At 57.1% G+C, this 112,249-nt stretch carries 113 protein-coding genes, 3 tRNA genes and 3 pseudogenes (2 of these 119 only partly in view); 52 read left to right on the top strand and 67 right to left on the bottom strand.

All coding sequences use genetic code 11. The features are described 5' to 3' along the window. Nucleotides 1–271, bottom strand: the beginning of a protein-coding gene (locus A7Q03_RS04865; RefSeq protein WP_082880681.1) for a hypothetical protein. 410 nt of this gene lie to the left of the window's left edge; 271 of the gene's 681 nt are visible here — the first part of the coding sequence; the start codon lies at nt 269–271; its stop codon lies beyond the left edge, outside the window. 267 nt (nt 272–538) lie between these two features. Then, nucleotides 539–883, bottom strand: coding sequence for a cupin domain-containing protein (locus tag A7Q03_RS04860; protein ID WP_067441515.1), 345 nt, complete (start codon nt 881–883; stop codon nt 539–541). Between the two features lie 255 nt (nt 884–1,138). On the opposite strand from A7Q03_RS04860, the gene A7Q03_RS04855 reads away from it, so the two are divergent. From A7Q03_RS04855 to A7Q03_RS04835, 5 genes are all read left to right on the top strand, one after another. Next, nucleotides 1,139–1,468, top strand: coding sequence for a lipopolysaccharide assembly LapA domain-containing protein (locus A7Q03_RS04855; RefSeq protein ID WP_067447835.1), 330 nt, complete (start codon nt 1,139–1,141; stop codon nt 1,466–1,468). Between the two features lie 4 nt (nt 1,469–1,472). Continuing rightward, nucleotides 1,473–2,651 carry a lipopolysaccharide assembly protein LapB gene (gene lapB, locus A7Q03_RS04850; protein WP_067447833.1) on the top strand — a complete coding sequence of 393 codons (1,179 nt, stop codon included), beginning with the start codon at nt 1,473–1,475 and terminating at the stop codon, nt 2,649–2,651. 18 nt (nt 2,652–2,669) lie between these two features. Continuing rightward, complete coding sequence (locus A7Q03_RS04845) at nt 2,670–3,176, top strand: DUF4375 domain-containing protein (protein WP_082880680.1); 507 nt, start codon at nt 2,670–2,672, stop codon at nt 3,174–3,176. Between the two features lie 82 nt (nt 3,177–3,258). Then, nucleotides 3,259–3,996: an orotidine-5'-phosphate decarboxylase gene (pyrF, locus tag A7Q03_RS04840; RefSeq protein WP_067447831.1), complete on the top strand. Its 738-nt coding sequence runs from the start codon at nt 3,259–3,261 to the stop codon at nt 3,994–3,996. Between the two features lie 312 nt (nt 3,997–4,308). Beyond that, entirely contained in the window at nt 4,309–5,088 is a 780-nt protein-coding gene (locus tag A7Q03_RS04835; RefSeq protein ID WP_067447829.1) for an amino acid ABC transporter permease, read from the top strand. Between the two features lie 54 nt (nt 5,089–5,142). On the opposite strand, the gene A7Q03_RS04830 is transcribed toward A7Q03_RS04835, so the two are convergent. The 4 genes from A7Q03_RS04830 to A7Q03_RS04815 form a co-directional block, all read right to left on the bottom strand. Continuing rightward, on the bottom strand, nt 5,143–6,732 hold the full coding sequence (locus A7Q03_RS04830; RefSeq protein WP_067447827.1) for a glycosyltransferase: 1,590 nt from the start codon (nt 6,730–6,732) through the stop codon (nt 5,143–5,145). Between the two features lie 166 nt (nt 6,733–6,898). Then, a complete protein-coding gene (locus A7Q03_RS04825) occupies nt 6,899–7,642 on the bottom strand; it encodes an SAM-dependent methyltransferase (protein ID WP_067447825.1) in 744 nt (247 codons plus the stop codon). Between the two features lie 152 nt (nt 7,643–7,794). After that, complete coding sequence (locus tag A7Q03_RS04820) at nt 7,795–8,088, bottom strand: YciI family protein (RefSeq protein ID WP_067447823.1); 294 nt, start codon at nt 8,086–8,088, stop codon at nt 7,795–7,797. Between the two features lie 66 nt (nt 8,089–8,154). Continuing rightward, nucleotides 8,155–8,745, bottom strand: coding sequence for a nucleoside triphosphate pyrophosphatase (locus A7Q03_RS04815; RefSeq protein WP_067447821.1), 591 nt, complete (start codon nt 8,743–8,745; stop codon nt 8,155–8,157). 54 nt (nt 8,746–8,799) lie between these two features. Here A7Q03_RS04815 and A7Q03_RS04810 point away from each other — a divergent pair, with 54 nt between their 5' ends. The 7 genes and pseudogenes from A7Q03_RS04810 (at nt 8,800) to A7Q03_RS04780 (ending at nt 12,673) form a co-directional block, all read left to right on the top strand. After that, nucleotides 8,800–9,303, top strand: a complete 504-nt coding sequence (locus A7Q03_RS04810) for a DUF177 domain-containing protein (protein ID WP_067447819.1) — start codon at nt 8,800–8,802, stop codon at nt 9,301–9,303. 36 nt (nt 9,304–9,339) lie between these two features. Beyond that, the gene (gene rpmF / locus A7Q03_RS04805) at nt 9,340–9,519 is read left to right on the top strand and encodes a 50S ribosomal protein L32 (RefSeq protein ID WP_067441481.1); all 180 of its coding nucleotides are present in this window, start codon (nt 9,340–9,342) and stop codon (nt 9,517–9,519) included. 225 nt (nt 9,520–9,744) lie between these two features. Continuing rightward, a pseudogene (locus A7Q03_RS04800) lies at nt 9,745–10,277 on the top strand (phosphoribosyltransferase). A gap of 95 nt (nt 10,278–10,372) precedes the next feature. Then, complete coding sequence (gene plsX / locus A7Q03_RS04795) at nt 10,373–11,428, top strand: phosphate acyltransferase PlsX (protein ID WP_067447817.1); 1,056 nt, start codon at nt 10,373–10,375, stop codon at nt 11,426–11,428. A 36-nt stretch (nt 11,429–11,464) separates the two neighbouring features. Beyond that, nucleotides 11,465–12,208 carry a triose-phosphate isomerase gene (tpiA, locus tag A7Q03_RS04790; protein ID WP_067447815.1) on the top strand — a complete coding sequence of 248 codons (744 nt, stop codon included), beginning with the start codon at nt 11,465–11,467 and terminating at the stop codon, nt 12,206–12,208. Between the two features lie 14 nt (nt 12,209–12,222). Continuing rightward, on the top strand, nt 12,223–12,567 hold the full coding sequence (gene secG / locus A7Q03_RS04785) for a preprotein translocase subunit SecG (protein WP_067441471.1): 345 nt from the start codon (nt 12,223–12,225) through the stop codon (nt 12,565–12,567). A 20-nt stretch (nt 12,568–12,587) separates the two neighbouring features. Then, a tRNA-Leu gene (locus A7Q03_RS04780) sits at nt 12,588–12,673 on the top strand. A 462-nt stretch (nt 12,674–13,135) separates the two neighbouring features. Here the strand turns inward: A7Q03_RS04780 and A7Q03_RS10590 are convergent. Both A7Q03_RS10590 and miaA read right to left on the bottom strand, forming a co-directional pair. Next, nucleotides 13,136–13,333, bottom strand: coding sequence for an RDD family protein (locus A7Q03_RS10590; protein WP_231881760.1), 198 nt, complete (start codon nt 13,331–13,333; stop codon nt 13,136–13,138). Nucleotides 13,334–13,378: 45 nt separating this feature from the next. Beyond that, nucleotides 13,379–14,332, bottom strand: coding sequence for a tRNA (adenosine(37)-N6)-dimethylallyltransferase MiaA (miaA, locus tag A7Q03_RS04770; protein ID WP_067447813.1), 954 nt, complete (start codon nt 14,330–14,332; stop codon nt 13,379–13,381). A 257-nt stretch (nt 14,333–14,589) separates the two neighbouring features. Here miaA and A7Q03_RS04765 point away from each other — a divergent pair, with 257 nt between their 5' ends. Then, nucleotides 14,590–15,480 (top strand): NAD(+) kinase, encoded by an 891-nt coding sequence (locus tag A7Q03_RS04765; RefSeq protein WP_067447811.1) that lies wholly within the window; start codon nt 14,590–14,592, stop codon nt 15,478–15,480. A 304-nt stretch (nt 15,481–15,784) separates the two neighbouring features. Here A7Q03_RS04765 and hflX read toward each other — a convergent pair whose 3' ends face one another. Next, nucleotides 15,785–16,969, bottom strand: a complete 1,185-nt coding sequence (gene hflX, locus A7Q03_RS04760) for a GTPase HflX (RefSeq protein ID WP_067447865.1) — start codon at nt 16,967–16,969, stop codon at nt 15,785–15,787. 191 nt (nt 16,970–17,160) lie between these two features. Here hflX and A7Q03_RS04755 point away from each other — a divergent pair, with 191 nt between their 5' ends. Then, nucleotides 17,161–17,802: a DUF4189 domain-containing protein gene (locus tag A7Q03_RS04755; protein ID WP_067447809.1), complete on the top strand. Its 642-nt coding sequence runs from the start codon at nt 17,161–17,163 to the stop codon at nt 17,800–17,802. Between the two features lie 118 nt (nt 17,803–17,920). Here the strand turns inward: A7Q03_RS04755 and glnD are convergent, their stop codons facing one another. After that, a complete protein-coding gene (gene glnD, locus A7Q03_RS04750) occupies nt 17,921–20,479 on the bottom strand; it encodes a [protein-PII] uridylyltransferase (RefSeq protein ID WP_197474745.1) in 2,559 nt (852 codons plus the stop codon). Between the two features lie 113 nt (nt 20,480–20,592). After that, on the bottom strand, nt 20,593–22,806 hold the full coding sequence (locus tag A7Q03_RS04745) for a bifunctional (p)ppGpp synthetase/guanosine-3',5'-bis(diphosphate) 3'-pyrophosphohydrolase (protein WP_067447807.1): 2,214 nt from the start codon (nt 22,804–22,806) through the stop codon (nt 20,593–20,595). Between the two features lie 151 nt (nt 22,807–22,957). Here A7Q03_RS04745 and A7Q03_RS04740 point away from each other — a divergent pair, with 151 nt between their 5' ends. Together A7Q03_RS04740 and A7Q03_RS04735 are read left to right on the top strand one after the other, a co-directional pair. Further along, nucleotides 22,958–23,548: an adenine phosphoribosyltransferase gene (locus A7Q03_RS04740; RefSeq protein WP_067447806.1), complete on the top strand. Its 591-nt coding sequence runs from the start codon at nt 22,958–22,960 to the stop codon at nt 23,546–23,548. 97 nt (nt 23,549–23,645) lie between these two features. Continuing rightward, nucleotides 23,646–23,801: pseudogene (locus A7Q03_RS04735) on the top strand (plastocyanin/azurin family copper-binding protein); the annotation flags it as partial. A gap of 114 nt (nt 23,802–23,915) precedes the next feature. On the opposite strand, the gene A7Q03_RS04730 reads toward A7Q03_RS04735, so the two are convergent. After that, nucleotides 23,916–24,641 carry a phosphatidylserine decarboxylase gene (locus tag A7Q03_RS04730; RefSeq protein WP_067447804.1) on the bottom strand — a complete coding sequence of 242 codons (726 nt, stop codon included), beginning with the start codon at nt 24,639–24,641 and terminating at the stop codon, nt 23,916–23,918. 218 nt (nt 24,642–24,859) lie between these two features. Next, nucleotides 24,860–25,522, bottom strand: a complete 663-nt coding sequence (locus A7Q03_RS04725) for a hypothetical protein (RefSeq protein ID WP_156502933.1) — start codon at nt 25,520–25,522, stop codon at nt 24,860–24,862. Nucleotides 25,523–25,581: 59 nt separating this feature from the next. On the opposite strand from A7Q03_RS04725, the gene argG reads away from it, so the two are divergent. Next, complete coding sequence (argG, locus tag A7Q03_RS04720; protein ID WP_067447800.1) at nt 25,582–26,928, top strand: argininosuccinate synthase; 1,347 nt, start codon at nt 25,582–25,584, stop codon at nt 26,926–26,928. Nucleotides 26,929–27,004: 76 nt separating this feature from the next. On the opposite strand, the gene A7Q03_RS04715 is transcribed toward argG, so the two are convergent. Then, nucleotides 27,005–27,625, bottom strand: a complete 621-nt coding sequence (locus tag A7Q03_RS04715; protein WP_067447798.1) for a DUF4189 domain-containing protein — start codon at nt 27,623–27,625, stop codon at nt 27,005–27,007. A gap of 190 nt (nt 27,626–27,815) precedes the next feature. Further along, on the bottom strand, nt 27,816–28,898 hold the full coding sequence (locus A7Q03_RS04710; protein WP_067447796.1) for an ATP-binding protein: 1,083 nt from the start codon (nt 28,896–28,898) through the stop codon (nt 27,816–27,818). A 181-nt stretch (nt 28,899–29,079) separates the two neighbouring features. Here A7Q03_RS04710 and A7Q03_RS04705 point away from each other — a divergent pair, with 181 nt between their 5' ends. Together A7Q03_RS04705 and A7Q03_RS04700 are read left to right on the top strand one after the other, a co-directional pair. Next, the gene (locus tag A7Q03_RS04705; RefSeq protein ID WP_369814458.1) at nt 29,080–30,180 is read left to right on the top strand and encodes an NUDIX domain-containing protein; all 1,101 of its coding nucleotides are present in this window, start codon (nt 29,080–29,082) and stop codon (nt 30,178–30,180) included. Nucleotides 30,181–30,250: 70 nt separating this feature from the next. Continuing rightward, nucleotides 30,251–30,730, top strand: coding sequence for a hypothetical protein (locus A7Q03_RS04700; protein ID WP_067447794.1), 480 nt, complete (start codon nt 30,251–30,253; stop codon nt 30,728–30,730). Here A7Q03_RS04700 and A7Q03_RS10110 read toward each other — a convergent pair. Continuing rightward, nucleotides 30,717–30,908 carry a hypothetical protein gene (locus A7Q03_RS10110; protein ID WP_153705511.1) on the bottom strand — a complete coding sequence of 64 codons (192 nt, stop codon included), beginning with the start codon at nt 30,906–30,908 and terminating at the stop codon, nt 30,717–30,719. The two genes, A7Q03_RS04700 and A7Q03_RS10110, sit on opposite strands and share 14 nt — an antisense overlap. Nucleotides 30,909–31,024: 116 nt before the next feature. Between A7Q03_RS10110 and A7Q03_RS10105 the strand changes: the two genes are divergently transcribed. From A7Q03_RS10105 to A7Q03_RS04685, 3 genes are all read left to right on the top strand, one after another. Then, nucleotides 31,025–31,195 carry a hypothetical protein gene (locus tag A7Q03_RS10105; protein ID WP_156502932.1) on the top strand — a complete coding sequence of 57 codons (171 nt, stop codon included), beginning with the start codon at nt 31,025–31,027 and terminating at the stop codon, nt 31,193–31,195. 30 nt (nt 31,196–31,225) lie between these two features. Further along, entirely contained in the window at nt 31,226–32,398 is a 1,173-nt protein-coding gene (gene hemW / locus A7Q03_RS04690) for a radical SAM family heme chaperone HemW (RefSeq protein WP_067447792.1), read from the top strand. Nucleotides 32,399–32,636: 238 nt separating this feature from the next. Next, nucleotides 32,637–33,050: a hypothetical protein gene (locus A7Q03_RS04685; protein WP_067447790.1), complete on the top strand. Its 414-nt coding sequence runs from the start codon at nt 32,637–32,639 to the stop codon at nt 33,048–33,050. Between the two features lie 103 nt (nt 33,051–33,153). Here A7Q03_RS04685 and A7Q03_RS04680 read toward each other — a convergent pair whose 3' ends face one another. Next, entirely contained in the window at nt 33,154–33,618 is a 465-nt protein-coding gene (locus A7Q03_RS04680) for a universal stress protein (protein ID WP_067440722.1), read from the bottom strand. Nucleotides 33,619–33,760: 142 nt separating this feature from the next. Here A7Q03_RS04680 and A7Q03_RS04675 point away from each other — a divergent pair, with 142 nt between their 5' ends. Further along, nucleotides 33,761–34,537, top strand: a complete 777-nt coding sequence (locus tag A7Q03_RS04675; RefSeq protein WP_067447788.1) for a ThiF family adenylyltransferase — start codon at nt 33,761–33,763, stop codon at nt 34,535–34,537. Nucleotides 34,538–34,556: 19 nt separating this feature from the next. Further along, on the top strand, nt 34,557–35,027 hold the full coding sequence (locus A7Q03_RS04670; RefSeq protein WP_067447786.1) for a DUF1870 family protein: 471 nt from the start codon (nt 34,557–34,559) through the stop codon (nt 35,025–35,027). Between the two features lie 175 nt (nt 35,028–35,202). On the opposite strand, the gene A7Q03_RS04665 is transcribed toward A7Q03_RS04670, so the two are convergent. Continuing rightward, nucleotides 35,203–36,540, bottom strand: a complete 1,338-nt coding sequence (locus A7Q03_RS04665; RefSeq protein WP_067447784.1) for a sodium-dependent transporter — start codon at nt 36,538–36,540, stop codon at nt 35,203–35,205. A 554-nt stretch (nt 36,541–37,094) separates the two neighbouring features. Between A7Q03_RS04665 and A7Q03_RS04660 the strand changes: the two genes are divergently transcribed. The 3 genes from A7Q03_RS04660 to A7Q03_RS04650 are packed head-to-tail and all read left to right on the top strand — an operon-like array spanning nt 37,095 to nt 39,201. Next, complete coding sequence (locus A7Q03_RS04660; RefSeq protein WP_067447782.1) at nt 37,095–38,042, top strand: energy transducer TonB; 948 nt, start codon at nt 37,095–37,097, stop codon at nt 38,040–38,042. A gap of 51 nt (nt 38,043–38,093) precedes the next feature. Further along, nucleotides 38,094–38,750 (top strand): MotA/TolQ/ExbB proton channel family protein, encoded by a 657-nt coding sequence (locus A7Q03_RS04655; protein WP_067447780.1) that lies wholly within the window; start codon nt 38,094–38,096, stop codon nt 38,748–38,750. Nucleotides 38,751–38,754: 4 nt separating this feature from the next. After that, entirely contained in the window at nt 38,755–39,201 is a 447-nt protein-coding gene (locus A7Q03_RS04650) for a biopolymer transporter ExbD (protein ID WP_023887013.1), read from the top strand. 341 nt (nt 39,202–39,542) lie between these two features. Here the strand turns inward: A7Q03_RS04650 and A7Q03_RS04645 are convergent, their stop codons facing one another. Next, nucleotides 39,543–40,943 carry a Na+/H+ antiporter NhaC family protein gene (locus tag A7Q03_RS04645; protein ID WP_067447778.1) on the bottom strand — a complete coding sequence of 467 codons (1,401 nt, stop codon included), beginning with the start codon at nt 40,941–40,943 and terminating at the stop codon, nt 39,543–39,545. Nucleotides 40,944–41,423: 480 nt separating this feature from the next. On the opposite strand from A7Q03_RS04645, the gene A7Q03_RS04640 reads away from it, so the two are divergent. The 3 genes from A7Q03_RS04640 (at nt 41,424) to A7Q03_RS10370 (ending at nt 43,006) form a co-directional block, all read left to right on the top strand. Then, nucleotides 41,424–41,984 (top strand): SH3 domain-containing protein, encoded by a 561-nt coding sequence (locus A7Q03_RS04640; protein ID WP_067447776.1) that lies wholly within the window; start codon nt 41,424–41,426, stop codon nt 41,982–41,984. Between the two features lie 129 nt (nt 41,985–42,113). After that, a complete protein-coding gene (locus tag A7Q03_RS04635; protein ID WP_067447774.1) occupies nt 42,114–42,695 on the top strand; it encodes an SH3 domain-containing protein in 582 nt (193 codons plus the stop codon). Between the two features lie 137 nt (nt 42,696–42,832). Then, a complete protein-coding gene (locus A7Q03_RS10370) occupies nt 42,833–43,006 on the top strand; it encodes a hypothetical protein (protein ID WP_197474744.1) in 174 nt (57 codons plus the stop codon). Between the two features lie 261 nt (nt 43,007–43,267). On the opposite strand, the gene A7Q03_RS04625 is transcribed toward A7Q03_RS10370, so the two are convergent. The 5 genes from A7Q03_RS04625 to A7Q03_RS04605 all read right to left on the bottom strand — a co-directional run bounded on the left by A7Q03_RS04625 (nt 43,268) and on the right by A7Q03_RS04605 (nt 47,210). Then, the gene (locus tag A7Q03_RS04625; RefSeq protein WP_193563039.1) at nt 43,268–44,173 is read right to left on the bottom strand and encodes a metal ABC transporter solute-binding protein, Zn/Mn family; all 906 of its coding nucleotides are present in this window, start codon (nt 44,171–44,173) and stop codon (nt 43,268–43,270) included. 493 nt (nt 44,174–44,666) lie between these two features. Continuing rightward, a complete protein-coding gene (locus A7Q03_RS04620) occupies nt 44,667–45,539 on the bottom strand; it encodes a metal ABC transporter permease (RefSeq protein ID WP_067447770.1) in 873 nt (290 codons plus the stop codon). A gap of 82 nt (nt 45,540–45,621) precedes the next feature. Continuing rightward, complete coding sequence (locus A7Q03_RS04615; RefSeq protein WP_067447768.1) at nt 45,622–46,059, bottom strand: hypothetical protein; 438 nt, start codon at nt 46,057–46,059, stop codon at nt 45,622–45,624. 55 nt (nt 46,060–46,114) lie between these two features. Then, nucleotides 46,115–46,459 carry a hypothetical protein gene (locus tag A7Q03_RS04610; protein ID WP_067447766.1) on the bottom strand — a complete coding sequence of 115 codons (345 nt, stop codon included), beginning with the start codon at nt 46,457–46,459 and terminating at the stop codon, nt 46,115–46,117. A gap of 22 nt (nt 46,460–46,481) precedes the next feature. Then, complete coding sequence (locus A7Q03_RS04605; protein ID WP_067447763.1) at nt 46,482–47,210, bottom strand: metal ABC transporter ATP-binding protein; 729 nt, start codon at nt 47,208–47,210, stop codon at nt 46,482–46,484. Between the two features lie 506 nt (nt 47,211–47,716). On the opposite strand from A7Q03_RS04605, the gene A7Q03_RS04600 reads away from it, so the two are divergent. Then, entirely contained in the window at nt 47,717–48,841 is a 1,125-nt protein-coding gene (locus tag A7Q03_RS04600) for a polyamine ABC transporter substrate-binding protein (RefSeq protein WP_067447761.1), read from the top strand. A gap of 259 nt (nt 48,842–49,100) precedes the next feature. Here A7Q03_RS04600 and A7Q03_RS04595 read toward each other — a convergent pair whose 3' ends face one another. The 5 genes from A7Q03_RS04595 to A7Q03_RS04570 all read right to left on the bottom strand — a co-directional run bounded on the left by A7Q03_RS04595 (nt 49,101) and on the right by A7Q03_RS04570 (nt 53,795). Continuing rightward, nucleotides 49,101–50,441: an anaerobic C4-dicarboxylate transporter gene (locus A7Q03_RS04595; protein WP_067447759.1), complete on the bottom strand. Its 1,341-nt coding sequence runs from the start codon at nt 50,439–50,441 to the stop codon at nt 49,101–49,103. Between the two features lie 272 nt (nt 50,442–50,713). Continuing rightward, nucleotides 50,714–50,787, bottom strand: a tRNA-Gly gene (locus A7Q03_RS04590). Nucleotides 50,788–51,149: 362 nt separating this feature from the next. Beyond that, nucleotides 51,150–51,794, bottom strand: coding sequence for an HAD-IA family hydrolase (locus tag A7Q03_RS04580; protein WP_067447755.1), 645 nt, complete (start codon nt 51,792–51,794; stop codon nt 51,150–51,152). Between the two features lie 520 nt (nt 51,795–52,314). Then, nucleotides 52,315–52,782 (bottom strand): PH domain-containing protein, encoded by a 468-nt coding sequence (locus tag A7Q03_RS04575; protein WP_067447753.1) that lies wholly within the window; start codon nt 52,780–52,782, stop codon nt 52,315–52,317. A 29-nt stretch (nt 52,783–52,811) separates the two neighbouring features. Continuing rightward, nucleotides 52,812–53,795 (bottom strand): RluA family pseudouridine synthase, encoded by a 984-nt coding sequence (locus A7Q03_RS04570; RefSeq protein ID WP_067447751.1) that lies wholly within the window; start codon nt 53,793–53,795, stop codon nt 52,812–52,814. A gap of 427 nt (nt 53,796–54,222) precedes the next feature. Here A7Q03_RS04570 and A7Q03_RS04565 point away from each other — a divergent pair, with 427 nt between their 5' ends. The 5 genes from A7Q03_RS04565 (at nt 54,223) to A7Q03_RS04545 (ending at nt 61,687) form a co-directional block, all read left to right on the top strand. Next, nucleotides 54,223–54,480 (top strand): hypothetical protein, encoded by a 258-nt coding sequence (locus A7Q03_RS04565; RefSeq protein ID WP_156502930.1) that lies wholly within the window; start codon nt 54,223–54,225, stop codon nt 54,478–54,480. Nucleotides 54,481–54,499: 19 nt separating this feature from the next. Then, nucleotides 54,500–57,316 (top strand): Rne/Rng family ribonuclease, encoded by a 2,817-nt coding sequence (locus A7Q03_RS04560; protein WP_067447747.1) that lies wholly within the window; start codon nt 54,500–54,502, stop codon nt 57,314–57,316. A 458-nt stretch (nt 57,317–57,774) separates the two neighbouring features. Further along, entirely contained in the window at nt 57,775–60,558 is a 2,784-nt protein-coding gene (gene ileS, locus A7Q03_RS04555; RefSeq protein ID WP_067447746.1) for an isoleucine--tRNA ligase, read from the top strand. A gap of 227 nt (nt 60,559–60,785) precedes the next feature. Next, on the top strand, nt 60,786–61,388 hold the full coding sequence (locus A7Q03_RS04550; protein WP_067447744.1) for a hypothetical protein: 603 nt from the start codon (nt 60,786–60,788) through the stop codon (nt 61,386–61,388). 223 nt (nt 61,389–61,611) lie between these two features. Next, nucleotides 61,612–61,687, top strand: a tRNA-Lys gene (locus tag A7Q03_RS04545). Nucleotides 61,688–61,784: 97 nt separating this feature from the next. Here A7Q03_RS04545 and A7Q03_RS04540 read toward each other — a convergent pair. Genes A7Q03_RS04540 through dapF form a run of 3 tightly spaced genes read right to left on the bottom strand, consistent with a single transcriptional unit; the run spans nt 61,785 to nt 63,927 of the window. After that, nucleotides 61,785–62,429 carry a hypothetical protein gene (locus A7Q03_RS04540; protein ID WP_067447742.1) on the bottom strand — a complete coding sequence of 215 codons (645 nt, stop codon included), beginning with the start codon at nt 62,427–62,429 and terminating at the stop codon, nt 61,785–61,787. Beyond that, the gene (locus tag A7Q03_RS04535; RefSeq protein ID WP_067447740.1) at nt 62,429–63,079 is read right to left on the bottom strand and encodes a DUF484 family protein; all 651 of its coding nucleotides are present in this window, start codon (nt 63,077–63,079) and stop codon (nt 62,429–62,431) included. Before A7Q03_RS04535 ends, A7Q03_RS04540 begins: the two co-directional genes overlap by 1 nt. Beyond that, nucleotides 63,079–63,927, bottom strand: coding sequence for a diaminopimelate epimerase (gene dapF / locus A7Q03_RS04530; RefSeq protein ID WP_067447738.1), 849 nt, complete (start codon nt 63,925–63,927; stop codon nt 63,079–63,081). The genes A7Q03_RS04535 and dapF overlap by 1 nt, the downstream gene beginning before the upstream one ends. 360 nt (nt 63,928–64,287) lie before the next feature. On the opposite strand from dapF, the gene lgt reads away from it, so the two are divergent. Continuing rightward, nucleotides 64,288–65,157, top strand: coding sequence for a prolipoprotein diacylglyceryl transferase (gene lgt, locus A7Q03_RS04525; protein WP_067447736.1), 870 nt, complete (start codon nt 64,288–64,290; stop codon nt 65,155–65,157). Nucleotides 65,158–65,241: 84 nt separating this feature from the next. Here the strand turns inward: lgt and A7Q03_RS04520 are convergent, their stop codons facing one another. Together A7Q03_RS04520 and mutM are read right to left on the bottom strand one after the other, a co-directional pair. Then, nucleotides 65,242–66,018, bottom strand: a complete 777-nt coding sequence (locus A7Q03_RS04520; protein ID WP_067447734.1) for a 1-acyl-sn-glycerol-3-phosphate acyltransferase — start codon at nt 66,016–66,018, stop codon at nt 65,242–65,244. A gap of 46 nt (nt 66,019–66,064) precedes the next feature. Continuing rightward, nucleotides 66,065–66,886, bottom strand: coding sequence for a bifunctional DNA-formamidopyrimidine glycosylase/DNA-(apurinic or apyrimidinic site) lyase (gene mutM / locus A7Q03_RS04515; RefSeq protein WP_067447732.1), 822 nt, complete (start codon nt 66,884–66,886; stop codon nt 66,065–66,067). A 418-nt stretch (nt 66,887–67,304) separates the two neighbouring features. On the opposite strand from mutM, the gene rarD reads away from it, so the two are divergent. The 4 genes from rarD (at nt 67,305) to A7Q03_RS04495 (ending at nt 71,882) form a co-directional block, all read left to right on the top strand. After that, the gene (rarD, locus tag A7Q03_RS04510) at nt 67,305–68,207 is read left to right on the top strand and encodes an EamA family transporter RarD (protein WP_067447730.1); all 903 of its coding nucleotides are present in this window, start codon (nt 67,305–67,307) and stop codon (nt 68,205–68,207) included. Between the two features lie 144 nt (nt 68,208–68,351). Then, on the top strand, nt 68,352–68,876 hold the full coding sequence (locus tag A7Q03_RS04505) for a hypothetical protein (RefSeq protein ID WP_067447728.1): 525 nt from the start codon (nt 68,352–68,354) through the stop codon (nt 68,874–68,876). Then, nucleotides 68,873–71,272 carry a DNA topoisomerase (ATP-hydrolyzing) subunit B gene (gene gyrB / locus A7Q03_RS04500; RefSeq protein WP_067447726.1) on the top strand — a complete coding sequence of 800 codons (2,400 nt, stop codon included), beginning with the start codon at nt 68,873–68,875 and terminating at the stop codon, nt 71,270–71,272. The genes A7Q03_RS04505 and gyrB overlap by 4 nt, the downstream gene beginning before the upstream one ends. 94 nt (nt 71,273–71,366) lie before the next feature. Further along, nucleotides 71,367–71,882 (top strand): hypothetical protein, encoded by a 516-nt coding sequence (locus A7Q03_RS04495; RefSeq protein WP_067447724.1) that lies wholly within the window; start codon nt 71,367–71,369, stop codon nt 71,880–71,882. Nucleotides 71,883–71,935: 53 nt separating this feature from the next. Here A7Q03_RS04495 and A7Q03_RS04490 read toward each other — a convergent pair whose 3' ends face one another. From A7Q03_RS04490 to eno, 4 genes are all read right to left on the bottom strand, one after another. Next, on the bottom strand, nt 71,936–72,814 hold the full coding sequence (locus tag A7Q03_RS04490) for a YicC/YloC family endoribonuclease (protein ID WP_067447722.1): 879 nt from the start codon (nt 72,812–72,814) through the stop codon (nt 71,936–71,938). Between the two features lie 66 nt (nt 72,815–72,880). After that, nucleotides 72,881–73,753, bottom strand: coding sequence for a DMT family transporter (locus tag A7Q03_RS04485; protein WP_067447720.1), 873 nt, complete (start codon nt 73,751–73,753; stop codon nt 72,881–72,883). 562 nt (nt 73,754–74,315) lie between these two features. Further along, entirely contained in the window at nt 74,316–74,624 is a 309-nt protein-coding gene (ftsB, locus tag A7Q03_RS04480) for a cell division protein FtsB (RefSeq protein ID WP_067447718.1), read from the bottom strand. Nucleotides 74,625–74,638: 14 nt separating this feature from the next. Continuing rightward, nucleotides 74,639–75,925, bottom strand: coding sequence for a phosphopyruvate hydratase (gene eno, locus A7Q03_RS04475; RefSeq protein ID WP_067447716.1), 1,287 nt, complete (start codon nt 75,923–75,925; stop codon nt 74,639–74,641). A gap of 299 nt (nt 75,926–76,224) precedes the next feature. Here eno and A7Q03_RS04470 point away from each other — a divergent pair, with 299 nt between their 5' ends. The 4 genes from A7Q03_RS04470 (at nt 76,225) to A7Q03_RS04455 (ending at nt 79,383) form a co-directional block, all read left to right on the top strand. Next, nucleotides 76,225–76,962, top strand: a complete 738-nt coding sequence (locus tag A7Q03_RS04470; RefSeq protein ID WP_067447714.1) for a methionine ABC transporter ATP-binding protein — start codon at nt 76,225–76,227, stop codon at nt 76,960–76,962. A gap of 1 nt (nt 76,963) precedes the next feature. Further along, nucleotides 76,964–77,644 (top strand): methionine ABC transporter permease, encoded by a 681-nt coding sequence (locus tag A7Q03_RS04465; protein ID WP_067447713.1) that lies wholly within the window; start codon nt 76,964–76,966, stop codon nt 77,642–77,644. A gap of 46 nt (nt 77,645–77,690) precedes the next feature. Beyond that, nucleotides 77,691–78,602: a MetQ/NlpA family ABC transporter substrate-binding protein gene (locus A7Q03_RS04460; protein WP_067447711.1), complete on the top strand. Its 912-nt coding sequence runs from the start codon at nt 77,691–77,693 to the stop codon at nt 78,600–78,602. 364 nt (nt 78,603–78,966) lie between these two features. After that, nucleotides 78,967–79,383, top strand: a complete 417-nt coding sequence (locus A7Q03_RS04455) for a YidB family protein (protein WP_067447709.1) — start codon at nt 78,967–78,969, stop codon at nt 79,381–79,383. 252 nt (nt 79,384–79,635) lie between these two features. Here A7Q03_RS04455 and folB read toward each other — a convergent pair whose 3' ends face one another. Continuing rightward, a complete protein-coding gene (gene folB / locus A7Q03_RS04450) occupies nt 79,636–80,001 on the bottom strand; it encodes a dihydroneopterin aldolase (RefSeq protein ID WP_067447707.1) in 366 nt (121 codons plus the stop codon). 57 nt (nt 80,002–80,058) lie between these two features. Here folB and plsY point away from each other — a divergent pair, with 57 nt between their 5' ends. Beyond that, entirely contained in the window at nt 80,059–80,679 is a 621-nt protein-coding gene (plsY, locus tag A7Q03_RS04445; RefSeq protein WP_369799382.1) for a glycerol-3-phosphate 1-O-acyltransferase PlsY, read from the top strand. A gap of 69 nt (nt 80,680–80,748) precedes the next feature. Here plsY and hpnE read toward each other — a convergent pair whose 3' ends face one another. From hpnE to A7Q03_RS04360, 18 genes and pseudogenes are all read right to left on the bottom strand, one after another. After that, nucleotides 80,749–82,053 carry a hydroxysqualene dehydroxylase HpnE gene (gene hpnE / locus A7Q03_RS04440; RefSeq protein WP_067447705.1) on the bottom strand — a complete coding sequence of 435 codons (1,305 nt, stop codon included), beginning with the start codon at nt 82,051–82,053 and terminating at the stop codon, nt 80,749–80,751. Then, nucleotides 82,050–82,901, bottom strand: a complete 852-nt coding sequence (gene hpnD, locus A7Q03_RS04435) for a presqualene diphosphate synthase HpnD (protein ID WP_067447703.1) — start codon at nt 82,899–82,901, stop codon at nt 82,050–82,052. The genes hpnE and hpnD overlap by 4 nt, the downstream gene beginning before the upstream one ends. 105 nt (nt 82,902–83,006) lie before the next feature. Next, nucleotides 83,007–83,855, bottom strand: a complete 849-nt coding sequence (locus A7Q03_RS04430; RefSeq protein WP_067447701.1) for a DUF2262 domain-containing protein — start codon at nt 83,853–83,855, stop codon at nt 83,007–83,009. Between the two features lie 292 nt (nt 83,856–84,147). After that, nucleotides 84,148–85,668, bottom strand: coding sequence for an amidophosphoribosyltransferase (purF, locus tag A7Q03_RS04425; protein ID WP_067447699.1), 1,521 nt, complete (start codon nt 85,666–85,668; stop codon nt 84,148–84,150). A 4-nt stretch (nt 85,669–85,672) separates the two neighbouring features. Then, complete coding sequence (locus A7Q03_RS04420) at nt 85,673–86,179, bottom strand: CvpA family protein (protein WP_067447697.1); 507 nt, start codon at nt 86,177–86,179, stop codon at nt 85,673–85,675. Continuing rightward, entirely contained in the window at nt 86,179–87,204 is a 1,026-nt protein-coding gene (locus tag A7Q03_RS04415; RefSeq protein ID WP_067447695.1) for an SPOR domain-containing protein, read from the bottom strand. The genes A7Q03_RS04420 and A7Q03_RS04415 overlap by 1 nt, the downstream gene beginning before the upstream one ends. A gap of 6 nt (nt 87,205–87,210) precedes the next feature. Beyond that, complete coding sequence (gene folC, locus A7Q03_RS04410; RefSeq protein WP_067447694.1) at nt 87,211–88,518, bottom strand: bifunctional tetrahydrofolate synthase/dihydrofolate synthase; 1,308 nt, start codon at nt 88,516–88,518, stop codon at nt 87,211–87,213. A 247-nt stretch (nt 88,519–88,765) separates the two neighbouring features. Continuing rightward, complete coding sequence (locus A7Q03_RS10365; RefSeq protein WP_067447692.1) at nt 88,766–89,170, bottom strand: DUF302 domain-containing protein; 405 nt, start codon at nt 89,168–89,170, stop codon at nt 88,766–88,768. Nucleotides 89,171–89,232: 62 nt separating this feature from the next. After that, the gene (locus A7Q03_RS10360) at nt 89,233–89,676 is read right to left on the bottom strand and encodes a protein YgfX (RefSeq protein ID WP_067447690.1); all 444 of its coding nucleotides are present in this window, start codon (nt 89,674–89,676) and stop codon (nt 89,233–89,235) included. A 5-nt stretch (nt 89,677–89,681) separates the two neighbouring features. Beyond that, nucleotides 89,682–90,038 carry a hypothetical protein gene (locus tag A7Q03_RS04395; RefSeq protein WP_067440574.1) on the bottom strand — a complete coding sequence of 119 codons (357 nt, stop codon included), beginning with the start codon at nt 90,036–90,038 and terminating at the stop codon, nt 89,682–89,684. A 203-nt stretch (nt 90,039–90,241) separates the two neighbouring features. After that, entirely contained in the window at nt 90,242–91,015 is a 774-nt protein-coding gene (locus A7Q03_RS04390) for an exodeoxyribonuclease III (protein WP_067447688.1), read from the bottom strand. A 60-nt stretch (nt 91,016–91,075) separates the two neighbouring features. Further along, nucleotides 91,076–91,337: pseudogene (locus A7Q03_RS09760) on the bottom strand (hypothetical protein). Nucleotides 91,338–91,419: 82 nt separating this feature from the next. Further along, on the bottom strand, nt 91,420–91,890 hold the full coding sequence (locus tag A7Q03_RS04385) for a type IV pilin protein (protein WP_067447686.1): 471 nt from the start codon (nt 91,888–91,890) through the stop codon (nt 91,420–91,422). A gap of 76 nt (nt 91,891–91,966) precedes the next feature. Next, nucleotides 91,967–92,371 (bottom strand): type IV pilin protein, encoded by a 405-nt coding sequence (locus A7Q03_RS04380; protein ID WP_231863729.1) that lies wholly within the window; start codon nt 92,369–92,371, stop codon nt 91,967–91,969. 71 nt (nt 92,372–92,442) lie between these two features. Further along, nucleotides 92,443–93,174: a pyridoxine 5'-phosphate synthase gene (gene pdxJ, locus A7Q03_RS04375; protein ID WP_067447684.1), complete on the bottom strand. Its 732-nt coding sequence runs from the start codon at nt 93,172–93,174 to the stop codon at nt 92,443–92,445. A gap of 410 nt (nt 93,175–93,584) precedes the next feature. Beyond that, entirely contained in the window at nt 93,585–94,325 is a 741-nt protein-coding gene (recO, locus tag A7Q03_RS04370) for a DNA repair protein RecO (RefSeq protein WP_067447682.1), read from the bottom strand. A 68-nt stretch (nt 94,326–94,393) separates the two neighbouring features. Then, a complete protein-coding gene (locus A7Q03_RS04365) occupies nt 94,394–95,371 on the bottom strand; it encodes a pseudouridine synthase (protein WP_067447680.1) in 978 nt (325 codons plus the stop codon). Between the two features lie 589 nt (nt 95,372–95,960). After that, on the bottom strand, nt 95,961–97,253 hold the full coding sequence (locus A7Q03_RS04360) for a DEAD/DEAH box helicase (protein WP_067447678.1): 1,293 nt from the start codon (nt 97,251–97,253) through the stop codon (nt 95,961–95,963). A 495-nt stretch (nt 97,254–97,748) separates the two neighbouring features. Between A7Q03_RS04360 and A7Q03_RS04355 the strand changes: the two genes are divergently transcribed. Then, nucleotides 97,749–98,693 carry a class I SAM-dependent methyltransferase gene (locus tag A7Q03_RS04355; RefSeq protein WP_067447676.1) on the top strand — a complete coding sequence of 315 codons (945 nt, stop codon included), beginning with the start codon at nt 97,749–97,751 and terminating at the stop codon, nt 98,691–98,693. Nucleotides 98,694–98,939: 246 nt separating this feature from the next. On the opposite strand, the gene cyaY is transcribed toward A7Q03_RS04355, so the two are convergent. Beyond that, nucleotides 98,940–99,263: an iron donor protein CyaY gene (gene cyaY / locus A7Q03_RS04350; protein WP_067447855.1), complete on the bottom strand. Its 324-nt coding sequence runs from the start codon at nt 99,261–99,263 to the stop codon at nt 98,940–98,942. A 76-nt stretch (nt 99,264–99,339) separates the two neighbouring features. On the opposite strand from cyaY, the gene A7Q03_RS04345 reads away from it, so the two are divergent. Next, nucleotides 99,340–99,531 (top strand): lipoprotein, encoded by a 192-nt coding sequence (locus tag A7Q03_RS04345; RefSeq protein WP_082880678.1) that lies wholly within the window; start codon nt 99,340–99,342, stop codon nt 99,529–99,531. A gap of 276 nt (nt 99,532–99,807) precedes the next feature. Here the strand turns inward: A7Q03_RS04345 and A7Q03_RS04340 are convergent, their stop codons facing one another. Next, nucleotides 99,808–101,049, bottom strand: coding sequence for a multifunctional CCA addition/repair protein (locus A7Q03_RS04340; protein ID WP_067447674.1), 1,242 nt, complete (start codon nt 101,047–101,049; stop codon nt 99,808–99,810). Between the two features lie 38 nt (nt 101,050–101,087). Here A7Q03_RS04340 and A7Q03_RS04335 point away from each other — a divergent pair, with 38 nt between their 5' ends. Then, nucleotides 101,088–101,849: a VCBS repeat-containing protein gene (locus A7Q03_RS04335; RefSeq protein ID WP_067447671.1), complete on the top strand. Its 762-nt coding sequence runs from the start codon at nt 101,088–101,090 to the stop codon at nt 101,847–101,849. Between the two features lie 302 nt (nt 101,850–102,151). On the opposite strand, the gene A7Q03_RS04330 is transcribed toward A7Q03_RS04335, so the two are convergent. Then, nucleotides 102,152–102,748 (bottom strand): phosphatase PAP2 family protein, encoded by a 597-nt coding sequence (locus A7Q03_RS04330; RefSeq protein ID WP_067440539.1) that lies wholly within the window; start codon nt 102,746–102,748, stop codon nt 102,152–102,154. A 79-nt stretch (nt 102,749–102,827) separates the two neighbouring features. Between A7Q03_RS04330 and gloB the strand changes: the two genes are divergently transcribed. Beyond that, nucleotides 102,828–103,580 (top strand): hydroxyacylglutathione hydrolase, encoded by a 753-nt coding sequence (gene gloB, locus A7Q03_RS04325; RefSeq protein WP_067447670.1) that lies wholly within the window; start codon nt 102,828–102,830, stop codon nt 103,578–103,580. Nucleotides 103,581–103,699: 119 nt separating this feature from the next. Here gloB and A7Q03_RS04320 read toward each other — a convergent pair whose 3' ends face one another. The 5 genes from A7Q03_RS04320 to rpe all read right to left on the bottom strand — a co-directional run bounded on the left by A7Q03_RS04320 (nt 103,700) and on the right by rpe (nt 109,237). After that, the gene (locus tag A7Q03_RS04320; protein ID WP_067447668.1) at nt 103,700–104,353 is read right to left on the bottom strand and encodes a DUF6796 family protein; all 654 of its coding nucleotides are present in this window, start codon (nt 104,351–104,353) and stop codon (nt 103,700–103,702) included. Nucleotides 104,354–104,564: 211 nt separating this feature from the next. Beyond that, nucleotides 104,565–105,500 carry a dihydroorotate oxidase gene (locus A7Q03_RS04315; protein WP_067447666.1) on the bottom strand — a complete coding sequence of 312 codons (936 nt, stop codon included), beginning with the start codon at nt 105,498–105,500 and terminating at the stop codon, nt 104,565–104,567. Nucleotides 105,501–105,853: 353 nt separating this feature from the next. Next, on the bottom strand, nt 105,854–106,402 hold the full coding sequence (locus A7Q03_RS04310) for a carboxymuconolactone decarboxylase family protein (RefSeq protein ID WP_067447664.1): 549 nt from the start codon (nt 106,400–106,402) through the stop codon (nt 105,854–105,856). Between the two features lie 177 nt (nt 106,403–106,579). Further along, the gene (locus A7Q03_RS04305) at nt 106,580–108,292 is read right to left on the bottom strand and encodes a proline--tRNA ligase (RefSeq protein WP_067447662.1); all 1,713 of its coding nucleotides are present in this window, start codon (nt 108,290–108,292) and stop codon (nt 106,580–106,582) included. Nucleotides 108,293–108,553: 261 nt separating this feature from the next. Continuing rightward, nucleotides 108,554–109,237: a ribulose-phosphate 3-epimerase gene (gene rpe / locus A7Q03_RS04300; RefSeq protein ID WP_067447660.1), complete on the bottom strand. Its 684-nt coding sequence runs from the start codon at nt 109,235–109,237 to the stop codon at nt 108,554–108,556. A 183-nt stretch (nt 109,238–109,420) separates the two neighbouring features. On the opposite strand from rpe, the gene A7Q03_RS04295 reads away from it, so the two are divergent. Beyond that, complete coding sequence (locus A7Q03_RS04295; RefSeq protein WP_067447659.1) at nt 109,421–109,828, top strand: Spy/CpxP family protein refolding chaperone; 408 nt, start codon at nt 109,421–109,423, stop codon at nt 109,826–109,828. Between the two features lie 256 nt (nt 109,829–110,084). Further along, nucleotides 110,085–110,441 carry a hypothetical protein gene (locus A7Q03_RS04290; protein WP_067447657.1) on the top strand — a complete coding sequence of 119 codons (357 nt, stop codon included), beginning with the start codon at nt 110,085–110,087 and terminating at the stop codon, nt 110,439–110,441. Nucleotides 110,442–110,588: 147 nt separating this feature from the next. Here the strand turns inward: A7Q03_RS04290 and A7Q03_RS04285 are convergent, their stop codons facing one another. Both A7Q03_RS04285 and ettA read right to left on the bottom strand, forming a co-directional pair. After that, nucleotides 110,589–111,929: a deoxyguanosinetriphosphate triphosphohydrolase gene (locus tag A7Q03_RS04285; RefSeq protein WP_067447652.1), complete on the bottom strand. Its 1,341-nt coding sequence runs from the start codon at nt 111,927–111,929 to the stop codon at nt 110,589–110,591. Between the two features lie 79 nt (nt 111,930–112,008). Next, nucleotides 112,009–112,249, bottom strand: the final stretch of a protein-coding gene (gene ettA / locus A7Q03_RS04280) for an energy-dependent translational throttle protein EttA (RefSeq protein ID WP_067447650.1). It continues 1,433 nt past the right edge of the window; the window shows 241 of its 1,674 coding nt (coding positions 1,434–1,674); its start codon lies beyond the right edge, outside the window; the stop codon is at nt 112,009–112,011.

Here is a 112,249-nt window from a genome sequence, read left to right as displayed (position 1 = left end):
TAAGCACCGGGCCGGTCAGGTTGTAGCCGGCACGGTCTTTAAACGCTGTGCCCGTGCTGTCAGAGCGGCGCGCATCGAAAGCCATGTTGCGGTTGCTGCCGTTGAGGCGGGCGCGCGCAGACACGGGTTTGCCACGGCTGTTGAACTGATAGCTCACATCCACCTGTTTGCCTTGTTGGCAGACATAAGACACAGTGCCGCCAGCAGCAAATGCCGGAGCAGCGATGCCCACGGCCAAAGCAGCTAATGCAGTAGATTGCCAAAACTTCATTTTCAAACTCCCTTCATGTTGGAATGTAATTGGCGTTCTCTAGGCGGATTGGCCTTTTACGCGGCCAAAACCCAATGCAGAACATTGGGTGCATTGTAACAAACCGTTTTCTTAATCTACTGTTAGCCCTAGGTTAAAATTTGTAGCGACTGTGTGGGTAAATCGTTTTTCAAGTAGCCCGGAATCAGGGGTAAAGGCTACCTGAAAAATAGCCATATCCAGCTGCTATTTCATTTTCAGGTAGCTTCAACACCCGAGGCACCAAGCTCAATCCACGTTCACCATCACCAGCTGCATCCGGCAAGCGCTCACTGCACTCAACGCATGGCGTTCGTTCGGGGCAAGATACACCACATCTCCCGCATGCAGGATTTCGTGGCGCGCGCCGATGGAGAAATCCATCTCGCCTTCCAGTAGGGTAACCACCACGGCCTTGGTAGAGGTGTGCTCGGTGAGCACTTGGCCGGCATCAAGCGTGAAAGCCACCACACGCAGCAAGTCGTTATTCAGCACAGTGCGTGAAGTGGTGGCCTGCTCGCTCACGGGCAGCGCCTGGTTCAGGCCGAGTTTGAATAGGGATTCAGATACAGAGGTAACAGCAGTTGCAGACATCAGATTGCTCCTTAATTTGTTTAACGAGTGGGAGAAAAATCCGGCCGGCAGGGTTTGATTGGATATTTTATTATTGTTGAAATGGTTAGCCGCTTAATGCAGGTTAGATGACAGCAAACTTACTTAAGATGAAACCATCATAACATATTTTCAGGTAGCCTTCCCACTGCCCGGCAGGCTACCTGAAACTCCTCAAATAGTTTACACTTCACCATTGATATCCATTCCCGCCCGCATGACGAAAGGCCTAGCTTCATGAAACTGTTTTCGCTCATCATCAAACTGCTGCTTTTAGCGGTTTTTATCGTTTTAGCCGCATTCAACACCCATCTCGTCAGCTTCAGCTACCTGCCCGGCAGCGAAATCAGCCTGCCGCTGATTCTGCTGCTCTTGGCGTTTTTCGTTATCGGCGCGGTGTTCGGCGTGTTTTCCATGTTTGGCCGCCTACTCTCCTTGCGCCATGAAAACAACCGCCTGCGCAACGAAGTGCGCAAAAACGCCCGGATCGCGCAGGAGCAGCTGCAAACGCCCGCGCCCGCCGATGCCACTCAGCCTGTGCCCAACGCCGCCCCGGTGAAGGAATAGGCGCATGGACGGCAATATTTGGTGGTGGCTCACCCCGATTATCCTGCTGCCCGTCTTCTTTGCCATGGGCTGGTTTGCCGCCCGGGTAGACATGAAAGCCGTGCTTAAGCAGGCCAAATCCGTGCCCACCGCGTTTTACGCCAGCCTGGATGCCCTGGTAGACCACAACCTCGGCAGCGCCGCCCGCCACCTGGCCGACATGACCGACCTGCTGCCCGCCGGCGACAACGCCTACGAGCTGCACCTCACCCTGGGCAAACTCTACCGCCAGCGCGGCGAAAACGACAAAGCCATCCGCATGCACCAAGCCCTGCTCGAAGCGCCCGAAACCGTGGGCGAAAAGCGCAACCAAGTGCTGTTTGAACTCGGGCAAGACTACCAAAGCGCCGGCTTGGTAGACCGCGCCGAGCAGATTTTCCTCGGCCTGCAGCAAGGCAATATGGCCGCCCAAGCCCGCCAAGTGCTGCTGAATATCTACCAGCAAGACCGCGACTGGGCCAAAGCCATCGACACTGCCCAGCTGCTCAGCCACGACGAACAAACCTACCGCTTCGAAATCGCCCAATTCTATTGTGAGCTGGCACAAGCTGCCCTGTTCAAATCCGACTTCGAGCAAGCCCGTGCCAATATTGCCAAAGCACTGGACGCCAACCGCAAATGCGCCCGCGCCAACATGATTCTCGGCGACTTGGAGCAAAAGCTGGGCAACTACCCCGCCGCCGTAGCCGCCTACACCGCCATCGAAAAACAAAACCATGCCTACTTAAGCATGGTGGGCGAAAAACTGTATGACGCCTACGATGCCCAAGGCGAAGCCGCCGCCGGCCTCGCCGTGCTCACAGGCTACCTGAAAACCTTTCCCCAGCTCGATTTAATCAACGTAGTGTACGAAAAATCGCTGCTGCTCTACGGCGAAGAAAAAGCGGCCGAAACCGCCGTGGAACTCGTGCGCCAAAAGCCTGACCTCGGCGGCGTATACCGCCTGCTCGGTCTGCGCCTGAACAACCTCGATCCTGCCTGGAAGAGCGATGCTGACATGATGCGCGGCGTGATCGGGCGCACCCTGCAGAAAAACGTGATGTACCGCTGCCGCCACTGCCATTTCAAATCGCAAGTATTCTTCTGGCACTGTCCCGCCTGCAACAAATGGGAAACCTTCACCCCCAACAAAATCGAAGTTTAGCCCCGAACGGAAAACAAAATGCCCGATAACATGATGACCATCAACCAAATGTACCGCATGCTCAACGTGTGGACACACCGCATCCGCCACAGCGACCGTTTTATCGAACGCTACAGCGGTGCCCAACGCGCCCTGCTCGCCTACCTCAGCCTCGACCTTCTGATGGAAGACGACGGCTTCGTGGTGCTGATTGCCGATGGCCGGGGCGAACACGCCCTCGCCCCCGAAACCGCCGAATACCTGCGCCAATGGGGCGTTCGCGACACCCCCAACATCATCGATCGCGCCCACGCCCTTTACCAACAGCACGGCGCCACCATCCAAGCCGCCACCCCAAACAGCAGCATTGAAAAACTGCGCATACAATTCCCCCAGTTTGACGAGCTCGATGCCGACTACTGCCTCGTGTGTGAAGACGACTTCTGTACCGTCTGCTCCTACATCCGCCGTCACCCTGCAGAATTCGCCGAGCTCACTGCCGCTGCCGGCGAAAGCGGCAGTCCCATGCCCCCGCTTGACGCTTAATTAAAGGCTACCTGAAACCTATTCCTCAGCAACACGGCTTTCAGGTAGCCTTTTCCATTCCAACCCATCCGCCCCCATCCCCATGAACCCCCTTATCCTCGACCCCGCCCCGCCCGCCCGCCGCACCCCCGTTATCGTTGCCCTCGATTTTGCCAACGAAGCCGACACCCTCGCCTTCGTGCGCCGCTTAAGCCCCGATTTGTGCCGCCTCAAAATCGGTAAAGAGCTGTTTACCGCCACCGGCCGCCGTCTGGCCGAAGCCCTAATCAACCAAGGCTTCCAACTCTTCCTCGACCTCAAATACCACGACATCCCCAACACCGTGGCCGCCGCCTGCCGCGTGGCCGCCGACATGGGCGTGTGGATGGTGGATATGCACACATCAGGCGGCCGCCGCATGATGGAAGCCGCCACCGAAGCCGTGGCCAACCACCGCCAACGCCCCCTGCTCATCGGCGTCACCATCCTCACCAGCATGGAACAGGCAGACCTCAACGAACTCGGCCTCACTGCCCCCATTGCCGATTGGGCATCCCGCTGGGCCGCCCTGGCGCAGCAATCCGGCCTCGACGGCGTGGTCTGTTCCCCGCACGAAGCTGCCTCCCTGCGCCAGCAGCGCGGCAGCGAATTCGTGTTGGTTACTCCCGGCATCCGCCCCAACCCCGGTAGCAACCAAGACGACCAGCGCCGTATCATGCCCCCTGCCCAAGCCCTCGCCGACGGCAGCAGCTACCTTGTTATGGGCCGCCCCATCACCCAAGCGCCCGACCCCGCCGCCGTACTGGCCGAAATCAACCGCCTGGCCAACCCCGCCGACTAAGCAGCCAATAGCAATCAGGCTACCTGAAAACGAATCCCGTTTTAACTTCGTTGAAGTTCGCTTTCGGGTAGCCTCCATTCATTTCGCCGCCAACGCCCCCTTCCCAGCCACTTGCCGCCGACTGACAAACCCGCCGTTTTCTTGTACAATCCGCCTCTTATTTCGTCAAAATCCGTAAACCTTGATAGCGGATTAACACATTTTCGATACAAGGCGGCGAGCCGCAGATAGTACAGGTAGTACGGCAAGGCGGGCCAACGTCGTAGCAAAAGTTAAGTTAATTCGCCATACCGCAGCAGAGCAAAGATTTCCATGAACAGCGAAACCGGCCTTATTCAACTGTTTTCCCAACATTTTCCGATTATCTACGAATATCGCCAAATGTTCTTCTTCGGCATGCTGGCCACCATCGGCATCGCCGCCGCCTCCACCTTTTTCGGCATGATTCTGGGCTTGTGCAACGCCCTGATCCGCGTGATTCGAATCGAAAAAGGCAACATCGTTACCAAAGGCCTGCTGCGGCTGCTGCAACAATGCTCGCGCCTCTACGTTACCCTATTCCGCGGCACGCCGATGCTGGTACAGATTTTTATTTGGCACAACGTGTGGTCGCCCCTTTTGGTGCATCAGCAAAACGGCCTGTTAATCAGCGGCGATTTGGCTATCTACCTGCGCCAGAACTATGCCCCGCTGGTGGCTGGTATCTTGGCACTTTCCTTCAACTCCGGCGCCTACATCACCGAAGTATTCCGCTCCGGCATCAAATCTATCGACCGCGGACAAATGGAAGCTGCCCGCTCGCTCGGCTTGAGCTACGGCCAAGCCATGCGTTACATCATCCTGCCGCAAACCCTGCGCCATATGCTCGGTCCCTTGGGCAACGAATTTATCACCCTGCTCAAAGACAGCTCGCTCTTGGCCACCATCGCCGTAGCCGAGCTGACCTATGTCGCCAAGAGCGCGGCCGGCCGCTATTATGTGTATGAAGAACCGTATTACTTCATCGCCTTGGTTTACCTGATGCTCACCATGACACTGGCCTGGTTCTTCTCCCACCTGGAGAAAAAATACAATACCGACAATAACCGCTAACCGCTTGCTTCTCTCAACCAAAAGGCTACCTGAAAATTTCAGGTAGCCTTTTTATCATTTGCAGCGCTTACTCTGCGGGAAAAACCGATCCACTCCGTTTTCGCACCACACCAGCTTCTGTTCCTGAGCAGCGGCCAGTAGGCGGTCGTTTTCCGGCAGGGCGGCGCGTTCGGCTTCGGGGTGGTAGAGGTGGTAAGCCACAGCGGCGAATTTCAGGTTGGCGCGTTGGCCGCCATTGTTGAAAAAGCGGGCGACAAATTCACTGTCTTCACGCCCCCAGCCGACAAAATCGCTGTTGAAGCCGTTGATTTTCAGCGCGTCTTCGCGGAAGAAAGCCATATTGCAGCCGCGGATGCCGTGGAAATCATCGCGGGTTTCGCGGCGTAGGATGCGCTTGGAAAGCCACGGTAGGTGGCAGGCGGAGAAGCGTTTTTCAAAACGTTTTTCCAAGCCCTTTTCATACCATTTGAGCACGCGGTAGCTTGAAGGGTTGTCCAGCAGCTCGTTGGTTTTCTCGGGCGTGAGGATCACGCGGCTGCCCTGCACAAACAGGCCTTTTTTTGCGGCGTGTTTGTGGTCGGCGATAAATTCGGGATGCAGCACCATATCGCCGTCGATAATCACGATATAGTCACTGCCCGCCTGCGCTAGGGCGCGGTTGCGCGATTCGGCCAGGCGAAAACCGTCGTCGGGCTGCCAGGCGTGCAACAGCGGCACGGGGAACTGCGCCCGATAGCGTTCAACCACGGCACGGGTATCGTCGCGCGAGCCGTCGTCGGCCACAATCACTTCCTGCGGCAGCACGCGCTGCGCCAGCACCGAACGCAGCACGGCTTCCAGCGCGTCGGGGCGGTTGTAGGTGGTGGTGATGAGCGACACGGTGAGCCGCTGGTTGGCTTCGTGCAGCTTGATGTATTTGTAGTAGGCGCCGCTGGCGTTGGCAAAGGCAATCGTCCAACCGTCGCCGCCGTCGAACATGCCGCGTTTCAAAATATAGTTTTTGAAAAACGCCACCGCGCCGTGCCCCACCGCACTGAGCACGGAAGCGCGCCGTTTGAATTGCTGCTGCGCGGCAAACAAATCGGTGTAGTGCTGCATTTTGCTGATGAGGGCGGCGGCGCCGTCGAACGAATAATGCAGAAGCGGATGTTTTTCAGGTAGCCTCACCACGCTGCTGCCGGCCGGTTCGATTAGGGATTCGTGTACCTGGTTGTCGTTGAAGCGCACGGTTTGGCGGTGGTAGAGGCGTTTCACCCAATCCGGATACCAGCCGCAGCTTTTGATGGGGCGGCCGCGATAATGGTTCAGGCGCGGCAGAGCGTAGATTTTGCCGCTATCGCCCCAATCCAGCGCGCGGATGGCCTCCACTTGCTCGGGCGGCAGGATTTCATCGCTGTCGATATTGAGCACCCAATCGTTGCGTGCCAAACCGGCAGCCAGGTTTTTCATCGGGCCGAAGCCGATAAAGTCGTGATGGTGCACGGCCACATTGGGGAAGCGGCGGGCAATGTCAAGCGTGCGGTCGGTGGAGCCGTTGTCGAGCACGATGATTTCGTCAAATGCGGCCAGTGCGGCCAAGCAGTCTGCCAAGTGCCGCTCGGCATTTTTCACCAGCATGGTGATGCTCACGGGAATGGGGGTCATAATGCCTCTTCTATTGAATACGATTGGATGGCACAGGCTACCTGAAAACGAAGCTTCAACGCCGTTAAAACAAACGAAGTGAGTTTCTACGAAGCTAAAACGAGTAAAGCAAGTTTCGCCAAAACAAGGTGTTCAAAAGTAGCCGAGCCAAGGTTTCAGGTAGCCTCTAACGCCGTTTGCGGGCAGGTGCAGGCGTTTGACCGGCGGCGTACACCACAAATACGGTCGGCTGCTTGTGCAGGTCGGGCAGTTGCGGCTGTTTACGCCATTCGCCCGCCGTCATGCTGATGATACGCTGCTCCGGCAGGGTGAGGTTGCTGGCGGCGCACAGCAGGGTATCGGCTTGCAGCGCGGCCACGGCATCGGCCAGCAGGGCGTTGTTGCGATAGGGGGTTTCGATAAAGATTTGGCTTTCGTTGCGGCACTGCGAATCCTGCTCGATGGTTTTCAGGTAGCCCACCCGCCCGGCAGAATCGGCGGGCAGATAACCGCGAAAGGCAAACTGCTGGCCGTTGGCACCGGAGGCCATCAGGGCCAGCATCAGGCTGGACGGCCCCACCAGCGGCCACACGGCAAATCCGGCGCGATGCGCCAGCGCCACCAGCACCGCGCCGGGGTCGGCCACCGCAGGGCAGCCGGCTTCGCTGAGCAAACCCATGCTGCGACCTTGGCGCAGCGGTTGCAGCAAATCGGGCAATTCGGCGGGCTCGGTGTGTTTGTTTAACGTGCGCAGGCTCAGCTCTTGCAGCGGAGCGTTCAAACCGAAATGGCGCAAGCAGGCGCGGGCGGTTTTCTCGCCTTCAACCACAAAATCGGTAAGGCCTGCCAGCAGCTTTTGCTCGTGCGGCAGAAGGCAGGGGGTATCTGGGCTGCCTAGCGGAGTGGGGATAAGGAATAAAGTGGGTTGCATAGTGTTGTTGCTGGCCTAGAAAAGGCTACCTGAAAATTTGGTGGGCTATCTCTCACTATTCGGAAACTTGCTGGTGCGTTTTAGTTTCGGAGAAACTCGCCTCACTCATTTTAACTGCGTTGAAGCTTCGCTTTCAGGTAACCTATGCCGTATCAAAGCGTTTCACGGTAGGCATCCAAATCGGCGGCGGTTTTGGTGGGGATAAATTGGGTGATTTGGTATTCAGCCAGTTTGGCTTGGTAAAACGGGTCTTCGGCAATCACAGCCTCGGCCTGTGCCCGATTGTCGGCACGCATGATAATCACGCCGCCGGTGCGCGGCTCTTTGCGGCCGGAAAGCAAAAACGTGCCGGCAGCATAGTGGCTGTCGAGATATTCGATGTGGGCGGGCAGACAAGCCTCAATTTCGGATAATGGTTTGATATAGCTTAGGGAAACGATAAACATAACTTGCCTTCTTGAGTCATTAAAACATTTTAAAGGAGCTACCTGAAATTTCAGGCAGCCTCAAGCTCACAAAACCGCCACCCCTTCGGCCTGCAAAAAATCAATCAACCGGAAAATCGGCAGGCCGATGAGGGCATTGGGATCGCTGCTGTCGATGCGTTCAATCAGCGCCCCGCCCAAACCTTCGCTTTTCGCGCCGCCTGCGCAATAAACCGCATCCGGTTCGCGCTCCAGATAACGGGCGATTTGCTGCGCGGTAAGCGGGCGCATCTTTACCGTGGTGGTATCCACATGGCAGTGCAGACTACCTGAAAATGTATTGAGCACACACAATGCGCTATAAAAATGCAGCTCTCGGCCAGCGGTTTCAGCCAGCATTTGTTGTGCTTTCGCCACGTCCATCGGCTTGCCCAGCTGCTGCCCGTTGCAGCAGGCCACTTGGTCGGCACCGATAATCAAATGCTGCGGGAAACGCGCAACCAGCGCGCGGGATTTGGCCTCGGCCAACCGTTCGGCAGTTTGGCAGGGCGTTTCGCCGGGTAGCGGCGTTTCATCGCAATCAGGCGCGGCAGTGGCAAATTGCAGGCCGAGCTTGGCCAACTGCCGCCGTCGGAACGGCGAAGAAGAAGCGAGAACAATCGGCAGGGCTGTGTTCATAAACCGTATTAAAATATTGACGTTTCAGGCGGCTGATTATATCATGATACGTTTATGTCAGACCCTATTTTGATTGATCTGAAAGCACTGGCCGAACAGGCACAGCATCTGGCCGGCCAAATCCGGCTGAGCGAGATGGATGAGCGCGTGAGCCGGCACGAGTTTTTGGCCGAACGGCAAACGCCTGTGTCTTTTACCTTACAGGGCGGCTGCGATAAACGGCAGCGCCTGTATTTGGATTTATCGGTTTCAGCGCAGTTGTCGCTGGTTTGCCAACGCTGCATGCAGCCGTTGCCCTTTGCTTTAAACGAACAGGCGCATATCGTTTTGTTTGATAGCGAAGAAGCGCTGGATGAAGCCATGGCGGCCGAAGAAGAGCTCGAAGGCATGCTGCCAGAAGCGCAGTTAGATGTCGGCATGCTAGTGGAAGAGCAGATTCTGATGGCGCTGCCGTATGCCCCCTGCCACGAAAGCTGCCATTCCGATCAGCTCGATGCCGTCAATCAAGATCGCCCCAATCCGTTTGCTGCTTTGGCGGCGTTGAAAAGTGGTCGTTAATTATTTTATTCAGGTTTATCCTCAGGAGTTTGCAACATGGCTGTTCAACAAAACAAGAAATCCCCCTCCCGCCGCGGCATGCACCGCTCCCACGACGCGCTGACCGCTCCCGCCCTGTCTGTAGACAGCGCTACCGGCGAAGTACACCGCCCGCACCACATTTCCGCCAACGGCATGTACCGTGGCCGCAAAGTCGTTAAGGCCAAAGACGAGTAAATCAGCCATAGGCCGATTCCAAGCCAGCAGATTGCCCTTAGCAATTACTGGCTTTTTTGCGTTGCATTGCAAATATAGGGCAGCAAAGAAAACCGGGGTTTCAGGCAGCCTGAAACAGCCTCTGTGCCTATTGGTTGCCCTCTGCTCAACAGCTGTTTACAATTTGCCGTCACGCAGATAACTCAATAACAACCCTCACTGCGCCGACTTAACAAAGGATTGAAAATGTCGGAAAAAATTTGGTACACCTACGACGAGATTCATCAAGCCATCCGCCATCTGGCGCAAAAAATCCAAGCGTCCGGCACTCGCTACGATGCGATGATCGCCATTGGCGGCGGCGGTTTCATCCCCGCGCGGATGCTGCGTAGCTTCATCAATATTCCAATCTACGCCATCACCACCGCCTATTACTGTAACGACCACAGCCACACCCCCGCGATTCCGTGCAGAAAATCCAATGGCTCGACCCAATGCCGGAGAGCTTGAAAGGCAAACATGTTTTGGTGGTGGACGAAGTAGACGACAGCCGCGTTACCCTGCAATTCTGCCTCGAACAGCTGCAAAAAGAAAACTTTGCTTCACTAGGCGTAGCCGTATTGCACGAAAAAATCAAAGAAAAAAAAGGCACCCTACCGCCCAATATCGCCTACTTCAGCGGCCTTGTTACGCCCGACTGGTGGATTAACTACCCCTGGGATGCCGACGACATCAATGAACACAACGCACTAGCCGCCCAAAAACCGCAACTGCCCTAAGGGCTACCTGATACCATCCGTCCGCCGCTATTCCATTCTATCTTTCAGGTAGCCTCATGGCACGGCAACGGAACACAACGGAAACACAGAATTAAATGATTACTTTAGCCATAGACGCAATGGGCGGCGATGCCGGCCTCACGGTTACCATTCCGGCAGCTTTAGCCTTCCTACAAGAAAAAACTGATGTCAAACTCATTCTGGTAGGCAATGAAGAAGCCGTTCGCAGCACACTGAGCGAACACGCTTCACACGAGCGGCTACAAATCATACATGCCAGCGAAGTGGTGGGCATGGACGAAGCCCCACAGTCGGCCTTGAAAAACAAAAAAGACTCTTCTATGCGCGTGGCCATCAGCCAGGTAAAAGCAGGAGCAGCGCAGGCAGCCGTATCCGCCGGTAACACCGGCGCACTGATGGCCACTGCCCGCTTCGTGCTCAAAACCCTGCCCGGCATCGACCGGCCGGCAATTGCCAAATTCATGCCCTCTAAAGGCGGCGGCCTCGCCCTGATGCTGGATTTGGGCGCCAACGTGGATTGCTCCGCCGCCCAGCTGTTGCAATTTGCCGTGATGGGCGGCGAACTGTTCGGCGCCATGTATCCGCGCAACAGCCAACCGCGTATCGGCCTGCTTAATGTCGGTACTGAAGACATCAAAGGCGGTAGCGTGATTAAAGAAGCACACCACCTGTTGCAACAAAGCCCGCTGAATTTTGTTGGCAACGTGGAAGGCAACGCTGTGTTCAGTGGCGAAGTCGATGTTGTCGTGGCTGACGGCTTTACTGGCAACGCCGTATTGAAAGCCATCGAAGGGGCAGTTAAATTCATCGGCGGCATTATCCGCGAAGAGTTCAGCCGCAACTGGCTGAACAAGCTGGCGGCCCTGCTGGCACTACCCACCCTGCACGGCTTCAAAAACCGCCTCGACCCGCGCAAATTCAACGGCGCCATCTTCCTCGGCCTGCGCGGCATCGTAATCAAAAGCCACGGCGGCGCAGACGTAGAAGCCTTCAAATACGCCCTGCTCGAGGCCTACCACGAAGTCGAATCCGGCTCCATGGCCAAAATCGAACAAGGCATCGCCACCCAAATGGCACGCCTGACTGCCGCAGCAGAACAAACTCAAACCGTAACTAACCCCGCAGAATAAGCCCCGACCATCCCACAACCGAAAGGACGGCACAGCATGAATTGGCAACAACCTTGGATTATTGGTAACTGGAAAATGAACGGTCGCCGCAGCTCAACAGCGGCATTTGCCCAAGCTTGGACGACACAAAGGCTACCTGAAAACGTCAGCACCGGTATTGCCGCTCCCCTGCCTTATCTGCTCGACTTAAAACAAGCTGCGCCCGCTCTGCCAGTCGGTGCGCAAGATGTGAGCCGCTTCGATAAAGACGGCGCATTCACCGGCGAAACTTCCGCCGCCATGCTGGCCGACCTTGGCGCACAATTCGTGCTGCTCGGCCACTCCGAACGCCGCCAGTATTTCGGTGAAAATAACGAAACCCTCTCCGCCAAGTTAGACAACGCCTTGGCCGCCGGACTCACCCCGATTCTGTGTGTGGGCGAAACTCTAGCCCAACGCCAAGCTGCGCAGGAGCAAGCTGTAGTGGCCGAACAACTCTCTGTATTGCGCGGCAAAGCCATGCCCCATATTGCCGTTGCCTACGAGCCGGTATGGGCCATCGGTACCGGGCAAGTGGCTTCCCCCGAACAAATTGCCGATATGCACGCTTTTATTTACGCAGAGCTCTTGTCTTTCACCAACAAGAGTGCTAATATCCGCGCTCTTTACGGCGGCAGTGTCAATGCACAAAACGCACAAACCATCCTGACCCTGCCTAATGTAGACGGTGCCTTAGTCGGCGGCGCATCCTTGCAGGCCGACAGTTTTGCCGCCATCGTTCAAGCCGCAGCAAAGCAATAAATAGCGAAACAAACATGGAAGCTTTTAAAACCCTTATTATGATTATTGGTGGCTTTGCCTCGATTGCTGTCATCGGCTTAGTGCTGATGCAGCAGGGCAAGGGTGCTGATGCTGGTGCGGCTTTTGGCACCGGCAGCGCGCAAGGCGTATTCGGTTCTGCCGGCAGCGCCAACTTCCTCAGCCGCAGCACTGCTATCGCCGCTACTGTATTTTTCTGCTGCTGTTTGGCACTCAGCATCATTTCCTCCAAGCAGGGCAGCGGTAACAAACTGGGGTTGGATGCACCTGCTGCAGCACAGCAGCACGCTCCAGCCGCTTCGCAACCAGCAGCAGCCAGCAAACCGGTTATTCCGGAGTAAAAACAAATTCTGATTTTTCAGCCGACATGGTGGAATTGGTAGACACGCTATCTTGAGGGGGTAGTGACCGTAGGTCGTATGAGTTCAAGTCTCATTGTCGGCACCATCTTCACAAAACAGCCCAAATTTCCGGGCTGTTTTTTCGTTTATCTCCATACCTTAATAATTGATATAGCTAAAGCAATTATTCTTCATATTATAAGTGTCAAGCCGAAGACAACACAGGAGTGCGGTAAGGCAAACCAATGCAATATGTATGAAAAGTTTAGCCAAAACCACTCTTTCAGGTAGCACCTTGTACGGCAGCTAATACTACTTCCTTTCCGCCACTTTCTCCGTTAAAACCGTGCCGCCAAGGTAGTCGTAAAAAATTGTCGGAAAGAGTGTATGATGGCGAAGCCGATAGGCAGTATCCACCATGCCAACACCATGCCGGCCATGGTTTGGGGTGGTAGGGGGGGGTGAGTTGGCGTAGGATGCCGAATGAGGCAAGCGACAGAAGCAGCACAGAAGCCCAGATGAAGTGCAGGCGCAGTTGGCGCAGGCTGGGGCGGCTGCCGGCAGGGGTTTACAGCTGTAGCCGCCACACTTTCATCGGCAGGGTTTGCCCGCGCGGGCTGTGCCAGCAAAGGCGGAAATAGCCCCACCACACAGCTAGGATGATCAGTGCTACGGCCGTTTCGACCAGCAGCGGCACAGTATGCAACGCCATATTGGCGGCGGCGGCGGGGATAAAAGCCACGCAGGTTACGGCGGCCAGCAGCAAGGCTTCGTAGCACAGGGCGGCGGAAAGAGGCGGGGAAAGGAGTGCTCATACGAAGTGTTGTTGGCAAAAAGAATGAATGGTTTGACTGTGTTGCTGGAGGCTACCTGAAAACGGGTCGATCACCAAATCGGCGGGCAGTTTGCGCAGCCAGGTGAGCTGGCGCTTGGCAAGCTGGCGGGTGGCGGCAATACCCTGGGCAATGAAAGTATTACGGTCGGTTTTGCCTTGCAGATGTGCCCAAGCTTGGCGGTAGCCCACGCAGCGTACGGCGGGGTAGTCGGGGGTGAGCTCGGGATATTGCACTTGCAGTTGGCCTACTTCATCTAGAAAGCCTTGCTCCAGCATGGCGTAGAAGCGTTGTTCGATATTGCGGTGCAACCGTTCGCGTTGCGCCGGAATCAGGGCGATGCTGCGCAGGGAGAGCATTGGCGTGGCGCTGGGCTGTTCGGCAAAGTGTTGGCTGAGCGGCCGGCCGGTGAGCAGCCACACTTCCAATGCGCGTTCGATGCGCTGGCTGTCGCCGGGCTTGAGGCGGGCGGCGGTGGCGGGGTCGGCCTGCTGCAGTTGGGCATAGAGATGTGGCAGGCCGTGTTGCTGTTTTTGCTCTTGCAGTTGGCGGCGGATTTCAGGATTGGCGGCGGGCAGGCTGTTGAGGCCGTTGACGAGGGCGTGGTAGTACATCATGGTGCCGCCCACAATCAGCGGCAGGCGGCCGCGCGCGTGGATTTCGCGGCACAGGCGCAGGCAGTCGCTCAAAAAATCGGCCACGCTGTAGCTTTGCGGCGGGTTGATGATATCGATGAGGTGGTGCGGCACGGCATCGCGCTCGGCAGGAGTGGGCTTGGCGGTGCCGATGTCCATGCTGCGGTAAATCAGCGCGGAATCGAGGCTGACGATTTCCAGCGGCAGCTTTTCGGCCAAGGCAAGCGCGAGCGCGGTTTTGCCGGCGGCAGTGGGGCCGAGTAAGGCGAGTGCCTGCGGCGGAGTGGATTGCAGCATGAGGCTACCTGAAAAAGAAATCAATATTCCGGCTTTATGTTTCAGGTAGCCTGTGGCCACACAAAAGGCTACCTGAAACATAAAGCCACACGGCGCGGCATTCTATCAGCCGCATGATAAAAAACAAAATATAGCGCATTAGAATAAGAAGGCTGCTTCGTTGCCCCGCCCTACCCCGCTCCCGCCTTTCAGGCTACCTGAAAATCAGGTAGAGTTCGGCCTAACGTAATTTCCCCATAATTTCTCCATTACACCACATGAAACACAGCCAATTTCACCGCATCGGCATCGTTACCCGCCCCAACACCCCGCAATTGGGCGAAACCCTGAGCGAACTGGTGGCCTTCTTTTTAGAAAACAGCATCGAAGTGCTGATAGACGAAGAATGCGGCGCCGATTTGTCTGCCAACCTGCTAGCCGAAAACTGCCGACGGGTAGCCAAAGAAGACATGGGTACCTGCTGCGATTTGGTGCTGGTGCTCGGAGGAGACGGCACATTTTTATCCGTAGCCCGCCAACTTGCCCCCTACCGCATCCCCATCATGGGCGTGCATCTGGGGCATTTAGGCTTCCTCACCCAAGTGCCGCGCCAAAACATGATTGCCGACATTTCGCGCATGCTCGCCGGCCAATACCTGCCCGAAGAGCGCATCATGCTGGAATGCACCGTGCAGCGCCACGACGAATCCGACTGCACCGCGCTGGCTCTCAACGAAGTCGTCATCAGCCGTGGCGGCTTGGGGCAGATGATTGAATTTGAAGTATTTATCAACCAAGAGTTTGTCTACACCCAACGCTCCGACGGGCTGATTGTGTCCACCCCCACCGGCTCCACCGCCTACGCCCTGGCTGCCGGCGGACCGATTCTGCAATCCACCCTGCGCGCCCTCACACTCGTGCCCATCTGCCCGCAATCCATGACCAACCGCCCCATCGTGGTGCCCGACAGCTGCGAAATCGAAATCCTCATCACCAAAGCCGACAACGCCCGCGTACATTGCGACGGCCAATCCCACATCGACCTGCACAGCATGAACCGGCTCACCATCCGCCGCTACCGCAACACCCTGCGCGTGCTGCACCCCACCAACTACCAATACTACAAAACCCTGCGCCAGAAACTGCATTGGGGCGAGCAGCTGGTGTAGCAGGCAGAGGCTACCTGAAAACGGTTTTGATAACGGTGCAGGCAGTAAAAATGAAACCAGCCGGGCTCATGCCCGGCTTTTGGTTTTTCAGGTAGCCTTTCCACCTTGGAATCCGCCATGTGTAAGCACCAGGAAATTCAAATTAAAAAGGCTACCTGAAATTTTTAGCTTCGCTTTCAGGTAGCCTTTCCAAGCAATAAATAACCAGGGCAACCGCATGGGCAATCTACCTTAGCCCACGTCGGCAAGCAGGGGAAGGCAAGCCAACACTGTAGGAAATAAAGTGTCCCGACTATAGCCGTTTTCAGCTAGCCTCTTTGCCGCCTGATGCCTTGCTATGCGTATCCGCCCACTCAATCAATGCCTGGCGCAAGTCTTCTAAGCCCAGGCTTTGGGTAACGGAAAGGCGCACGGCGGCGATTTGGCCGCTTTTGCTGCGCAGGATGCCGGGCTGTTGCTGCTCGGCGGGCAGGAGGTCGATTTTGTTATACAGCAAGAGCTGCGGCACATTGGCGGCGCCGATTTCGGCCAGTACGCGGTTGACGTCTTCCATGCGCTGTTCGTAGTCGGGCTGGGAAACGTCGGCCACATGGAGCAATACGTCGGCTTGGGCGGTTTCCTCCAGCGTGGCGGAGAAGGCGGCCACCAGGCGGTGCGGCAGGTCGCGCACGAAGCCGACGGTGTCGGTGAGGATGATGCTGTGTTCGCTGTCGAGATACAGGCGGCGGGCGGTGGTATCGAGCGTAGCGAAGAGCTGGTCTTTGGCCAACACGTCGGCTTTGGTGAGGCGGTTAAACAAACTGGATTTGCCGGTGTTGGTGTAACCCACCAGGGCAAAGGTGGGCAGGCTGCCCTGCTGGCGGGCTTTGCGGCGGGTGGCACGCTGACGGCGCACGTCGGCAAGTCGTTTTTTCAGGGTGGTGATTTTTTGGGCGATCAGGCGGCGGTCGGTTTCAAGCTGGGTTTCGCCCGGGCCTTTGAGGCCGATGCCGCCTTTTTGGCTTTGCAGGTGGCCGTAGCCGCGCACCAGGCGGCCGGAGAGGTGGGTGAGCTGTGCCAGCTCCACTTGCAGGCGGCCTTCTTGGCTTTGCGCGCGCTGGGCGAAAATGGCGAGAATCAGCCCCACGCGGTCGAGCACGCGGCATTGCAGCTTGGCTTCGAGGTTGCGCTCCTGCGTGGGCGTGAGCTCGTGGTTGAACACGGCCAATTCGATATTGTGCGCCTGCACTTCGGCCGCCAGCTCTTCGGCTTTGCCGCTGCCCACAAACAATGCGCCGCTGGGGCGGTCGCGGCGGGCGGTGGAAACATGCACCAACTCCCCGCCGCCAGCACGCACCAGCTCGGCAGCTTCATCCAGCACGTTTTGGAAAGCACGGGTGCGCTGCTCGTTGCTGCCGGAGAAACTGTCGGCCAGCATCACACCCACCAGCAATACGCGCTCGGGGCGGCTGAGGGATTTATCGGGCTGGAAAGGCGGGCGGCGCGGCATGACATCAGGCAGAACGATTGAAGATGCGGCATTATAGCGCATGGGCAGGCGGGTGCAGGCTACCTGAAAACCATATTATGGTTTTCAGGTAGCCTTCAAGCAGCGGGATAGATGTTTACAATATCTTGTTTTTTGTTACAATCCAATTATCGGCAATACCCTTTTTCCCCTTTCCAAACAGGAGCGGCAAGATGAAGCAAACCATGATGAACACGGCAGCGGGCGCGTTGGCGGCAGTGCTATTGGGCGGCGCGGGCTTGGCATATGCCAACCCCTATCCGGTTGGCTCGCAGCAATGGCACAACTTTAATGGCATCATGCAGTCAGAAGCAGATCGGATACAACGCGAGCGCAATGCCACACGGCAACAGCCGATCAACCGCGGCCCCACCGCCGCCGAAATACGTGCCTGGGAGCAGCGCGAGGCAAAGGTGCAAGCCGAAATCGCGGAACTGCGCCGCACGCCGTTTTACATGGCCATCGCTAACGATTTCGGCAGCAACCAAATGATGTGGGCTGGCGGTTTTAGTACCGGGCAGCGGGCGGTGGAAGAGGCACTCAAGCAATGCCGCACCTCCAATTGCAGGGTTATCAAAACATTGAGCAACTCCTGCGCCGTGGTGGTGGGTGCCACCAACCACCCGCGTTCCGACTCTGATTTCTTCATCGGCATACATAAAGATGACCGGGTAGCAGCACATCAAGCAATGCAGGCTTGCGAAACAATGCATGGCAAAAACCGCCAAGACAGATGTTTCTACTCAACCGTCCGTACTAAAAACGGCACGGCTTTCTGCGTGGGCTACGATTACAGCGTGTACGGGCAGGAATAAAGCCTGCCGTTTGAGGCTGAAAGGCTACCTGAAACTTTCAGGTAGCCTCTTTGATTGCTTGCGAAAGGCGGTTGTGCCGGATGGCAGCGCGGCTATGCCGGCCTATTCGTGCGCCGGTTTAGCCGCCGATGCGTTCCAGCAGCATCCGTTCGAGTTTGAGCTGGAAGGCAGTGTCGGCCAGCTGGGGATGGCGGATGAGGAAGCTGTCTTCTGCGCGTTCGTCGAAGGTGGCGATGGCGGCGTAGCTGAGGCTGATGTTGAGCCGGGCGAACACGTCGGCGATGTCGGCCAGCAGGAAGGCGCGGTTGGCGGCGATGATTTCCAGGGTGTAGGCGCCGGCAGTTTCTTCGGCGGAGAGGGTGATGCGCGGGGCGATGGGCAGGTGGCGCAGGCGGCGGCTCAGCCGGCGGGGCGCGGGAGTGGGCTCGGCGGCGCCCGGCGGGTGGTGCACGAATTGGTTTAATGCTTGCTGCAGGCGGCGGCTGATGCGCTCGATGTCGTCGGCAAGGCAGTTGGCGGGCAGTTGCAGCACGAAGGTGTCGAGGATGTATTGGTGGTCGGTAACGTAGGCGTGGGCGGCGAGGATGCCGAGCTGGTGGCGGCCGAACAGGCGGCACAGGCCAGCAAACAGGCGGTCGCGGTTGGGCATAAACACCATCACTTGCAGGCCGCCGGTTGCGCTCAGGGGGCGGATATGGGCTTGGGGCGTTGCGGCATCGGCAGCGAGCAGGGGCAGATGCCACAGGATGATGTCGGCGCTGTGGCGCACGAAATAGGCCTGCCCGAGCTGCTGCCACAGTTCACGGCTTTGCGCTTCGCCCACGCCCGCTTCGGCCAAGACCTGGCGGGCTTTTTGCTGGCGGCGGCTCACGGCCATGTCGCGGCTGGTGGTTTGGCCGCCGAAGTATTGCAGGGCGGAGCGGAACAGGGTTTCGAGCAGGCTGGCTTTCCAAGCATTCCAGATTTTGGGGTTGGTGCCGCGCATATCGGCCACGGTGAGCAGGTAAAGCGCGGTGAGCCGCTCGGGCGTTTGCACGCGGCGGCAGAAGGCGGCCACCACGGCCGGGTCTTGGATGTCTTCTTTCTGCGCGGTGAGCGACATTAAAAGATGGTTGCCCACCAGCCACACGAGCAAGTCGGTTTCGTATTGGCTCAGGAAATGGTCGGCGGCGAAGCGGCGGGTGTCTTCCATGCCCAGTTCGGCGTGGTCGCCGCCGCGCCCCTTGGCGATGTCGTGAAACAGGGCGGCCAAATACAGCACGGGTTTGCGCTCGAAGGCGTGCATCAGGGCGCTGGCAAAAGGCAGCTCGTGGCTGTGCGCTTCCAGAGCCAGCCGGCGCATATTGCGCACCACCATCAGGATGTGGTCGTCCACGGGGTAAACGTGGAACAGGTCGTGCTGCAACAGGCCGACGATTTTGCCCCACTCGGGCAGATAATGCGAAAGCGCGCCGTAGAGGTTGAGGAAGCGCAGCAGGTGGGTGAGCCCGCCGCCGTGGCGGAAGAAACCCACGAAGCGGCGGCGGTTGGCCGGATCGGCATAAAAACGGGCGTCGGTTTTCTGCACCGCCTGCCACCAGGCGCGCAGGGTTTCGGGGGCGAGGCCGGCGAGGTTGCTGTATTGCTGCCACAGTTCCAGCACCTTGAAAATATGCTGCGGCTCGCGGCGGAACAGGGTTTTGTCGCGCACGGCGATGAGGTTGTTTACTTGGAAATAGTGTTCGTCTAAATCCAGCGCCACGCGCGGCAGCGGCGAGGAAATGCGCCCGCGCAGCATCGGCAGCAGGATGCCGCCCAGCTGCTTCACGGTTTTCACCGCGCGGTAGAGCGTGTGCATCAGCCGCTCGCTGCGCACTTGTTTGCTTTCATCGGTGTAGCCCAGCGCGTAGGCCACCTGCGGCTGCAAGTCGAAACGCAGCTGCTCCTGCGGCTTGCCGGCGGCCAGGTGCAGCTCGATGCGGATGCGTGCCAGGCTGCGGTGGCTGCGGCGCAACATGGCCGCTTCGGTGCGGGTGAGGATGCCTTGGCGGGCGAGGCGGTGCAGTTGCGGCGAAATGCCCTGCACCCGCGCCAGCCAGAGCATGGTGTGGATATCGCGCAGGCCGCCGGGGCAGGTTTTCAGGTTTGGCTCCAGGCTGCTGCCTGCTTGTGCTTTCAGGTGCCGCTGCTGCAATTCCAGCAGTTTGCCTTCGGCAAAGGCCGTCAGGTCGCGCTGCACGTCTAAATTGCGGCAAAGGCGGGCAAATAATTCTTGGCTGCCGTGGAGCAGGCGGGCTTCGAGGAGCGAGGTGTCGCCAGTTAGGTCTTCCGCCGCCCCGGCGCACAGCTCGGCCACGCTGCCGGTTTTCAGCGAGGGGTTCAGCCCCATGTCCCACAGGGTTTGCAGCCAAGTTTCAATTTGCTGTTGTTGTGTTTCATTCAGAGAATCGGCCGCTGCAATGCCCAAATCCACATCGGAATGCGGATACATCTCGCCGCGCCCGAAGCCGCCCAACGCCAGCAGCGCCAGCTCTCCTTCCGGCTGCATTTGCCGCCACAGCGCGGTAACGGTGTGCGAGAGCAGGGCGCTGTAGGCAGCAAAAAAACGCTGCGGGCTGCGGTGGCGGCGGTAGTCGGCAACAATTTGCCGTTTGTGCTCGGCCAGCTCTTGCGCCAAAAGCTGCGGGGATTGCGGCATGGTGGATTCCTTGGATGGGGTGGGGTGATGGTAGCCTTGGGATGGGAATGGGAAGGCTACCTGAAAATATTTGATTGGTTTTTCAGGTAGCCTTATTCGGTCAAACCATACGCCTACAGCCTGCTCACGCCGGTTACGCCTTTCACGTTGGCGAGGCTGGCGAGCACGTGGGGCAGGTCGTCCGCCTGATGTACTTCCAGCGTGAAACGCAGGCTGGCCTGCAGGTTGCGCGATTGGGTTTGCACGGCGGTCACGTTGAGTTTGTGCCGCGCCAGTGCTTCGGAAATATCGCGCAACAGGCCGTTGCGGTCTTGGGCGGATACTTCGATATCCACGGCAAATACTTGCCCGGCAGGCACGCCGGCCCAGCAGGCCAGTACGACTTTTTCAGCCGCGTCGGCAGCGAGTTTCTGGAAAGAGGCGCAGCCGATGCGGTGGATGGAAATGCCGCGCCCGCGCGTTACGAAGCCGGCGATTTCGTCGGGAGGGGCGGGTTTGCAGCATTTGGCCAACGTGGTGAGCAGGCCGGATTCGCCGTCCACCAAAATGCCGCCTTTGCCGCCGGTTTCTTTGATGCGCGACTGTTTGACGATGCTCTCGGTGCTCACCGGCGCGGCAGGCGGCTCGGCCAGCAGGCCGCAGGCTTTCTGCACGGCGCGGGGCATGATTTCGCCGTGTGCCACGGCGGTGTAGAGCTCGTCCGGTTTTTTGAAGCCGAGCTTTTCGGCCAAAGCCTGCATATTGGGCTTGGGCTGGACTTTGAGCAGGGTTTTTTCCAGCTGCAGCCGGCCTTGTTCGCGCACGCTTTCGGCATTTTGGCGGCGGATGTGAGCGCGGATTTTGGCAGCGGCCTTGTTGCTTTTCACCCAGCCTTCATACAGCCAGTTTACGGAGGGTTCACCCTCTTTGGCGGCGATGATTTCCACACGCTGGCCGTTCTCTAGCGGAGTGGAGAGCGGCACGATTTGGCCGTCTACCTTCGCGCCGCGGCAGCGGTCGCCCAGGCTGCTGTGCAGGGCGTAGGCGAAGTCGATGGGGGTAGCACCCACGGGCAGGGAGAGTACTTTGCCGTGCGGGGTGAGCACATAAATGGTGTCGTTAAACAGCTCGGTCTGGAAGGCGGCGGCGAGGTCGGCTTTGCCGCTCTCGGCCATGTTTTCGCGCCAATCCAAGAGCTGGCGCAGCCAGGCGATTTTCTGCTCATATGCGGAATCGCCTTTGCCGCCTTCTTTATAACGCCAGTGCGCGGCCACGCCGAATTCGTTGAATTGGTGCATTTCTTTGGTGCGGATTTGCACCTCGATGCCTTTGTCTTCCGGGCCGACAATCACGGTGTGCAGGCTTTTGTAGCCGTTGCCTTTGGGGTTGGCGATGTAGTCGTCGAATTCGCCGGGGATGGGCTGCCATAGGCTGTGCACGATGCCCAGCACGGTGTAGCACTCGGGCACGCTGTTCACCAGCACGCGCACGGCGCGGATGTCGTAGAGCCCTTCGAAATCGAGCTTTTTCTTCACCATCTTGCGGTAGATGGAGTAGATGTGTTTGGGGCGGCCGGCCACGTCGTAATCGCGGATGCCGTATTTGGCCAGCTCGGCTTTGAGGATGCCGAGGAAGTGGTCGATATAGTGCTGCCGCTCAGGGCGTTTTTCGTCAAGCAGGTGGGCGATGCGGCGGTATTCTTCGGGATTTTGGTGGCGAAAGCCGAGGTCTTCGAGCTGCCATTTGAGCTGCCACACGCCCAAGCGGTTGGCCAGCGGGGCGAAAATATCCAGCGTTTCTTTGGCAATGCTGCGTTTTTCCGGGCTGTCGGGGCAGCCGCCGAGGTATTGCATGGTGCGGGTGCGCAGGGCGAGCTTGATCAGCACCACGCGGATGTCGGACACCATGGCCAACAGCATTTTACGCATGGTTTCCGCCTGTGCGGCACGCTCTTCAGGCGTAGCCAAGCCATCCACACGGGCAAAGTGGGTGAGCTTCTGCACTTGGTCGATGCCCTGCATCAGGCTGCATACGGTTTGGCCGCACTGCCCGGCTACCTGAAGCTGCCAATCCCCGCCCTGCTTAGACATGCCCGACAATATGGTGGCGGCCACGGCTTCGGGCAGCAAATCGAGCTGTGCCACCATCTGCGCTGCACCCACGGCGTGCGGCAGCAGCGGCTCGCCGGCGTAGGTTTGTGCGTTGGCGGGGTAGTGCACTTCGGCCAGTGCGAACGCTTGCTGCAAGAGTGCGCGGTCGGCCTCGTTTTGCTGTGCGGCATAGCCTTTCAGCCAGGCCAAACATTCTTGCAGGTTGGTTACATGCGTGTCTGAATAGCCGGTCTCCATGATTTCCCTTTTGTGCAGTATGAAGTTTGATTGTAACCAAAAATCCGGCCAGTGGGGCCTTGTTGGCGCAGGGAGTTTGATGCAGGTGCAATTTTGTTTGGGGAAGTGGTAAGATTCGCGCTTTCCAAAGGCTACCTGAAAGATACCCGCTATGCTGTTCCACCCCGAAGTGATGACTGTTGAAATGCTGGCGCAGAAAATCCGCAAAATCCCAAACTGGCCGCAGAAAGGCGTGCTGTTCCACGACATCACCCCCGTGCTGCAAAGCCCGGAATATTTCCGCCTATTGGTGGATTTGCTCACCTACCGCTACATGACGCAAGATATCGACGTGGTGGCAGGGCTGGACGCGCGCGGCTTCATCATTGGCGCCGCGCTGGCCTACCAGCTCAACGTGGGCTTTGTGCCCATCCGCAAAAAAGGCAAGCTGCCCTTTACCACCGTCTCTGAAAGCTACGCGCTCGAATACGGCGAAGCCACCGTGGAAATCCACACCGACGCCATTAAAGACAACGCCCGCGTTTTGCTGGTGGACGATCTAGTGGCCACCGGCGGCACTATGCACGCCGGCATTAAACTCATCCACAAGCTCGGCGGGAGCGTGGTGGAAGCCGCTGCCATCCTTGAGTTCACCGACCTGCCCGGCGGCGACCGCGTCCGCAACGAAGGCGTTTCCCTGTTTACCCTGTATCAAAACAGCGGTGCCGTGGGAAAAGAGCATATTGCGCCGCAGGCCGGCTAAAACCGCCCATGCCATATCCGGCTTTCAGGCTACCTGAAGCCGGATTATTTTTCGATTTGGAGGAATTTTATGCCGCCGGATAAAGCGGTGCAGTAGGCGCGTGATTGCCCACACTAAAATCATCGGCGGCGGCGAAGAAGCCTCTGTTACCTTCCCCGTGGCCAAACTGGCCGCCGGCACCAACTACAAATTCTTCTGTTCCTTCCCCGGGCATGCCGGCGTGATGAACGGTGTGGTGAAACTGGCAGATTAAACGCCGACAGTTTGCCCAAACAGGCCAAAGGCTACCTGAAAGTTTAGCTTTGCAGAAACTCCGCTACGCTGCGTTTTCAGGTAGCCTTTGCCCCGAATGCCAAACCCCAAAAACTTACTCCGGCAGCACCTCTTCCGCCGCCGCCTGCACCAAGGCCGCAGCTTCTTCGATGGCGGTTTGTTCGCCGTCGGCTTCCGGCGGCAGGCGTGCCAAAATGGTTTCGCTGGCGCGCACTTTCTCACCGATGGCCACCAGCGGCACGGCATCGGTGGGCAGATACACATCCACCCGCGAGCCGAAGCGAACAAAGCCGTAGCGTTGGCCGCGCATGACTTTCTCGCCCGGCTGCACGTAGCACAAAATACGCCGCGCCACCAGGCCTGCCACCTGCACAAAGGTAAGCTCGCGCCCGCTTCGGGTGGTGGCAAAAACCGCGTTGCGCTCGTTTTCCGTACAGGCCTTATCCAGCGCGGCGTTTACGAATTGGCCGGGGAAGTAGTCCACCCGCGTAACCGTGCCGTCAACCGGCGCGCGTTGCGAATGCACGTTGAACACGTTCATAAACACGCTGATTTTCAGCGCAGGTACCTTGCGGAACGGGTCTTCAGCACGTTCTACCACCACAATGCGTCCGTCGGCCGGGCAGAGCACGGCTTCCGGGTCGGCCGGAATATCGCGCGCCGGATCGCGGAAAAATTGCACCACAAACACGGTAAACACCCAAAACGGCAGCGACCACCAGCCGTAGCAGATGCTCACCAGCATGCTCAGCAGCAGCCCGCCCAAAATAAACGGCCAGCCTTCCCGCGCAATCAGCGGGTGGGGGTAGGAACGGTTCACGGTATTATCCTCATGAAATAAAGTTGGAATAGGGTGCGATTATACAAGATACGGGATATATGGCGAATTAACTTAACTTCCACCATAGCCTTCGCTGCTTGCTCTATTGTGGGAGGCAATAAACTTCTTTCGGACACTTGGCGCGCGTAATATTTTTGGTCATAGGCGCAGGTTGAATTTCTAGTAGTTTGTGAAATTTCAGGTAGCCTCGGCTTACTTCACCACTGCTCGCCGCGTTCGCCCGTGCGGTCGCCCCAAGTTTCGTCTGGTTCGTAGGGCAGCACCATCATGGCCGCGAGCCAGCCGCTGCAGGCGAATAGTACGGGCAGTACATACCACGGCGGTGTGGCCATCAGCCGGCTGAACGTGCCGTCGGGCACGGGTAGCATGCCCTCCAAAGTGTTGGCAATCAGCCGGTTGAACTCCGGCACCACATCCACACCCGCCAATTGCGGCAGGGCATACAAAACCGCCGTCAGCCCCATCCAGGCCAAAGTGGCCATTGCCCGTCCCGGCAGATTATTTTGCCAAGCCAAGCGGCCGGCCAGCCAGCCCGTGAGCAGGGCGGGCAGCGCGAGTAGCCATAGGCAGTGGATGGCCGATGTCAGCACGATGCTCAAACCGTTGAATCCCGCTAGGCGCAGCAGCATGGCCTGCGGCGACTGCCAGCCGCCTTTCCACAACACGGTTAGCGCGCCGTAGAGCAGGCCGCAGGAAATGCCCGTATACAGCACATACCAAATCATCGTTTGCTGCTGCGGCAAAGTTTGCCGATTCCCCACTGCCCGCTCCTTGATTTCACCAAAGGTGCACAGGCTACCTGAAAGCGCCACATACGTAAACCGGGCATTTTCAGGTAGCCTTATCGTGAAGCTAGACAATCTGTGCCGGCTGGCACACAATCCCAGCCTTCAACCATCTTGCCAAACAAAGGAGCATCATGAGCCAGAACAACGCCACCATTCTGCAAACCCTGCCCGTTGGCCAAAAAGTCGGCATCGCCTTTTCCGGCGGGCTCGACACCTCCGCCGCCCTCTTGTGGATGAAACTCAAAGGCGCACTGCCTTACGCCTACACCGCCAACCTCGGCCAGCCCGACGAAGACGACTACAACGCCATTCCCCAAAAAGCGATGGAATACGGTGCGCAAAATGCCCGCCTGATTGACTGCCGCGCGCAGTTGGCACACGAAGGCATCGCCGCCATCCAATGCGGCGCGTTTCATGTGTCCACCGGCGGCGTGCCCTATTTCAACACCACCCCGCTTGGCCGAGCTGTAACCGGCACCATGCTCGTTTCCGCCATGAAGGAAGACGATGTAAATATCTGGGGCGACGGCAGCACCTACAAAGGCAACGACATCGAACGCTTCTACCGCTACGGCCTGCTCACCAATCCCGCGCTGAAAATCTACAAACCCTGGCTCGACCAACAATTTATCGACGAACTCGGCGGCCGCCACGAAATGAGCCAATTCCTCATCGCCAACGGCTTCCAATACAAAATGTCGGTAGAAAAAGCCTATTCCACCGATTCCAATATGCTCGGCGCAACGCATGAAGCCAAAGACTTGGAGTTTCTGAACAGCGGCATCAAAATCGTCAAACCCATTATGGGCGTGGCGTTTTGGGATGAAAACGTGGCAGTGAAAGCCGAAGAAGTGCGCGTGCGCTTTGAAGAAGGCGTGCCGGTGGCCTTGAACGGCCAAACCTTTGCCGACGCAGTGGAACTCTTCCTCGAAGCCAACCGCATCGGCGGCCGCCACGGCCTCGGCATGAGCGACCAAATCGAAAACCGCATCATCGAAGCCAAATCGCGCGGCATCTACGAAGCCCCCGGCATGGCGCTGCTGCACATCGCCTACGAACGCCTGCTCACCGGCATCCACAACGAAGACACTATCGAACAATACCGCATCAACGGCCTGCGCCTCGGCCGCCTGCTCTACCAAGGCCGCTGGTTCGACAGCCAAGCGCTGATGCTGCGCGAAACCGCCCAACGCTGGGTGGCCAAAGCCATCACCGGCGAAGTAACCCTCGAACTGCGCCGCGGCAACGACTATTCGATTCTGAACACCGAATCGCCCAACCTCACCTACGCGCCCGAACGCCTGAGCATGGAAAAAGTGGAAAATGCCGCCTTCACCCCGCTCGACCGCATCGGCCAGCTCACCATGCGCAACCTCGACATCACCGACACCCGCGCCAAACTCGGCATCTACGCCGACAGCGGCCTGCTCTCGCTGGGCGAAGGCTCGGTGTTGCCCAAACTGGGCAAGGGCAAGTAAGCCAAAGCCGCAGCAAATAAAAGGCTACCTGAAAAACCATATTCGGTTTTCAGGTAGCCTTTTGGCTGTAACTGGCTTAATGCTGGCCGTAGATACTGTAATCGTAGCCAGTACACAAGGGTTTACGGACTTGCCAATAGCTGCAATTGCCCGCGCCGTGCTGCGCTTCGCAGGAGTGCATGGCTTTGGCCGCTGCCTGCCTGTCATCCTTATCTAAGGCAACGAAAATATCTGCCGCCGATTTTGCCCGGCTGTCTGGCTCAACCACGGCGGCGCAGGTGTTGGCAAAAGTTCTGATAACCCGACAATTGGACGAGCTGCATTGCTTCAGAGTTTCTTCCACGGCTCGGTGCTCGGAAATATAGCCGCCGCTCCACATGGATTGGCGGGTGTCGAAATCATAGGCAATCGCCATGTAAAACGGCGTGCGGCGCAGTTCCGCGATTTCGGCTTGCACCTTTGCCTCGCGCTGCTCCCAGGCGCGTATTTCGGCGGCGGTGGGGCCGCGGTTGATCGGCTGTTGCCGTGTGGCATTGCGCTCGCGTTGTATCCGATCTGCTTCCGATTGCATGGCGCCATTGTAGTTGTGCCATTGCTGCGAGCCAACCGGATAGGGGTTGGCATATGCCAAGCCCGCACTGCCCAATAGCACTGCCGCCAATACGCCCGCTGCCGTGTTCATCATGGTTTGCTTCATCTTGCCGCTCCTGTTTGGAAAGGGGAAAAAGGGTATTGCCGATGATTGGATTGTAACAAAAAACAAGATATTGTAAACATCTATCCCGCTGCTTGAAGGCTACCTGAAAACCATCCCCCGCATTAGGAGAATGCCATCCAAGCGCAGGTTTGTATACTCCGCCGCTGCCCCGCAAATGTGCGCCGGCTGCTTATTCCATATTCTCTTTCAGCCACGTTTGCAGCAAAGGATTGTTGATTTGAAACGCGCTGTTGCCGAATTTGCTGATCAGGTCTTTGCGTTGCAGCTTTCTGATGGCACTTTGCACGGTGCTTACTTTCACGCTTTCCACGCCCAATATCCGGGCGGCCTGCTCTCTGAATTCCGCGCCATACGGGCTCACCTCCCCCTGCGCCATCGATTGCAGCAGCAGCCGCTCGATGGCGCTTAATGCTTTCCACTGCATCGGAATATTGCTGTTTTCCTGCATCTGCCCAAGCCGCACTTGCGCGGCGGCTTCCAGGCTGAGCGCGGGGTTGATGATCATGTCTTGAATCACGGCGCGGATATACATCGGGCTTTTGTTGAACTGCTCGAAAATGGCGTAAAACTTCTCCGCATCCAGCTGCTGCCCGGTTCGGTCGTGATAAACGCCGGCCAAAAAATCGATGAAATCCTGCCCCAAAGTGGGAAAATCCAGCGCGTGGGAAAAGTGGAAGAAGGGAGCCTTGATGTCGTTGAACATGGCGCGCAGGCCGTTGGTGCTGCTGCCGGTAAACAGGGTTTTTACGCGGCTTTGGTTGATATCCAGGCCGGTTCTCAAGCTGCGTATCATGCCTTCGGTATTCGGCAGCCGCGCCAATTCTTGCGCTTCGTCTAGCAGCAGCAAGGTGGGGCGGCTGTCGGCGGCGATATAGGCGATGATTTCGCTGATGCCCGGCAGGTCGCGCGGCGGCGTTTCGCGCTCCAGGCCCACGCCCAACACGTCTATCTTGGTTAGGCTGCCGAAAAAGGTTTTCACGCCGTTGCCGGTGCGGGTTTCCAAGGCAAAACGGTGTAGGGCTTCATGGAAAAACTGCGCGGTGCTGGCGCTGTCTTTGTTGTCCATGAAAGAGAAATAAAACACATTAAAGCCGTTTTTCTCGGCGGCCGGGGCAATATCGTTGGTAAGGAATTGCGTTTTGCCCATGCGGCGCGGGGCAAACAGCGTGAATGCGTTGGATACGCCGCTTTTCAGGCTGCTGAGCAGGGCGGCAGCCAATTCGGTTCTGGGGAAATAGAGAGGGTCTTCCATACGGGTGCCTTTATGTGGGATTAGCCATTATTGTACTGTATTTTGTCTAATTGTACATTTATCGTCTAATAACGTCTAAGCCGATACCCACCACCCTTTGCAGGCTACCTGAAACGCCGCCGTTGCCCCAGCCCGCCCGCTCCAGTAAACTGCCCGCGTTTATCCCTCCCTCCGCCACACCATGCCCCAAGCCCTCAACCTCCGCAACGGAACCATCACCTACGACAATTTCTTCTGGCTGCTGGAACACACCGACAGCAACCCAGCCGATCTGCTTTTAGGCGAAGACCTACTGCAAATCAGCTTTTGCGGCGGGCAATACCTGCTCGATGCGGGCTGGTATGGCTTCGGCCCGCGCGGGCAGTTTGGCGTGATGCTGGTGGAAAACCAAGATTGGGAACATCCCCTGCGCCAGGAATACACCCGCGAAATCAGCCGCCTGCCCGCCCTGTTGCAGGAGTGCATCGACTGGCTCTGGCACACCCGCATCGCCCCGGCCGAGGCCGACCCCCGCCCGCTGCTGCAAGTGGTGGCCGGCATTGTGTATAACGATCGCGGCGAGGTGCTGCTCAGTTCGCGCCCCGCAGGCAAGGCCTACGCGGGCTATTGGGAATTTGCCGGCGGCAAGGTAGAGGAGGGCGAGAGCGAACTGGCGGCATTGCACCGCGAGTTTGCCGAAGAACTGGGCATCCAAATCCGCAGCGCTGTGCCGTGGCTCACCAAAACCCACAGCTACGAACACGCCCATGTGCGGCTGCGTTTTTTCCGCGTGCCGGCCGACGGCTGGCGCGGCGAATTGCAGTCGCGCGAAGGCCAGCAATGGCGCTGGCAGCAGCCGGGGCGTTATGATGTGTCGCCCATGCTGCCGGCCAATACCGCGCTGCTGGCGGCGCTGGCGTTGCCCACGCAGTTTTCAGGTAGCCTGAATGAAGGTTTGCACGCGGCAGACGGTTTTTGCGTGCTGCCGCTCCATGCCGCCAACCCACCGCCGGGCAGCCGCCTGCTGACGGACTTAGCCGATTTGGCCGCCGATACGCCGGGCGATGTGCGCCGCTGGCCGCTGGTGCACTCAGCCGGCGACATTGCCGCCGCAGCCGCCGCCCAAGCCGAAGCCGCCGTGTGGCCGGCAGATAACGCAACAGCGGCAGAACAAGCCTGCGCCGCGCTGGCCGCAGGCGTGCCGCTGCCGCTGGTGCTGCTGCCTGCCAATGCGACGCTGACGGCACACTATGCCGAACGCTGGCTCGCGGCAGGGGCGCATGCGGTGGCGCAAGGGCGATGAAGATGTTTTCAGGTAGCCTTTGACACATGGCATGAGGCTACCTGAAAAACCAAACCGAAAGGACAAACAAATGTGGCACAAGCTTAATCCGTATTGGAAAGATATTTTGATTGCCTTGGCGCTGTATCTGCCGCTAACGGTATATACGCTGTGCTGGCCACCCTCAATCGGGTTATTGACTTTACCTTTTTTGGAAGACGTAGCTCTTGCTAATTATATTCTTCTGCTCATCCCCACCCTGCTGGCTTGGCTGTTCAGTTGGAAAATGTCGAGCGTTCGACCGTATTTTGTGTCGGGCATCTCGCTGACCATGAATTTGGGATTATGGGGGTATTGGCTGGCAGTGCTCGTGTTTGATAACGGTGAATTATGGTTTGCATATTGGTTTTCGACACCGGCTTTAGTGATCGGCTTTATCGTGGCCTTGATACGGCAAGCAGGATCAAAAGCCGAGGGAAGGGCAGCGTTTCGGACAGGTTTTCTCAACAGCTTTGTGCCGTTTTTGCTGGCCCCGATTGTCATAATACTTTTCCTAATCAGACCCAGATAACCCGCCCAAACTTTTTCAGGTAGCCTCTCATGCCCCTCTCCCCACCCGCACCAAAATCCTGCTTGCCTTCGCCGCGCTGTTGCTGCTGGCCGGCGGCCATTTCGCCGTACGCCAATGGCGTGCCGGGCGACAGCCCGCTGCCGAAACAGTGGTGCAAACCGATTGCGACCCGCGCCAAGGCTGTACCCTGCCCAACGGCAGCCGCATCCGCTTTGCCGCCGCACGCCACCGCCCCTTCGACATCACCCTGGAAAACGTGCCGCCCCAAGTGCAGCAGGCAGAAGTGAGTTCAGCATGGATGGCATGGACATGGGCTTCAACCGCTTCCCGCTTAAGCGCCAGGCCGACGGCTCCTGGCTCGCCGCCCAAATCCGCTGGCCCGTGTGCACCGACCGCCGCGACGGCTACCTGGCAGACATCCGCATCGGCAGCCAAGTTTTTCAGGTAGCCTTCCAAGCCGAATAACCCGTTATTTTAAAAACCAATCGCCACACCATGCCCCTACTGCAAGCCCCCGGCTCCGGCCTCAGCGCCCTGCCCCCGCTCTCGCTCTATATCCACATCCCCTGGTGCATCCAAAAATGCCCCTATTGCGACTTCAACTCCCACCGCCTCAAGCCCGACACCGACGAAGCCGCCTACATCAACGCCCTGCTCACCGACCTGCAACACGAACTGCCCCATATCTGGGGGCGGCCGGTGGACACCATCTTTATCGGCGGAGGCACCCCCAGCGTGTTTTCTGCCGAATCCATCCACCGCCTGCTCAGCGGCGTGCGCGCGCTGGTGCGACTACAGCCCGAAGCCGAAATCACCCTCGAAGCCAACCCCGGCACCTTCGAACAAGCGCGCTTCCAAGGCTATGCCGAAGCCGGCATCACCCGCCTGTCGCTCGGCATCCAAAGTTTCGACAACGCCAAACTACAAGCCCTCGGCCGCATTCACAACGGCGATGAAGCCCGCGCCGCCATCGAAGCCGCGCTCGCCATCTTCCCCCGCGTGAACACCGACCTCATGTATGCCCTGCCGCGCCAAACCCCCGAAGAAGCGCAGCGCGACGCCGAAACCGCCCTCTCCTTCGGCGTAACCCACATCAGCGCCTACCACCTCACCATGGAGCCCAACACCCCCTTCGGCCGCACCCCGCCCCCCGGCATCCCCGAAGAAGACACCGCCTACACCATCGAACAAGCCGTACACCACGCCCTGCTTGATGCCGGCTTCGAACGCTACGAAACCAGCGCCTTCACCAAAAACGGCCAGCAATGCCGCCACAACCTCAACTACTGGCAATTCGGCGACTACATCGGCATCGGCGCCGGCGCCCACGGCAAAATCAGCAGCCACAGAGGCATCATGCGCACCACCCGCGCCCGCCACCCGCGCAGTTATCTTGCCGCCATGCAGGGCAACCCCGCCGATGCCGTCGAACGTTTTCAGATAGCCCCCGGCGAGCTGCCCTTCGAATTCATGCTCAACGCCATGCGCCTCACCGACGGCGTGCCCGTCCGCCTGTTCCAAGAGCGCACCAGCCATAGCCTCGCCGTCATCGCCCGCCCCCTGCAGGAAGCCACCCGGCTCGGCCTCATCGACCCCGACCCCACTCTCCTGCGCCCTACCGAACGCGGCCAACGCTATCTGAACGATTTGCTGCAACTGTTTTTGTAAGCCCGTTTCCGCCCCAAGCAAAGGCTACCTGAAAACCACAGCCCAGGTTTCCATGCAATGAACAGGCTACCCCCCCAAACCCTCCCTTTTTCAGAACTATCGCAACAATAAATTGCCATAGGTCAAACAATATGCAAAACCACCAAGAAGGCTACCTGAAACTTTCAGGCAGCCTTCTTGTCAGCACATCCCGCCATTGGTATTATTTCCTTAATTTCAACCTGCGAGGAAACCAACCATGCAAGCCTATCCACCCCCCGCACATCCCACCCGAAACCTGTTGCGACTCTGCCTGGTTGCCGGCGCTGTTTTCCTGTTTGCCGGCTGCGCCTCAGTAGACGACAACATGAAACGCCAAGTTGGTCAGCACATCAGCGAAGTGTTCAGAGAACACGGCGGCCAGCCCAATTCCGGCCGCAGCAGAGTAGGCAACAACCGCTATGCCTACACCTACAAATACTACCGCACCCGCTACGCCGGCCGTCAATCCGAAGGCAGCAGCCAAAACGGCCCCATCATTACCAACTACTATAGCGATGTCTGCTACGGGCGCAATCTCTACCAAACCTACTACACCGACGCCAACGACATCGTAGTGGACTACCATTGGGAATACACCAAGGAATGGCGGATTAACTGCAACGAAATCTAAAACCAAACGCATAGGTCGAGCATCAATGCCCGACCTACTACAATATCAAAAGAGGCTACCTGAAACTTTCAGGTAGCCTCTAATCCTGCCTCAATCCTCAGCCTTATGCTTCGCGGCGGATAATCAAAAGCGGCAGGCGGGTTTCGCGCATCACGGTTTCGGCGAAGCTGCCCATCAGGAGGTGCATCAGGCCGGTGCGGCCGTGTGTGCCCAGCACCAGCAGGTCGGCTTTCTGCTCGGCGGCATAATCCACCAGGCTTTTGGCCATATCGCGTGCATTTTTGCTGATCACAAGCAGGTGGCGGCCGAGTTTTGCATCTTCGCCCAAGGCGGTGCGCGCCTGTTTGATGGCGGCGTCCAAAATGGCGTTGCCTTGTTCGGTGGCGGCGGTTTCGTAGTTTTCATACTGCAAAAACTCGGGGGCAACGGTGGCCACGTATTCGGCGGGGTTGGCCACATGCACCAAAGTGAGTGCCGCGCCGGTGGACTGAGCCAGGCCGCAGGCCTGTTTGAGCGCGTGTTGGGAGGTGCGGCTGCCGTCTACTGCAATCACGATATGTTGATACATAAGCTTTCTCCTAATGAACGATATTTCAATGCTTCCGCGCAGAGGCTACAGCCGCCGGACGGGTCTCTTCCTGATACGTTTACAGTATAATACCGATGCACCGAATGTGCCATTTTTTCTACCTGTTTTTTGACTTATCCCGATGATTACTCCCGCCCCAAACGAGCGCCGCTTCGGCGGCATTTCCCGACTCTACGGCCCTGCCGCCCTGCAACGCTTTGCCCAAGCCCATGTTTGCGTGGTGGGCGTGGGCGGCGTAGGCTCTTGGGCAGTGGAAGCGCTGGCGCGCAGCGGCATCGGCCGGCTCACGCTGATTGATTTGGACAACGTAGCCGAATCCAACACCAACCGCCAGCTCCATGCGCTCACCGACAATTTCGGCCTGCCCAAAGTAACCGCGCTGCACCGGCACATCCTGCAAATCAACCCCGCCTGCACCGTGCATGAAATCGAAGATTTCGTGGATGCAGAAAACGTGGGCACGCTTTTTGCCGAGCCGTTTGATTTTGTGATCGACGCCATCGACCAAGTGCGCGTGAAAGCCGCCATGGCCGCCCATTTTGTGATGCAAAAGCAGGCTTTTGTGGTGTCCGGCGGCGCGGGCGGCCAGCGCGACCCCGCCCTCATCCGCCGCGCCGACCTCGCCCGCACCACCCACGACCCGCTGCTTGCCAACCTGCGCTACACCCTGCGCCGCCGCCACGGCTTTCCGCGCGATCCCAAAGAGCGCATGAAAGTAAGCTGTATCTATTCCGAAGAAAACGTCACCCCGCCGCAAACCGGCGCCGCCTGCGAAACCGATGCCGCACCGCAAGGATTGTCTTGCGCAGGCTACGGCGCGAGCATGCTGGTTACCGCCGCTTTCGGCCTGTTTTGCGCACAGGCAGCAATAGAACACTTGGCCGCACAAGTTAAATAACCAACCCAAAAGGAAAACCATGTTCCCCATCGAACTCAAAGCCCTGCGCCGCAATCTCGGCCTCACCCAAGCCGAAGCCGGCCAAGCTCTTGCCGCCAATGTTGATTTCCCCCACGGCGCCTCTGCCGAAGAATGGGCACAATGGGAAAACGGTGCCGCCCCCATCCCCCTACACGTGGTTCGCGCCGTAGAAACCCGCCTCAACCAGAAATACCAAGCCATCGACCAGTATGCCGAACAAATCGAAGCCCAAATGCAGGGCGGCAATGCCGTGGTGGTGTTGTGGTATCCCGAACCAAACGCCTGCCCCGACCTGGCCTCTTGGCGCATCAGCCAAAGCGTGGCCGGCGAAGTAGCCGCCATGGGTGGTCGGGTGATCGCCTTCAATGCCGAAGCCTACCGCAACTGGCGACAGGGGCAAGCCCAATCCGCCGACACCCCCGACAACCGCCAACGCTGGGCACAAAAGCAATTTGAGCAATCCCGATAATATGGGCACTAAAAAAGCTACCTGAAATTTCAGGTAGCCTTTTTACCGCTTATATTGAGAGAAAGCTCTATCGTTGCCACGGCATCGCTTTACCCTACTGCATCCCGCAGCGACTAAGGCTCGCCAATTTGCTTTCAGTTATTAAGAATCCCTCCATAAGGCTACCTGAAAGCCGTTAAATCCAACCCAACGTATTGGCAAACACCAGCAAAATCGCCACCGGCGCGAGGAAACGCAGCGCATTGAACCACAGCGCAATCACGGCTTGCGGCACGCTGCTGCCTTCGCGCATGTGTTCGAACACATCGCTCTTCTGCTGTATCCAGCCCACAAACACCGCCACCAAAAGTGAGCTGATCGGCATAATCAGTGCGGTAATCATGTAGTCCCACAGGTCAAACAGCGTTTTGCCGAACAGCTTCCATTCGGAGAGCACGCCGAACGAGAGCGCGGAGGGAATGCCAACAATAAAAATCGCTGTGCCGATCAGCCAAGTAGTTTTGCTGCGTTTGCTTTCGTCTTCGCGGATGGCGGCGGCAATCACGGTTTCCAGCATGGAGAAGGCGGAAGTGAGCGTGGCAAATACCACCAGCAGCATAAACACGGCAAACAGAATTTGCCCCAGCGGCAGCTTCATAAACACGGCAGGCAGCACCACGAAAATCAGCCCCGGCCCCTGCCCCGGCTCAAAATTGAGGGCGAACACGGCGGGGAAAATCACCAAGCCCGCCAATAAAGACACCAGCAGATTCATCCACATAATGCTGTTGCCCGAACGGAACAAATCCTGTTTTTTATCTAGATAGGCGGCATACGTAATCATGGTGGATACGCCCAAGCTCAACGCGAAAAAGGCCTGCCCCAGTGCGGTGAGCATGGTTTGCGGCGTGAAGTGCGACCAATCAGGCTTGAGCAGGAAGGAGATGCCCGCCATCGCGCCATCCAGCGTGAGCGAACGCACCGCCAGCAATAGCAGCAACACAAACAGCGCGGGCATCATGTATTTGTTCGCCCGTTCGATCCCCGCCGCAATGCCGCTTTTCACCACACACACCGTCATCAGCATAAACAACCCCTGATAGACGATTGAGCCTGCCGGGCTGGAAATCGTACTGCCGAACAACGCGTTGAAATCCGCATTCGGATGAATGCTGCCATCGAATGCGTGCACCACATAATTCAACACCCAGCCACCCACCACGCTGTAGAACGACAGCAAAACAAAGCAGGCAAACACACCCATGCGCCCGATCCACGGCCACAGGCTATTTGGCGCGAGCGTTTTAAACGCATCCACCGCGTTTTTGCCGCTCTTGCGGCCTATATAAAACTCGGCCAGCTGCACCGGCAAGGCCACCAATACGGTGAAAATCAAAAACATCAGCACAAACACCGCACCGCCGTTGGTGCCGGCGGTGTAGGGGAATTTCCAAATTGCGCCCAAGCCGATGGCAGAGCCGGCGGCAGATAAGATAAAGCCGATTTTAGACGACCAGGAAGCAGGAGATTTCATAAAACTGCAATAATCCAAAACTATTCAGAATAGAGCGATTTTAACAAAAATAAACATCCAAACCGCTGCCAAAACTGCGCCGCTGCCGCATTACGCAGTTTTCCTGCCCGAATCAGCCAGCATGCAGACACTGTTGATTGTTGTTTTCTATATTTATAGCATTTTATGCTATATAAAAGATTAAATAGCAAGTTTATTGCTTATATATTATATTTTAGATTATCAAACAGATAGTTATACCAATATAGCCAGTTTTAGCTGATTAAAAAACAGGCACCACAAAGGCTACCTGAAATTTTAGGCAGTCTCCAATCTATAGCTAAAGCAATTATTTTTTCATACCAAGCAGCGAGCCGCAGACAATACAGGAGTGAAGCAAGGCGAGCCAACTCAATAGTAAAGTGAAGTGCTTTAGCGATAAAAGACTAAGTCATCCACACTTCCACGTCACCCTCTACTGAAACACGCTTTTTGGCGAAAATACCTGCCACTTAAACAATCAAATAGAAACTCCTTGCAAACAGAAATAGTTCGCACTAATATGCCGCCCTATTATGCAAACCGAAAACCGTCTTTTATCCCCGGCCGCGCTCTTATTCGTGATTGCCGCTCATGCCCTGCTGTATTGGCTGCTGATCTCGATTAAGCCGCCGGAACTGCCGGCTGAACCGCCCGGGCTGAGCTTTGTTGATCTCGGCGAGATCGGCGGCGGCGGGGGTGGCGGCGGTACGGGTGGCAACACCATATCTGAAGACGAGCAGCCCGCCGGGCCACTGGAGCAAACCCCGCCCGAAGCGCCCAAACCCGAGCAGTCCAAGCCGCAGCCGGCCAAACCTGTTCCAGAGCAGCGCGCGCAAATCAAACCGGTGGAACGGCAAGACAAACCCGCCGATATCGTTCAGCCCAAACCTGTCGAACCAAAACCCGAGCCCAAGCCGCAAGCGCAACCCCACCCCGAACCCGTGCCGCAGGCGCAGCCTGAACGGCCGATTGCCCCTACCAACCCGAACACAGGCTATGGCGCCAACGCAGGTGGCGGTGGTGGCAAAGGCACGCCTTCCGCCGGAGAAGGCGGTGGCAGCGGTGGCGGCAAAGGCACCGGTGTCGGCTCCGGCGAAGGCAGCGGACGCGGCCCCGGTTCTGGCTCTGGCGAAGGCGGCGGCCACGGCAGCGGGCGTGGTACGGGCAATGGCTCCGGTACCGGCCAAGGAGGTGGTGGCGACAGCGCACCCACCCACCTTGGTGGCTACCTGAATAACCCGAAACCGCCCTATCCGAAGCAATTAGAAGAAGATGGCATCAGTGGCACGGTAAAACTGCGCGTGATGGTGGAAGCCAATGGCAAGCCTTCCAGCGTGGAAATCGTTTCCGCCTCTCATCCGCTGTTCGGCAGATCGGCAGCCGACACCGTGCGTCAGAGCTATACCTTCGTTCCAGCCAAACGTAACGGCCAGCCTGTACGCCAAAGCTATACTTTTACCCTGCGGTTTAAAGCCCCTTAAAGCCCCAAACTAAACCAATTATCCAATTTCATCATTAACATTAGGAATATCATGAATTTAGGACATGTTTTCGCCCAGGGCGACATTGTATTGATTACCGTATTTATACTGCTGGTGCTGATGAGCGTCCTTACCTGGTGGATTATCATCATGCGCAGCATCCGCCTGCACCAAGTGCGCCACGCCAATCGGGGCACGATTGAGTCCGTAGCCACCGTGGCCTCGCTCGATGATATGCTGCGCCTGGCCAAAGCCCATCCCTCCCCACTGGCCGACCTCACCGAATCTGCCATTCAAGCCGCGCGCCATTATCGCGCCAACCCCGCCAGCCAGCTCACCAGCATCCCTTTGGGCGACTATTTGGTGCAGCACATCCGCCATAAAATGAACATTGCCAAACGCGGCCTCAACGGAGGCCTTACCATTCTCGCCTCCGTAGGCGCCACTGCTCCGTTTATCGGCCTGTTCGGCACGGTATGGGGCATTTACCACGCGCTGGAAAACATCAGCCTGCAAGGCCAGGTAAACATCGCTACCGTGGCCGGCCCCATCGGCGAAGCGCTGGTGGCCACCGCCATCGGCCTGTTTGCCGCCATCCCCGCCGTGCTGGCCTACAACTTCATTGTGTTCGGCAACAAACAGGTGGTGCAGGATATGGATGCCTACGCCTACGATTTGCACGTTAAAATTATGAACAATAAGGAGTAAAAGTATGGCTTTCGGTTCGATGAACAGCGGCGACGATTCGCCTATGGCCGACATCAACGTTACCCCGCTGGTAGACGTGATGCTCGTGCTGCTGATTGTATTCATGATTACCATGCCGGTGATGACCCACTCTATCCCGCTGGAACTGCCCACCGCCTCGGCCAAACAAGTGGCGGAAAACGCCGCCCAGCCCAAAGACCCGCTGCGCATTTCTATTTCCGCCGACGGCAGCTACCACTTAGCCGAAGGCGAGCCGATTACCCTGCAGGCCTTGGAAAGCCAGCTGCAACAGCTGGCCAAAACCAATCCCGACCAAGTGATTGCCATCGCCGCCGATAAAAACGCCCAATTCGACTACGTGGAAAAAGCCCTCAGCGCCGTACGCGACGCCGGCCTGAGCAAAGTCGGCTTCGTTACCGAAGAAAAAGAGCGCACCCAGCCGCAACAGTAAACTGCTACCTAAGCAAATAGAATAAACAAAGGCTACCTGAAACTTTAGCCGCGCAGAAACTCCGCTGCGCTGCGTTTTCAGGTAGCCTTTTATATCGCCGTAGATCGGCATTGCCACGCCGACTCAAATCACCCTCCCTTTATTGCAGCGCCTCCTCAGCCGCCGGCTGGATATCGGCATCCCCCTGTACGTGCCAACCAAAACAAAAGAATTTACTGCTTGCCCCTGTTGTCAGGGCGTAATATGTAATATAAGGCTACCTGAAAGTGTCAGCTTCTGCGAAGCAGAAACCCGCCTTGCACTTTTCAGGTAGCCTTTTCCAATCTGTAGTGTCGTGCCGTTTATGCTGCCTCGTTCTTGCTCAAAGTGAGCCCGGTGAAGCCGAACACTAGGGTGAGCAGTAGGCTGAGGTAGCAGAAGAAGGCATAGGGCAGATAATCGATCACGGGCACGCCGAGGGCATGGTGGATAAACACGCCGCACACGCTCCAGGGCACGAGCGGGTTGGTTACCGTGCCTGCGTCTTCCACGGTGCGGGCGATGTTGCGCGGATGCAGGCCGAGCCGCTCGTAGATAGGCTTGAAGGTGTTGCCGGCCAGAAGCAGGCTGAGGTATTGCTCGCCGATGAGTACGTTTACGCCCAGCGAAGTGGCGGCCACGGTGAAGGTGGCACGACCGGCGTTGACCAGCATATGGCCGATGCCAGAGAGCAGCGCGGGCAGGATGCCCAGAGCGTTGAGCAGGCCGCCGAGGCTGAGGGCGAGGATAACGATGGTTTGGGTGAAAAACATGCTGCCGATGCCGCCGCGCGAAATCAGCTTGGCCACATTGCCCAAATCGGTGCCTTCTGGCGGAGCGTAGCCGTTGAAGAAGTAGCCGCCGAGCTGTTCGACGCTGGGGCTGCTGTGCAGGTAGGTGAGCACGAGGGAAACGGCGATGGTGATGATGATGGTGTAAATAGCGTTCACGCGGCGCATGGCCAAAACGATCAGCACGACAAAGGGCAATAGGGCGTAGCCGTGCACTAAGCCACTGGCCTGCAGCTGGGTTTGGAAGGCGGCCACGCTGCTTAAATCAGCGGCAGCGGTATGGCCGGAGAGCAGCCAAAGCAACAGCGCGGTAAGCAGCCAGGCGGGGATGGTGGTGTACATCATATTGCGGATGTGATCGAACAAATCGATGCCCACAATGGAGGCGGCAATGCTGGTGGTGTCGGAAATGGGCGACATTTTGTCGCCGAAAAACGCGCCGGACACCACCGCCCCGGCCACCACAGCCGGATTAGCACCCAACGCGCTGCCCATGCCAATAAAGGCCACGCCCAGGGTGGCACAAGTGGTGAGGCTGCTGCCGATGGCCACCCCCACCATCGAAGTGAGCACGAAGGCAGAAAGGTAGAAAAACTGCGGCGAAATCAGCTCGAAGCCGTAATACATCAGCGTGGGAATCGCGCCGGACACCATCAGCGCCGATACCAGCAAGCCAATAAAGAAGAAGAGATAAATCGCGCCGATGCCGGAGAGCACGCCACGCGCCATGCTCAGCTGCATACGGCCAAAATCCAGCCCCTTGGCTTTGCCGAAGCCGAGCAGCCCGCACAGCACCAGAATCACGGACAAATGCGGCACCCAGCCGAAATGAATCATGGTAATGCCCATCACGGCCACCGCCAGCGCGGCTATCACCGCCGCCTCGCGCGGTTGCATTTCCAATAAGGCTTCTTTTGTTTCGTTCACTTCCATCTCCTCCCGCTTCAACTTGGCAGTTTGTGCTACAAATTTTGTAAATAGGCTGCCAAACTACCATTTCCCGCCCGGCAAGGCAATCTCGGCATCAGCAATACCTATTTTAAAAGGGCATAGATTCGCCCGATTTGTGTTTCAGCCTGCCTAAAAACAGTTTGGAATCATACTGAAAACAATGTTCGTGAAATAAAATTGCTAAATACGGAATAGAATAAAAAATAAATGTCCTCTCTCCTTTCCAAGCGGCACTTGCAACAAATCTACCTGATTCAGCTAAAATAAACCCCAGCCGAGAGGCTGCCTAGAAAAAATACTGCCTTTGACCGTTTTAACTTATATTGAAACACGAACTTTCAGATAGCCTACTACACCACGCAGGCTACTTGAAACTTTATCTGGCACAGCAATTTAGATATGATGGCGGCAGGTGAAACCGTAACGAATTTCCTCCAATCAACCCAACTCAGGAGCAAGCCCATGCTTTCATCACTGCATACCCGAACCACCATCCTTGCCACTATGCTGTTGGCGCTATCCGCCACTGCCGCCGCCCATGTTGCCCCCGATAGCTGTGGCCTGCCCGACAGTGCGACACCTGCCAGCTATCTGGCCACCAACCACAACAGCGAAGAAGTTAATATCCGCGCACAGCCCAACACCCGAGCCACCATCCTTGCCGTTTGCGACAATCAAGGCGAAGCCGCCATCCTCGGCAAAAGTGGCGCGTGGTACCGCGTGCGGCTGGCCTTACGACCGAACCAGCCAGCAGAACGGCGCATCATCAACGGCTATGTGCACCAAAGCCAGGTTAGCCTGCGTCACGTTTATATCGTGCACAGCGCCGACGGCTCGGCCAACCTGCGCCTGAATGCCAACCGCCGTGCCGAAATACAGCAACGCATCCCCAACGGCACCACCGTGATCGAACACCCCGCCAATCGCAAAGGTGACTGGCACTATGTGAGCGTGCACGGCAGCGACAGCGATACCTATGGCTATGTGCACCAAAGCCAGTTGAGGCCGAAAGCCGGGCGCTAAGCAGTAAAACTTTTCAGGTAGCCTGCCATACCATGCAGGCTACCTGAAACTTTATCCGGCGCAATGTTGGATATAATGGCGGCAAGCACCACCGCCACAAACTTCCTACCCTATCTCAGGAGCACGCTCATGCTTTCATCACTGCATACCCGCACCTCTGCCCTTGCCGCCGTGCTGTTGGTGCTATCCACCACTGCCGCCGCCCATGTTGCCCCCGATAGCTGCGGCCTGTCCTCCGTAGCAACCGACGAAGCCGAACCCACTACCTATTTGGTTACCGACGGCGGCAAGAGAGTAAACATCCGTGCCCGTCCCAACACCCGAGCCGCCATCCTTACCGTTTGCGACAATCAAGGCGAAGCCGCCATCCTCGGCAAAAGTGGCGCGTGGTACCGCGTGCGGCTGGCCTTGCGACCGAACCAGTCGGAGGAGCGGCGTATCATCAACGGCTATGTGCACCAAAGCCAGGTTAGCCTGCGTCACGTTTATATCGTGCACAGCGCCGACGGCTCGGCCAATATACGCCGGAAAGCCGGCAACTGTTCCGGTATGGTGGGGCGTTTCGCCAACGGCACAAGAGTGATCGAATTCCCCGCCAAGCGTAAAGGAAACTGGCATTTCGTGGGCGTAATCGGCAGATGGGGAATAGTCACCTCAGCTTATTACGGCTATGTGCACAAAAGCCAGCTGAGGCCGGAAGCCGGGCAGTAAATGGCAAAGAAAGTTTCAGGCAGCCTGCCACACCATGCAGGCTACCTGAAACTTTATTCGGCGCACTAATTTGGCTATGATGGTGCCAAACTAATCGCCTGACTGCTTGCTGCGTCTCGCCAAATTCTCCAATCATCATGCCGACCCTGCATATCCGCACCCCCAATCCCACGCTCTATATCGCCTTCTTGGCGCTCGGTTTATTGAGCGCCATCAAATCGGGTACCATTTCGCCGGAAGCAGGCATTTGGACATTACGCATGCCGCAAAATTATGATGAAATCCTGCCCTACTGCCCGCCAAAATTGTAGAATATCATTGCGTGTTTCGATGAGTTAGACCTGCTCTCCCGGCTCGATGCCGTTACATATGCCCAAACCATCGACCGCCTGATGCGCGATTTGCAGCAAATCGTGGCGGAACATTCCGAACCGTACGATGCCCATTTAAACGTAAGCGGCTAGTTTGATCATAAGCTGATGCCATACTGCTTTGTTTCCACCATCACAAAAGGCTACCTGAAAACCAGAAAATCGGTTTTCAGGTAGCCTTGACTATGCCGTTTCAAATCATTACTGCTTCATCGCATTCACTAGCGCGTTCACGTTGTAGCGGAACATCTGCTCATAAGTGGCGGCGGGGGCGCCACGGCTCAGGGCGTCGGAATAGAGCTTGCCGTTTACGCGGATGCCGGTTTCGCGCGAAATGCGTTCCACCATGCGCGAATCTTTGATGTTTTCGCTAAACGCGGCGCGGATGCCCTGGCTGCGGATTTGGCGGATTAGGGCGGAAACCTGGCGGGCGGAAGGCTCGGCTTCGGTGCTCACGCCTTGCGGGGCGATGAATTCGATGCGGTAGCGTTTGCCCATGTAGTTGAAGGCATCGTGCCCAGTGAGCACTTTGCGCCGTGCCTGCGGCACGCTGTTAAATTGGGTTTGCGCCCATTGGTGCATGGTATCGAGGCGGGCTTGGTAGCCGCTGAGGCGCTGCTGATAATAAGCGCGGCCTTGCGGATCGACTTTAATCAGCGCGTCGGCCACGTTTTGGGCGTAGGTTTTCATCAGCACCGGGTCGTTCCACACGTGCGGGTCAAATTCGCCGTGATGATGGTGGCCGTGGTCATGGTCGTGATCGTGCTCATCGTGGTCTTCGGCCTTCATCGGCTGGATGTTTTTGGTGGCCTCGGCAAACGGCACGCCGCTTTGACGAATGCCGCGCATCACCGCAGCCTGCTCAAAACCCAAGCCGTTCACCAGCACGAGCTTGGCATTGCGGATGCGCTGCATATCGCGGCTGGTGAGGTTGTAGGCATGCGCGTCTTGGTCGGGGCCGACCAGGTTACTCACGTTCACGCGCTCGCCGCCCACCTGCTTGGCTACGTCACCCAAAATGCTGAAGCTTGACACCACTTCCAACGGCGCGGCATACAGGCTGCCGGAAAACAGCGCGGCAATCAGGCCGAGTTTCCAATGTTTCAATTTCATCTTTTACTCCTTATGTTTGGTTGTCATATGAGTCTTCCGACTCGTCCGTGAGGCTACCTGAAAGATTTCAGGTAGCCTTTTTACTAATGTGCGAATTTCAAAACAGAAAATTCACCACAAACGTACAATGCAGCGCCCCTGCTGGCACAGCCGAACGGAGCGCGGTTTTTTGGGGAATAAGGGCTTGCATGCCCGAAGCGGCGCAGCCGCAAGTTGCGAGCCCGCCCGAAAAATCGTGCGAAGTGAGGGAAGTTTGGCAAAGCCAAACCTGTGCCCGCAGTCGCCTTTCTTTGCTTTCTTTCTTTGGCGAAGCAAAGAAAAAAAGTGCCCCGCGCCGGCATGAGGCGCAAAAGCGAACAAAGTGGGAGAGGGTGGGGCTACCTGAAAAATAATTTGTCTCGAAATCCAAAATATCGCTGCTAAAACTATCTGAACTAAGGGTTTAGTTTCGCAGAGCATTTTCAGGTAGCCTTCAAGCTACCGGCCGCTACGTCCGCAAATGCCTGCCGCGCCACCATTTTGGCAGCATCCCGCCCTCGCGCCCGATAAACAGCGACACGGCATACACGCCGCCCAGGCACAAAATAATCGCCGGGCCGGAGGGGATATCCACATGGTAAGAAAACAGCAGGCCACAGAAACTGCAGGCGAGCGCAATCAGCACCGCGAGCGCAATCAGCCCGCCCATGCTACGCGACCACAGCCGCGCGGTAATCGCCGGCAGCATCATCACGCCCACCGACATCAGCGTGCCGATAGCCTGAAAACCGGCCACCAAATTCAGCACCACCAGCATCAAAAACAGCACATGCCACAGCCCGCCGCGCCCGTTCACCGCGCGCAGAAACAGCGGATCGATGCTCTCCAGCATCAGCGGGCGGTAGATCAGCGCCAGCGTCAACACCGATACCGCGCTCACGCACAGCACCAAAATCAGCGAAGGCGTATCCACCGCCAGCACCGAACCGAACAGCAAATGCAGCAAATCCACATTGCTGCCGTAGCTGCTCACCAGCACCACGCCCAAGGCCAGGCTGGCCAGATAAAACGCGGCAAAATTCGCGTCTTCCTTCAAATTGGTGTGGCGGCTCACCAAGCCGGCCAACAGCGCCATCGCCAGCCCGGCGGCAAAACCGCCCAAGCTCATGGCGGGCAGGCTGAGCGAACCGGCGGCGATATAGCCCGCCGCCGCGCCGGGCAGCACTGCGTGGCCGAGCGCATCGCCCACCAGGCTCATGCGCCGCATCACCAAAAACACGCCCACCGGCGCCGCGCCCACGGCCAGAAACAGCACGGAGGCAAGGGCATAGCGCATAAAATCGTCGGCAAAGGGTTCGATCAGGAGCTGGGAGAGGGTCATGGTGTGTGCTTTTATCGTGTTTCGGGTGGTCTTTTGGATTTGGGTTGATAGCTAAAATACTGATTTCAGCCATATCGGCAGGCTATTTGCCATAAGGGTGAAACACAACAAGTTTCCCCTCCGGATAATCGCCCAGCCAGCCGCAAGGGAAAACGCCTTTTTTATAGGCTTTGAAAACGGCATTCCAAAGCGGATGTTTTTGTATATGCTTGATATTCAAGTAACAGTTGAGCAGGTCTGCTTCGATGTCGTTCAGATAGTCGGCATATCCGACTTCTTCCAGTCGGGATTGGATAACGGGCACAATCTCTTTATCCCAATAATCACGAAATTTTTCATCTGTCAGTTTGAAGATGAGCGAGCAGTTTTCCCGTAAATCCAGCCAGCAGGTTTCCACTTCTGTTTGGCTGTAGAGATAGGTTTTCATTTCATCGATATTGGAAACGAAATGCCAGTTTGGGTTTTCGGCAGTTTCAAAATCCAACAGGTGGTTATCAATGATGCCAAACATTTGTTTCATTTTTATACCTTTTTATATTTTCGATGTGCGGTACGCAATATTTCCAGCCCGGCTTTCAGGTAGCCTGTTGGGCAGACGGATGGCCGTTGGCAATGATTACGCCTTCGCCCACTGCGGTGCCGCCTTCCATAATCCAAAATTCCGTGCCGGGGCGTAGGGCGGAATAATCCACGCGGTCGGGGTAGAGGTAATCCAGCCCGGCTTGCAGCGGCTCGTCGAATCGGGTGTGCTCAAACGTGGCAAACACGATGCCGAGCATTTCGCGGCTGCCTTTGGGCGCAAAGTGCGGGCGGTAGCCTTCGGCGGGGAAGTGTGTGCGGCTGCGGATGCGCTGCGGGAACGCTCCGGTAGAAAAATCTTCGCTGCGGTTTCGGAAGAAAACAACGGTGGCGGCAAACATGGCATTCAGGCTACCTGAAAACTCAAGCGGCGCACCATTCGCGCGGTTCGGTACGGTGCATGGTTTCGGCAGCCTGTTTCAGGTAACCTTCGGTGAGCACGTCCGCAGTGGCGCCACTGGCGATTTTTTCGCGGGCAATCAGGAAGGTGTGGGGGAAATAGGCGCGCACCTGCTCATAATCGTGCAACACGGCAATCACGGCACGGCCTTCGTTTTGGTGACATTGGCGCAATACTTCCAACAATTCATACGTGGTGCGCGCGTCCACGGCGTTGAAGGGCTCGTCCAGCAGCAAGAATTTGGCATCTTGCACCAGCATGCGGGCAAACAGCACGCGCTGGAATTGGCCGTTGGAAAGCTGGCCGATGCTCCGGTGGGCAAAATCGGCCATGCCAACGCGCTCGAGCGCGGCGTGCACCCGTTCGCGCTGTTCGGGTTTGGTGCCGCCGAAAAAGCCGATTTCATACCACAAACCCATGGCGGCCAGCTCATATACGGAAATGGGCTGGCTGCGGTCGATATCGGATTGCTGGGGCAGATAGGCGATATCGCGGCGGGCGATGCCTTGCCATTGCACGCTGCCGGTGCTGGTTTTCAACAGCCCCATGATGGCTTTGAGCAGGGTGGATTTGCCCGCGCCATTAGGCCCGAATACCGCCCACATGCTGCCGGACGCAAATTCGCCGCAAATGTGGTGCACGGCGGGATGGCGGCGGTAGCTCACGGTGAGGTTGTCGAACACGATGCTCATAGTGCGGCGCCCGTCCAGGCAAACACGCCCAGCATCAGGGCAATAAGCGATACGGCCAAAAGCAGGCGGCTGCCGGCGCCGCGAAGTAACCAAGAGTGCATAGTGTGTGCTGAATGTTATGTTGTAACAGGTGGCATGATACCCTATAACATGTGCTTTTTCCATAGCCGGAAGGATACCTGAAAAGCAGGCAGAAAATGCCGCTGCGTTAATTTAGTGCAGACAAAGTGCCAATTTGTTGGCAATATTGAAAAATACTTGCCACACAGCACAGCTGCCCCAACCACGCCGCCACGCCGTTTCCCTAGCCCGCGGTATGAAGGAGCAAAGCGTTTGGCTATAATAGAAAAACCATATAGTGGATTAAAATAAGAATGGGACAAGGCGGCGAGCCGCAGACAGCATGAGCAATACGGCAAGGCGAGCCAACACGGTAGCATTCTTATTTTAATTCACTATACTTGCGCCTACTTACCCCTCCTTACCCCGCCCACCAAGGAATAACGATGAAAAAACTGCTCCTGCTCGCCATTTGCGCCGGCCTGCTTGCTGCCTGCGGCGGCCAAGCCAAAAGCGAAGCCTCCGCCCCTGAAGGCAACAACGCCAACCTGCTCAACCTCTACAACTGGGCGGATTATGTCGACCCCGCCACCCTCACCGCCTTCACCGAGAAAACCGGCATCACCGTCCGCTCCGCCTACTACGACAACAACGAAACCCTCGAAGCCAAAATGCTCAGCGGCAGCAGCGGCTACGATTTGGTGGTGCCCTCCATTTCCAACGTAGGCCGTCAAATCCAAGCCGGTGCCTACCAGCCCATCGACAAAAGCCAAATCCCCAACTACAGCAACCTTGACCCGCAGCTGCTCAAACTGATGGAGCAGGTGGATCCCGGCAACAAATACGCTGTGCCCTATTTCTGGGGCATCAACACGCTGGCCATCAACACCCAAATGGTGCAAAAAGCCTTGGGCGGCAAACCCATGCCCGAAAACGTGTGGGATTTGGTGTTCAATCCCGAATACACCGCCAAGCTCAAATCCTGCGGCATTTCCTATTTCGACAGCCCGCTTGAGCAATACCCCTTGGCACTCAACTACTTAGGCAAAGACCCCAACAGCACCAAGCCTGAAGACCTGCAAGCGGCCACCGATATGATGCGCGCCGTACGCAAAGACATCCGCATCTTCACCGCCTCCACCTATATCAACGACCTCGCCGCCGGCAACCTGTGCGTAGCCGTGGGCTACGGCGGCGATTTGAACATCGCCCGCAACCGGGCCATCGAAGCCGGCAACGGCATCGACATCCAAGTGCTCGTGCCCCAAAACGGCCTGGCGGTGTGGATCGACTCCCTGATGATTCCCAAAGACGCACACCACCCCGCCAACGCCCTCAAATACATCAACTACACCCTTGATCCCAAAGTGGCCGCCGCCAACGGCAGCTTCGTGACCTATGCCCCCGCCAGCAAACCGGCCCGCGAGCTGATGCCCGAGGCATACCGCAACAACGAATCCATCTTCCCCAGCGAAGAAGCCATGGCCAACAGCTTCGTCATCCTACCCAAAGACCCGCACACCAGCCGCCTGATGACCCAGCTCTATCAAAGGCTGATGGCAATCAAATAACGGCAAGGCCAGCAAACCACAAAAGGCTACCTGAAAATTTCAGGTAGCCTGTAATGGCGTGGATAACAACAAATATCAGAGTTGGGTTTGACACCCACCATTTGCTGCTCCGGTATGCTACATAAAGGCTACCTGAAAGCAGCAATCCCAACGAAATCAAACGAGCTACTTGAGTTCTTGAGAAGCTAACATCAGATAGCCTTCCCCCAAGCAAAACACCCGAACCAAAGCCCGGGCGTTTGTATTCCAATCAAACTGTTCAGCCAAAGAACATCTTGGAAAACAGCAGGCCGAAGGCCAGGCTGAAACCCATGCTCAACAGGCCGGGCAGCATAAAGCTGTGGTTGAAAATAACCTTGCCGATTTTCGTCGTGCCCGTGCTGTCGAAATCGATGGCGGCAATAATCGGACCATAGTTCGGAATGAAGAAATAGCCATTCACCGCCACGAATGTGCCGATGATAACCGGCGTGGGCACGCCCAACGAAATGGCCACCGGAAACAGCGTAGCCACAGTGGCACCCTGGCTGTTCACCAATATAGAGAGCACAAACAACGCAAAGGCAAACGCCCACGGCGCACTCTGCACCAGGCCAGACACCGCCTGCTGTACTTCGTCCAAATGCCCGTGCATCAGCGTATCGCCCAACCAGGCTACGCCGAACACGGCAATCACGGCACGCATACCGGCATGGAACACTGAGCCCTGCGTAATCGCGTTGCCATCTGGTTTGCAGGTAACAATAATCAGCGCAGCAGCAGAAAGCATCACGATTTCAATGGTGTGCGCCATACCCATCGGCTTGTCGTTAAATACCGGACGCAGCGAAGGCATCGCGCCGAGCAGCACTACCAAAATAGCGGCAAACAGGAAAATCCCCACCGAAATCTTAGCTTTGCTACTCACTTGCGCATCAGCAGCAACAGTTTCCGTATCATACAGCTTGCTGTAGGCCGGATCTTTCAGGCGGCGTTGGTATTCTGGGTCGTCTTTCAATTCCTTACCCATCCGGTTCACCAACACGCAGGCAATACCGATGCCGATGATGGTGGAAGGTACGCTCACTTTGAGCACATCTGCCATCGTAATATGCTGCGGCTCGAGGTAGCTCACGCAAGCCACCACCGCCGCCGCAATCGGGCTGGCCACAATGGCAAACTGCGAAGCAATCACCGCCATGGTGAGCGGGCGTGCCGGGCGGATACCGTTTTTGCGGCTCACTTCCGCAATCACCGGCAGCACGGAATAGGCCACATGCCCCGTGCCGGCCAAAACGGTGAAGGTGTAGGTAACCATCGGCGCGATAAAGGTGATGTATTTCGGGTTTTTATGCAGCACACGGGTGGCGATTTTAATCATATAGTCCAAACCGCCGGCCGCTTGCATGGCTGCCGCTGCCGACACGACCGCCATAATCATCAGCATCACATCAATCGGCGGGCTGGTGGGCTCTAGGCCGAAACCGAACGACAACACTGCCAAACCTATGCCGCCGAACACACCTAAGCCGATGCCGCCCACCTGGGCACCGGCTAAGATGCACAACAGCACCACAGCAAACTGGATAAAAAACTGCGCATATTGAGCAAAAAAGCTCATTATGGTCTCCAAAGTAAATTTATGTATGCAAAAAGAGCGCCGAGTCTACCAAACTTTATCCTGAAAATAAAACGGATTTTATTTTCAGGTAGCCTTTATTCGAAATAATAATTTGTATATAAACAATAAATATTTATCTATCCTTAACTACACCTCCCCACACACCCTGCCCGAAAAGCCCTCCCTCTGCATTCCATCCACCTACTTGTAAACATTTCTTAACAAACTGCCAACAAAAATCCCATGCCAGAAAAGTAGCATGGGAAAGAAAATGGAGCGGGTAACGGGAATCGAACCCGCATAGTCGGCTTGGGAAGCCGGTGCCTTACCATTAGACGATACCCGCAAAACAGGAGTGCGCGCAGTATAGAGGATTTCCATGCAAACTACCAGCCTGCGCCTAATCGAGGAATGTCAGCTCGCCCAGCACCCTATCTGGCGCTTGGGCATCGCTGCCGGTCTCGCAAACCAGATAGTCCCAATCCAAACGCACATCACTGCCAGCAGAGCCACACAAGGCCTCCAAATCCGGCCAACCGCCCTTCCAGACTCACCCCCTCCTTAATTCTGGCCTGCTGCCGCCCACAAACAGCGGTAATATCAAAAATATGCCATTCTACTCCACACTGCACGGCAAAAAATCTTAGCTTCACAGAAACTCGCAAAACTCATCTTAACTTCATTGAAGCTTATGCTTTCAGGTAGCCTTCATTCTGCCAGCCAAGTCGCCAAGCTGGCCAAACCATCCAGCATGGCCAAATGTGGGGCGGTTTGCAGTTGGGCGGGGGTGTGGGCACCGGTGGTGAGGGCGATGGCGGGGCTCTGGGCGTTGTGCGCCATGTGCAAATCGTGGGTGGTGTCGCCGATTACCAGGGCTTCGGCCGGGTGCACGCCCAGTTCGTCGCAGATGGAGAGCACCATTTCCGGCTGGGGCTTGGAGGCGCATTCGTCGACGGTGCGGGTGGCAAGGAAGAAGCTGCGCGTGTCGGTTTCATCTAGGGCGGCATCGAGCCCGCGCCGGCCTTTGCCGGTGGCCACGGCAAGCCAGTAGTGCTGTTGCAGCCGCTGCAGGGCATTGCCCGCGTCGGGGAACAAAACGGTTTGCTCGCAGCGGTGGAAATATTCGTGCTGATAGGCGCGGGCGGCGGCTTCGATTTGCTGTTGGTTCAGCTGCGGGCACAGGCGGTGTAAGGCATCGTGCAAGCTTAAGCCGATAATGTTGCGGATGTCGGCCTCGGCGGGCGGCGGCCAGCCGAAGCGGCAAAAAGAGTTTTGCACGCCCTGCACGATTTGGGCGGTGGAATCGGCTAAGGTGCCGTCCCAGTCGAAAATCAATACTCGATACGGTTTCATGGGCATTCCTTGATGTGTTGGGGTTTGGGCTACCTGAATTTTCAGGTATAGCTAAAATTCTTATTTCTTCCTACTGCGTTGGCTCGCCTGGCCGTACTACTTGTACTGTCTGCGGCTCGCCGTCTGGTATGAAGAAATAATTATTTCAGCTATAGCCTCACTTCAATCCGCGCCCTGCGCCGTGCAGCAAAGCGTTAATCATGATTTCATCAGCTTGCTCCTCGGCTTGGCGGCACGCCGTTTCCTGCCGGATGATTTCCTCCAAATCGGCACGGCCGCTCTCTGCGGGCTAGGTAATAACCTGTTTGGGGCGTTCCAAAGAAAAGCCTTCGGGCAGGATAACTTTGAATTTGGGCTGTTTATCGTTTTGCTGCATATCTTTCCTTTCTGGCTAAATGGCAAACAGGCTACCTGAAAAACGAAGTCGAAATAATGGGCACACTTTTTTCAGGTAGCCTCTTCCGAACATCGACACCGGCTAAAGCTGCGATCCATAGAGGCCCAGGGCGCTTCGCAGCACTCACTGCACATTCCGATGCCCGCCGCGCATAACATGGCTGTATGGAAGCAACACCTGCTTCTTGCTCTCGGCATGGCGGCAATCATACGGCGCATACCGGCTGTCTCCCCGCAAACACAAAGCTGCCAAATCAGTGCTCCAGCCGTTGGCACGGATTGTGTACTCCCGAACATCCTCGATATCCGCCCAGCGCACCAGCCGCTCCCTGCCCCATACGGAACGCAGCACCACGCCCTGCTGGGTCAGCACAATCGGCCGAAAGCCCGTGATGCAGCGCAGCCACAACAACACAAACAGCCCGCCCCCCCCTGCGGCAAACAGCCCCAACAACACATAATCAAAAGTATCGTGTGCCGCCGAATCGCTCCCGCTCAGAAGCAAAAATGTGAACCCGAGAAAAAACGCCGCTCTCGGCAACAGCCATAGGCTGCAACGGAAAAAACTGATACGCAGCTCGTATTCCATCATTCACCCTCCGTCTCCGGCATTCCGATTTTTCAGGTAGCCTCTTGCCCCTGCCGCAAACCCTCCAGCATCTGCCGCAGCTCTTCCGGCAATGGCGTGGTGAGCACCAGCGTTTCGCCGCTTGCCGGGTGTTCGAGCTCCAAACGGTGGGCGTGCAGGAACATGCGTTTGAGGCCGAGCTTTTTCAGGCGGCGGTTGGCGGTGTAGTCGCCGTAGCGTTCGTCGCCGGCAATCGGGCAGTTTTGCGACTGCATGTGCACGCGGATTTGGTGGGTGCGGCCGGTGCGCAGCGTGGCTTCCATCAGGCTCAGGGCAGAAAGCCCCACCGCGTGCAGCGGCGCACCGCCGAAGGTTTCCAGCACGCGGAACAGCGTGTGCGCGCTCTGCCCTTCTTCGCTCACGCGCACCATTTTCTCGCCTGCCGCACCGGTGTATTTAAACAGCGGCAGTTTCACCTGCCGCACATCCTGCGGCCACGCGCCCATGCCCAGCGCCAAATATACTTTTTCCGGCTTATCGTTGCGCCAGGCTTCGTGCAGCTTCACCAATACGCTGCGCTTTTTGGCCACCACCAAGAGGCCGCTGGTATCTTTGTCCAGCCGGTGCACCAATTCCAAATAACGCGCCTGCGGCCGGGCGCGGCGCAGCTGTTCGATCACGCCGAAGCTCACACCGCTGCCACCGTGTACGGCCACGCCGGAAGGTTTGTCCACCACCAAAAGGTGCTCGTCTTCAAACACAATGTCAAATTCACGCGGCGGCACGGCAGCCTCGGCCGGCCCGGTTTTCTGCGCCAGCCGAATCGGCGGAATCCGCACTTCGTCGCCCGCGGCCAAACGGCTGTCGGCAGCGGCACGTTTTTTGTTCACGCGCACTTCGCCGCCCCGGATGATGCGGTGAATATGGCTCTTGGGCACGCCTTTGAGCAGGCGGATGAGAAAGTTATCCAAACGCTGCCCGGCGGCGGCTTCGTCCACGCTCAAATAATTGACTGAATTTTTGCTAATTGCCGGCATTTTCTCTATAATCCTCTCCCTGCCGACACCGTGCCCAGGCTACCTGAAAGCCAAGCTTCAACGAAGCGAAAAACAAAAGGTGCCGCGGGTTGGCAAGTTGATTGTTTACTGTTTATTTTATCGTAATAAAGACAATTCCGAACGGCTTTCCTCTACCTGCCGCGCATTTTGGCAGGCAGATTGAAATAGTAATTGAGTTTACGGCTCCGGCAGCCCAAACGGCCTAAGATGCGACCAGCGCGCCGCCGCACCCGCTGCCGGGCTTAAAGAAGACCACAACACCGAATTAATAACGGATTAAGTTTGAAACAAAGCCAAGCGGCGAGCCGCGATCCAAGCAGTACGGCAAAACCAGCCAACACAGCCTTGCTTTAAAATTAATCCGCTATACCCCGCCGCAAGCGGCCGCCATCCGGCCTGCCGCGGCTTGCCAAAATTAGCCGCCCGTCCGGCGGCCGGCGCGGCAGCGATGCCCGCCCCGCTCTTTCACTACCTTCTTTACCGTTTTCTGCCCGCGCCCGATGCCGGCTGCCCAACCGCCACGGCGGTTTGCCGCACACCGCGCTTCAGGCCAGCACAACAACGGCTGCCGATTTTAACTTCGTTGAAGCTTTATTTTCAGGTAGCCTTCCCCGGCGGCAGCAAAGCGGCCAAACTAATTACGCGCTTCGGAATTGCAAACTAAACAAAAGGTTAGCAATATCATGAAACGTATGTTGTTTAACGCCACCCAGGCCGAAGAGCTGCGCGTGGCGATTGTAGACGGGCAAAACCTGCTCGATCTCGACATTGAAACGCTGGGCAAAGAACAGCGCAAAGGCAATATCTACAAAGGCATCATCACCCGCATCGAGCCCTCGCTCGAGGCCTGCTTCGTGGACTACGGCACCGACCGCCACGGCTTCCTCCCCTTCAAAGAAGTTTCCCGCGCCTACTTCCAAGACTACGACGGCGGCCGCGCCCGCATTCAAGACGTATTGCAGGAAGGCATGCAGGTTATCGTGCAGGTGGAAAAAGACGAACGCGGCAACAAAGGCGCCGCGCTCACCACCTTCATCAGCTTGGCCGGCCGCTATCTCGTGCTCATGCCGAACAATCCGCGCGGCGGCGGCATTTCCCGCCGTATCGAAGGCGAAGAGCGCCAAGAGCTTAAAGCTGCCATGAGCCAGCTCGACGTGCCGCACGGCATGAGCCTGATCGCCCGCACCGCCGGCATCGGCCGCAGCGTGGAAGAACTGCAATGGGATTTCAACTACCTATTGCAACTGTGGCGCGCCATCGAAGAAGCCGGCAACGCCCACCAAGACCCCTACCTCCTCTTCATGGAGAGCTCCCTGCTCATCCGCGCCATCCGCGACCACTACCGATCCGACATAGGCGAAATCCTCATCGACAACCGCGAAGTATTCGGCCAAGTGCAGGAATTCATGAGCTATGTGATGCCGCACAACGTAGGCAAGCTCAAATACTACGACGACCATATCCCGCTCTTCTCCCGCTTCCAAATCGAGCACCAAATCGAAAGCGCCTTCTCGCGCTCCGTGAGCCTGCCTTCCGGCGGCGCCATTGTGATCGACCACACCGAAGCCCTGGTTTCCGTAGACGTGAACTCCGCCCGCTCCACGCGCGGTGCCGATATCGAAGAAACCGCCTTCCAAACCAATATGGAAGCTGCCGAAGAAGTGGCCCGCCAAATGCGCCTGCGCGACTTGGGCGGCCTGATCGTGATCGACTTCATCGACATGGAAAACCCCAAGCACCAGCGCGATGTGGAAAACACCCTGCGCGACGCGTTGCGGAAAGACCGTGCCCGCGTGCAGATGGGCAAACTTTCCCGCTTCGGCCTGCTTGAGCTTTCTCGCCAGCGCCTGCGCCCCTCCCTGGGCGAAAGCAGCCACGTGGCCTGCCCGCGCTGCGCCGGCACCGGCGTGATTCGCGGCATCGAATCCACCGCCCTGCACGTGTTGCGCATCATCCAAGAAGAAGCGATGAAGGACAACACCGAAGAAGTGCACGCCCAAGTGCCGGTGGACGTGGCCACCTTCCTGCTCAACGAAAAACGCGCCGAGCTGTTCGGCCTGGAGGAACGGCTGGATGTGTCCATCCTAATGATCCCCAACACCCATCTGGAAAACCCGCACTACAACATCACCCGCGTACGCCCCGACGACGTGGATGACGATGCCGAACCCAGCTACAAACAAGTCGAAATCCCCGAAGAAGACGACAGCCAAACCTTGGAAATCGGCTGCCAAGCCAAGCCAGTGAAACCTGAGCCCGCTGTAAAAGGCATCAAACACAGCAGCCCCGCCCCCGTGGTGCAGCAGCCTGCCGAACCCGGCTTGCTGGCCAGCATCGGCGCTTGGTTTGCCAAATTGTTTGGCGGCGGCGAAACCAAACCTGCCGAAGCCCCCGCAACCAACAACGGGCGCAACGGTGGCAATCGCGGCAAAGCCCCGCAAAACCGTAACCGCCGCAACCGCACCCAGCAGCGCGGCCAAAACGGCAACAGCCGCCCGCCGCGTCAGCAAAATGCCGACGATGCCGAAACCTTGGACAACCGCACACCGCAACAGCTGGCAGAGAAATCCACTGCCGAGCAGCAGCCCAATCCGCGCCAACGCCGCCGCCAACGCAAAGACAGCGATGTTCAGGTAGCCTCGGCTGAAAACGATAAGCTGCAGGCCGCCAGCCAAGCGGCTGACATCCCCGAACGTTTTGCTGATGACACCGGCAGCTCTGCAGAAAACCAAGAGCGTGGTAGCGAACGAAGCGAGCGCGAGCGTAACAATGAGCGCGGCGAACGCAACGAACGCCGCTCCGGCCGCGACCGCCGCCAAGACAGCAGCCAGCGCAACGGCAAAGGCCGAGGCCGCCAGCGCAACATCCCCTCTGCACAGAAAATCATCCAATATCTGGATATTCCGCTGCAAGCCGAGCTGGTGAAATCTGCCGCCGACGTGGTATTGGGCCTGCACACCGAAGCGCCCGCCCCCGTGCCGCAGCCTGATGAGGCCGACAACGATAAACCGCTGGTCATCACCATCCCCGAAGTGGCCGATGAAGCCGATGCGCCCACCTTCGTGTTTGCCGAAGAAAATGCAGCTGAAGCCGTGGAAGCTACTGAAGCTGTAAACCCAGCTGCTGTTACAAGCCCGGTTGTGGAAACAGCGCAGGAAGAAGCCGTGGTAGAAACCGTGGCAGTAGAAACTTCATCTGCCGAAACTCAAGTCGCTCCGGAAGTTGCTCCTGCTGATGATTCCATTGTTGCTGCAGCCCAAGCTGTAGAAACGGCAGTGGCAGCCGTGGCACAACCCACGCCGCAACAAACCGCAGCTGAACCCGCTGCCGCCGACCTGGGGGGTTTGGTATTGGTGCAAACCGATCCCGCCGCGCTCACTGCCGCTCAGCCCGAGCCCGAGCAGCCCAAAGGTCTGCGCCGCGCCGATGTTGTCCCAGCCGCCCCGGCTGCCGTGCCCGAGCCGCAGCAACTGCAGCAAGTGGAAACCCACCGCAGCTAATGTGGACTTTCAGGTAGCCTTCCAAGGCAACAACCAACCGCCCCGAACAATTGCTTGGGGCGGTTTGTTATCGGCAACTTGAGGCTACCTGAAATTTAAATCGCAAAATGGCCAAACGGATTTTGGAATGAATAAAGTCAGCGCAAGGCGGTGAGCCACAGGCAGTACAGAAGTACGCAAGGCGAACCAACGCCGTATGAAATGAAGCACTTCAGTCATAGCAAACCAAAACCATCGCCTGCTCTCTATTTTCAAGTAGCCTCCCCTCCCGCCTGAGGCTAGCTGAAAACACTGCTGCCCGTTTTATAGCGGATTACTCAGCTGAAACCCGCTTTCAGGTAGCCTTTTGTGCCAAATCCTTATAGAATCGGTAACTTGTATTTTCACTTAATTCCGACACGGCAGACAGGCTGAAACGGCCCGCCGCACAGCCGTACTCAAACCACTCCGAGACCACCATGACCGACTACTCCCAAACCGTAAACCTCTACGAATCCCCCTTCCCCATGCGCGGCAATCTGGCCAAGCGCGAGCCGGCGTGGGTGAAGCAGTGGCAGGACGAAAAACGTTATCAGAAGCTGCGCAAAATTGCCGCCGGCCGCCCGAAATTCATCCTGCACGACGGCCCGCCCTATGCCAACGGCGACATCCACATCGGTCATGCAGTCAATAAAATCCTGAAAGACATCATCATCCGCAGCAAAACGCTGGCGGGCTTCGACGCGCCCTATGTGCCGGGCTGGGACTGCCACGGCCTGCCGATTGAAGTGATGGTGGAAAAACTGCACGGCAAGGAAATGCCGCCCAGCAAGTTCCGTGAGCTCTGCCGCCAATATGCTGGTGAGCAGATTCTGCGGCAGAAAAAAGACTTTATCCGCTTGGGCGTAATTGGCGATTGGGAAGATCCCTATCTGACCATGGACTACCAAACCGAAGCCGACACCGTGCGCACGTTGGGCGAAATTTACAAAGCAGGCTACCTGTATCGCGGTGCGAAGCCCGTGCAGTTCTGCTTGGACTGCGGCTCATCGCTGGCCGAGGCCGAAGTGGAATACAAAGACAAAGTATCGCCCGCGATTGATGTGGCCTACCGCTTCCAAGACAACGCCGCGCTGGCCAAGGCTTTCAGGCTACCTGAAATCTCAGGCGAAGCGTTTGCCGTAATTTGGACCACCACCCCGTGGACACTACCCGCCAGCCAGGCCATTTCTGCCGGCGCAGACATTGTGTACCAACTCATCAACACGCCGCGCGGCAAACTGGTGCTGGCCAAAGATTTGGCCGAAGCCGCGCTGGAACGCTATGGTTTTTCAGGTAGCCCCGTCCTCGCCGAATGCACCGGCGCGGATTTGGAAAACCTGAAAGCCGAACACCCCTTTATCGAACGCGATATTCCCGTTTTAAACGGCGACCATGTAACCACCGAAGCCGGTACCGGCCTCGTGCATACCGCACCTGCGCATGGTTTGGAAGACTATTTTGTCTGCAACAAATACGGCATCGAGCTCATCAACCCTGTGAACGCGCAAGGCCGCTATGCCGCCGATACCCCGCGCTTGGCAGACATGACCGTGTGGGAAGCCAACCAGCCGATTATCTCCTGGCTGCAGGAAAACAACTGCCTGCTCGCCCACAGCAAAATCGAACACAGCTACGCCCACTGCTGGCGGCACAAAACCCCGCTGATTTACCGCGCCACCGGCCAATGGTTCATCGGCATGGACAAAGCCGGCACAGAGGGCAAAACCCTGCGCGACAAAGCCCTCAAAGCCGTGGACGATACCGAATTCTTCCCCGCCTGGGGACGCGCACGGCTGGAAGCCATGATTGAAGGCCGCCCCGACTGGGTAGTGAGCCGCCAGCGTTTCTGGGGCACGCCGATGACCTTCTTCGCCCACAAAGAAACCGGCGAGCTGCACCCCGATTCCGCCGCGCTGTTGGAAAAAGTCGCCCTGCTCATCGAGAAAAAAGGCATCAACGCCTGGTTTGAACTGGATAAAGCCGAGCTGCTGCCGCCCGAAGACTGCGAACAATACGACAAACTGCCCGACACCATGGACGTGTGGTTCGATTCAGGCAGCACCCACTTCTCCGTGCTGAAACAGCGCCCCGAGCTCGCCTGGCCGGCCGATTTGTATCTGGAAGGCAGCGACCAGCACCGCGGCTGGTTCCAATCCTCCATGCTCACCGGCTGCGCCACCCTCGGCCGCGCGCCCTACAAACAACTGCTCACCCACGGCTTCGTGGTCGATCAGAACGGCCGCAAAATGTCCAAATCCATCGGTAACGTGGTTGCCCCACAGGAGGTGTATAACGAATTCGGCGCCGACATTCTGCGCCTGTGGGCGGCTGCCACCGACTACAGCGGCGAATTGGCGATTTCCAAAGAAATCCTCAAACGCGTAACCGAAAGCTACCGCCGCATCCGCAACACGCTCAGCTTCCTATTTGCCAACCTCAAAGACTTCAACCCGATTGAAGACGCCGTGCCGCAGGCCGACATGGTGGAAATCGACCGCTACGCCCTCGTGCTGGCGCGCCAGTTGCAGGAAAAAGTTTCAGGTAGCCACTACCCGCGCTACGCCTTCCACTTCGCCGTGCAGGACATCGTACAGTTCTGCTCCGAAGACCTCGGCGCGTTCTATCTGGACATCCTGAAAGACCGTCTCTACACCACTAAAAAAGACGGCCACGCCCGCCGCAGCGCGCAAACCGCGCTCTACCACATCACGCGCAGCCTCGTGCTCCTGATGTCGCCCATCCTCTGCTTCACCGCCGAAGAAGCGTGGGATATCATCGGTGGCGGTGAAGAAGACAGCGTGCTTTATCACACCCTGCACAACTTCCCGCCCATCCCCGCCGCCGGCGAAGCCGCGCTCGTGGAAAAATGGACGCACATCCGCGAAGCCCGTGCCGTTGTAAACGCCGCCATCGAGCCACTGCGTGCCGACAAAACCGTTGGTTCCTCATTGCAGGCCGAAGTCGTCCTCACCGCGCCCGAACCGCAATATGGCTACCTGAAAGCACTCGGCAGCGAACTGCGCTTCGCCATGCTCGTTTCCAAAATCGAGCTGCAAAAAGGCGACGAACTCACTGCCGAAGTCCGCCCCAGTGCCGAGGCCAAATGCGAACGCTGCTGGCACTATGTGGACAGCGTAGGCAGCGTTGCCGCCCACCCCACCCTGTGCGCCCGCTGCGCCGGGAATGTGGACGGCAAAGGCGAAGAGCGGGATTACGCCTAAGCCGGTTGAGGCTACCTGAAAGCGTCAGCCTCAACGAAGTTAAAATATCCGCAGCAAAAAGGTGGGCATTGGTTGCCCACCTTTTTTCAGGTAGCCTGAAAGCGCATATAACCGAAATAATGATTTCTTCATACCGGGCGGCGAGCCGCAGACAGCACAGCTAGTACGATAAGGCGAGCCAATACAATAGGAAGGAATAAGGATTTGAGCTATAAGGAATCAAACACATGACAACCCACCCCTATTTAGACCTGCAGCAAGGCAACGTGGAAAGCTGTTGCATGGTAGTGCCCAAAGCAGAAGTGCCGCAATGGTACGAGCAAGGCTGGCTGCCGCATTACGCCGTCGGCCTGTCGCGCCGCGAGGCCAACCGCGCCTATATGATTTACGGCTTCATGCGCTTCGGTCGCGATGTGCTGCTGTTTAGCCGCTCCGAATATTTGGCAGCCAAGTCCCCTATCGGGCGTAAAATTGTTGGCTTCTGCACCCATCTGGGCACTTACGGCATGGGCGGCCCCGGCTTTTTCGGCCTGCTGCTGGACACAGATAAATACTTGGTTTACACCGCATGGCACGCGGGATACAACACGCTGCTGGACAACCACGCAGTAAAAATGCCACCATATGGCAACACTGCTACACGCGGTTGGGTTGGCAATTTGAACGGAGCCGAATGGGACGAACTCTCACCCCTGCTCATCGGCTGCGAAATCGCCGATTGTTCCCTCGCCGAGCACCGCTGTACCCTGCAGCTGCAAAATGCAAAAAGACGGCCAAACCCATTTATTGGAATTCGTGCGCCAAGACGAACGCATCCCGAGCACTCCTGATCAAAAACCCCGCCTGGCATACGAAGACGGGAAAATCGTCGACTATTTGATGTATCAGCACAAAAATGCTTGGCTGGTGGCTTAGGTAAGCAGGGCGCATTACTCGCACAATAAAAGGCTACCTGAAAACCATTTTTCAATTTTCAGGTAGCCTTTCCTCTCCCGCCATACCAACCATGCTTGACAGTCTGTTAAAGCATTTTTACAATACACAACATTACATGGGTCGTTAGCTCAGTTGGTAGAGCAGCGGACTCTTAATCCGTAGGTCGAGCGTTCGAGCCGCTCACGACCCACCAAAATTAAAGTCGCAAATCAGTTGGTTATACTGGTTTGCGATTTCTTTTATCTGAGTTCTCAGCGGCACTCTGAACAAACTTTGGACTAACTCAATCCCTATCCATAAAACAGCATCCAAAGCGCGCGCAACAGGGCAATCAACAGGATTTTTTCGCCCGCAAGCAAACAGGCTACCTGAAAAAGCAAACTAATCAGTAGCACGCCCTGAAGCTGCAAGGGGCTGAACAGCAGCACATCATCGCGGCTCAAATAACGCCGGTGCAGCCACATCAGCAGCATCAGCATAGCCTGCCCGGCTATCCACAGCAGCGGTTTGAGCAGATACAGCGACATCAGGCCGGTGAGCAGCGGCACCGACATCCCATGCGGATACTGCCAGCACGCCAGCAGCAGCAAAAACAAAAACGTAATGTGCTGCACCGCACCAGCCACGGCGAAATAGGCCAGAAACACCCCGCCGCCGTCCAGCCGCCAGCCCATCTGCCGCGCATCGTAACGCCAGCCGTTGGCAAACAGAAACAGGCTGCCCAACGCAAAATAGCCATACACCGGATAAAGGTTGGCCACATGGGTAATCCCCAGCACGCCGGGCATAATCCGTGCGCTGAGGATACCGAAGCCCAGCCACAGCATCACGCTGCCCCACAGCCAGGAAAACTGCTGCCGCTGGAACGCCAAAGTCAGAAACACGGCGATATACACCGATAGCGCCCACAAAGTCGGGCTTTGCCAAGCCATCATTACCACCCGCCGGCTCTGGCCAACGCCGCTGCAGTGCAGGCAGCCAGCTCGCGCACCCAATCCAGCGGCAAATCCGGCGCAAAGCGCGTTTCATCGGCATCGCCCGCCACCATCGATGCCACGGTTTGCCCGTTCACGCGCAAGGGCAGCAGCAGGAAGCTCTCCAGCCCCCTACCCTCCTGCGGCAGCGCCTTCATCAGCGCCGGCGCGATGCGGTTGCCGCACACCGGTTCTTTCAGAGCAGATAACACAGCATGGGCGGCATGGTTTTCAGGTAGCCTGTAGGCGCCGGAAACCGCACCTTTTTTCGGCGGCTCGGCTAGCAGCCACACCCGGCCGGACGGCAGCGCGAAATCTTCCTGCCAGCCTGCCTCCGCCGCACGCAACACCTGCAACAGCGTATTGGCCGACAGTAAGCGGCGCACAAAGCCGAGCATCCGGCCCAGCGTTTGGTGGTTGCTGTCGGCATCCTGCATGATTTGCGCCAACTGCCCGGCCATTTTGGCCGCCTTTTTCTGCTGCGCCAGCCATTGCGCCTGTGCAAACGACTGCACCCGCCCTTCTGCCGGACGCACACCCAAATCGGCGGCATGGTTCAACAGAAATTCCGGGTGTTCCTGCAAATAAGCCAATATTTTCTTTTCGTTCATCAGTAAGTTACCGTTCCTTCAAACACCGTGGCCGCCGGCCCTGACATCAACACATGGTTATCCGCCGCCCACTCAATCTGCAAATCGCCGCCCGGCAGGCTCACGCACACCGAACCCTGCCGCGCCAACTGCCCCGCCCGCATGCCGACCACCGCTGCCGCACACGCGCCCGTGCCGCAGGCTTGGGTTTCACCCGTGCCGCGCTCAAACACACGCAGCCGGATATGGTGCGCATCCAGCACCTGCATAAAGCCCACGTTCACCCGCTCGGGAAACTGCGGATGCCGCTCCAGGCGCGCGCCCCATTCGGCTACCGGCGCATAGTGCACATCGTCCACCACCAGCACAGCATGCGGATTGCCCATATTCACACAGGAAAAACGTGCGCTTGCGCCATCCAAACCAATCTCGTGCCACAAGGCATCGGCAGCCTCGCCCGGCGCGGGCGCAAACGGAATATCCGCCGCCGCCAAACGCGGCTCGCCCATATCCACCGCAACCAGGCCGTTTTCCTGCAAATTCAACACAATCAGCCCTTTGGCCGTGGCCACCTTGATGCGGCGGTTTTGGCTCAGGCCTTTTGCATGCACAAAACGGGCAAAACAGCGCGCGCCGTTGCCGCACTGCTCCACCTCGCTGCCGTCTGCATTAAAAATACGGTAGCCAAACTCGGCTTCGGGCAGCAGCGGCGCTTCCACCAGCAACAGCTGGTCGAAACCGATGCCCAGGTGGCGGTCTGCCCATTCGGCAATCGGCGCGGCCGCCGGATCAAAATGCTGGCTGATGCCGTCGATAACCATAAAATCGTTGCCCAACCCGTGCATTTTGGTGAATTTCAATACAGCCATCACGGCCTCCGCCGACGCTTTCAAAGCGGGCTATCATACCCAATCCCCGCCGCAAGTTAAAGCCGCGTTTCAACTTTCAGGTAGTCTTCCCGGCACAGGCTACCTGAAAATCAGCATAGCCATGCCATACGACAAGATACTTCCGTTTACAGCAGACCTCTTAGCTTGATAAGCCCAATCGCTCTTTTCAGGTAACCTCTCCCCTCCTCCAAGGCTACCTGAACCCCCTACTTCCCAACAAAACCACAACACAACCCGGCAAAATCCAACCCAAACCGGGTTTTCTTTACGCCTCTGCCTGTTATCGGCCAATGGCCAGATGCGCTATAATGCGCCCTTTTGTTTTAGCCGCATTTTCCTATGTTGATCCATCCCGCTTTCAATCCCGTTATGCTCCAGCTCGGTCCGCTCGCCATCCGCTGGTATGCCATCAGCTACCTCGTCGGCTTCGCCCTGTTTATGTGGCTCGGGCGGCGGCGCATCCGCCAAGGCAACAGCGTGTTTACCACGCAAACCCTAGACGACTTCCTCACCTGGGGCATTATCGGCGTGATTGTGGGAGGGCGGCTGGGCTATGTGCTGTTTTACCAGCACGCCTACTATTTTGCCAATCCGTTGGAAATTTTCAAAGTATGGCAGGGCGGCATGTCGTTTCACGGTGGCTTCCTCGGCGTGGTAACTGCCGGCCTCCTGTTTGCCTACAAACATAAAATCAACCCGCTCAAGCTGGCCGACTCCATCGCCCCGCTCACTCCATTAGGCTTTGCTGCCGTGCGCCTGGGCGGCAACTTTGTGAATGGCGAGCTCTGGGGGCGCGTCACCCGGCCGGATGCCTTCTGGGCCATGGGCTTTCCCCAAGCACATAGCGAAGACTTAAAACTGGCCACCGAACAGCCGCAGCTGTGGGGTGCAATTTTCCAGCAATACGGCATGCTGCCGCGCCACCCCTCCCAGCTCTACCAATTTGCCCTGGAAGGCATTTTGCTGTTTGTGCTGCTGTGGTGGTTTTCCAAAAAACCACGCCCAACCGGCCAGGTAGTGAGCCTGTTCCTGCTCGGCTACGGCACCGCCCGCTTTATCGCCGAATTTGCCCGCGAGCCCGACGAATTCCTCGGCCTGCTCTATTTAAACTTCTCCATGGGCCAGTGGCTCAGCCTCCCCATGATCGCCTGCGGCCTTATCGGCTTCCTCTACTTCGGCAGGCGCAAGGCCGAACCGACAGAGGGTTGATGTTTAATGCAACGGCTTTGAAAGCAAAAAGGCTATCTGAAGAATAGTTTCCAGGTAGCCTTTTTTCATTACCTTCAACAGCAATCAGCCCTTATCCTCCCCGTTCACAATCTCGCCCACAAAAGCTTCGGCCTTATCTTTGAGCAGGAAGCGGGAGGAGGCGTCAGCGGCTTCTTCAGCATTCAGGGTAAGCGGCATGGAACAGTCGACACGGACGATGATGTCGGGCATGGATACGGTACGCCACAGGGCTGTAAAGAGGCCGATATTGCCAGCATAGGCGGGGGCGGTGGTGCGGCAGCCGTCACTGTCACAGTAGCGCAGCGCCACGGCCATGGCGGGAAGGCCGCTATCTAGCGCAGATTGAAACAGTGCAGCTTTAAACGGCAGCAACGATATGCCGTCTGAAGCTTTAGATTCAGGGAAGAACGACACGCTGTGCCCCGCACTCATCGAACGCACAATAGCCTTGTTTACCGGCGCCACATCGTTGCGGCTGTTGCGGTTGATGAACACCGCGCCGGTGCGCGCTACCATCGCACCCAACACCGGCCAGGAGCGTATTTCGCGTTTGGCGATAAACACGGTGGGATACATGGCCATCAGGATCATCGGATCGAGCCAGGACACATGGTTCGCCGCGCCGAGGAACACAGGCGGAAACGGCGGGTTGTTCGGATTAGCTTCGACACGGATATGCAACACTTTCAACATACTACGCGCCAAATCCTGCATCACGTCTTTGCTATGCTGGTTGTATTCGCGCAGGCGGAACAGCCGGTAAATCGTGCATAAGAACCAACACAGCAGGTGCAGGACGCGGAACAGACGGGTGAAAATTGAAGTAGATTGCGTGCTCATTTGTGCTGGTCTAATTATTAGATTGAGAAAGGCCACCTGAACGGCTTCAACGCTGGCATTGCGGGCAGTAAAAACTGCTGCGCTGGCCGATAATCTGCCGCGCAATCGGCGTGCCGCATTGACGGCATGCTTCGCCCTCGCGGCCATATACATTATATTGCTGCTGGAAATAGCCGCTTTGCCCATCGCTGTGCAAAAAATCGCGCAGGCTGCTACCACCGGCTTCCAGAGCGCGGTGCAGCACGCTGCGGATTTCCACTACCAAGCGGCGGCACTCCTCGGCAGACACGCTGTCGGCACAGCGGGTGGGCAGGATACCGGCGGCAAATAGCGCTTCGTTGGCATAAATATTGCCCACGCCCACCACAACTTTATTGTCCATCAACGCGGTTTTGATGGCACTTTTGCGACGTGAGAGTGCATTTTTCAGGTAGCCTGCAGTGAACTCGTCTTGCAGCGGCTCAGGGCCCAAATGCCGCAACAACGGATGCTGTTCTGCCGCCCCGGCAAACCATAGCACTGCGCCGAAACGGCGCGGGTCTCGCAGGCGCAGCACAGTCTGGTCGGTGGTGATGATATCGAGGTGATCATGCTTTTCCGGCGATGGCGCGCTGCCGTCGGGATACACACGTAGGCTGCCCGACATGCCCAAATGCAGCAGCATCACGCCGTGGGCAAACTCAAACAGCAAATACTTGGCGCGGCGGCGAATATGCACAATGCGGCTGCCGGAGAGCTGCCGCGCCAAATCCGGCAGCACTGGCCAACGCAATTTCGGCTGGCGCACCACTACCTCGGCCACGGTTTTGCCCTGCATATAGGGCTGGATCCCCCGGCGGGTGGTTTCAACTTCGGGCAGTTCGGGCATGGGAAAATTCGGGCTTGAAGTATATAAAGCCAGAAGTTTAGACCGTTTGCACGGTTTAGGCTACCTGAAAGCGTGAGCTTCAACCCAACAAAGTGGATCGATGTCTGATTAAAGCCAAGACCGAGTTTCTGAGAGGCAAAAATGCAGCCAACATTTTTTCAGGTAGCCTTTCAGTGTGCAGAAGGCTACCTGAAAAATCGTCTTAGCACTCAACCCAAAACCCTTTTCATCTTAATTAACTCAACTTCACACAAACCATTACCGGAATTTTTCAGGTAGCCTTTACCCACGGCACAAATAGGCAAATCATTGCCCTGTTTCTCCTTTCCCACGGTTATTTAAGCAAAACCGCTAAAACGTGCCAAGCGGCACGATGAAGCTTATAATGTTAACTATCTTTAATTCTAGAAGGCTGTATATGTCGAGAATGGCCAAGGGGATTATTGCGGCCGTGGTCTCCAATATTCTGTTCGGCTCGCTGTTTATGTTTGGCCCGTGGATGCGGCCGATGAGCGGCACGGATGTGTTTGCCTGGCGTATCGTGGGCACGTTTGCCTGTGCGCTCTCCATTATGCTGCTCACGTCGGCCAAACACGATGCGGCCAAATTCCTGCACGAAATCGGCGGCAATGTGCGCCGCTGGGCGCTGGTGCTGCTGCCCGCGCCGATTATGATCGGGCAGATTTGGCTTTATATGTGGGCGCCGGTAAACGGCAAGGGCGTGGATGTGTCGATGGGCTACTTCCTGTTTCCGCTTGCGATGATGCTGGGCGGGGTGATGGTGTTCCGCGAGCGGCTCGATCGATTGCAGCTGGTTGCCGTGCTACTGGCTTCGGCGGCAGTGGCACTGGAAATCTGGAACAGCGGCACGTTTTCTTGGGTAACCATTGCCGTGTTCGCCACCTTCCCGATTTATTACATCATGCGCCGCTGGCAAGGCGTTCCGCCACTACTCGGGCTCTTACTGGATTTGATTTTGGCGCTGCCTTTTGTGATTTGGTATCTGGTGATGTATTCACCCAGTCCGGCCATGATCGAGGCTAAGCCGATTTTGCTTTTATTTGCTGTGCTCTTGGGACTCAACGGCGCAGTATCGATGCAGGTCAACCTCACAGCCAACGAGCTTTTACCGGTGGTGCTGTTCGGTATGCTGAGCTATCTGGAGCCGGCGCTGCTGTTTCTGCTTTCGGTGTTTGTGTTGGGAGAGCACTTGGACTGGGTGGCCATGGTGAGCCACAGCCTGATTTGGGCGAGCATCATCGTGATGCTGTATCACGGCATCCAAACCATGCACCGCGAAAAGGCAGAACAGGCTACCTGAAACTATCTGCTTCAATGAAATGAAAACCAGGCTTCCTAAGCGGAAGCCTGTTCTTTTTCAGGCAAAAACGGTCAGGGCGGATGTGTTATAATTGCACGTTAGGTTTCAGGTAGCCTGAGACCCTTTCTTTTAGCACACTCCCTAATGATTACCATAGAAATCCGTTTCAACCGCATCACCATCCGGCACAACGACATCGTAGCGGAGCATTGCGGCACATTCAGCAACAGCCGAATGATTATTGCCGATAGTTTTCAATGGAGATCCGAGCTGATAGCGGCAATAAACAAAGCCGCAGATGAAGGCATTTTCAAACGCAAAAGCTGGGTGATGCCCAAACTGGCAAGGTTTGCCACCGACAACCGGCAAAATAGCCCCATCTGTGTTTTGACGTGTGCGAAACATTGGAAGACGGCTTATCTCACATTAGAATGGAACATTCTTCTGAACACTTTAGCTTGGATTAACCCCAAAAACATAATGAAGCAACTGGAAACGCTGATTCTTTATCAAGGCAAACAGCCCGCTTGCATGCTAACCTTCAAACAAGCCAAGCAACAATCGAAAACCATCGAACAACTGGAAAAAGCCTGCCTTGGTAGCCAAGCCAGCCTCCGCAATTTTTCAAGTAGCCTCAAACTCATTCTCATCACAGCAAAGCAACCATGACAGAACAAACCCAGCAAGAATACGGCGCAGACAGCATCCAAGTCCTCGAAGGTTTGGAGGCCGTGCGCAAACGCCCCGGCATGTATATCGGCGACACCCAAGACGGCTCCGGCCTGCACCACATGGTGTTTGAAGTGCTCGACAACGCAATCGACGAAGCGCTGGCCGGCCATTGCGACAGCATCACCGTGTCTATCAACGCCGACGAATCCATCACCATCGAAGACAACGGGCGCGGCATTCCCACCGGTATCCACCCCAAAGAAGGCCGCTCCGCCGCCGAAGTGATCATGACCATCCTGCACGCAGGCGGCAAGTTCGACAACAACAGCTACAAAGTCTCCGGCGGTCTGCACGGCGTGGGCGTATCCGTAGTAAACGCCCTGTCCGACTGGCTGAAACTCACCATTTGGCGCGAAGGCAAAGAGCACTTCGTAGAATTTCGCCGCGGCGAAACCGTTGCCCCGCTCAAAGCCGTGGCCGATTGCCCGGCCGACAAACACGGTACGCGCGTGCAATTCATGGCCAGCGAAGAAACCTTCGGCGAGGTGCAATACAAATTTGAAACCCTGGCCAAGCGCATCCGTGAATTGTCCTTTCTGAACAACGGCGTGAAAATCGAACTGTTCGACAAACGCGACGGCAAACACGAAAACTTCGCCGAATCCGGCGGCGTGGCCGGCTTCGTCCGCTACACCACTGGTGGCAAAAAACCCTTGCACGACAAAATCTTCTACACCCTCGGCGAAAGAGACGGCATGACGGTGGAATGCGCCATGCAGTGGAACGACAGCTACCAAGAATCCGTGCAATGCTTCACCAACAACATCCCGCAGCGCGACGGCGGCACCCACCTCACCGCCCTGCGCGCCGCCATGACGCGCACCATCAACCAATATATCGAAGCCAACGAAATCGCTAAGAAAGCCAAGGTGGATACCAGCGGCGACGATATGCGTGAAGGATTGGTGTGCGTGCTTTCCGTGAAACTGCCCGACCCGAAATTCTCCTCCCAAACTAAAGACAAACTGGTTTCCAGCGAAATCGCCCCCGTGGTGAATGAAGTGCTCAGCCAGGCGCTGCACGAATTCTTGGAAGAAAATCCGCAAGATGCCAAAATCATTTGCAGCAAAATCGTGGATGCCGCCCGCGCCCGCGAAGCTGCCCGCAAAGCGCGCGAAATCACCCGCCGCAAAGGCGTGATGGACGGCCTCGGCCTGCCCGGTAAATTGGCCGACTGCCAAGAAAAAGACCCTGCCTTATCCGAGCTTTATCTGGTGGAGGGTGACTCTGCCGGCGGTTCTGCCAAACAAGGCCGCGACCGCAAATTCCAAGCCATCCTGCCGCTGAAGGGCAAAATCCTCAACGTGGAAAAAGCCCGCTTCGAAAAAATGCTCGCCAGCCAAGAAGTGGCCACGCTGATTACCGCGCTGGGCACCTCCATCGGCAAGGAGGAATTCAATTTGGAAAAACTGCGCTACCACCGCATCATCATCATGACCGATGCCGACGTGGACGGCGCACACATCCGCACCCTGCTCCTAACCTTCTTCTACCGTCAAATGCCCGAGCTGGTGGAGCGCGGCTACATCTATATCGCCCAACCCCCGCTTTATAAAGCCAAATACGGCAAGCAGGAACGCTACCTGAAAGACGACACGGAAAAAGACGAATTCCTGCTCGGCCTGGCGGTGGACAAAGCCAAAATCGTTTCCGGCGGCCGCACGCTGGAAGGCGCCGAGCTGGAACGCGCCGCCAAGCAGTTCCTCCGCGCCCGCAGCACCATCGAACAGGAAAGCCGCATCATCGACGGCCTCGTGCTGCGCGCCCTGCTCGACACCGCCCCCATTTCGCTCGAAAGCGCCGAAAGCACCGATGCCGCCATTGCCGCCCTCTCCTCCCTGCTGGCCAAAGAAGAAGTGGCGCTGGAACGCCTCGACGGCCACGAAGGCGGCCATTTCATCAAAATCACCCGCCAGCTGCACGGCAACGTGATGGTTTCCTATCTCGACCAAAAATTCATCGACAGCAAAGCCTACCAAACCATCAGCCGCACCGCCGAACAGCTCCAAGGCCTGGTTGAGCCCGGTGCCCTGCTCCAAAAAGGCGAAGCCGAGCCGCAAACCGTAAACAGCTTCGAACAGGCCATCAACATCCTGCTTGCCGGTGCGCAAAAAGGCATGGCCATCCAGCGCTACAAAGGGCTGGGCGAGATGAACGCCGAACAGCTGTGGGAAACCACCATGGATCCGGAAGTGCGCCGCCTCTTAAAAGTGCGCATCGAAGACGCCATCGCCGCCGACAAAGTATTCGTTACCCTCATGGGCGACGAAGTCGAACCCCGCCGCGAGTTCATCGAAACCAACGCCCTGATTGCGCAAAATATTGATGCGTAAAGCAGCGCAGATTTTTCAGGTAGCCTTTCCTACAAAGGCTACCTGAAAATTTAAAACTCCTTACCCCACCGTTCAACTACCACAAGGACACCCCATGCTCCGCCGCCTCACCGCCATCGCCGCCCTCCTCATCGCCGGCCAAACCTACGCCCAAAGCTTTATCGCCGACACCATCCCCTACTCCCCCGAAGCCAAAGTGGCCGACCGCATCCGCCAAGAATGCACCGATTTAGGCGCAAACTTCAGCCGCAAAATCATCGAGCAAGCCAAAGCCGGCGGCATCGAACTGCAGGCCACCGGTGCCGACAGCCTCGCCGGACAGCCCAACCGTCTCGAAGTGCAGATTACCGACGCCCGCAGCTACGGCAGCGCCTTCACCGGCCACTACAAATCCATGCACATCCGCCTCACCCACTACGAAAACGGCCAACAAACCGCCACCACCGAGCTTTCCCGCCGCTCCCTCGGCGGCATGGGCGGCATGTTTAAAAGCTCCTGCTCCGTGCTCGAACGCGTAACCGACACCCTCGCCAAAGACACCGCCGCCTGGCTGAAAAACCACGCTGCCTCCGCAACCCCCACCGCCAGCGAAGCCTCCGGCGCAGTATAAACCTAAAAGGCTACCTGAAAATTTCAGGTAGCCTTTCTTCGTCTGCACAAACATCACTCAATATTCTGCACCTGCTCACGCATCTGCTCGATGAGCACTTTCAGCTCCACCGAAGCCTGGGTGCATTCGGCGGCAATGGATTTGCTGCCCAGCGTGTTGGCTTCGCGGTTGAGTTCCTGCATCAGGAAATCCAGGCGCTTGCCGATACTGCCTTTGGGCTGGCTGCTCACGATGCGGCGCACTTCGGCAATGTGGGTGCGCAGGCGGCTGAATTCTTCGTCCACGTCTGCCTTCTGCATAAACAAGGCAAACTCTTGCTGCAGGCGGTCGTTTTCCACATCGCCCACGGCTTCGCGCAGCCGTTGGCGCACTTTGTCCATATGCTGTTGCAGCAACTGCGGGAAAGCTGCAGCCAAAGCGTCCAGAATCTGCTCCATCTGTTGCAAACGCTGCAGCAGGTGCTGTTGCAGCTGCTCACCCTCGCGGCTACGCGCTTGGTTGAAGGCAGCCAACACTTCGTTTAAGAGCTGCAGCACGGTTTCGTCTAAATCGTCTGCTTCTTCCGCCGGAGCGGCCAGCACGCCGGGAAAGGCAAGGATGTCGCCTACGCCCAAACAGTGGATGCCAGGATGTTTCTTACAGATTTTATTGTTGATTTTAGCCAGCCAGGCAACCAATTTTTTGTTCAGCCGCAATTCTTGCTCGCCGCCGGCCTGCTCGCCGTGGCGCAGTTGGATGCGGCATTCGATTTTGCCGCGTGCAGCGTGGGCCGACACGGCTTCGCGCAATGCCCCTTCGAGGTGGCGCAGGTCTTCTGGCATTTTGAATTGGATGTCGAGATAGCGATGATTGACCGCGCGCAGTTCGATATACAGGCGTTTGCTGCCATGTTCGGCGCTGCCGTTGGCAAAACCGGTCATGCTATTAATCATAATTTTCTCCTTTAAATACAGTGGATAAATTGTTCGCCTTGCTTTCAGGTAGCCTTTAAGCCCCCTTTATTTGCCCTTGGCAAAACTGCCCAATACGCCGGCGCACACGATAACCAGCATACCAATGATTTCATGCCAGCTGGTGCTGTCACCCAACCAGAAAATGCCCAGCAGAGTGGAAAACACCACCGTAAGGTAGGACAGCGAAGCCACCGTGAGCTTGCGCCCCACTTGATAGGCGCGGGTCATCGCCAGCTGGCCGAGCGTACCGGCGGCGCCTAGGCCGAGCAGATAGGGCAGCGATTGGGCGGTGGGCAGCTGCCAGCCGTTGATGCAGGCCAATATGCCCGACATGGCAGTGGCCACACAACAGAAATAAAACACCACTCGCCAGCTGGGCTCGCCCAGCTGCGAGAGTTCGCGCACCTGCAAATACGCCCAGCCGGAACACACGCCGGAAATCAGGCCGATGAGGCCGGCAATCTGCTGCTCGGCGGCAATAGTGGGCTGGAGTAGGATGATGATGCCGCCGAAGCCCATCAAGAGCGCGGCCAGCATTCGCGGGGCAATTCTTTCCTTAAGGAAGATGAAGGAAAGCAAGGCCAAAAACAGCGAAGAAGTGTAATTGAGCGTGATAGCGGTGGCCAGCGGCAGGCGGGTGAGCGCGAAAAACGAAAGCAGGAGCGCCACTGAACCGGTAATGCTGCGGTTGAGGTGCGATTTCAAATAGGGCGTGCGGAAGGGCTTGTTGCGCCACCATTCAGGCAACCCAATAGCCACGAGGCCAAACAGCATGCGCCAAAACACCAGCTCGTTGAAACTGAAGCCGAAACGGCTGCCGGCGGCTTTAGCAAACGCACCCATCAAGGCAAATAGGGCGGCAGAAACCACCATCCAACCAGAGCCCAGGTGGTCACCGCGCAGAGAGAGATTGCTCATAACATTCCAAAAAACAAAATTAATATGCTCAGAAGTGTGATGATGCCACATCCATTATAATGATGGATTAACAAAAATCAGAACAAGGAGACGAAGCAGCAGACAGTACAGATAGTACGGCGAGGCAACGCAGTACTGGTTTAAAGTGAACCCACTATACTTCATACTGCTGCAGCATGCGGGGCACACTAGACGGATTCTCACACATCATGCTTGCGGCAGCCACGTTGTTGATGCATATCTTGCTGCTGAAAATGCCGTCCCAACTGTTGGGCGAAATCTAACAGTTGAAACACTCCCTCCAGCCAGTTGGGCGTGTTCAGCTTAACCACAAATCTTCCTTCTTCCGCTGCTGCCTCAAAATGATACGGCTGCAAACTTTATTTGATTTTATTGATAGTTTGCCACTTGGCAACGGAGGATTGGGCGTCAAGGGAGAAGTCTAGGTAAACAGTTAGGAGCTCCATGATTGCCAGTGGCTGATATTCTGTTTGCTATGGCAGAAATATTTTCAGGTAGCCTCTTGCAGACAGCAGGCTACCTGAAAAACTATTAAAACATATTATTCGGCAACCGTTTCACTCTCTGCCGCTGCCTCGGAAGCGGGCAAAATGCGGTAATACACTTCGCCCGGCCCCACATAGCCCAAATCGGTGCGTGCAATTTCGGCAATGGCATCTTTCCCGGTGCGCAGGTTGTCCACTTCGGCGGCCAAAGCCTGATTGCGCAACACCAGGCCTTGGTTGGCCTGCCGCTGGTTTTCAGCTTCAGCCTCCAGCCGCCACATATCGCGCCAGCCGCCTTTGGCCAGCCACAGATCATGTTGCAGCCACACCAGCGCCACGGCCAGCACCACGGTTACCCATTTCATGTTTCAGGTAGCCTTTAGCGAGCCAAATGGTAAAACGCAGCTTGGCCGGGATAATAAGCAGCTTCGCCCAGCTCTTCTTCAATACGCAGCAGCTGGTTGTATTTGGCCATGCGGTCGGAGCGGGAAAGCGAACCGGTTTTAATCTGCATGCAGTTGGTGGCCACAGCCAAATCGGCGATGGTGCTGTCTTCGGTTTCGCCGGAGCGGTGACTCATCACGCTGGCGTAGCGATTGCGTTTGGCCAGCTCCACGGCTTTCAGGGTTTCGCTCAGGGTGCCGATTTGGTTCACTTTCACCAGCAGGGCGTTGGCAATGCCTTCTTTGATGCCTTCGGCCAGGATTTTCGGGTTGGTAACAAACAAGTCGTCGCCCACCAGCTGCACTTTACCGCCAAGCTTGTTGGTGAGCAGCTTCCAGCCTTCGCGGTCGTTTTCGTCCATGCCGTCTTCAATCGAAACAATCGGATAGCGGGCGGCCAAGTCGACCAGATAATCGGCAAATTCGGCGCTGGAAAGCGCTTTGCCTTCGGCGGAGAGGTGATATTTACCTTCTTTATAAAACTCGCTGGAGGCGCAATCGAGCGCGAGCAACACGTCTTTGCCCGCTTCGTAGCCAGCTGCTTTCACGGCTTCCAAAATCAAATCCAAGGCTTCAGCGTGGTTGCCCAAATTGGGGGCGAAGCCGCCTTCATCGCCCACGGTGGTGGGGAAACCTTTGTCGTGGCAGATTTTTTTCAGGTGGTGGAACACTTCTGCACCGCAGCGCAAGGCCTCGCGGAAGCTGGCAGCACCCACCGGCATAATCATGAATTCCTGAATATCCAGGCTGTTGTTGGCATGTTCGCCACCGTTGATCACGTTCATCATCGGCACCGGCATCGCCATCGGCCCCGCGCCGCCCAAATAGCGGTAAAGCGGCAGACCGGCATCTTCGGCGGCTGCACGCGCCACAGCCATGGATACGGCCAAGGTAGCATTGGCGCCGAAGCGGCCTTTGTTTTCCGTGCCGTCTAATTCCACCAGCACTTTATCGATATAGCTCTGTTCGGAAGCGTCAATGCCGATAATGGCTTGGGCGATTTCGTTGTTCACATGCTCCACGGCTTTCAGCACGCCTTTGCCCAAATAGCGTGCGGCATCGCCGTCGCGCAGTTCCAGCGCTTCTTTTTGGCCGGTGGAGGCGCCGCTGGGCACAGCTGCGCGCCCCATCACGCCGCTTTCCAGCAACACATCGCATTCTACGGTGGGATTGCCGCGTGAATCGAGAATCTCGCGGGCGAAAATATCAATAATGGCGCTCATGCACTCTGCTCCAAAAGGTTAGTTGGCTGAAGAAACGGCGGCTCACCCGCCAAAACGGCAAGATTATACCCGAAACCGGCGGGCTTGAAACACAGCCCGGCAAACAGCTGCTCTTGACAAAACCCACATTTAGGCATTAAATACGCCATCATTATTTACGCCGATTTGATACAGCTTGCGGGCGTTAAAACAGCTAAAGCGTACTATTTATAACACGCACCTCTGTTTTAAGCCCATTGTTGATTCAGTGGGCTTTAAATCTTTGCAGCCGCCGAGTGAGGCGACCATACAACAACATCATGATTATTCTGGACTCAGTTTGTAAAAGCTATCATCACGGCAAAAGCAACCAATTCATGGCCGTGCATCCCTTAAGCCTGAGCATCGACCAAGGTGAGGTGTTCGGGCTGATGGGCTATTCCGGCGCGGGCAAATCCACCCTGCTGCGCCTGATCAACCTTTTGGAACGACCCGACAGCGGCAAAGTGCTGATCGATGGCCAAGACCTCACCGCCATGAATGCCGCCCAGCTGCGCACCGCCCGTCAAAACATCGGCATGGTGTTTCAGCAATTCAACCTGCTCGCCAACCGTACCGTGGCCGGCAACGTGGCCTTCCCACTGGAAATTGCCGGCTGGAACAAAAGCAAAATCAACGAGCGTGTGCGCGAATGTTTGCAAATTGTTGGCCTTTCCGACCGTGCGCAACACTATCCCGCCCAACTTTCCGGCGGGCAGAAGCAGCGCGTAGGCATCGCCCGCGCACTCGCGCCCAACCCCCACGTAATTCTGGCCGACGAGCCCACTTCCGCGCTCGACCCGGCCACCACCCGCAGCGTGCTCGACTGTCTGCAAGACATCAACCGCCGTTTCAACGTAACTATTGTGATCGTTACCCACGAAATGAGCGTAATCCGCCGCCTGTGCCGCCGCACCGCCCTGCTGCATCAAGGGCATTTATTGGAAGTGGCCGACGTACGCGACAAACAGATTCTGGCGCACACCGACATTGGGCGTGAATTGGTACAGGAGGATTGAAATGGGGCAGCAATACTATATTTGGGAAAACCTGATGCGCCTGCGGCCGGAGTTTTACAAGGCCTTCGGCGAAACCGCCATCATGCTCGGCATTTCCGGCATTGTCAGCATCATCATCGGTGGCCTGCTTGGTGTGTGGCTCTACACCACCGGCAAAAATCAGATTTTTGCCAACCGCCGCGTGAACCATATTTTAGGCTTCACCATCGACTTTATCCGCGCCTTTCCCTTCGTCATCCTCATGATTGTGATGATGAAACCCACCCGCATGATCATGGGCACCACATTCGGCCCGGTAGCCGCCTCCATTTCGCTTAGCGTGGCTGCCATGTTTTATTTTGCGCGGTTGGTAGAACAGAACTTGGCCGAAGTGCCCAAAGGTGTGGTGGAAGCCGCGCTGGCTATGGGCGCCAAACCCATGACCATCATTATCAGAGTTTTGCTGAACGAAGCCCGCGCCGGCCTCGTGCGCAGCATTGCCATCCTGATTATTGCTACGCTGGGCACCAGTGCCGCCGCCGGCCTAATCGGCGGCGGCGGCGTGGGCGACCTCGGCATCCGTTATGGCCACCAGCGCTATATGGCCGATGTGCTGTGGGCAGTGGTTGCCCTACTCTCGGCCTTGGTGGTCTGCATCCAAACGCTCGGCAACCATTTGGCTGCCCGTTTAGACAAACGCTAATCCGTTTTTTCCCAACCTATTTATCCATTTATTAAGGAGATACGCAATGAAAGCATTATGGAAACTCACCTGCGCCGCCGTGCTGGGCATGACCCTGGCCGCCTGCGGCGGACAAGATAGCGGCAGCGGTGCACAAGCATCCGCCGCCTCTTCCGGCAGCCAGCCCGCCGCCGAAGCCAAGCGGGAAATCCGCTTCGGCACCACCCCGGGCGACTTTGCCGACATGATTAAAGACCAAATCCAGCCCATCCTGGAAAAACAGGGCTACACTGTTACCCTTACCGAATTCCCCGACTACGTTACCCCCAACCAGGCACTGGCCGAGGGCGCAATCGACATCAACATTTTCCAGCACAAACCCTATCTGGATTCCTTCAAGGCCGAGCACAATCTCGACCTGACCGAAGTATTCCAAGTGCCCACCGCCCCCCTGGGTATCTACCCCGGCAAGCTCACCGCGCTGGATCAAGTGAAAAACGGCAACTCCGTTTCCATCCCCAACGATCCGTCTAACCTCGCCCGCGCTTTGGTAATGCTCGACAACCTGGGTTGGATTAAACTGAAAGAAGGCATTGATCCGCTGCGCACCGCCCGCACCGACATTGCCGAAAACACCAAAAATATCGAATTCGTGGAAATGGAAGCCGCCAACCTGCCGCGCAGCCGCCAAGATGTGGACTTCGCCATCGTAAACGGCAACTATGCTATGTCTTCCGGTATGAAACTGTCCGAAGCCCTGTTACAAGAGCCCAGCTTCTCCTACATCAACTGGTCTGCCGTGCGCACTGCCGATAAAGACGCACAATGGGTACAAGACGTAACTGCCGCCTACAATTCCCAAGAATTCAAAGACTACGCGCACAAACGCTTCGTCGGCTACAAATATCCTGCCGTATGGGGTGAAGGCGCCGCCGCCGCTTCTGCAGCAGCCGCCTCTGGCGCATCTACTGCTAAATAAGCAACGCGGATAAAACCACAGCCGTTTCAGGTAGCCTGAAGCGGCTGTTTTTAATTGAGAAAAAGGCTACCTGAAAGCCTCCGCTTCCGCGAGGCTGAAATGCGGAATGGCATCAGTTTTCAGGTAGCCTACGCCATATCGCGGCCGGGCATGAAACCGGCTTCTCCAGATATCGGTTACCGCCCCGCTATGAAAGGCTACCTGAAAACCGTAGGGCCACGTTTTCTGTCTGCAAACCGTCTTGCCAAACACCCTCTATGAAGCGGTTTTACCATACCGTTCGCTAAATCTAGTTAAGCCCGCCCCCGAGTAGCATAAACTTTGCTACACTGCGCCCATTTTCACTCTAACACAAGGAAAAATCATGACTTTAATGGACAACCTGATGAACGCGGCCAGCCAGATGCTGGGCGGCAAAGACGGCGGCCAAGGCTCGCTCACCGATATGGCGATGGATTTGGTGAAACAGCACGGCGGCGTGAGCAACCTGATTAGCCAGCTGCAACAAGGCGGCTTGGGTGATGCCATCAGCAGCTGGGTTTCCAACCAGTCCGACAATATGCCCGTGTCCGGCAGCCAACTGCAACAAGCGCTGGGCAGCGACACCGTAAACCAGCTGGCGCAGAAATTCGGCGTGGATGCCAACCAGGCAAGCGAGATGCTGGCTAAAATCCTGCCCAACCTGGTAGACCACGCCACCCCCAACGGCAGCGCGCAAGACGCAGACGGCTTCGGCCTGGATGATGTGGCTTCCATGCTGCTGAAAAACTTTATGAAATAAACCAAAAGCCGTCTGAATGTTCAGACGGCTTTTTTAGTTGTGAGGCTACCTGAAAGCACAGCTTAGGCGAAATTTAAACGGCGAGATGGTAGAAGCCGGCGCTCCATACTGCGTTAGCCCGCTTAGCAGAGGGGGAAATACTTTGGCTATAGCGGATTAAAATCAGAAGGGGACAAGGCGGCGAGCCGCAGACAGTACAACCAGTACGGCAGGCAACGCCGTAGCATTCTGATCTTAATCCACTATATCTTTTCAGGTAGCCTCTGCCCTGCCCCGCTCCATCACCACGCCCACCGATGCCACGCCGGGCAGGATGCCGGGTTTCACCGCCTTAATCCGCACGCTCTCGCAGGAAGGGAAATGCTTGAGCAGCAGCTGCGCCACATAGCCTGCCAGCGCTTCCAGCAGGAAAAACTGCTGGCCGGCCAAAGCTGCCGTTACCAGCTCCGCTGCCTCGGCGTAGCTGATCGTATCGGCCACGTTGTCGCTCTTTTCCGCCGCGCCCAAATCGGCGCAGATGTCGATATCCAGCAACACGGTTTGCGGCTGGCGGCGTTCCCAGTCGAAAACGCCGATTAGGGCTTGGGCTTTTAGGCCGTGCAGAAAAACGGTATCCATGCTGTGCTTGTCCTCGTGATAGAATCCGGCTCGTTTGTTTGAATGTGAAAAAATCTTATGGCTGACATCTTGTCTGTGTGGGGCTTGGCCGCCGTGGTCGCCGCCTACTTAATCGGCTCGCTCTCGTTTGCCGTTATCGTATCCAAATTCTACGGGCTGGACGACCCGCGCAGCTACGGCTCGGGCAATCCGGGCGCCACCAATGTTTTGCGCAGCGGCCGCAAAAAAGCCGCCGCGCTCACGCTCTTGGGCGACGCGCTCAAAGGCCTGGTGGCCGTGCTGCTTGCCCGATGGCTGCAATCACATTTCGGCCTGGCCGACGAAGTGGTGGCCGCCGTGGCGGTGGCAGTGTTGGTAGGGCATATGTGGCCGCTGTTTTTCGGCTTCAAGGGCGGCAAAGGCGTGGCCACCGCGCTGGGCGTGCTGCTGGCTTTGTCGTGGCCGGTAGCACTGATTTGCGCGGCGGTGTGGCTGATCATGGCCTTCGGACTGAAAATTTCCTCACTGGCCGCACTCACCGCCACCGTAATCAGCCCGCTAGCCGCCATGTTCTTGGTGCAACAGCCTTCCTGGCAGGCGGCCATTGCCGTGATTGCCGCGCTGGTGCTGCTGCGCCACCGCAGCAATATCCAAAACCTGCTCAGCGGCAAGGAAAGCAAAATCGGCTCGGGCAAATAGCAGCGCTACCTACCCGATAGAGGCTACCTGAAAAGTTTCAGGTAGCCTTTTGTTTAAATAGCATGGTTTTTAGTCAGCTTGCTCCCACCCCGCATCTTTCAACAGCAAAGCCGCGGCCTGCCGGCCGCTTTGCACGGCAGCTTCCAGCGTGGCGGGGTAGCGCGGGTGGAGGTAATCGCCGGCGAGATAGATATGCTGATGGCGTAGCCAGGCAGTGGGGATGGCAGGGTTATCGGTGCGGCTGGCGGCGGTGGCGCGTTTTTCGGTGATGACCTGGGCGGCACCGGGGCGCGGCAAGTGCGGGCAAACGCGCCGCAAATCGTTCTGCACGCGCCTGATCCACTCTTCGCGGCCAAGTTTGCCGTATTGGTCGGACAGGGAAATCACGGCGGATACTTCGCCGCGCCCGAAGCCGAGCGCATCGCGGTCGATAAACCATTGCGCCGTGCCTTCGGCCAGGCCGGTAATCGGCGCGGGCAGCTCGGGCGCAACGGGATAACACAAATACACGGTGGTGATGGCGTGGTAGGCCAAGGCATCCAGCGCAGCAGCAATCTCGGGCGGGGCGGCTTCTGGCAGCAGGGGCGGCACATGATAGGGCGCAACGGCCAACACGGCGGCATCAAAGGTTTCGCCGTTCACCAACAGGCTACCTGAAAGCGTTTGTTCAATCTGCGGCACGCGCGTTTCCAGCCGGATTTGTGCGCCGTATTTTTGCAAGCGGCGGCACACCGGCTCAGCAAACAGCTGCCCCAAATCCTGCTTGGGCAGCAAGAAATCGCTGGCTGCGCGCTCCGCCCACACTCCGTCGCGCAGCACGTTTTGCAGGCGTTGCAGCGAAGCTTGCTCCAAAGCGGTGTTCATCGCGCCCCACACCAAAGGCTGCCAAAACTGCTGCTGCAAACGGTGCGACACTTGCTGCTGCCGCAGCCAGGCAGCCACGGGAACGTCTTCCACCAAGCACAGGCCTTGCAAGGCGCGCATCTGGCGCAGCAGCGCCATTTTCTCACCCCAACCGATACCGCGTGCGCCCAGCACACCGAAAAGCAAATGCAGCGGCGCACCCAGACGGCGGGCGGCAAATTGCAGGCCGTCGGCCAAATGCCATTGCAGCGGCAGGCGCAAAAACGCCTCTTCTTCGCGCACGCCGCAGCGCGCCAGCACATCCAACACCTGCCGATACGCGCCCACCAAAATATGCTGGCCGTTGTCGGCATGGGCAAAACCGCTGCCGCCGCCCAACGCGCGGGCGCGGCCGCCGCACTGCCGCCCGGCCTCAAACAGGGTAATTTGCGCCCGACCGCACAGCGCTTCCGCCGCCGAAAGCCCCGCCCAGCCGCCGCCGATAACCGCCACACGCGGCGCGGCGCTCACGGCTTAAACCCCAAGAGCCAGGTTTTCAGGGCAATCCGTGCCTTGCGCGGCTTCGGAATCGCCAGCTTGTAGCGCAGCACATTGGCCGCGCCGTCGCGCTCGATTTCGTTTAAAAGCGCGTAGTAGATGGCGGCCATCACCAGCCCGGCCTTTTGGCCACGCCGCTCGGCGGCGGGCAGCAGGGCCACGGCTTCGCGGTAGGTTTGGCGGGCACGGGCTACCTGAAAAGCCATCAGCTCGGCAAACGCTTGGCTGTTTCGGCGTTGCAGCAAATCGGCAGCGGGCACGTTGAAGCGCTGCAAATCTTCCACCGGCAGGTAAATCCGCCCGGCCACCGCATCTTCGCCCACGTCGCGGATGATGTTGGTGAGCTGCAGGGCCAAGCCCATTTTATCGGCATAATCCAGCACGGCGGCATCTTGGAAACCGAGGATGCGAGCAATCAGCCGCCCCACCACCCCGGCCACGCGCTGGCAGTATTGCTGCAAGGCGGCGAAATCGGCATAACGCGCCGGGGTTAAGTCCATTTCCACGCCGTCAATCACGGCGGTCAATTCGTTTTCAGGTAGCCCGTAGGCCGGCACCACTTCGCGCATGGCCTGGTTGACCGGATGCTCCGGCAAGGCCGCGCCGTGAAACACCTTGGCCGCATCCTGCCGCCACCAAGCCAGCGTTTGCGCCGCCACGGCCGGGTCGGCGCAATCGTCCGCCACGTCGTCGAGCTCGCGGCAATAGGCATACAGCACAGTCATGGCGCGGCGTTTTTCCGGCGGCAGAAAGCGGAAACCAGCCAGAAAACTGGAGCCGCTCTCTTCGGCTTTTTGATGGCAGTAGTCGTAGGGGGTCATAAAATTGTAATAACCTAATGTATAGTCAAACTTTAAAGGCTACCTGAAAACGCGAGCTTCAACGAAGCTAAAACGAGCACCGCGAGTTTCTGCGGAGCGAAAACCTCAGCCCGCAATATACGCATCATCCGGCTCGCCGTCCTTCCCGCCTTCCACCAGAATCACGTGCCCGAAAAACAAATCGCCATCGTCGTAGTAGGCAGTGAACCCATCCTCCTGCAATGCGAGCTCGGACAATTCGATACAACGCGCAAACGCTTCAGCATCCAGGCTTTCCGGCGGCACGACTGGTTCATCGGTTTCCTCCTGCCAGTTTACCGCGTCTTCCAGCAGCTGTTCGGCGGCAAAACGTCGCCAGCGGCGGTCCTGTTCGGCAGCTTGGCTGTGCAGGCGTCGCAATAGGGAGAGGGCTTGATTAGCGCTTTCTTCATGGCCGGCATCGACATCAAGCAAAATATGCACTTCCTGCCCCAGCCAATCGGCATGGCCTTCAAAGCTGGCGAAATCGCGGTTGAGGGTAAATTGGCCGATGCCCGGCTCGTTCAACACCACCGGCGTCAGATAATGCTCCAGCTCGGCCTGCAAGGCGGGCGAATCCAGGTTTTCTTCCAAGATTTCCAACAGCATAAAGCAAGGCATGGAAAAGTCTCTGTCTTCACGCTGCGGCCGCACGCGCAGGCGGTAGATGCAGTTGGGGCGCAGGGAAAAGCGGTAGTGTTCGGGGGCGGTACTTTCCACCAGCCATTCGAGCCGCACGGTTTGGCGGTGGCATTGGCCGTCGGCATCGATATAGGCGGCACAATGGCGGCTGGCCGTCCACAACACATCGCGCCCACCCTTGCCCGCACCGCCGCCGCTACTGCTGTCGGTAAGCACCAGGATTTCCTGCTCCTGCGGCTGGTAGAGATTATCGAAGGTTTGCTGCTCTTGGCAGATACATTTTTTGTTACTCATCACTTGGTCTCCTGAGGGAAAGGCTACCTGAAAACGGAGCTTCAACGAAGTGGATCAGTGTTTTCGTAACTAAGGCTGAATTGCTGCGTGGTGGTATAGTAAATTAAAATAAAAATGGGACAAGGCGGCGAGCCGCAGACAGTATGCGTAATACAGCTAGGCAAGCCAACGCAGTAGCATTCTTATTTTAATTCACTATAAAAGGCACATTATCCGGTTTTCAGGGCTACCTGAAACCACCCTCCTCCACCAAACCAAAGAAGCCGGCCTCAAAGCCGGCTTCCGCCATTTGCTATTCCCGTAGCGAATCCACACGGATGCCGTGTTCCATCTGGCCGGCAGGGGCCGTGTTGCTGTCTTTTTTACGTTCAAGGTGTTTCAGGTAGCCTTCGTCGATGTCACCGGTCACGTAGCAGCCGTTGAAGCAGGAGCTGTCGAAACCTTCGATGGCAGGATTGAGTGCTCGTACCACGTTCTCCAAGTCGCCCAAATCTTGGAACACTACGCCGTCGGCGGAGATTTCGATGGCGATTTGTTCGATGTTGCGGCCACTGGCAATCAGCTCGTTGCGAGTGTGCATATCGATACCATATACATTGGGGTAGCGCACTTCGGGGGCGGCAGAGGCAAAATACACTTTCCGTGCTCCGGCGGCGCGCACCATTTCCACAATCTCGCGGCTGGTAGTGCCGCGCACGATGGAGTCGTCTACCAGCAGCACAGATTTGCCAGCAACTTCGCTGTCGATGGGATTGAGTTTCTGGCGCACGGATTTTTTGCGCGTGGCTTGGCCGGGCATAATGAAGGTGCGGCCGATGTAGCGGTTTTTAATAAGGCCTTCGCGGTAGGGCTTGCCCAGGTGCATGGCCAGCTGCAAGGCGCTGGGGCGACTGGTATCGGGAATGGGCATCACCACGTCGATTTCGTCTGCCGGCAGGCTGCGTTTCACTTTTTCAGCCAGGGTTACGCCCATATCGAGCCGCGCTTGGTACACCGATACGCCGTTCATCACGGAATCGGGGCGGGCGAAATACACGTATTCAAACAGGCAGGGCAAAAGGCGCGGCGCTTCGGCGCATTGGCGGCTGTGAAACTCACCATTAAAACCGATAAACACAGCTTCGCCTGGCGCAATATCGCGCACCAATTCGTAGCCCAGGTTGGGGAAAACGATAGATTCGGAAGACACTATATAGGCAGTGCGCCCCGCTTCGTCGGTGTGCTTGCCCAACACCAGCGGGCGGATGCCGTTCGGGTCGCGGAAGGCGAGCATGCCGTAGCCGGCAATCAGCGACACCACGCCGTATGCGCCGCGCACTTGGCGGTTGAGCGCAGCCACAGCATCAAACACATTGGCCACTTCCAGCTTGCTGCGGCTGCCGATCACGTGCTGCAGTTCGCTGGCCAATACGTTGAGCAACACTTCGGAATCTGAGCCGGTGTTGATGTGGCGCAGGTAGCGGCGGCACAGATTGGCATTGAGTTCTTCGGTATTGGTGAGATTGCCGTTGTGTGCCAGCACGATGCCGAAGGGCGAATTCACATAAAAGGGCTGCGCTTCAGCGCTGCTGGCAGCATTGCCGGCGGTGGGATAACGCACATGGGCGATGCCGGCGTTGCCCACTAGGTTGCGCATATCGCGTGTGCGGAACACGTCGCGCACCATGCCGGTGTCTTTGTGCATATGGAGCATCTCGCCCTCGGCGGTTACGATACCGGCAGCATCCTGCCCACGGTGCTGCAACACCTGTAAGCCGTCATACAGCAACTGATTTACCGGCTCAAAGGCCACCATGCCCAACACGCCACACATAAACTCACTCCCCCGGCTCTTGCCGGTAGTCGACACGATCCGCCATAAACGGCGGCAGATACGGCACGGCCAATTGGGCCAAGCCCTCGAAAACAAATGCGGTTTGCGAATGCCGCCATTCCTCGCTCTTTGGCAAATCTGTAAACGCGCAAACCAACACCGCCAGCGTTACTGCCAACACTCCTTTCACCGCGCCGAACACGCCGCCGAGCAGGCGGTTTGCCCCGCCCAGCCCGGCCGCTCCGGCAGACGAAGTGAGCACGGTTTGCAGCAGACGGAACAGTAGCCGCGCCAGCAGAAACACGCCGATAAACGCCACCACCACCGCCAGTGCATGCGGCTTGAGGCTACCTGAAAGCCAGTCGCCCACCAGTGGAGCAAGCAGCTTGGCCGCCAGCAGCGAGCCCAGCCAAGAAACCAAGCCCACCAATTCGGCCACCACTCCGCGAAACAGCGAAATCAAGGTAAACGCCGCAATCACCAGCAGCGCGAGATAGTCAAACAGAGTCATCAGCGCTCCAGCAGGATGCCATCCAGCCCCTGCGATTTAATTTTGCCCATTGCTTGGCCGGCGGCCTGGCGGTTGGGATATGAGCCGGTGCGCACGCGGTAGAGTGCGTTGCCGCCTTTGTTGGCCGGCGGTGCCACATAGGCGCTCACGCCCGCATCGGCCAGCCGTTTTTGCACGGCGCGTGCCTGCTCTTCGGTGGTGTAAGCACCCACCTGAATCACCATGCGCCGCTCCGTCTGCGCCGCTTGATTATCGGCAGCTTTGCCATTTCCAGCCACATGGTTGGCAGCGCGGTTATTCAAAATATCTTCCGGCGAGAGGTGGTTGCCGTTTGGCTTACGCTCCTGCCGGCGTTCGACGGGGCGGCGGCGCTCGGCTGGTTTCTGTTCAGTCGGCTTCGGTTCGGCCGGTTTGCTTTCGGCACGGCGCTCATTCGACTGCACAGCCGGCGTTTGCGGTTTCACGCCCTCGGCGCGGCGTGGAGTTTCCGGCACAGCAGGTTTGGCCTGCGGCTGGGCCGCCGGTTTATTGTTTTCTGCCTGTTGCGCGCGCGGCTCGGCAGGCACCGGCTTGGCTTCTACACGCGGCTGCGGATTGGCTGCGTTGCCGGAGTTGGCCAGCGGGTTGGGCAGCACCGTGGTGCGTGCCTCCACCGGCTTGGCCGGCTGCACGGGCTGCGGCGCAGGCGGAGCAGGCTCCACAACCACTGCTTCCGGCTCAACAACCGGTGCCGACACAGGCTGCGGCTGCATTTCCACCGAAGTATCAGCACCGGTCGGCACTTCGGCCACCGGCTCGGGCAACGGCTGGGTTTTCACCACCATGGAAGCCGCAGTTTCGCTGCCGCCGCTCACGGTGATTTCGCCCGGTGCGGCAGTATTTTGGCTGCTGCCCATCACTTTGGCCAGCAGCAGCGCCACCACCGTGGTGAGCAGCAGCGCGCCCACCAAGCGGCGGCGGTTTTTGCGCTTAATCTGCTCGTATTCTTCCAGATGGCGCCAATTCGGGTTGGATTGGGGTGGCATAATTCCTTATTCCTGTTGCGGTGCGCCCATCACTTCGGCCACCGTGTGAAACGAACCAAATACGACAATTCTATCATTTTCCCCCGCCTCCGATAAGACAGCGCGATAGGCCTCGCCCACGCTGGCAAACAGGCGAACATTGGCCGCACCAGCCGCTTCCAGATGCTGCCGCAATGCTTCCGCCGAAAGGCCGCGCGGCAGCGGCAGCGGGGCGACCAGCCATTCGTCGAACTGGTCTTGCAGCAGGGAAACTACGGTATTGATATCTTTATCGGCCAACATGCTGAACACCGCCAGCCGCTTTTCGGCAAACGGCAGCGCCATCAGGCTGCGGCGCAAGGCGCGGGCGGCGTGCGGATTGTGGCCGACATCCAAAATAGTGAGCGGGCGGCCGGGCAACACCTGGAAACGACCGGGGTGGCTCACCAGCAACAGCCCGCGTTTGATGGCGCCGATATCCACCGGCAGCCGTGCATTCAGGCATTCGAGCACGGCCAGCGCACAGGCGGCATTGCCCAGCTGATAGCCGCCGCGCAGGGCGGGGAAAGGCAGCGCGTTGCGGTTGCGGCTACCTGAAAACAGGCGGCTGTGCTCAGGATGGAAGTGAAACGACCATTGCTGCTGCTCCAGCTTGCTGAAGCCGAAATCGCGCCCGGCCAACAAGAGGTCGGCACCGACAGCTTCGGCGTGGCGACGCAGCGATTCGGGCGGCGGGTTTTGGGCGCATACGGCGGGTTTGCCCGCGCGGAATACGCCCGCTTTTTCAAAGGCCACCTGCTCAACCGTGTCGCCCAAAAAGGCTTGGTGATCCAAATCCACCGACGTTACCACCGCTACGTCGCCGTCAAAAATATTCACCGCGTCCAACCGGCCGCCGAGCCCGACTTCCAAAATCATCACATCGGCTTCGGCGCGCCGGAAAATATCCACGGCGGCCAAGGTATTGAACTCGAAATAGGTGAGTGTAGTATCGCCGCGTGCGGCCTCGATGCGCTCGAAAGAGGCGGCAATGGTTTCATCGGCAGCAGGTTGGCCGTTCACGCAGATACGCTCGTTGTAGCGCAGAATGTGCGGGCTGGTAAGCATGCCGGTTTTGAACCCGGCGGCGCGGTAGATGCTTTCCAAAAAGGCGCACACCGAGCCTTTGCCGTTGGTGCCGGCCACCACGATCACGGGGCATTGCGGCTGCAACCCCATCCGCTCTTTCACCGCGCGCGCACGCTCTAAGCCCAAATCAATGCTGCCATGGCTGTGGGCGGTGCCGCCGGTATAGGCGGTTTCGAGGTGGGCAAGCCATTGGGAAAGTGTTTTCATTTGTTCAACCTTGTTTGAGGGCTACCTGAAAATGCCAAACGGGTTTTCAGGTAGCCTGTATGCCGGTAAGGGCGGCTTGGCAAAGGCTAGCTGAAAATAACGGTGTCGGTCGGCATTATTGTGCCAAGCGCTTACTGGCCGGGTTTTGAGCGGCGTTTTCAGGTAGCCTGATTTAAACGAAGGCTACCTGAAAACGGTTAAACCTTTTCAGGTAGCCTTTTGCCGCCGCATTATACCGCAGCAAAATTCAGCCCGGCACACTCTCCAGCGCGGCGGCAATCAGTGTGCCCGTGGCGGCATCGATTTGCGCGGCAGCAGTTTCGGCCGCATCCAAACCGCGCCCCGCCACCAGCGGCAACACGCGGCGGTACAGCACCTGCACGCGGCCGTTTTGCTCGTACACCAACACTTTCAGCGGCAGCTCGGCGGCCAGCAGCAAATCGGCCTGCATCAGCGGCGTGCCTTTGGCCGGGTGGCCGACAATCAGCAGGCTGGCGGGCGCCAGCGGCAGGCCGTGTTCGGCGGCCAGCGCAGAATGCGGGATTTCGGCAAACAGGGTAATCTGCTTGGCGGCAAAAGCCTGTTTCAACACGGCCAGCGTTTCGGCAAAACCGAAACGGCTGGGCAGGATAAGGTGGTTGGGATTGGTCATAGGGTTGAGTCCTGTATGCAATGGAAAAGCCAATAAAGTATGCCGCATTGACATGGCTGTTGTTAGCGAAAATCCTGTATATCCACCGGCTTGCTCCGTTTCTTCCGCACCTGCCCCCAACGCGCCCACACACGCAGGCGGCGCAGGCCTTCGGCATCGGCGGAATCCGGCCACACGGCTTGGTAAATCTGCCGGCCGCCGTCGGTTTGCCAGCGCAAGAGTTGCAGCCACGGCAGCACCACGCCGCCGCGCAGAGTGGCCGCCACGGCAATTTGCTGCGACTGCAAAAACAACACGGCCTCGCCGCCGCTGCCCACTGTGAGGCTGCCGATTGGCAACAGCCGGCGCAGGGCATACCAAGCGGCGGAAGCAGTGAGTGCGAGGCCGATCAGGCGCAGCCAACCAGCGAAATACAGCAGCCAGATAACGGCCAGCCACACCCATGCAGCCAACTGCAGCACGCGTTGCAGCCGCGAAGGCCGAAAGGCTACCTGAAAAGGCTGCATGGCGGCTACATCATGTTGTCCACCACGGGGCTGACGCGGATGTCATCGTCATCCGTATCCAGCACCATGTCGTGGAATTCGAGATCGAAAAAGCGGGTAAACAGCTCGGGCGTGAGCTCCGGCCATTGCTCCTGCGGCACCTCCCACGAAGCAATCTCGCCGCTGAACACCTCGCGCCAGCGTTCGCCGAACAAGCCGGCGCTCTCTTCGGGTGTATCAGCCTGCGCCAACAAATATACGCTGCAATTGCTGCGGATTTGGGCAAGGGTGAGGTCGGGCAGGTCGTCGCCGGTGCTTTTGAGCCAGGCGAGGAAGGCTTCGGTGGGCTTCACCACCACGGCGCTGCGGTCTACAAAATACATGGTGTTTCCTTGGGTTGGTTTTCGTGGTTTCAGGTAGCCCTTAAACAGATACTACAGGCTACCTAAAAACGTACAATTCAAAACTATCAAACATTTAATATAAACAATCGGCTTTTCAGGCAACCTGCCGGGCAAAATGCTGGCTACCTGAAACAGGTTTTCCGAAATGCCGGATTTCTGAAAAACCGGAACGCCGGCATCCGCTACAGCGGATAATCGTAATCCACCACCAGCGGGGCGTGATCGGAGAATTTCTCCTGCTTATAAACATGGGCGGAGCGGGCGCGCTCGGCCAGGGCGGGCGTGGCCATTTGGTAGTCGATACGCCAGCCCACGTCTTTGGCATAGGCCTGGCCGCGCTGGCTCCACCAGGTGTAGCCGGGCGTTTCGGGATAGAGCGTGCGCCAAATATCCACCCAGCCCAGTTCGGCAATCACTTTGCCGATCCACTCGCGCTCTTCGGGCAGGAAGCCGGAGTTTTTCAGGTTGCCTTTCCAGTTTTTCAAGTCGATGTTTTGGTGCGCGATATTCCAATCGCCGCAGATCACGATGTCGCGGCCTTGGGTTTGCAGCTCGCGCAACATCGGGTAGAAGGCTTCTAGGAAACGAAACTTCACCTGCTGGCGCTCTTCCGAACTGCTGCCGGACGGCAAGTAGAGCGAAATCACAGATAAATTGCCGAAATCGGCCTGCACGAAGCGGCCTTCGGCATCGAATTCGACAATACCCATGCCGGTTTGCACGCGGTCTGGCTCGCGTTTGCTATACAGCGCCACGCCGGAATAGCCGCGCTTTTCGGCGCAATGCCAAACGCCGTACATACCATGCGGAGCTCTCATGCTGCCGTCCAAATCGGCTTCTTGAGCCTTGAGCTCCTGCACGCAAACAATATCGGCGCCGCTCGCGGCAAGGTATTCATAGAAGCCTTTTTTATAGGCAGAACGGATGCCGTTTACGTTGGCAGAGATGATACGCATGAGTGTTTCCAAATAAGGTTTATTGCTTGATTATACAGGGAAGAAGGCTACCTGAAATGTTCAGGTAGCCTGTTTAGCCAGCGTTTGACGCCACACCAGATAATCACGCAACGGCGGCATGGGCGGGTTGATGCAATGCGGGCAAATGCCGGTTACGTCTTTATCGTCAAATCTTGGTGGAAGGCATCCGGATCGAAACGGGACTGCTGCATCACCGCCTGCTGCTGCACCATATACACCATATCAAATTCGTACCACTCAAGATTTCAGCCAGCAGTTCGGTTTCTCCTAGGCTAAATGGGGCGGTATTGTTTTGAATCATGCGAGCATAATCGGCATTTTGGATTTTTTGTTGCAAGTAAGATTACAATACTCATCAAAATTTGAATTTAAATAAAAGGAAACTAATGCAGTAATTCGCATTCTTGGTCGATATTATTACCTCCAGAAAATACCTCTTTATTATCGCAACGGCTACGACTTCTTTGGCAAATCCGCACGGTTTGATCTTGGTTTATCAACAAAACCCGTGGCTCTTTATTTACATCAAAGGCCACGGCTTTAATTGTATATTTGTCTCCCAGCACCCCACGTGCATTACCTTGGAATTTAATACAGAAATGCTGCGTTTGACTAACCGCCAACACCGGCCAAGTAGTGGAAGTGGCTTTAAAAGTACGGTTTCTCGTATAGAAACGCTCCATCGCCCGACTATTTTCCAACAAAGCAGCATTCGCCTCTTCCAAACGGGATTTTCGCACAAACGATTGGTATGAAGGATACGCAATGGCTGCCAAAATCGCCACTATGGCAATAATGATCATCATCTCCATCAGTGTGAAACCGCGTTTGGTGAAAACAGATAAACCGTTCATATTGCTGCTCCTTTAGATAATTATTAGGACACGCAGTATAAACGGCTTTAGGAAAAAATGAAATATCCTGTTACTATTAGTATTGCTCGCAGTCCTGCATTGTAGAGGCATTGCAACGACTGAGAATACCTATGCTATTGTAGTAAAGAGCTTGCGTTTCACGAGGATTTTTCGGTTTTGCAATAATTTCGTAGCTATCTGCCTTGGGACTACCTGGTGCGAAATCAATAGTAAAGTACTCCGTATCAACCGGATCTGTCGCCGGGCTACTTGAATCGGTAAAGGTCCTTTTACTGGCATATAAGCGCTCCATATCCCTAGCCTTTACCATGATACTTGCCTTGGCCTCCTCCATATGAACCCTTCGCATGAAAGCCTCATAACTTGGATATGATAGAGTAACCAAAATAGCAATCAATGAAATAATGATCATCAGCTCAACTAAAGTAAACCCACTTACGTTTGATTTATTCATCGCCATAAAACTCCATTTTTCTTATTATTCTTCATTCTGAATCGTATCCCAACTCATAATTATAATTTCTCTTACCTCTAATCCGGCTGACTCCGCGCCTGATAAATCTCATCCTTCATTTGGTGTATCGCTTTCGGCAAGCCCAAAAACACAGCCTGCGCAATGAGTGCATGACCGATATTCAGCTCACGAATCGGCAGAATCCGCGCCACCGGCGCTACGTTGTGAATCGTCAACCCGTGTCCGGCATTTACCACCAAACCCAATTCTGAAGCAAAATATGCCGCTTCTTCCAAACGCAGCAATTCGTTTTGCCGAACGGCATGTGAAACTGCATCGGCATACGCGCCGGTATGCAGTTCAATAGCTTGAGCTCCAACATCACGAGCAGCCTTGATTTGCTGTTCATCCGCATCGATAAACAACGAAACACGGATGCCGGCAGCGTTTAATTGCTGCGTAAACTCTGCTACCGTCTGCTGTTGTGCCAACACATCCAAGCCGCCTTCAGTGGTTACCTCCTGCCGTTTTTCCGGCACAATACACACATCTTCCGGCTGTACCTGCAAAGCGTTATCCAGCATTTCTGCCGTCAGCGCCATTTCCAAATTCATACGGGTGCGGATCGCCTGCTTGATGGCAAACACATCTGTATCTTTGATATGGCGCCGATCTTCGCGTAGATGCAGGGTAATCAAATCCGCGCCGTGGGTTTCGGCAACCAAAGCCGCCTCCAACGGGCTGGGATAGCGCGTACCGCGTGCATTACGCAAGGTGGCAACGTGGTCGATATTAACGCCCAACAGCATATTCTTTCCTTTCGGGTATCGAATTTGGCAATTTAGCTTTATGACTCACGCCGTAGCCATACCTAGCAACCGGCATGCCATTACCACAAAGCTTTTCCAAGATATGGTCAATCCTGCAACTATACAAATCATCACTTAAACGCCGTGATTTTCCCCGCTTTCAAGCAGGGAACGAAAAACAGGTGCACGATTAACCGCTTGTTCAGATAAAAAACCATGTTACTAATGTTGCACATAATGTCGGCAAGCAACACAGCATCGAAACTACCGCCACAAGTAAGATATAGACGGCGGACGGCCGTTAAAGTTTACCGTGAATCGCCTTCGCCACGCGACGTAATACCCATGATTTTCTACATATCCAACACGTACAACTTAATGGTTTGCTTATCTAAAACTATTGATAAAGGCTATCTGAAAACCTGCATCTGCTGCAACACCTGCCGCGATTTAATCCCTTCCGGCAGGCGGAAATCCAGCAGCATGCGCGTAATCCGACGTGCTTGTTGCAAAGCGGCGGCATTGGTAAATTCGCCGTTTTGCAGCTGAATCAACACATCGCCATCTACAGCCACACCCGGCTGCGCCTCTGCCGATGGCAGGCTATGCCGCTGATCCAGCGGCAGCACCGCATGTTCCGGCCGCAGCCAGTATTGCCGGTCGGCTTCCACTGAGCATCCTGTGCTATCTTTCTGCAAGTCCGGCGCGTAGCCCGCCAGCGTGAGCAATGTCCACTCAAAACGGCGCAGTGCGGCGGCATGATTCGGCTCGGTGCACAAGGTGCGCATCACCTGCCGCAAAGCCTCATACAACGCAGGCTGCGGGTCTTCCCGGGCAGTGAGTTTCTGCACCAATTCATTCACATACAGCCCGCTCAGCAGCGCCCTGCCCTGCGGCTGCGGCCAGCCGCCCAGCCATTCGGCGCGATGTAGCGTTCTCAACTCTTCCTTGCCATACCAGGCTACCTGAACCGGCACAAACGGCACCAACACGCCGCGTAATTCGCTCTGCCGTTTGCGCGCGCTGCGCGCCACCACCGCCACCCGCCCGTAATCGCGGCTAAACAGCTCCACCAGCAGACTGGTTTCGCGCCACGGCGTGGCCGACAACAAAAACGCCGGCTGGGAATCAATGCGGTTGGGCTGCTTCATAACTCGTTAAAGAACAATGGGAAAACGGCTATTTATTTTTCAGGTAGCCTTTAATTGGCAGCATACCATCAGCCATGCCGGCGGCGGCTATCCGGCAGCGGCAAATCCGCCCATTTCATCACTGAGGCCACTTCCGCCGCGTTCAGCTCATAAAACTGCCCGCGCTTCAATCGGTTGGGCAAACCAATCGGCCCAAACCCAGTGCGCACCAGGCGGCTCACGGTAAGGCCGAAATGCTCGAAAATGCGGCGCACTTCGCGGTTGCGCCCCTCTTTCAGCACCACATTATACCATTTGTTCACGCCTTCCCCGCCCTGGCTGTGGATGCGTTCCACCCGCGCCAGGCCGTCTTCCAGCATCACACCCTCGCTGGTGAGCAGGCGCATCTCATCCATGCCCAGCTCGCCCAACACGCGCACCGCATACTCGCGCTCCACTTCGAAGCTCGGGTGGGCAAAACGGTTGGCCAGCTCGCCGGAAGTGGTGAGAATCAGCAGGCCGCTGGTATTGATGTCTAAGCGGCCGATGGCCACCCAACGGCTGCTCGCCGCCTGCGGCAAGCGGTCGAAAATGCTCACGCGCCCCTGCGGGTCGTCGCGCGACACAATCTCTCCTTCCTGCTTGTAATACAATATGATACGCGGCAATCGATCCGGCCATTTCAGCTTGATCACGCTGCCTTTCACCAACACCTGGTCTTCCGGCTGCACCTTGTCGCCCAGCTGCGCAACCTTGCCGTTCACCGTTACCCAACCGTTTTGAATCCACTCCTCCATCTCGCGGCGTGAACCCACGCCCGAAGCGGCCAGTGCCTTTTGCAGGCGCACCGGCTCGATGCCGCTCAAATCGGAACGCTGTTCCTGCAAACGGCGCACTTGGCTCTGCACTTTTTGGTTGGCCGGGCGCACCGCCAGCTTTTTTGCCCGTGCCACGCGGGTTTTCGGCGCTTTCTCAGCTTCGGACCGCTGCTGGCGCTTAGGGCTACCTGAAGCTTTTTCATCGGCGCGGCGCGGATTACGTTTATTAGATTCGCGTTGGTTTTTCATATAGTTACACTCCTAACTCGTGATATTCATCAACGGTTCTTCTGCGGCCATAAGCGGCAGGGTTGGGAAAAAATGATGGAACAGGCTACCTGAAAACGAAGCCTCAATGAAGTTAAAACAATAGGGCTGCGGCAAAGCGAACATCAGCAACACCATCTGTTTTCAGGCAGCCCAAACGGTATCGCCGTTCAAAATAGAAACCAGGCCATCCCGTGAAAATGAGGTGTTTTAGCCGCGGTTTACGTTTACGGCACAATGTGCCGTAGATTGGCTGTTTTACAAGCTGCTCGAAAAGCGGCGTTTTGAGGTTTGGCTTTAGGCGTCTCCCCCGACACAGTGTTCATGCACAGGGAAGCGTTCTCGCTACACTCCAACAGCCAATCATCTTACTTTAAGCCGGGCAAACAAGCCAATCATCCGAGCAAACTAAGGGCTACCTGAAAACAATCCGGCAATTTCGTGCCGCTTCCCAATTTTCAGGTAGCCTTTATTCTTTACAGCCAGCTGCTACTGAGCCGGCCATAGCTCAAACACTTATTTCCCCCTGCTGCGTCGCTTCGCCTAACAGGGGAAAAATGGTTCAACCATATCAGGCGCGGCGGCCTTGGGCGGCTGGTTTGCGGGCTTTACCGCGCGGGTTGCCGGCAGGACGGCCGAAGGGTTTGCTGCTGCCGTTGGGCTTGCGGCCGCCTTTTTGTTTCCAGCCGCCTTTGGCTTTGCGCGGGGCTTTGCTGCGCTTGCGAGTGGGCTCCATGCCTTCGATGGTGAACTCGGGCAGCTTGCGGCCGAGGTATTTTTCGATTTTGTGCACCGCCACATATTCGTTCACTTCGGCAAAAGTAAGGGCGAGGCCGTGGCGGCCGGCGCGGCCGGTGCGGCCGATGCGGTGCACGTAGTCTTCGGCCTGTTTGGGCAGGTCGTAGTTGATTACGTGGGTAATGCTGGGCACGTCGATGCCGCGCGCGGCCACATCGGTGGCCACCAGCACTTTGATGCGCCCTTTGCGCAAATCCATCAGCGTGCGGTTGCGCCAGTTTTGCGGCATGTCGCCGTGCAGGCAGTTGGCGGCGAAGCCTTTTTCGTAGAGCTCGTCGGCCAGCTGTTCGCTCATGGCTTTGGTGCTGGTGAAGATGATGCACTGGTCGATATTGGCATCGCGCAAAATATGGTCGAGCAGGCGGTTTTTATGGTTTTTGTCGTCGCAGTAAAAGAGCTGCTCGTCGATTTTGCCCTGGTTGTCTTCGCGCTCGATTTCAATCACTTCGGGATTTTTGGTGAGCCGGCGGGCGAGTTTGCCCACGGCGCCGTCCCAAGTGGCGGAAAAGAGCAGGGTTTGACGGCTTTCGGGCGTGGCGGCCACGATGGTTTCGATGTCATCGATAAAGCCCATATCCAGCATGCGGTCGGCTTCGTCGAGCACCAGCACTTCGAGGCGGTCGAAATCGATGCGGCCGCTGCGCATGTGGTCCATCAGGCGGCCGGGCGTGGCCACCACCAAATCAATCGGCTTGGCCAGCGCCTTGATTTGGAAGCCGAAAGATGAGCCGCCCACCAAGGTAACGGTGCGCAGCCATTTCATGTTTTGGGCGTAGATTTTGGCGTTTTTTTCCACCTGCGCCGCCAGCTCGCGCGTGGGCGTAAGCACGAGAATGCGCGGGCCTTTGCCGGGCTTGTCGCTGCGGCGGGTGATGCGCTGCAGGCTGGGCAGCAGGAAAGCGGCAGTTTTGCCGGAGCCGGTTTGCGCCGAAGCCATGATGTCGCGGCCGTCGATGGCGGCGGGCAGGGCTTGGGTTTGGATGGGGGTGGGCTCGATGTAGCCGGCAGAACGCAGGGCGGCGAGCAGGTTTTTATCGTGCATCAGGTCGCTGAATTGGATGGTCATGTGTTTCCAAAAGGACAACAATACTTTCCGCCCGCACAAAACGGGCAGCCGCGAAGCAAAAGGATGCGCTAACAGAAAGAGGCGGGATTCATTCACTTTCAATACTAGGGCGAGCCGCAAACGGTACAGGCAGTACGGCAAAACGGGCTAACACAGCAAGGAAAGTGAGGGCAACCCGCTGGAGGTTACGCAAAAGATTGTCGCAAGCAAAACGCTTGGAGTGGCATCGGCGACAACCTGCGAAGCAGAGAAGGATTGCACGCAAAATGCGGCAAACAGACGCAGCTATAAAACTGCGGGGGCTGAAGACGATGGCTTCGAACAAAAAAGAGGTGGCATCTTAGGCGTTTATCCGAGTTCGGTCAAGCAAAATCTTTGGATTTACACCTATCTACCGAAAAGGCTACCTGAAAGCCACAGAGGCCCGTTTGGAGCGATGGGCAATTAACCGTAAAATAGCCGCATTCCTTTTTCCACTTTTCAGGTAGCCCTCATATGAGCGAAATCACTGCCTTTGCCAACCGGCTGGGCAAAAACGCCAAACACCTCATCAAATGGGCACGCCGGCAAAACATCGAAGCCTGGCGGCTCTACGACCGCGACATCCCGCAATACCCCTTCGCCATCGACATCTACGGCAACCACGCCCACCTGCAGGAATACGACACCGGCTGGATCATGCAGCACGCCGAATACGAAGCCTGGCTGGCCGAAGTGGTGGAAGCCGTGCAATTCATCACCGGCTTTCCCGCCGAACACATCCACCTCAAACAGCGCAGCCGCCAGCGCGGCAGCAGCCAATACGAAAAAACCGGCCGCAGCGGCGAAGATTTTATCGTGCACGAAAACGGCCGCGCCTTCTGGGTAAACCTCGACAAATACCTCGACACCGGCCTCTTCCTCGACCACCGAAACACCCGCGCCCTCGTGGGCAGCGAAGCCCAAGGCAAACGCTTCCTCAACCTCTTTTCCTACACCGGCAGCTTCAGCGTATACGCCGCCACCGGCGGTGCCACCAGCAGCGAAACCGTAGATTTGTCCAACACCTATCTCGATTGGGCACGGCGCAACTTCGAGCTCAACCACATCAACCCCGATCAGCACCGCATCATCCGCGCCGACGTATTCCAATACCTGCAAAACGCCGCCGCCGAAGGCAAGTGCTTCGACCTCATCGTGATGGACCCGCCCAGCTTTTCCAACAGCAAAAAAATGCTCGACATCCTCGACATCCAGCGCGACCACCCCCGCCTCATCCGCGAAGCCATGCAGTTGCTCGAGCCCAGCGGCACGCTTTATTTCTCCAACAACCTGCGCAGCTTCGAGCTTGAACCCGCCGTGGCCGAACGCTATGCCGTGGCCGAAATCAGCCGCCAATCCGTGCCCGAAGATTTCCGCAACCGCAAAATTCACCGCTGCTGGCGTATCCGGCATCAATAATGCGCCGACTTCCTGAAAGCGTCTGCCGCAACACCAGCCCGAACCCAAGGCTACCTGAAACCGTATACGCCGTGTTTCAGGTAGCCTCTTTTCACGCATTCAAGGCCAGCTAAAAAATGACAAACAGAATGCAATAGCAAGCCCCTTGGCAACGAACCAAACAAACTAAAGGCTATCTGAAACGTGGCACAGCCATGGTTTCAGGTAGCCTTATATATTCGCAACAGCTGCGGCAGCCGGCTCAAACTACAGCGGCTCAATCTCCACCGCTTCGCCCGCCGCCGCGCCCAATACTTCATTCAGCATGGCGAAAAAGCTGCTGCCGTCGCGGGTGGAGCGCCATTCGCCGTCGCGCAGGGCGAAGTGGTAGCCGCCGCTTTTGGCGGCAATCCACAGCTCCTGGTTCGGCGTGTGACGGTTTACGATAATCTGCGTACCGTTATCGGCCTCGATGGTGAGCACATTGCCGTTGTGTTCGCAGTCGAAATCGGCGCCGCACTGGTCGAGCTGGTTTTCGATGTAGGCAAACAATTGGTCGGAATAGCGCAAAAATTCGGTCTCGGTCATGATGGTTTGTGTATGGTGGCATTTTTGTTTAAGATGCCCCATCTTGCCACAGCCGCCTGTTTCAGGCAATTTCGAGTTGATGATGATGCGAACCTTATTCCCCGCCCTCGCCGCTGCGCTGCTCCTGAGCTCCTGCGGCTACAAAGGCGACCTCTACCTGCCCAAAGAAAGCGACCGTGCCCGATTCGCCCCCGTGCAAACCGGCCTGCAATTCAGCCCTATCGCGCCGATGCCCGATGTACAGCCGCAACCGCTGCCTTTTAGCAAATAAGCACGGCTTAATAGCCGGTTCAAAATTCGGCGCATGAGCACTCTGCCTGCAAAGGGTGGGCAATATAGCCAAAGCACATTCCTTCCTACTGGGCAACGAACTAACATGATGGAAAGGAAATATTTCGGCCATACTTTTTCAGGTAGCCTCATCCCTGCTGGAGGCTACCTGAAAATATAAACTTCAGCGATATTGAGTATCCCGCCGTTCCTGCCTGGTTTTCACTTCTTTGACGGCAGGATGCTGCCGGCATCGGCGACGCGGCGGTGTCATTTTTCAGGTAGCCCTCTCCTGCTCCCGCCGATACGCTTCCTGCAAGGGTTTAATCCGCGCCAGCCTGTCGGCGGCGATGGCTTCGGCGATGCGTTGCGGTTGCTCGGCGTGGGCGGCGGCGATGGCGGCGGTGTCGGTTTGCTGCGCGGCGGCGAGCAGGGCAAGCCAGTGGTCGCGCTGCGGGTAGGCGGCGTGTTCGAAGCCGAGGCGGCCTTGCGCGTCGGCGCGGCACACATTGAGCATGGCGGCGAAGCGTTCGGGGCGGCGGTAGGCATCGGTTTGCTGCAAAATTTTGGCGGCGGTTTGCGGGCGCAATTCGGCCGCTTTATGCAGCCGTCCGTGCCAGCGGCACACCTGCACGGCCAAGTCGGCGCAGGCTTTGGGCACTTTCCAGCGCTGATTAACCGCCTGCACCAGCGGTACGCCAGCTTCTTCGTGGCCGTGGTGTGCGGGCAGGATTTCGGGCGCGGTGGCGGCTTTGCCCAAATCGTGCAGCAGCGCGGCGTAGCGTTCGGGCAGGCTCAATCCGGCATCGGCGGCGCTTTGCAGGGTGAGCAGGGTGTGGATGCCGCAGTCGATTTCGGGGTGGTAGTCTGCGCGCTGCGGCACGCCGAACAGGGCTTCCACTTCGGGCAGCAGCACGGCGAGCGCGCCGCATTGGCGCAGCACTTCAATCATGCGCACCGGCCGCGCCTCCATCAGCCCGCGCGCAAATTCCTGCCATACGCGCTCGGCCACCAGCGCATCGGCTTCGCCGTTTTGCACCATATCCGCCATCAGGCGCAGGGTTTCGGGGGCTACCTGAAAACCGTAGCGGGCGGCAAACCGCGCGGTGCGCAAAATCCGCACCGGGTCTTCGGCGAAGGCGGGAGAAACGTGGCGCAATACGCCCGCGTCCAAATCGGCCTGCCCGCCGAAGGGGTCGATAATCTGCCCGGCCTCATCCTGCGCCATGGCGTTGATGGTGAGGTCGCGCCGTTGCAGGTCTTGCTCCAGGGTAACGTCCGGCTCGGCATGGAAAGTGAAGCCGGCATAGCCGCGCCCGGTTTTGCGCTCGGTGCGCGCCAGGGCGTATTCTTCATGTGTTTCGGGGTGCAGGAACACCGGAAAATCCTTGCCCACCGGCTGATAGCCCGCCGCGAGCATGGCCAGCGCATCGGCGCCCACCACCACCCAATCGCGGTCTTTCACTTCCCGCCCAAACAAGGCATCGCGCACCGCACCGCCCACCAGATAAATCTCCATTTGCCCTTTTCCTGTTTGCAGTTCGTCCAAACCGAATCATGCCCGATTTGCCCCGTTTTGCCAAAACCGCTGATTCAGGCTACCTGAAAAATATCCACCTATATCAAGCCAGCCGCCTGATTTTGCTGCTACAATACACCCCAACCCTTTCCTCACCCTTGGAGATCGCCATGAAACCCTCCCTACTGCTCCTGCTCGCCATTCTGCCCCTCACCGCCCACGCCCGCAGTCTAACGGTAGATGCGAATAAACTGCCTCCCGGCTGGCAGGCCGAAGTGCAAAGCGACAGCTGCGACAGAGATGGCATGATTTGCATGGGCCCAGCCCAAGTTACCCTGCGCCACGGCAGCTTCTCGCAAAGCTTCCGCAGCGAACAACTCGCTTTCCACAACAATGGATTGTGGCCAAGTGATGTGCAAATGGGTGACTACAACTTCGACGGCAAACTCGACCTGGCCATCCGCAACGGCAATGGTGGCTACTACAGCAGCCCCAGCTACGATATCTACGTGCAGACCCAATCCGGTCGCTTCGTTAAAAGCCGCGAGCTCACCGAGCTCGCCTCCGACTACATGGGTATGTTCCGCGTGGATGCCGCCCGCCACACCCTGACCACCGCTGCCCGCGACGGCTGCTGCTTCCACGCCGAAGAAACCTGGCAGATTATCCCTGGTCGCGCTCCGCGTAAAATCGCCGTCACCACATGGGATAGCCGACAAGCCAACGGCGCTTACATCGAAATCACCACCAAACGGCTCGTGAACGGCCGCTGGCGACAAAGCGTACGCCGCGAGCGCTGATATCCGCGCCAATTTTTCAGGTAGCCTCTATCCAGCCTAACAGGCTGAAAACCATGCCCTGTTGTTTAATGGCAGATTGCCTGCCCGCCTTTGCTTAAGATTGAGACTTAGCCCGTACAATCCATTGAAAACAGAGTGAGTATAAACCCACCCTGTACCAAATGCATACTGTTTGGCAAAGACTTCAGGCTACCTGAAAACTTGAACAGCCCGACACTTCAAACAGCGGCATAACAATGCCGCCTCCTAGCTGACCCTCGCAGTAAAAAAGGCTACCTGGGACTTTCAGGTAGCCTTCTCATTTATCCCAACATCAGCCAGCCATACAGCTTAAACACCAGCCAGCCTAAAAACGCACCGGCGGGCAAATCCATCAGATAGTGCTGCTTGGTAAACATACAAGAAAGCGCGATCAACACCGGAAAGGCAAACGCCACCGCGCCCATGCTCGGGTAGGCATACATGGCCGTAAGCATCGCCACCGAAACGTGCATGCTCGGGAAGCAGTTGGTGGATTGGTCGAACTTCTGCACAAACAGCAAAAACTTCTCCGAAGCCGTTTTGCCCGTGTTCACACTGCGCCAGTGCGGCGGCGTGGACACCGGCCACAGCCAGAAAAACACCATTTGTACAAACAGCAAAATCAAAAAGCTAAACGCCGTCATCACAAACTGGCGCGAATCCGCCATCAGCCAGTTTAAATACAAAATTGCCGGATAATACAAAAAGCTATACACCCACGACCACCAAGCCACAAACGGAATCTTCTCATCCAGTGGCGAATTCAGCACCTGTGCCGGTCGCAGCGGGTGGCGCTGGGTGAAAAAATAAAACTGATACGCCCCCACAATCAAAATCCCACTCAACACCAAATTCACTACATAATCCACAGCGGTCATCTGCCGCTCCCTTATCGTGTAAAATGCTGTGAAGGCTAGCAATCGGCCACCCTTTTGTCAATTTATTAACATCGCCATCATGTTCAAAATCACTCCTATCCAAGCCCTTGCCGACAACTACATCTGGCTGCTCCAACAAGGCAACGAAGCCGTCTGCATCGACCCCGGCGACGCCGCCCCCGTAGCAGGCTACCTGAAAGCCCACGGCCTGGCGCTGCGCCAAATCTGGATTACCCACCACCACGCCGACCACACCGCCGGCCTGCCCGAGCTCATCCGCCAGTTCCCCGACTGCCGCATTTACGCCAACCACGACATCCCACACGCCACCCACACCGTAAGCGAAGGCAGCCGCTGGCCGCTCTGGCAAAGCCAAGTGGAAGTTTGGCACACCCCCGGCCACACCCAAACCCACCTCAGCTACTTGCTGCAAGCAGGCGGGCAAGCCCATCTCTTCTGCGGCGACACCCTCTTTTCCGCCGGCTGCGGCCGCGTTTTCGACGGCACCCCCGCCCAACTCTTCGCCTCCCTGCAATGCATCAACAGGCTACCTGAAAACACCCTGCTCTACCCCGCCCACGAATACACCGCCGCCAACCTGCGTTTCGCCGCACACATCGAGCCGCACAACCCCGAGATCGCCTGCAGCCTGGCCTCCGCCGTGCACACCCCCACCTTACCCGTATCCCTTGCCCATGAGCGGCAAATCAACCCCTTCCTGCGCACCGCCGATTTTCAGGTAGCCTCCCGCACTACCGAACTCGCCGGCCAAAGCCTGCACAGCGAAGAACAAGTCTTCACCGCCCTGCGCGAATTGAAAAACCATTTTTAAACCCACATGGCAGCTTAGCTGCGGATATAAAAAGGCTACCTGAAAGTACCGCGCAGCGTAGTTTCTGCGCAACTAGAAATTTCAGGTAGCCTTTTGGTGCCAATCTTTTACGTAGCCACTTATTCGTTCATTTGCCCGTATCGCAGCAAATACAGCAGATAAACGGTAAACAGCAAAGCCATCCAGAAAGACGGGATGAGTACGGGATACAGCGTTCCAGCGGCAGACGAATAAACAACTCTGAGCATTCTGCCCAACAGCACGCCCGTCAGCGGGCTGAGCAGAGCGAAGGCGCGCGGAAACACTGTTTTCCCAGCCGCCACCACGGCAAACAGCCACACGCTGACCACCAGCACGCCAATCAGAAATACCGCGCCGAAAATATTTTTAAACGACTGGTATTCCGCCAGCAAAGCACCCACCGCCTCACGTTCCACGCCCGACAGCGTGGCATGGTACGCAGCAGCGCGGGCGAAATAAAAATAGCTGCTGTGCATATAAATGCACACCGTACTAAACAGAAACACCAGCATTAGGCATAACCAGGGCTGCCGCAAACCCCTATTGAGCACATACACGCCACCCGATACAAACGGAAAAAGGAACAGGGCAAATGTAGCCACTTCCACACGCCACGGTGCAAGATTTGCCAGCGCCTGCCAAAAACCGTCGTCGAACATGGTGCGGATGTCTATCGCCAGATCCGCCAGCCACACCAACCAAAGCGCGATAATGGAGGCATAAGCGATGAGTTTTATCTGTTTCTCGTGCATGATTACTCTCCTTAAAGCAGTGTTGGTAGTGCCCATTTTACGCCTGATAACAAGAACATGGATGATTTTCTTTCTTAATTGATAACAAACTGGATTGCCATATAAACAGGATAATCCCATAACGCAGGCAAACAGCACCAATCCTGCCCGATTTAAAAAGGCTACCTGAAATTTTTCAGGTAGCCTTTATTGTTTGATACGCCGTTTTCGGCTAGTCCAAATATTTCAATTTACCGCGGAAATCGTCCAGCGTTTCATAGCCTTTTTCAACCATGATGGCTTTCAGCTCTTCGGTAATGCGGGTGAAGGCAGGAACGCCTTCTTTATGCAGGGTGGTACCCACTTGCACCATACTGGCGCCGCACAGGATGTGTTCGAAAGCATCGCGGCCGGTGAGCACGCCGCCGGTGCCGATGATTTGAATGGAGGGGTTGAGCCGCTGGTAGAAAGCGTGCACATTGGCCAGCGCCGTGGGTTTGATGTATTCGCCGCCGATGCCGCCGAAGCCGTTTTTGGGGCGGATGATCACGGTTTCGTCTTCCACATACAGGCCGTTACCAATGGAATTGACGCAGTTCACAAATTTAAGCGGGAATTTGTTGAAAATGGCGGCAGCTTGGTCGAAGTGGACGATATCGAAATAGGGCGGCAGCTTGATGCCCAGCGGTTTGCTAAAATAAGCAAAAGCGTCGCCGAGAATTTTTTCCGTGATTTCAAAATCGTAGGCAATCTGCGGCTTGCCCGGCACATTGGGGCAGGAAAGGTTGAGCTCGGTGAGGCCACTAAAGCCGCTTTCTTCCACTTTACGCAGGAGGGTGTGAGTTTCGCTGGGCGACATGCCCACCAGGGAGAGGAAGAAGGTACGGTTCGGCTCGCGGTTTTGCAGGTCGAGCAGGTAGTCGAGGTAATAATCGATGCCGTGGTTGGGCAGGCCCATGGAGTTGATGCTGCCCAGCGGCACGTTGCGATAGCGCGGCTCTGGGTTGCCGGCACGCGGCTCGAGGGTGGCGGTTTTGGTAACAAAGCTGCCGGCGGCGGAGTTTTTCACTTCTTCCAATTCGGCAATGCTCATGCAGGCCACGCCGGCGGCGTTCATGAGGCAGTTGTCAAACGAGAAACCGGCAATCTGGGTTTGGGTGCTGGGCATGGGTGGCTCCTGGGTTGATGGTTGAACGGCAGCATTGTACACCGAACGGGAACAGGCCGCTTGCGGCAAAGCAAATGAATGCAGCGGGCCGCCCCACAGATTTTCAGGTAGCCTGCAACGGCACAGGCTACCTGAAAATCTCAAAGGCTTGAACCTATAGTGGATTAACAAAAATCAGGACAAGGCGACGAAGCCGCAGACAGTACAGATAGTACGGCAAGGCGAGGCAACGCCGTACTGGTTTTTGTTAATCCACTATACCCTGTCGGCAAAGCTCTGCCGCCCCATAACCAAAGGCTACCTGAAATTTCAGGTAGCCTTTGGTTTCGCTCACCGCAGCAAGCTGCGTGTGTTTAAGCGTAATCGCGCAATTCGGGGTTGATGTCGGTTTGCGCCAAGTTGTTGGTGTAGTTGCACAGGGTGGCCAGCGCCACGCCCATCACCGCTTCCACCGATTGCTGTTTGTTGTAGCCCGCGTCTAGAAAGGCTTGCAGCTCGGCATCGGACACCGCGCCTTTTTTCGCCATCACGGCTCGGGTGAAGGCGGCCAGTGCGGCCAGTTTGGCGTCGTCGAATTCGGCGGGGTTCAGATGGCGCGAGGCTTGGATGGCTTTTTCGGAGAGCAGTTTTTTCAGCGTGGCGATTTTGGTGTGCCCGGCCACGCAGAAGCCGCATTCGTTGGTTTTGGCAGCAATAATCTGCACCACTTCCACCTCGCCGGGGGTGAGGCTGTTGGCGGCATTGAGCTTGCCCACTTCCTGATAAAACGCCAGGGCTTCGGGTGCATTGGCCAGCACGCCGATGAGGTTGGGGATAAAGCCGTTGGCCTTGAGCGCGGCTTCCACGCGCGGTTTGGCGGCTTCGGGGGCGGTTTCTACGGTATGGACGGGAAGACGTGCCATGATTGGGTTCCTTTATGTTGTATTGTGGGGAAAGCGGCATTGTAGCGGAAAGCGGGCCGAGGGCTAAATAACGGTTTGTGCGGATCGATAGAACTCAGAGGCATAAAGGCTACCTGAAAATAAACGCAGCTTCTATCCAGCCAAGTTTTTCAGGTAGCCCCTAATCCGGCGCAATGCTTAAGCCAGCAAACCTTTCGGCTTGGCGGCAATTTCGCCTGCCGCCACCAGTTCGGTTTCGCCGCTGCGCCGTTCGGTGTATTCCACTTTGCCTTCTTTCAGGCCGCGGTCGCCGATGGCGATGCGGTGCGGGATGCCCAACAGTTCGCTGTCGGCCAGCAGCACGCCGGCGCGTTCGTCGCGGTCGTCGAGCAGCACGTCCACTCCGGCGGCGGTGAGTTCGGCATAGATTTTATCGGCGGCCTCGCGCACGGCTTCGGATTTTTTGTAGTTCATCGGCACGATCACGACTTGGAACGGCGCCATGGCGTTAGTCCAGATGATGCCGCGCTCGTCGTTGTTCTGCTCGATAGCGGCGGCCACGATGCGGGTGATGCCGATGCCGTAGCAGCCCATTTCCATGATTTGTGATTTGCCGTTGTTGTCCAAGAACGAGGCGTTCAGCGCGGCGGAATATTTGTCGCGCAGCTGGAACACGTGGCCCACTTCAATGCCGCGTGCGAGTTTCAGGTAGCCTTTGCCATCGGGGCTGGGGTCGCCAGCGATCACGTTGCGGATGTCGGCAAATTCGGGCTCGGGGCAGTCGCGGCCGAAGTTGAAGCCGGTGTAGTGGTGGTCGTCTTCATTGGCGCCGATCACGGTGTCGGCCAGTTTTTCCACGGCGAAGTCGGCATACACTTTGCCTTTGAAGCCCACCGGGCCGAGCGAGCCGCCGTTTGCGCCGAATTTTTCTTTAATGGCTTCGGGCGCAGCCATGGCCAGCGGGCTTTTCACGCCGGGCAGTTTTTCGGCTTTGATGTCGTTGAATTCGTGGTCGCCGCGCAGCAGCAGCAATACGAGTTCGCCCTCTTCTTCGCCTTCCACCACGATGGATTTGAGCGTGCGTTCAATCGGAATCTGCAAAAATTCCACCAGCGCGGGAATGGTTTTCACACCGGGGGTGTGCACTTTGGCGAGTTTTTCCTGCGCAGGGGCGCGTTCGCCGCTTTGGCGCAAGGTGGGGGCGAGCTCGATATTGGCGGCGAAATCGGATTCGCTGCTGTAGGCGATGACGTCTTCGCCGCTTTCGGCCAGCACTTGGAATTCGTGCGAGCCGGTGCCGCCGATGCTGCCGGTGTCGGCGGCCACCGGGCGGTAGTCGAGGCCCAGGCGGTCGAACACGCGGCAGTAGGCGTTATACATGGGCTGGTAGCCGTCGCGCACCAGCGATTCGTAGTCGGCGTGGAAGGAATAGGCGTCTTTCATCACAAATTCGCGCGCGCGCATCACGCCGAAGCGGGGACGACGCTCGTCGCGGAATTTGGTTTGAATGTGGTAGAAATTTTTGGGCAGCTGTTTGTAGCTGGTGATTTCTTTGCGCACGATGTCGGTAATCAGCTCTTCGCAGGTGGGGCTGAAGCAGAAGGTGTTGTCGTGGCGGTCGGTGATGCGCAGCAGCTCGTCGCCGTAGAAATCCCAGCGGCCGGATTCTTTCCACAAGTCGGCCGGCTGGATAACGGGCATCAAAAGCTCGATGGCGCCGGCGCGGTTCATCTCTTCGCGCACCACGGCCTCCACTTTGCGCAGCACGCGCAAGCCCATAGGCATCCAAGTGTAGAGGCCGGAGGCGTTGGCTTTAATCAGCCCGGCGCGCAGCATGAGCTTATGGCTGGCCAGCGCGGCTTCGGCGGGGGCTTCTTTGAGGGTGGAAATAAAGAACTGGGAGGCTTTCATGACGGGCTTTCTGCGGGATTAAGAATAAACGGGGAATTGTATCAATGTTTCAGGCGGGCTGCAGCACGAGGCTACCTGAAAGCTGCAGTTTGGTTTTTCAGGTAGCCTGCAACATTGGCTACCTGAAAAAGCTTGAGCGGAAGCACTCAATTCCCCTACCCTGCTGCAAGCCATACCAAGTATGCCAAGGCGGCTCACGCGGCAGGAAGAAATGAAGTGCTTCCGCTGTATCTGTAAAGTTTCAGGTAGCCTTTTACCGTATCAACCGCCGGCCTTTTCCAACTGCCGACGCATTTCGGCAATCACTGAGGCGTAGTCGGGCTGATTGAAAATGGCGGAACCGGCCACGAAGGTGTCGGCACCGGCCGCAGCGATTTCGGCGATGTTGTCGGCCTTGATGCCGCCATCCACCTCAATCAGGATGCGGCGGCCGCTTTCGGTGGCGTAGAGGTCGGTGAGTGAGCGCACCTGTTCGATTTTCTCCAGCGTGTGCGGAATAAATTTCTGCCCACCAAAGCCGGGGTTAACCGACATCAGCAGCACCACATCGAGTTTGTCTAACACATGTTCCAACACATACACCGGCGTGGCGGGGTTGAACACCAGCCCGGCGCGGCAGCCGCTGTCGCGGATCAGACTCAGGCTGCGGTCGATATGGCGGCTGGCTTCGGGGTGGAAAGTGATGATGTCGGCACCGGCCTTGGCAAAAGCCTGAATCATTTCGTCCACCGGCTCCACCATCAAATGCACATCCAGCGGCACGGTGGCATAAGGCTTGAGCGCGGCGCACACCATCGGCCCGAAAGTGAGGTTGGGCACGTAGTGGTTGTCCATCACATCAAAATGGATCCAGTCGGCCCCGGCAGCAATCACGCGCTGCACTTCTTCGCCCAAACGGGCGAAATCAGCAGATAAAATGCTCGGAGCGATACGGTAGTGGGTCATGTTGGTGCTTTCTTCTATAAATGGGACTATAATTCATCGCACATCGTGCCAAAAACGTAGTGATTTCCACTACATTGTTGTTTACACAGGTTTACCAAGATTATACCGTGTTTCACGCCGTCATTCGTATACTGGTAGCAATAAATTTACTTGGTTCGACACTGAATCTAAAGAGTTAATCCCATGACTCCCCTCCCCCGCCGCCAAACCCTTTGCCGGATTGTGTTTTCCACCATCCTGCTCACTGCTGGCAGCCTTGCCTTGGCCGACAGCCCCAACTGCGATATGCGCCAGCTTGCGCTCAGCAGCAGCCAACAGGAGCAGCTGCGCCAAGTGCGTGCCGAATACCGCCAACGGATGGACAACCTCGTGGCACAATCGCGCAACCTGCGCCAATACACCACACAGGCTTCCAACTTGGTGCTCTCCGGCCCGGTGTTCGATGAAAACATGGCACGGCATTATGTGAACGAAAAATACACCCCGCAAATGCAGCGCGAAGTGGAAAGCCTGCGCGCCCAACACGCCCTGCTTCAAATCCTCACGCCGCAGCAGCGGCAGGAATGGCGTCGGCATTGCCTGTATCAATAAAGCGCCCTGCCCTATTGGAAAGGCTACCTGAAGTTTCAGGTAGCCTTTTGCATTTGCCCGCCCAGCCGTTTTCAACCCCGGCATGGCTGAAATAGTTACTGCTTCATACATTGGCGCAGGCCCGGTATGGCGAGGCGACCTATAGCAGCAGGAAAATAAGTATTTTGGCGATAAAATCCCGCCGCCCTATTGCGGCAAGATTATGCCACCATTAATATGCACACCGTTTCCCCCACCCTTCCAAAAGGACATTCCCATGAAGAAAACTTTGCTGTTGGCCGCCATGCTGGCCGGTTTCTCCTCTTTTGCCGCAGCCGATACTCTGCCGCGCGAAATCTACCGCCCGCGCGGTGCGCAGGTGGTGAAGGCAGAAGCGCAAGACGATGGCGAATTTGAAGCCAAATTCCACCTGCGCGGCAACGACGTGCGGCAGCTGGCACAACGCGTTATCAGCCATGCCCGCAGCCAAGGCTTCCGCCTGGTGGAATCCGAAATCAAACCCCACGATGCGGATCTTAAATTCCAGCGCGGCGATCAGGAATTGGATGTGGAAATCGAACGCAAAGGCCATGGCCATATCGAATACAAAGCCGATTTGGATCGCGACAATTAAGCTGGCCGACCGCTCTTACAATAAAGGCTACCTGTGGTTTCAGGTAGCCTTTGTTTTGCCCGGCGACAAGATTGGCTGTTTCCCCAATATGTTGCAGCGCATATTTCCAAACTGCTTAAAACATTGGCCGCCCCTGCCCGGCAACGGCTACAGCATCCCAATGCCGGACACTTCCCGCGCCAGCCGGGCGGCGGCGTTGTCGGTCATGCCGCCGACGAAATCGAGGATTTTCATGTAGGCGGTGTAGAGCGTGTCTTGCTCGTTCAACGGGTCGTCGCGCAGCAGCTCCAAGGCCAGCGATTGGCGTGTGCCGATGTGTGCTTTGGTGATGTAAGCGAAGGCGGCGGGCACGAGCAGGTTGAGAATCGAGCCGATGCAGGGGAAGGCGGCGATTTCGGTAATCAGCTTACTCTGGTGGCGGAACACACGGGTGCGTGCCAGCTCTTTTGCTCCTTCCAACGTATCGCGCACTTCAGGCGTGCACACGCTGAGCAGGTCTTTGCCCTGGAAGTTGCCGGAGAGCAAGTCGGCATGGTGCAGCATAAAGGTTTGCGCCATGTCGTCGATGGTGCGGCCGATGGCCATGCCGCGCAGCATGGCGCAGCGCTGGCGGGCGGATTGCTCTGGCCAGAGTTTGTCGATGTGCACCATGCCCTGCAATACGTTTTCCACTTCGCGGTCGTCCAACAGGCCGAGCTCCACCGCGTCTTCCAAATCCAGGAGCGCGTAGCAGATGTCGTCTGCTGCTTCCATCAGGTAGGACAGGGGGTGGCGGCTCCAATGGTGCGCGGCGATTTCAGGTAGCCCCAATTCGGCGGCCACGCATTCGATAAACGGCAGCTCGGTTTGATAAATATTGAATTTTTTCAAACCTTGCGGTGCGGAGGTAGTCCACGGATACTTGAGCAACGCGCCAATAGAGGCGGCGGTAAGCCGCATACCACCGCGATGCTGATACATTTCAAGATTGGCCAAAATGCGCAGGCTGTGGGCATTGCCTTCGTAGGTTTGCACGTCGCGCCGTTCGGCTTCGGCCAGGTGTTTCAGGTAGCCTACATGCTCGGGATTACGGAACCAATCGCGCAAGGCCTCTTCGCCAGTGTGGCCGAAAGGCGGGTTGCCCATATCGTGTGCAAGGCAGGCCACCTGAACCACAGCGCCGATATCGGATGGCGTATTCTCCGGCGGTAAGAAACCACCCTTAGCCAGCATCACGCCCACACGGTTGCCTAGGCTGCGCCCCACGCTGGCCACTTCCACGCTGTGGGTGAGGCGGTTGTGGGTGTGGTCGTGTTCGGCAAAGGGGTGCACCTGCGTTTTGCGCCCCAGCCGCCGGAACGAGCCGGAAAACACCACGCGGTCGTAATCGATATGAAAATCGGTGCGCAGCGCATCCGCGCCTTCTTGGCTGGAGGGGGTAACGGTGGCCACCAGCCGGCCGTTCTCGGGCTTGAAACGCTTAGTGCTGAGCAGTTGCTGCCAGTTCATGTTTGTCCTTTGGTTTGGCTGGATAAATTGAGGCTACCTGAAAACCAAGCCTGCGGTTTTCAGGTAGCCTCTTTGTGCTTTAGCGGGTTACCGGTTTGTAGCGGATACGTTTCGGTTTCGCGCCCTCTTCGCCAAGTCGGCGTTTCTTGTCGGCTTCGTATTCCTGATAGTTGCCGTCGAAGAACACCCATTTGGAATCGCCTTCGCACGCCAAAATATGCGTGGCGATGCGGTCGAGGAACCAGCGGTCGTGCGAAATCACCATCACGCTGCCGGCAAATTCCAGCAATGCTTCCTCCAGCGCGCGCAGGGTTTCCACG

The sequence above is a fragment of the Eikenella sp. NML99-0057 genome (assembly GCF_001648535.1).
In the GTDB taxonomy this organism is placed as follows: Bacteria; Pseudomonadota; Gammaproteobacteria; order Burkholderiales; family Neisseriaceae; genus Eikenella; species Eikenella exigua.
The sequence above is the reverse complement of the archived record's forward strand: the minus strand, read 5'-3'. Positions and strand labels throughout refer to the sequence as shown.

Coding starts and splice junctions, on each gene's coding strand:
- A7Q03_RS04860 (WP_067441515.1), bottom strand. CDS start 883: ATGTCTGCAACTGCTGTTACCTCTGTATCTGAATCCCTATTCAAACTC.
- A7Q03_RS04855 (WP_067447835.1), top strand. CDS start 1,139: ATGAAACTGTTTTCGCTCATCATCAAACTGCTGCTTTTAGCGGTTTTT.
- lapB (WP_067447833.1), top strand. CDS start 1,473: ATGGACGGCAATATTTGGTGGTGGCTCACCCCGATTATCCTGCTGCCC.
- A7Q03_RS04845 (WP_082880680.1), top strand. CDS start 2,670: ATGCCCGATAACATGATGACCATCAACCAAATGTACCGCATGCTCAAC.
- pyrF (WP_067447831.1), top strand. CDS start 3,259: ATGAACCCCCTTATCCTCGACCCCGCCCCGCCCGCCCGCCGCACCCCC.
- A7Q03_RS04835 (WP_067447829.1), top strand. CDS start 4,309: ATGAACAGCGAAACCGGCCTTATTCAACTGTTTTCCCAACATTTTCCG.
- A7Q03_RS04830 (WP_067447827.1), bottom strand. CDS start 6,732: ATGACCCCCATTCCCGTGAGCATCACCATGCTGGTGAAAAATGCCGAG.
- A7Q03_RS04825 (WP_067447825.1), bottom strand. CDS start 7,642: ATGCAACCCACTTTATTCCTTATCCCCACTCCGCTAGGCAGCCCAGAT.
- A7Q03_RS04820 (WP_067447823.1), bottom strand. CDS start 8,088: ATGTTTATCGTTTCCCTAAGCTATATCAAACCATTATCCGAAATTGAG.
- A7Q03_RS04815 (WP_067447821.1), bottom strand. CDS start 8,745: ATGAACACAGCCCTGCCGATTGTTCTCGCTTCTTCTTCGCCGTTCCGA.
- A7Q03_RS04810 (WP_067447819.1), top strand. CDS start 8,800: ATGTCAGACCCTATTTTGATTGATCTGAAAGCACTGGCCGAACAGGCA.
- rpmF (WP_067441481.1), top strand. CDS start 9,340: ATGGCTGTTCAACAAAACAAGAAATCCCCCTCCCGCCGCGGCATGCAC.
- plsX (WP_067447817.1), top strand. CDS start 10,373: ATGATTACTTTAGCCATAGACGCAATGGGCGGCGATGCCGGCCTCACG.
- tpiA (WP_067447815.1), top strand. CDS start 11,465: ATGAATTGGCAACAACCTTGGATTATTGGTAACTGGAAAATGAACGGT.
- secG (WP_067441471.1), top strand. CDS start 12,223: ATGGAAGCTTTTAAAACCCTTATTATGATTATTGGTGGCTTTGCCTCG.
- miaA (WP_067447813.1), bottom strand. CDS start 14,332: ATGCTGCAATCCACTCCGCCGCAGGCACTCGCCTTACTCGGCCCCACT.
- A7Q03_RS04765 (WP_067447811.1), top strand. CDS start 14,590: ATGAAACACAGCCAATTTCACCGCATCGGCATCGTTACCCGCCCCAAC.
- hflX (WP_067447865.1), bottom strand. CDS start 16,969: ATGCCGCGCCGCCCGCCTTTCCAGCCCGATAAATCCCTCAGCCGCCCC.
- A7Q03_RS04755 (WP_067447809.1), top strand. CDS start 17,161: ATGAAGCAAACCATGATGAACACGGCAGCGGGCGCGTTGGCGGCAGTG.
- glnD (WP_197474745.1), bottom strand. CDS start 20,479: ATGCCGCAATCCCCGCAGCTTTTGGCGCAAGAGCTGGCCGAGCACAAA.
- A7Q03_RS04745 (WP_067447807.1), bottom strand. CDS start 22,806: ATGGAGACCGGCTATTCAGACACGCATGTAACCAACCTGCAAGAATGT.
- A7Q03_RS04740 (WP_067447806.1), top strand. CDS start 22,958: ATGCTGTTCCACCCCGAAGTGATGACTGTTGAAATGCTGGCGCAGAAA.
- argG (WP_067447800.1), top strand. CDS start 25,582: ATGAGCCAGAACAACGCCACCATTCTGCAAACCCTGCCCGTTGGCCAA.
- A7Q03_RS04715 (WP_067447798.1), bottom strand. CDS start 27,625: ATGAAGCAAACCATGATGAACACGGCAGCGGGCGTATTGGCGGCAGTG.
- A7Q03_RS04710 (WP_067447796.1), bottom strand. CDS start 28,898: ATGGAAGACCCTCTCTATTTCCCCAGAACCGAATTGGCTGCCGCCCTG.
- A7Q03_RS04705 (WP_369814458.1), top strand. CDS start 29,080: ATGCCCCAAGCCCTCAACCTCCGCAACGGAACCATCACCTACGACAAT.
- A7Q03_RS04700 (WP_067447794.1), top strand. CDS start 30,251: ATGTGGCACAAGCTTAATCCGTATTGGAAAGATATTTTGATTGCCTTG.
- A7Q03_RS10105 (WP_156502932.1), top strand. CDS start 31,025: ATGGATGGCATGGACATGGGCTTCAACCGCTTCCCGCTTAAGCGCCAG.
- hemW (WP_067447792.1), top strand. CDS start 31,226: ATGCCCCTACTGCAAGCCCCCGGCTCCGGCCTCAGCGCCCTGCCCCCG.
- A7Q03_RS04685 (WP_067447790.1), top strand. CDS start 32,637: ATGCAAGCCTATCCACCCCCCGCACATCCCACCCGAAACCTGTTGCGA.
- A7Q03_RS04680 (WP_067440722.1), bottom strand. CDS start 33,618: ATGTATCAACATATCGTGATTGCAGTAGACGGCAGCCGCACCTCCCAA.
- A7Q03_RS04675 (WP_067447788.1), top strand. CDS start 33,761: ATGATTACTCCCGCCCCAAACGAGCGCCGCTTCGGCGGCATTTCCCGA.
- A7Q03_RS04670 (WP_067447786.1), top strand. CDS start 34,557: ATGTTCCCCATCGAACTCAAAGCCCTGCGCCGCAATCTCGGCCTCACC.
- A7Q03_RS04665 (WP_067447784.1), bottom strand. CDS start 36,540: ATGAAATCTCCTGCTTCCTGGTCGTCTAAAATCGGCTTTATCTTATCT.
- A7Q03_RS04660 (WP_067447782.1), top strand. CDS start 37,095: ATGCAAACCGAAAACCGTCTTTTATCCCCGGCCGCGCTCTTATTCGTG.
- A7Q03_RS04655 (WP_067447780.1), top strand. CDS start 38,094: ATGAATTTAGGACATGTTTTCGCCCAGGGCGACATTGTATTGATTACC.
- A7Q03_RS04650 (WP_023887013.1), top strand. CDS start 38,755: ATGGCTTTCGGTTCGATGAACAGCGGCGACGATTCGCCTATGGCCGAC.
- A7Q03_RS04645 (WP_067447778.1), bottom strand. CDS start 40,943: ATGGAAGTGAACGAAACAAAAGAAGCCTTATTGGAAATGCAACCGCGC.
- A7Q03_RS04640 (WP_067447776.1), top strand. CDS start 41,424: ATGCTTTCATCACTGCATACCCGAACCACCATCCTTGCCACTATGCTG.
- A7Q03_RS04635 (WP_067447774.1), top strand. CDS start 42,114: ATGCTTTCATCACTGCATACCCGCACCTCTGCCCTTGCCGCCGTGCTG.
- A7Q03_RS10370 (WP_197474744.1), top strand. CDS start 42,833: ATGCCGACCCTGCATATCCGCACCCCCAATCCCACGCTCTATATCGCC.
- A7Q03_RS04620 (WP_067447770.1), bottom strand. CDS start 45,539: ATGACCCTCTCCCAGCTCCTGATCGAACCCTTTGCCGACGATTTTATG.
- A7Q03_RS04615 (WP_067447768.1), bottom strand. CDS start 46,059: ATGAAACAAATGTTTGGCATCATTGATAACCACCTGTTGGATTTTGAA.
- A7Q03_RS04610 (WP_067447766.1), bottom strand. CDS start 46,459: ATGTTTGCCGCCACCGTTGTTTTCTTCCGAAACCGCAGCGAAGATTTT.
- A7Q03_RS04605 (WP_067447763.1), bottom strand. CDS start 47,210: ATGAGCATCGTGTTCGACAACCTCACCGTGAGCTACCGCCGCCATCCC.
- A7Q03_RS04600 (WP_067447761.1), top strand. CDS start 47,717: ATGAAAAAACTGCTCCTGCTCGCCATTTGCGCCGGCCTGCTTGCTGCC.
- A7Q03_RS04595 (WP_067447759.1), bottom strand. CDS start 50,441: ATGAGCTTTTTTGCTCAATATGCGCAGTTTTTTATCCAGTTTGCTGTG.
- A7Q03_RS04580 (WP_067447755.1), bottom strand. CDS start 51,794: ATGAAACCGTATCGAGTATTGATTTTCGACTGGGACGGCACCTTAGCC.
- A7Q03_RS04575 (WP_067447753.1), bottom strand. CDS start 52,782: ATGATGGAATACGAGCTGCGTATCAGTTTTTTCCGTTGCAGCCTATGG.
- A7Q03_RS04570 (WP_067447751.1), bottom strand. CDS start 53,795: ATGCCGGCAATTAGCAAAAATTCAGTCAATTATTTGAGCGTGGACGAA.
- A7Q03_RS04560 (WP_067447747.1), top strand. CDS start 54,500: ATGAAACGTATGTTGTTTAACGCCACCCAGGCCGAAGAGCTGCGCGTG.
- ileS (WP_067447746.1), top strand. CDS start 57,775: ATGACCGACTACTCCCAAACCGTAAACCTCTACGAATCCCCCTTCCCC.
- A7Q03_RS04550 (WP_067447744.1), top strand. CDS start 60,786: ATGACAACCCACCCCTATTTAGACCTGCAGCAAGGCAACGTGGAAAGC.
- A7Q03_RS04540 (WP_067447742.1), bottom strand. CDS start 62,429: ATGATGGCTTGGCAAAGCCCGACTTTGTGGGCGCTATCGGTGTATATC.
- A7Q03_RS04535 (WP_067447740.1), bottom strand. CDS start 63,079: ATGAACGAAAAGAAAATATTGGCTTATTTGCAGGAACACCCGGAATTT.
- dapF (WP_067447738.1), bottom strand. CDS start 63,927: ATGGCTGTATTGAAATTCACCAAAATGCACGGGTTGGGCAACGATTTT.
- lgt (WP_067447736.1), top strand. CDS start 64,288: ATGTTGATCCATCCCGCTTTCAATCCCGTTATGCTCCAGCTCGGTCCG.
- A7Q03_RS04520 (WP_067447734.1), bottom strand. CDS start 66,018: ATGAGCACGCAATCTACTTCAATTTTCACCCGTCTGTTCCGCGTCCTG.
- mutM (WP_067447732.1), bottom strand. CDS start 66,886: ATGCCCGAACTGCCCGAAGTTGAAACCACCCGCCGGGGGATCCAGCCC.
- rarD (WP_067447730.1), top strand. CDS start 67,305: ATGTCGAGAATGGCCAAGGGGATTATTGCGGCCGTGGTCTCCAATATT.
- A7Q03_RS04505 (WP_067447728.1), top strand. CDS start 68,352: ATGATTACCATAGAAATCCGTTTCAACCGCATCACCATCCGGCACAAC.
- gyrB (WP_067447726.1), top strand. CDS start 68,873: ATGACAGAACAAACCCAGCAAGAATACGGCGCAGACAGCATCCAAGTC.
- A7Q03_RS04495 (WP_067447724.1), top strand. CDS start 71,367: ATGCTCCGCCGCCTCACCGCCATCGCCGCCCTCCTCATCGCCGGCCAA.
- A7Q03_RS04490 (WP_067447722.1), bottom strand. CDS start 72,814: ATGATTAATAGCATGACCGGTTTTGCCAACGGCAGCGCCGAACATGGC.
- A7Q03_RS04485 (WP_067447720.1), bottom strand. CDS start 73,753: ATGAGCAATCTCTCTCTGCGCGGTGACCACCTGGGCTCTGGTTGGATG.
- ftsB (WP_067447718.1), bottom strand. CDS start 74,624: ATGAAATGGGTAACCGTGGTGCTGGCCGTGGCGCTGGTGTGGCTGCAA.
- eno (WP_067447716.1), bottom strand. CDS start 75,925: ATGAGCGCCATTATTGATATTTTCGCCCGCGAGATTCTCGATTCACGC.
- A7Q03_RS04470 (WP_067447714.1), top strand. CDS start 76,225: ATGATTATTCTGGACTCAGTTTGTAAAAGCTATCATCACGGCAAAAGC.
- A7Q03_RS04465 (WP_067447713.1), top strand. CDS start 76,964: ATGGGGCAGCAATACTATATTTGGGAAAACCTGATGCGCCTGCGGCCG.
- A7Q03_RS04460 (WP_067447711.1), top strand. CDS start 77,691: ATGAAAGCATTATGGAAACTCACCTGCGCCGCCGTGCTGGGCATGACC.
- A7Q03_RS04455 (WP_067447709.1), top strand. CDS start 78,967: ATGACTTTAATGGACAACCTGATGAACGCGGCCAGCCAGATGCTGGGC.
- folB (WP_067447707.1), bottom strand. CDS start 80,001: ATGGATACCGTTTTTCTGCACGGCCTAAAAGCCCAAGCCCTAATCGGC.
- plsY (WP_369799382.1), top strand. CDS start 80,059: ATGGCTGACATCTTGTCTGTGTGGGGCTTGGCCGCCGTGGTCGCCGCC.
- hpnD (WP_067447703.1), bottom strand. CDS start 82,901: ATGACCCCCTACGACTACTGCCATCAAAAAGCCGAAGAGAGCGGCTCC.
- A7Q03_RS04430 (WP_067447701.1), bottom strand. CDS start 83,855: ATGAGTAACAAAAAATGTATCTGCCAAGAGCAGCAAACCTTCGATAAT.
- purF (WP_067447699.1), bottom strand. CDS start 85,668: ATGTGTGGCGTGTTGGGCATGGTGGCCTTTGAGCCGGTAAATCAGTTG.
- A7Q03_RS04420 (WP_067447697.1), bottom strand. CDS start 86,179: ATGACTCTGTTTGACTATCTCGCGCTGCTGGTGATTGCGGCGTTTACC.
- A7Q03_RS04415 (WP_067447695.1), bottom strand. CDS start 87,204: ATGCCACCCCAATCCAACCCGAATTGGCGCCATCTGGAAGAATACGAG.
- folC (WP_067447694.1), bottom strand. CDS start 88,518: ATGAAAACACTTTCCCAATGGCTTGCCCACCTCGAAACCGCCTATACC.
- A7Q03_RS10365 (WP_067447692.1), bottom strand. CDS start 89,170: ATGACCAATCCCAACCACCTTATCCTGCCCAGCCGTTTCGGTTTTGCC.
- A7Q03_RS10360 (WP_067447690.1), bottom strand. CDS start 89,676: ATGCAGCCTTTTCAGGTAGCCTTTCGGCCTTCGCGGCTGCAACGCGTG.
- A7Q03_RS04395 (WP_067440574.1), bottom strand. CDS start 90,038: ATGTATTTTGTAGACCGCAGCGCCGTGGTGGTGAAGCCCACCGAAGCC.
- A7Q03_RS04390 (WP_067447688.1), bottom strand. CDS start 91,015: ATGCGTATCATCTCTGCCAACGTAAACGGCATCCGTTCTGCCTATAAA.
- A7Q03_RS04385 (WP_067447686.1), bottom strand. CDS start 91,890: ATGAACGGTTTATCTGTTTTCACCAAACGCGGTTTCACACTGATGGAG.
- A7Q03_RS04380 (WP_231863729.1), bottom strand. CDS start 92,371: ATGGCGATGAATAAATCAAACGTAAGTGGGTTTACTTTAGTTGAGCTG.
- pdxJ (WP_067447684.1), bottom strand. CDS start 93,174: ATGCTGTTGGGCGTTAATATCGACCACGTTGCCACCTTGCGTAATGCA.
- recO (WP_067447682.1), bottom strand. CDS start 94,325: ATGAAGCAGCCCAACCGCATTGATTCCCAGCCGGCGTTTTTGTTGTCG.
- A7Q03_RS04365 (WP_067447680.1), bottom strand. CDS start 95,371: ATGAAAAACCAACGCGAATCTAATAAACGTAATCCGCGCCGCGCCGAT.
- A7Q03_RS04360 (WP_067447678.1), bottom strand. CDS start 97,253: ATGACCATCCAATTCAGCGACCTGATGCACGATAAAAACCTGCTCGCC.
- A7Q03_RS04355 (WP_067447676.1), top strand. CDS start 97,749: ATGAGCGAAATCACTGCCTTTGCCAACCGGCTGGGCAAAAACGCCAAA.
- A7Q03_RS04345 (WP_082880678.1), top strand. CDS start 99,340: ATGATGATGCGAACCTTATTCCCCGCCCTCGCCGCTGCGCTGCTCCTG.
- A7Q03_RS04340 (WP_067447674.1), bottom strand. CDS start 101,049: ATGGAGATTTATCTGGTGGGCGGTGCGGTGCGCGATGCCTTGTTTGGG.
- A7Q03_RS04335 (WP_067447671.1), top strand. CDS start 101,088: ATGCCCGATTTGCCCCGTTTTGCCAAAACCGCTGATTCAGGCTACCTG.
- A7Q03_RS04330 (WP_067440539.1), bottom strand. CDS start 102,748: ATGACCGCTGTGGATTATGTAGTGAATTTGGTGTTGAGTGGGATTTTG.
- gloB (WP_067447670.1), top strand. CDS start 102,828: ATGTTCAAAATCACTCCTATCCAAGCCCTTGCCGACAACTACATCTGG.
- A7Q03_RS04320 (WP_067447668.1), bottom strand. CDS start 104,353: ATGCACGAGAAACAGATAAAACTCATCGCTTATGCCTCCATTATCGCG.
- A7Q03_RS04315 (WP_067447666.1), bottom strand. CDS start 105,500: ATGCCCAGCACCCAAACCCAGATTGCCGGTTTCTCGTTTGACAACTGC.
- A7Q03_RS04310 (WP_067447664.1), bottom strand. CDS start 106,402: ATGGCACGTCTTCCCGTCCATACCGTAGAAACCGCCCCCGAAGCCGCC.
- A7Q03_RS04305 (WP_067447662.1), bottom strand. CDS start 108,292: ATGAAAGCCTCCCAGTTCTTTATTTCCACCCTCAAAGAAGCCCCCGCC.
- rpe (WP_067447660.1), bottom strand. CDS start 109,237: ATGACCCACTACCGTATCGCTCCGAGCATTTTATCTGCTGATTTCGCC.
- A7Q03_RS04295 (WP_067447659.1), top strand. CDS start 109,421: ATGACTCCCCTCCCCCGCCGCCAAACCCTTTGCCGGATTGTGTTTTCC.
- A7Q03_RS04290 (WP_067447657.1), top strand. CDS start 110,085: ATGAAGAAAACTTTGCTGTTGGCCGCCATGCTGGCCGGTTTCTCCTCT.
- A7Q03_RS04285 (WP_067447652.1), bottom strand. CDS start 111,929: ATGAACTGGCAGCAACTGCTCAGCACTAAGCGTTTCAAGCCCGAGAAC.